The organism is Promicromonospora sp. NPDC052451, from assembly GCF_044547525.1.
In the GTDB taxonomy this organism is placed as follows: domain Bacteria; phylum Actinomycetota; class Actinomycetes; order Actinomycetales; family Cellulomonadaceae; genus Promicromonospora.
In genome coordinates, this window is sequence record NZ_JBIUAP010000008.1 from 114962 (window position 1) to 227171 (window position 112210).

The following is a 112210-nucleotide window of genomic DNA, read 5'->3' on the forward strand; positions in this document are numbered from 1 at the left end:
CGCCACGTACGTGGCCGACCGGCAGTCCACGACGACGTCGCCCGCGGCCCGCGCGTCGAGCACCGCGGCCAGGGCGGGCTTCCAGTACGTGGCGAGCCTGCCGACGTCGGGCAGGCTCACGCCCATGCCCAGCCGGTAGGCGGGGATGCGGTCTCCGGGCGCGACCACGCCCCACAACCCGGAGAAGGTGAGCACGCTCGCGTGGGCGTGCCGGGCGGCGGCGTCGGGCAGGCCGGCCAGGCCGGCGGCCGCGTACAGGACCCCCGTGTAGACCTCGGCGGCGCGGGCCGTAGGTGCCTCGCGCAGTGTCGTGTTGCGCGCCACCTCGTCCGCGAGCCCGTCGCCGACGCCGAGCACGGCTGTCGCATCGGGCCGCGCGCTGGTCCGCGCCAGGTGGGTCAGCATCTCCTCGCGGCGCTCGGTGAGCTCCGGGTGGGCCAGGGTGGACAGGTCGAGGGGCGCGGCGCCGTCGGGCGCGGGCGTCTTGCCCTCGGAGGGCGGCAGGAGCAGGAGCACCCGCCTAGCGTAAGTTGCCGCGCATGGCGCAGCTCAAGGTGTACGGCAGGCGGTCGGTGTGGGGCGAGCGACGCACGGAGATCTCCGACGCCCTGCACGACGTGCTGGTGCGCACGTGGCAGCTCCCGCCCGACAAGCGCTTCCACCGCTTCCTCCTCCTGGACGACGGCGACCTGGTCGCCCCGCGCTCGGACGCCTACCTGGTCGTGGAGATCGTCTGCTTCACGGGCCGCAGCCGAGAGGCCAAGCGCGCGCTGATCGGGGCCGTGTACGACACGGTGGCACCTCGTCTGGGCCTGTCGGCCGACGACCTGGAGCTGGTGATCCTGGAGAGCCCCCGGGAGAACTGGGGCATCCGCGGCGTCTCGGGCGACGAGCTGACCCTGGGCTACCGCGTGGAGGTGTGACGCTGCGCCTGCCGCCAGGTGAGTGCGGGAGCAGTGGCGTTCTGACCGGTCAGAACGCCACTACTCCCGCACTCACCTGGCGACGTGCTCAGGTACGATTCATCCGCGGACGAGTCGGTCGGGCGGTCGCGTCGGGTGCCTTCGGGCGCCCGCCGAGGAACGTCCGGGCTCCACAGGGCAAGGTGGTGGCCAACAGCCACCCGGGGTGACCCGCGGGACAGTGCCACAGAAAACAGACCGCCCTCGGCCTCGGCCGGGGGTAAGGGTGAAACGGTGGTGTAAGAGACCACCAGCGCTGCCGGTGACGGCAGCGGCTCGGTAAACCCCACCTGGAGCAAGGTCAGACAGACTGTGTTTGAGGGCTGCTCGCCCGATTCTCTTGCGAGAAGCACAGTCGGGTAGACCGCTCGAGCCCTGCGGCAACGCAGGGCCTAGATGGATGACCGTCGCCCGCGCCGGGGTAACCGGGCGCGGGAACAGAACCCGGCGTACAGGCCGGCTCGTCCGCTTTTAGTGACGCAGATCGTGAAGTCGACTGGATGTCCTCGGAGTCGATCGGGGCTAGCGGCAGGTGCCCCAACCGTGGGTAGGTTCGCATCTCAAGAACCACGTCGACCTGGTCCTCTGTGTTGCCGCGAGCTCCGGTCCAGCACCTCGCTCGGGCTGACCGGAATGCTGACGATCGTCTCGGGCGCGCTTCGGCGGGGCCAGCATTGACGCTGGCCCCGCCGGCCTGTCGTCGACGAGGAGTCGCTACCTCGCGTTGCCGAGGGAGATCCGGCGCCGCAGGGCCTGGGCCAGTGGTGCTTCCCACGCGTCGGTGCCCTCCGTCGGATCGGGACCGTCGTGCGGAAGCCGGGCCATCGTCTGCTTGGTGACGCGGATGGCCTCCCGGTCGCGCCGGGCGATGCGCCGGGCCAGGCGCTTGGCCTCGGCCCCCACCTTCTCGGTCGGGACGACGGACTGCACGAGCCCGCCCTCCAGCGCCTCCTGGGCGTTGATGGCATCGCCGAGCAGCAGCATCGCGCGGGTCCAGCCCGAACCGATCTCGGCGACCAGGCGGTCCAGCACCTCGCTCGGACCCACCGGGATGCTGACGACCGTCTCGGGCGCGCGGAACCGTGCGTCCTCGGCGGCCACGCGTAGGTCGCTCGCGACCGCCAGCCCGAGCCCTGTTCCGGCGACGTTGCCGTGCAGCGCCGCGACTGTCACCGCCGGGCAGGTGCGCCAGGCGCGCAGCACCTCGTCGCCGAGCTCGACGAGGTTCCGGTAGCCGTCGGGGTCGTTGGTGGCGAGCTGGGCGAGCTCGTCCAGGTCGCCGCCTATGCAGAAGTGGTGCCCTTCGGCGCGCAGCACGACGGCGGCGATGTCGTCGGGCAGCGTCGTGAGCACGTCGCCCAGGGCGGTCAGCGTCGCTCGGTCGAGCCGGTTGTCGCCGTCGGGCCGCGTGAGGGTCACCACCAGCACGGCGTCCTCGCGGTCGACCACGACGGGTCCGGCGGCGGACGCGCTCTCACCAGCGGCCACCGCCGCACCAGCGGCCACCGCCGCACCAGCACTCGTGGTCGCGGCTCGACGGGGTCGCCGCCGTACCGGCACCGAACGTGTTCCGCGGAAGGCGAGGGTCTCGTCGTAGCCCACTGGCCCGGCGAACTCGAGATCGAACCGCTGCAGCACCTCGGGGAACAGGGTCGTCGCTTCCAGACGGGCCAGCGGCGCGCCCAGGCAGTAGTGCATGCCGACGCCGAAGGCGAGGTTGCGGCGAGGCGGACGCGAGAGGTTCAGGTCGTGCGGCGAGTCGTAGGCGTCGGGGTCGTGGTTGGCCGCGGCGACCACGGCGTGCACGATCTGCCCGGCCGGCACCGGGATGCCGCCCGGCAGCTCCGTGTCCTGCGCCGCGTACCGGGTCATGAGCTGTACGGGCGATACGAAGCGGACCAGCTCCTCGACGGCGCCGTGCACGGCTTCCGGGTGCTCGAGCATCCACGTGGCCTGGTCGGGCCGGCGCAGGAGCTGCACCACGCCGTCGGACAGCAGGGACGTCGTCGTCTCGAGGCCCGCCTCGATCATGACGTTGAGCTGGGAGCCGGCCACCGCGCGCACCGCGGGGTCGGTCTCTGTGTCGAGCCACTCTCCCAGCGGGGAGTCCTCCGGGAGCCGGGGTCTGGGCTGGGCTACGAGCTGTTCCCAGTACGCGTTCCACAGCTTGCCCGCGCGGTCGGCCTGCGCCATCCGCGCCTTGCTCGGCGCGAGGTCGTGCACGTTCGAGAGCATGCGGCTCATCTCGCACAGCAGCGGGATGTCCTCGCGCGGCAGCCCGAGAACGATGCAGAGCACCGCCATGGGCAGCCGGTCGCCGACCAGGGCCCCGAAGTCCGCCTCGCCGTCGGCGCGCAGCACCGCATCGAACCGGTCGAGGTACTCGTGGACGGTCTGGACGATCTGCGGTGTGAGGTCAGCGACCGACCGCGGCGAGACGAACGAGCCAAGGCTGCGGCGCAGCCCGGCGTGCCCGGGCGGGTTGGTGCCGAGCGCGGAGTCGTGCAGGAACTTCAGGCCCGGGTGCCGCACCCACGTCGGCTGGCGCGCGGTGCGCCAGGCTGCGTCCACGGTGCGCCAGCCGGATCCGCTGAGCACCTCGTGGCTCGCGCCGTGCGAGGTGACCATCCAGGCTCCCCACGGCATGCGTACCGCCGGGCCCATGGCCCGCAGCTCGTCGTAGACGGCGTGGGGGTCGGCGCGCCCTTCAGGCGTGCTCAGGTGCCGGATCAGCTTGGTCACGCGGCGGCGGGACTCGCGGTCCGAGCTGGCTGCGGCGGCGTCTGCCGTCTTCCGGGATCTGCCGGTGTGGTCAGGCAATGGGGGCTCCTTCTTCAGCCAAGACACCATCTCGTCTGCCGATGGACAACGTTAAACATAACGTGCATACCGGGCAGAACATACGGCCCTTGCGAGTCGCCGTGTGACCATTGCGTAAACAAGTGACTATGAGGAAGTCATGTGGCGGTGCGGTTAGTCTTGTGCGTCGTTGGCGCAACCTGGCAGCCTCGGCAACTGCCTGCCACGCCGCCCCCGGCGTCGAAGACCCCCTGTCGGTTCGTCACGAACGACACCGTCATGGCGGGGTCGGTCGGCGGAGAGGTGCGACGCCTCGGGGAGGCTCCGGTGGACGAGGTCGAGTCCTGGGTGCGCACCGGGACGTTCCGTACGCCGGTGCACCCGGGGACCCTCGCCAGCACGGCCTGAGTTCCCCAGCCGCTGGTGCTCGTCCCGAGCATCGGTAGCTCGAGTCGCCAACATCCTCGACGAGGCACGCTGGAGCCTCGAGCTCGTGCTCACGATGCAGGTCCCCGACGGCGAAGCCCGCGGGCCTGGCGCACGAAGACTTGCGCGAACGGCAAGGCGCACGTCGATGCCGTCTGACGCTCCAGGGGCAGGTCAGATGCGGGCAGGCGTGCGGGCGGCCTGGCGCTCGGGAGTGAACGTCACCGGCAGCGTGGACGGGTAGCGCGACCACGGCGATGGCGCCCACTTCACCACCGGGTCGGTGAGCCTCAGGTCGAGCCGCTCCATGAGGCTCTCCACCGCGATCTTGACCACGAGCCGCCCGGGGCGCTTGGCGGGGCACGCGTGCGGCCCGACGCCGAACGACAGGTGCGACCGGTTGCCCGCCTCGAACAGGTCGTCGCTGGTGCGCACCCGCGGGTCGTTGTTCGCGGCAGCCACGCCCATCACTATCGCGTCACCGGCGCGGATCCGGGCGGTGCCGAGGGTGCAGTCGGTCACGGCGTACCGGGCGGGCAGGTTCGCCACGGGCGGCTCGCTCCACAGCGTCTCGTCCATCGCGTCGTCCAGGCCGCGGCGCACGCCGGTGAGGCGGCCGGTGTACCGGGGGTCGGTGAGCATGCGGCGAAGCGTGGCTGCGATCCAGGTCACGAGCATCTCGTTGGCCGCGCAGATCGCGACCACCATCGTGTGCACGATCTCGGTGTCGTCCTCGAAGCTCGGGTGCTCGATGAAGCTGGTGGTCAGGTTCGGGCTTGGCTCCGCCCGGGTCGCGATGACGTGGTCCATCACGATCTGGTCCATCCGGACCAGGGCTGACACGGGATCGCCGCCGTGCCCGAAGATCTCGCTGGCGCAGCGCAGCAGGTCGACCCCCTGCCGCTCGTCGAACCCGAACATGGCCGACACCGCCAGGAACGACACCGCCGCCGCATACTCGCCCATCAGGTCCGCACTGCCCTTGGCGGCGAACGAATCGATGAGCCGGGCGCAGACGACGCGCACGAGCGCTGCCGTCCGGACCTCGTCCATGTCGGCGAACGCCTCGTCCACCGGGAGCCGCAGCCGCCGGTGCTCCGCGCCGTCCGCGAAGTACAGGTTCCGCCGTCCGGTCGGGGACAGGATGGCGTGCAGGTTCGACTGCGGTGGTAGCTGCTCTCTCCAGTGCCGTGGGTTCCGGGCGAAGACGCTCTCCGTGCGCATCACCTCCATCACCTCGGCGTGCCCCAGCACGAGCCAGCCCGGTACGCCTGGCTCCAGGTCCACGGGGGCCACCGGCCCCCACTGGTCCTGCAGCTCGCGCAGTGCCGCAGTCATGTCCTCTGCGCCGGTCAGGTCCACCAGCGCGACCCGGCCCTCGCTCGGCTGCGGTTCCAGGTCAGGCATGCCACTCCACCCGTCGACATCCATCTGAATTATCCACCGAAATCTGGGGCGACCTGCGTAGACGCCCGATCAGGCGTTTCTATCACGGGCAGCAGAGAACACGAAACACGCGGCGTTCTTCCCCACGGCGGCCAGGTCCGGCTCATCGTCGTCGCGAACGCCAGCGCCCGGAACGCCTCTCGCGAGACCCGCGCTCCGCTCATGACCGCTCAGGGCCAGCTCGACCCCATCCTGTGGTGACCTGCTGTCCGCTCCGGTAGAACGATCGCCAGGAGCTGGGTGGCGAACGTCAGGATCTCGGTCGACATGGACGACGTGGAGAACGCGGAGGCGCTGAGCGAGCGGCTGCGGACGGAGGCTCCGACCTCCGGTCGAGTCCTGAGCGTGGCGGAGCACCCGCCGCCGGCACCCCTTGCCGCGTCACGTGCCTGGTCGTCATCGCCAGGCCCGCGACTAGCGAAGCGCCCTCAGCTCGTCGAGGGCACGATGCCCACGCTCGACCACCCCCGGAACGCCATCGCGGCGTCCTTCACGGATGGGGATCTCGAGCATGTGGAGCACGTGAGCCGCTGTGAGCACGGCCGCTCCTTCCCCGCCGACCAGATCGAGGATCTTCGTCCACAGTCGCCTTCGGACGTCGTCCAGCAGCGGGTCCTGGAACGAGTACCACACGAGCGTGGTGAGATCGATGGCCCGCGTGCCGCTACCCGCGTTCCCGATGTCGACGACCGCCACCACAGCCCCGTCGCGGACCAGAACGTTGCCGGGTGTCGAGAGGTCGGCGTGGACCATGTCCGGTGCCTCTCGTGGTGCCGGGACGTCGGCGCACGCGAGCCGCAAGCGCTCGACCAGGGCTGATACCGCGTCGGAATATCCCGAGAGCCTGGCGATGGACCGGCGGAGGCGCGACTGCTCCGGCGTCTCGCTGAGCTCCGGCCCGGCGCCAGCCGGTTCCACGCCGGCGGCGACCCGCCAGGCGTACGACCAGTGGTCGTAGGGCTCGGAGCCTTGGCCGGCCTGGAGCTCGACGATCTCCATCAGCTGCTCGACGAGGGACGGCGTGAGCTCGGCCGCGGGTGCCGCGTCGACGAAGTCCATCAGATGCCACACATGAGTGGCCGTGGCCCCAGCCCCGAGCCACGCCGGGGTCGGATAGCCGCGGCCACGCATGTGCTCGACCACCCGCTGGGCGCGCAACGTCTCGTCCAGGTGCCCGGGGTGAGCGCGGGGAACTGCTTTGAGAACCGCGTCGGTACTGCCGGCAAGCTGCACGCGCACGGCACCCCCCGTTGACGCCGCCGGGCAGGCGGCCGAGAAGAGTGACCTCTGCCCCGACCGCAGCGGCCACATCGTCCAGCAGCTCGGCCGATGGCTCTTCGGGAGGGATGCTCTGGTTCATCGGCTCGTGGTCGCAACGGCGGGAGCACAGCACATGCGCACCACCCTACGGTCGGACCCGGCCCCGGCGGCTGGTCGCCGTCCGCTCGCGAGGCTCTGGCGGCTGACGAGAGCCGGTTCGCTCGCGACGCCCACGCCAGCCGCGTGTCCCAGCACGATGAATAGCGGATTCTTTACGCATCATCCAGCCGCTCGCTCCTCGACGCAGCCGTCCCGTGGGTGTCGAGCTCGGCGGCCAGCTCCATGCAGCGCAGACGAGCCGGGGAGACGTCGTACGGGATCTTCCCGAAGGCTTCGAAGGCGCTCATGGTCTTCTGCCCACCGCCGGCATCCTCGTCCAGAGCGGGATCCCAGGACTCGAACAACGCCTCGTCACGCTGAGCCAGGCCGGATTCCTCGATCACGGCGTGCAGTCTCGCTTCGAAGGCGTGTCGTTCGGCAGCAACCCTGGCTACACGGGGGTCGTCGACGGCGACCGTGTCGTCGAGCGCCTCCTCGGCGGCATCCACCCGGTCGGACTCCTCGCGCAGGTCCCGGTGGGTGGCCAGGGCGATGAACCGGGAGGCCCGGACGGCCGCGCCGAGCGGGCCGAGGACCCGCTCGGTGACCAGCAGGTCGTCCAGGTCCGCCTGCCGCAGCGAGCCCGCGGGCAGGTCCTTCAGCCGGCTCGTGATGACGTCGGAGAGCAGGCCCATCCGGCTGCCTTCGGTGCGCATGCGCTGCACGGCGGCCCGCTGGCGCCGCAGCGCTGCCTCCCGGGCGTCGATGGTCTGCTCCAGCCGGTCCAGGATCTCCACCACACCGTGGTCTGCCGAGGGCACAGCAGGATCAGTGTCGGCGAAGGCGTCGCGGATGTCGTCCAGCGCGATCCCGGCGTCGGCCATCGTGCGGATCCACAGGAGCCGGATCATGTCGTCGTAGCCGTAACGACGGCGGTCGTCGCCGCCGCGCTCGGGCTCCGGGAGCAGGCCGATCTCGTGGTAGTGCCGGATCGCTCGCGGCGTGGTGCCGACGAAGGCCGCCGCGTCACCGATCTTGACCTGGCGCGGCGGGATGAAGGACGGATGCATGAGCGGGCCTTCCTGAGAGGGACGTGAGACCAGCGGAACACATGCCGCTACGGGAGGTGCAACTCCAGGCAGCCCGGTACCCGATCGCCGGGTCAGGAGACCGGACGGCGGTTAGCCTGCGTGCGTCGCAGGAGCTCGACGACCAGGAAGGCACCGGCATGGCCGACGACGTCACCGACCCCGCAGCGGCGGGCGTCGCGAACTTCGCCCACGAGATGGGCGTGCTCAAACGGCTCCGCAGGTCCGGGTGGTGGCAGGTGGGCGTGCGCGACCCCGAGTCCGTGGCCGAGCACAGCCTGCGCGTCGCCCAGCTCGCCGCGCTGATCGCTTCCGAGGAGGGAGCCGACCCTGCCCGGGCGGCGTACCTGGGCCTGTGGCACGACTCCCAGGAGACCCGGATCACCGACCTTCCCCACTCGTCCCGCGCCTACCTGGCACGGACAGGCGACAACGAGACCATCACCCGGGACCAGACGTCCCACCTGCCTGACGCGGCGGCGAAGACCGTGACCGACGCCGTGATCGAGTACGAGGCCCAGGAGACCCCGGAAGCCCGGTGCGCCAAGGACGCCGACAAGCTGGAGTGCCTGCTCCAGGCCCTGGAGTACCGGGCGGCCGGCCACCAGCACGTCCAGAAGTGGATCGACAGCTCCCGCGCCGGGATCAGGACGGCGTTCGCCGCCCGCGTGGCCGACGCGGCACTGGCGGGAAGCACCATGGCGTGGCACGACCAGGCCGGGTCCTGAGTTCGAGCAACACCGAGCATCCTGGTCCATACACTGCCCGCATGCCCCACCCTTCCCTGATCCAGGTACGAGAGCACGCCGCCCTGGTCGACGACCTCCGCACCCTCACCCCGGCCCAGTGGCGCTCGCGGTCGCTCTGCGGTGACTGGACCGTCGAGGACGTCGTCGCGCACCTGGGTGCCGCCTCCACGTCGACCTTCTGGGGTTGGCTGCGCAGCATGGCCGGCGCTCGTTTCGACGCGGACCTGCACAACCAGCGTCGCCTCGAGGAGTTCCGTGCGGACTCGGCCGAGCAGACGCTGGAGCGTTACGCCGCCGTCGGCCCGATCGCGCTGCCGCGCACGGAGAGCGTGGCGGGGCTGGGCGGGCTGCTCGTGCACGCCGAGGACATCCGCCGGCCGCTGGGCCTGGCACACCGGCCGGACGCCGAGGGGCTGCTCATGGTCGCCCGGTTCTTCGCGACCAGGGACTTCGCCGTGAACAGCAGGTCGCTGGTCAAGGGGCTCCGCCTGATCGCCACCGACGCGGACTTCCGGACGGGTGACGGCCCCACGGCGAGCGGTCCGCTGCTCTCCCTGGTGATGGCGATGGCAGGACGGCGCGAGGTGCTGGCCGACCTGGCCGGCGACGGGGTCCTCGTGCTGGACGCACGACTGGCTGCGTGACCCTAGCCGACCATGTCGCCGCAGCTCAGCGCCCCCTCCGGCGCGACCGCACCGTCGGTGCGCCGCAGGTGGGCCTCGCCCCAGACCCGCACGCCCTCGACCACGGGCAGCACCGTGGTCCCGTACGGCGTGAGCCGGTAGATCACGGGCGCCGGGACAGGCCCCGTCACCACACGCTCGACGAGCCCGTCGGCCTCGAGCTCACGGAGCTGCTCGGCGAGCACCTTGGCCGTGATGGGTGCACCGCGGCGGCGGAGGCCGGCGAAGTGGGACTCGCCGTGGGCGAGCCAGTAGATCAGGGTCAGCTTCCACTTGCCGCCGATCGCGGTGAACGCGGCGGCCATCGGGCAACCAGGGAGCGGATTGGGACGAGAGGGGTTACCCGCAGGTGCCTTCTTGTTCATGACCATGCTCCGCTCAATAGTCGAACCATGACGATTCCATACCGACGAATCCTGACTGTAGGCCTGTCCGCCGCCCTGTTGTTCGTGACGGCGGTATCGGGCGACGCCGCGCCGGCCTCCGTGTCATCGACGACCACCGACCCGCAGCGCGACTTCGACTGGGAGATCGGCACCTGGCGCTCGTCCGTGCGGGTGCTCGCCGACCCGCTCTCGGAGTCTCCGGACGAGTGGCTCCGGTTCTCCGGCACCAGCACCGTGCGCCCGCTCTCCGAGGGGCGGGCCAACGTGGTCGAGTTCGCGGTCTCGGGACCGGCCGGCAGCATCGACGCACTCAACCTGAGGCTGTACGAACCGCAGGCGCAGCGGTGGAGCCTCACCTTCGTGAACATGCGCGACGGCCTGCTGACCCCGGCTGTCTACGGCGGCTTCCACGACGGCGTCGGCGAGTTCTACGGCGACGACCACCTTGGTGACCGCCCCATCAAGGTGCGCTTCCTCATCACCCGCGTGAGCCAGGACGAGGCGCGGTTCGAGCAGGCGTTCTCGGCCGACGGCGGCGCGACGTGGGAGACGAACTGGGTCGTGGTGGACCGCCGGGTCCGGCACTGAGGTTGCACCCGCTGCGCCCGTCTCGGCCGTGGAGTGCGACCGAGACGGGCGTCGGCCTAGCTGAAGGCGCCGACGTGACGCGCGACCCAGTCGTCGAACGTCCGCGGGCTGCGGCCCAGGGCCAGCGCCGTGTCGGGAGAGGGCGTCCGCTCGTCCTCGGTCGGCGTACCGAGCGCGTCCAGGGTCCTGTCGACGACTGCCGGGGGCCAGAACTGGGACAGCTCGGCGAAGGCTTCCTCGCGGCTCTGCTCCACGAACCGGACCTCCTCGCCGAGTGCCGCCGCGATGGCGGCCGTCTGGGCGCGCGGGGTGAGGGCCTCGGGACCGTTGAGCGTGTAGTGCCGGCCCAGGTGAGCGTCCTCCAGCAGGGCCGCCGCGGCGGCCGCGGCGATGTCGGCGGGGTCGATCGGCGGGAGCGGGACGTCGCCGAACGGGGCGCGGACCGTCCGCGCCGAACGGACCGACTCCGCCCACAACAGGGCGTTGGACGCGAAGCCGCCCGGACGCAGGACGGTCCACTCGGGTGCCTCGGTGGTCACGGTCCGTTCCAGGCCGGCCAGGAACGGGTCGTCGCCCCGCGACGTGGCGCGCTGGGAGGAGAGCAGCACGATCCGTTCGACCCCGGCGGATCGAGCGGTCCGGACGAGCTCGGCCACCGGCAGGGTCGGGTCGGGAGCCATCAGGAACATCCGGTCGGCGCCCTCGAGGGCGGGCGCGAGGCCGGCCGGGTCGGCGAGGTCGCCGGATGCGTGCCGGGCGCCGTCCGGCAGGGTCGTCGGACGGCGTGACACGGCGGTCACCTCCTGTCCTGCGGCGACGAGTGACTCGATGAGCGGGCGACCGATGTTGCCCGTCCCGGTGACGACGATCATGACTGTCCTTTCGACGTGGGTACCGGGCGACGCTAAGCAGCAGGCTTACCGAAAGAAAGGGCATACCTCGGGGTAAGGTCCACACGTGGAGAACGGAAAGACGGAGGCGTCCGCAGAGCCTGAGGGCCTGCGTGACGTGTTTCACACGGACTGCGCGGCCCGGCAGGTGCTCGATCACGTCACCAGCCGCTGGGGTGTGTGGGTGCTGATCAGGCTGGGGGAGCGGCCCCTTCGGTTCTACGAGCTGCGCGATCGCATCGAGGGCATCAGCGAGAAGATGCTGTCGCAGACCCTGCGGAACCTCGTCCAGGACGACCTGGTCTGGCGCACGGTCGAGCCGACCGCCCCGCCGACCGTCACCTACGGGCTGACGCCGTCCGGCACCGGTCTCGGCGAACGCCTCGCCGCGCTGCTCGACTGGATCGAGTCCACGTTCGACGAGTCCGGTGAGGCCGCCGAACCGTCGTCGGTGGCGGACGCCGTGTCCGCCGTCGGCGCCTGACCGTACCGTCTCGTCACGCGCCTCCGGCGCCGTCGCGCCGGAGCGCCCGGAGATACCGGCGTCGATAGACCCGCTGCGCGACCAGGATCAACGGGAAGAGCGCACGCCACCGGCCGCGCCCGGCACGGGTCAGGGAACGGAGCGTCAGGCGCACGGTCCCGGCGTCGTCCCGGTGCACGACGAACGCCTCCTCGCCGGAGACCGGATGGCCCTGCAAGGTGCCGTAGGCGAGCGCGGCGCGATGATCGGTCGCCACCGTGGCGACCACCTCGACCGGCTCGCGCACGCGGAGGGGCCCGATCCGCGCCACGAGCCAGTAGCGCTCACCCTGCCGGACGTCGCGCCCCGCCCCGGGCGACGGCTCGACGGCGAACCCGCTGCGGGTCTTGACGCCCCAGGCGAGGACCGCCGCCGAGACCTCCTCCCAGAGATCCGCGCCGGAGCCGAGGGTGACGGTGCGCTCGTAGGCCCGCCATCCGTCGGGCGGCGACCACGCCACCGACGCCGGGGTCGTCCGGCTCACGACGTCGTAGCTGAGGGCGCGCCTGTCGAGCCGGTTCCCGCCGGCAGCCGCCGGTGCGGCGTCCTTCGCTGTGCTGCCCACGCCGCACATCCTGCCGCACCCGTGCCCGCGGGAGTCTCGCCGCGGGTCCCGGACTGTCGTCGTGACGCGGCACGATGACGGCATGACCCGTCCCCGGAGAACCGGCGGCCCCTCACCCGGATCGGCTGCGACGACGCACTGCCGGTGGTCACGATGCGTGCGTTCCTCGGAGATCCGGCACGGTTCGTGCACGGTCTCCGGAGCAACCGACCCACGGGCCGGTCGCTCGTCCCACAATGGACCGATGATCTCCACCGACCTTGCCGTCCGGCTCCGCGACGCAGGCCTGGTCTGGACCCCGGCCGACGGTGACCAGTTCCAGGTCCGGGCGCCCGACCTCGCCGGAGACGTCTTCACCGTCAGCACCATGACCATCGAGGCGCACGAGTACCCCACGGGCACCATCCTCGGTTTCAACGGCACCACCGAGTGGGCGCTGGACGCCGTGGCGATCGAGGACGCGCTGTGGCTGCCCCGCGAGGACCAGCTCCGCGGCCTCCTGCGCTCGACGTTCCGGGCGCTGCGGCGTCAGGGCGACGGTTACGAGGTGGAGGTCGAGCTGCTCGGGCAGACCCGCGTGTTCGCGGACCCGGATCCCGCGCATGCCTACGGTGAGGCGCTGCTGGCGCTCATGGACCTCAGCCGCTGAACCGGACGGAGGGCTCAACGCCCGCCCCCGGCGCTGCCGTGCTGCGCAGAACGGGCCGGGGTTGTTCGAGCACGGGTCATTCGAGGAAGCAGGGAAACTGCTCGAGGTCGGCGATGCTCGCCGGCGGAAACTGGCGCGGAGGACCGACGGAACCTCTCTCGTCGGCGCGCAGGTGCCGGTCGATGAAGCGTTGCGTGTTGCCGAGGGTGGCGGAGCACTGGGCGGCTGTGATCCGACCCTGGTCGAGGGCCTCGCCCAGCTCCTCGAGGTCCAGCACGTGGTAGCGATCGGCGCCGGGCGGCACCAGGAAGTCGACGTAGAGGTCGTGGACCACCAGTCCGGCCCCCGTCGTCTCGATCTCGACCAGGTCGACGTACCACCAGCCGTCGACCGGCCCCACGAACGTCACCGGCCTCGTCAGCTGTACCCCCTGATCGAGCAGCAGGTAGCAACGGTCGACCGTCGGCCGTCCCCGCACCTGGTACTCGGGCAGGATGCGAACGTCGTAGGCGGCTACCTCGCCGATGCGCCGGCCGGGGCACCACTGGCCGGTGCGGTGGAGGACCTGGATGTCTTCGACGGGTGAGGCGGGGGTCACCACGCGACTCTTTCACGGGCGGTCGCCAGGGCCCCTGGCGACGCGGTGCAGCACGGTCTCCGTGCCGGTCCTTCGTCGCCACCATGCAGGATGGACCGATGACGTGCACCGACCCGCAATGCGCCGTCCCCGGCGGCGGTACGCCATGACCCTGCCCGCCGACAGCCACGTGCACAGCGAGTGGTCCTGGGACACCGGCGGCCCGCGCTCCCACGCCGTCGGGCGCATGCGCGCCACGTGCGCTCGCGCGGTGCGGATCGGGCTGCCGGCCCTGTTCTTCACCGAGCACCTGGACATCCCGCGGAGCTGGCGTGCCGAGCCCGACGACCTGATGCCGCACCAGCGTCACCTCGTCGACGACGCCGGCCTGGTCGACATCGAGCCGCTCGACACGGACGGCTACCTCGACGCCGTCGACCGGATGCGGCACGAGTTCCCCGGGCTGCGCATCGGGACGGGCGTCGAGTTCGGGCAGCCGCACCTGAACGACGCCCAGGCGGCCCGGATCATCGACCTGGACCTGGTCGACCGGGTGCTCGGGTCGCTGCACACCCTCGATCTCGGCGGCGGTCACGCCGAACCGAGCCGGCTCTTCCAGGAGCAGACCCGGCCGTCGTCATGCACCGGTACCTGGAGAAGGTGCCCGTCATGGTGCGGGGCTCGGACACGTTCGAGGTCTTCACCCACATCGACTACGCGGTCCGGTCCTGGCCCGCCGAGGTGCACGGGCCGTTCGACCCGCGGGCCTTCGAGGAGCCCTTCCGGGTGGCGATGCGGTCGATCGCCGCCGGCGGCCGCGCCCTGGAGATGAACACCCGGCGGCTCTGGCCGTGGACCCCGCAGTGGTGGGCCGAGGAGGGCGGCCGGACCGTCAGCATCGGCAGCGACGCGCACACTCCCGACGCGCTCGCGGCGAACTTCCCCGAGGCCGCCGCGATGCTGGAGCACCTCGGATTCCGGCCGGGCCGCGCTCCCGAGGACCTGTGGGTGCGGGCCTGACCCGCCTGCGTGCCTGGGTGCGGCACTCCCAGGAGAGCCGCTGCCTCGTGCGGAGGCGTCCGCCACGGCAGTGTGGACGACATGCCCGCACCCGCAGAGCCTCAACCACGCATCGTCGTCACGGGCGCCCTCGTCCACCGCACGCCCACCCGGACGGTCCAGGAGGACCTGGCCACCGACGGCCCGCTGATCGCCGCGTCCGCGGACGGGGCCGCCGAACCCCTGGTGATCGACGGCCGCGGGGCCTCCGTCGTGCCGCTCCTCGTCGAGAGCGTCTTCGCCGCGCCCCGCCCGCCCGCCCCGGACGCCTTCGACCTCGGCCCGGGGCGGCCGGCCACGTTCGCGGTGGTCGACGGCACGGTCGCCCCGCACCGGATCACCCGCATGCTCGTCGTCGACCCCCGCGCCCTGCGCGCCGTCGTCGTCGACGGACGGGTCGTGGTGCGTGACGGCGTGGCCACCCGACGTCGCGGCACCGGCCACGCGCCGGACGACCCGCGGCTCGGCGCGTGGACCGACCCGCGGCGCGACATGACCCAGTACCTGACGGCCGACGGCCGGTACAGCGAGAGGCGGGGCACGACCCGTGACGCCTACACCGGAAGCTTCTGGCTCGACGGCGACCGGATCACCTACCTCGACGACACCGGCTTCTGGGCCTTCGGCCAGTACCACGAGGGTGTGCTGCACCACGCCGGATTCGTCCTGCACAGGGCCTGAGGGCGGCGCGGCCCGGCCGACCGCCGGCACGGCTCAGCGTGTCAGCCGTGCAGCGTAGGTCGGTAGACCAGCTCCTGGACGTGACCGTCGAGCGTCCGCTGCTCGAGCAGCTCCAGGTCGAAGTCCGCGGCACCGCGGAAGATCGGGTCGTCCCCGGTCCGCCCGGTGACCACGGGAAAGAGGGTCACCTGGAGCCGGTCCACGAGGCCCGCCGCCATCAGTGCCCGGTTCAGCGAGAGGCTGCCGTGCGAACGCAGTGGCACGTCGGACTCCTCCTTGAGCCGGGCCACGACGTCGACGGCGTCGCCGCGGGCCACCGTCGCGCGTCGGTCGAGCGGGTCCTCCAGCGTGCTCGACACGACCGTGGCCGGCAGGTCGAGCATCCGGGTGACCCAGGGGTCGCCGACCTCGGGCTGGTCGGCGATGGCGGCCACCATCTCCCCGAACATCCGGTAGGTGGTGGCCCCGAACACCATGCGCTGCTCCGGCTCGTACAGCGCGAGGCGGTGGCCGAGCAGCTCGGGCCCCTGCTTGCCCCAGTACCCGGTCCAGTCACCCCCGGCGCTGCCGAAACCGTCCAGGCTGGAAAACACGTCGAACGTGTAGGTGGCGGTCATGATTCCCTCTCCGAGCACGATGGAGTGCGGTCGAAGAGAGAGACCGGGGCGCCGTCCGGAACTGATCGGCGAACGGCGCCCGCCGGCTCAGGCGACGCGGATGAACGTGGGGCCGGACTGCCAGATGCTCGTGTAGCGCACGCTCTTGCCCGGCACCGGCGCCTCGATCTGCATGCCGTCACCCGCGTAGATCGCGATGTGGCCCGGGGTCCAGATGAGGTCGCCCGGCAGCGCGTCGGCCCAGGACACCACGGTCCCGGCGTACCGCTGCGACGAGGACGTCCGGGGCAGGTCGATGCCGACCTGCGCGAAGACGTAGGAGGTGAACCCGGAGCAGTCGAACCCGGCGGGCGTCGTCCCGCCCCACACGTACGGCACACCGAGGTACCGCATGGCGATCGAGACCACCGACGCACGACGCTGCGCGGCTTCCTCCTCGGCGCGCTGTGCGGCGATCTCCGCCTGGTACTCCGCGTTCTCGCTCGCGGAGACCACCGAGACAGCCGTCTTCTCGACCTTCAGCTCCGCGGTGGGCGCGACGGCGACGACGTTCGCCGCGGCGACCGCCTCCCGGGCCTGCGTCGTCAGGGCGTTGAGGTCGGACGAGTTGAGGGTGCCCTGCATGGGGCTGCCGGTCAGCGTGGCTCCGAGCTCCGTGGCCGGCGCGGCCTGCGCGGGCGGCGCGATCAGCGACAGCAGCACCCCGGAACCTGCGGCGGCGATCACGGCACCGCGTCCGGCGACGGCGGCGGTCTGCCCGGTGGCGGCACGGGTGAGGGTGGGCAGTGCCGGGCGACGTGCTGCCCGGTGGCGACCGCGGGCACGCAGGGCCGTCGTGGAGGACTGGGGATCCATGAAGGCGGGGACCTTTCAGATCGACGGGGGGACTACACCAGCGCGGCGAGTGTCTGTCGGGTCCACGTCCCGCGCATAGCGCCCAAGAGTAACGGAACGGACACGATGCGGGAACCACCGTCCGGAAAATCGTCGCACCCCCTCGGGCTCCCCGGCGGCGCGGGTCGTCGGGGAGAATGCACCCCATGCGACTCCTGCTGCTGCGCCACGGACAGACACCCTCGAACGTGGACGGGCTCCTCGACACCGCGAGCCCGGGCCCGGGTCTGACACCGCTCGGTGAGCGGCAGGCCGCGGCCGTCCCGCACGCGTTCCGCGACCGGCAGGTCGACGCGATCGCCGTCTCGTCGCTGGTCCGCACGTCGCTGACGGCCCAGCCCCTGGCGCGGGCGCGGGGCATCGAGCCGGTGTCGCTGGCGGGGCTGCGCGAGATCGAGGCGGGCGGCCTGGAGATGGCGAGCACCCACGAGGCCCACATGCGCTACCTCGACACCGTCTTCGGGTGGGCGCGGGGCGACGTCGATCGGGCCATGCCCGGTGGTCCCGACGGGCGGGCGTTCCTCGCCCGTTACGACGAGGCGGTGGCCAAGATCGCGGCGGGCGGCTGGGACAGCGTGGTCGTGGTCTCGCACGGCGCCGCGATCCGCGCGTGGGTCGCCGCGCGCGTGGCGGGCGTCGACATCGACCACGCGGAGCGGACGGCGCTGGCCAACACCGGCCTGGTGGAGATCGAGGGCGACCCTGACGGTGGGTGGCGGCTGACGGCCTGGTCCGCGGAGCCGGTCGGCGGGCCGGGCGTCGACGCGCTGTTGGCCGACGACCCGACCGGTGAGCCCCTCGACGACTGACGCCCGGGTTCAGCCGTTCGCCGTGCTGCCCGCGACGAACACCCCGACGAACAGGTTCGTGGCGATGAGCGCCGCCATGGTGCGGCGCACGGACTCGCCCACGGCCTCCGCGCCCCAGTCCCCGCGCTGGAGCTCCCGGCCGCGGGTGTAGACCGCGCCCGACCACGGGATGTCCTTGTACAGGGCGGGCAGCCCGCCGCTCGCCGCCAGGAGCGCCGCCAGGGCGCCGACGCGTGGTTCGGGGTCCACGCCGTCCACGAGGGCCGCCCGGATCGGGGCCAGCAGCTCGGCGCGGCGGCCCGTGCCGCCGTCGACCAGGGCCGTGGTGGTGATCAGGCCCAGGGCCTTGCGCTTCTCGCGGCCGAGGTGCCCGCGCTCGACGACGCGGTCGATCACCTCCTGGCGCAGGCGCGGGCCGATCTCCAGGATCAGCGAGTGGACGTCCGTGGGCTTGCGGGCGATCCGGTCCCACGTGCCGCGCAGCAGCGGGTCGGACGGCGCCGCGCCGTCGAGCACGCGGACCTCGCGACCGCGCAGCGTGGTGCGCGCGTCGATGTCGACGTACCCGCCCGACGCGAGCTCGACGAGCACCGCACCGGCCAGGGTGTGGAACAGGTTGTTGCCCTCGCCCGCGATCGTGCCCGACCGGGGGTCGAAGAGCAGGAGCAGCACGTCCTCCGCGAGCAGCGGCTCCCGGGACATCTCCTCGTTCGTCGGCGTGGCCTCGTGCTCGGTCATCGGTCCGTCCCCTCGTCGGCGGCTTCCAGCCGGTCGTCGGTCATGCCCTTGATGATCAGGTCAGCCCGGTACAGCACATCGAGCTGGGCGAGGTTGTAGACCTCCCGCAGTGCCGCCACCATCGTCTGCTCGAGCGTCGCGGCCCCCTTCGTCGACCTCGGACCGGGGTCGGTGAGCCAGGGGTACTTGTCGAGGTGCTGCCGGATCTGCGGTGCGAAGTACTCGGCCAGCCGCTGCTTCGTGGCGGCGTCGGCGTCCGCGGGAAGGTTGTCGAACTCGTCGTCCGCCTCCGTGCGCGGGTTCTCGTCGAGCATCTCGCGCAGGTCGCTGAGCGCGCTCTCGTCGTAGAGCTGCGAGTAGATGGTCACCAGGGACCGGTCCTGCTCCGACAGGTGGCGGGACACGGAGCCGAACGTCGCGGGCAGGTCGATGGGCGCCCGGTCCCGCAGGATCAGGGCCAGCTCCGCGCGGGCGCGCTGCAGCCGTTCGATGGTGGCCTCGAGCTCGGCGTCGAGCACCCGGAGCGCCTCGGCCGGGTCCTTGTCGGCGCGGCCCATCGCCTCGATCTCGGCGAGCGGCACGCCCAGCTCGCGCAGGCGGCGGATCTGCAGCAGCCGCACCAGGTGCGGCACCCCGTACTGCTTGTACCCGTTGGACCGGCGCTCGGGCTCCTCCAGCAGGCCGGCCTCGTGGTAGTGGCGCACGGCATTGACGGTCGTCCCCGCGAGGTCGGCGATCTGCCGGGTGCTCCACGCCACGGTTCGCTCCTGGTTCCGGTCGGTCAGGTCGGCCGCGGTGTGCGGCGACAGGTCCAGTGGAAACTATGTTCCGGGAACAGGGTCAAGCGCAGCCCGAGGAGCGCGGGTCAGAGTCCGAGCTCCGGCGGCAGGTCCCCGTCGTGCCGCACGACGAGAGACGTGACGGCGCGCGTGAGGCAGACGTAGAGCCGGCGCAGTCCCGTCGCCCGGTCCGGCTCGGCGGCCACGACGGCGGCCGGGTCGTGCAGCACGACGTGGTCGAACTCGAGGCCCTTGGCCAGCGAGGCGGGCACCAGCTCCAGGTGCGCGTCGAACTCGGAGGATCCGGAGTCGTCGGCCGTGCTGTCGTCCGGGGCGTCGTCCTGCTCGCCGACGACGGCGAACGTCAGCCCCGCGGCCGTCAGCACCGTCCGGGCGTGCGGCATGCCGGCGTCGGGCACGATCAGGCCGACCGAGCCCTCGCGGGCCACGACGTCGGCCAGCACCTCGCCGAGCGGCGTCGTCGTCACGGCGAGCCGTCCGCGGGTGCGGCGGACGGCGGTCGGCGGCTCCAGGCCGGGCGCGATGCGCGGCAGGAGCCGGGCGGCGAGCTCGATCACGTCGGCCGGCACGCGGAACCCGGCGGTGAGCTGCTCCACGTGACCGTCCGGCTTGTCGAGATGGCGCAGCACGTCCGCCCAGTCGGCCGACGCCCACGGGGTGGTCGCCTGGGCGAGGTCGCCGAGCACCGTCAGCGAGCCGTTCGCGGCACGCCGCCCGAGCGCACGCAGCATCATCGCGGACAGGTCCTGCGCCTCGTCGACGACGATGTGCGCCACGGACTCGGTCCGGTCCAGCAGGTCGGCGATCTCGTCGAGCAGCACGAGGTCCGCCGTGGTCCAGCGCGCGGCACCGGGGGAGCGGGGTGGCCGGTCCCAGGCCAGGAGCCCCTGCTCGGTCTCGGACAGGACGTCCTGTGCGCACGTCGCGAGGAACTCCGGGTCGGACAGCAGGCGGAACAGCAGCTTGCGCGGCTCGACCGCGGGCCACACGGCCGCCGCGTAGTCCCGGACCGGCTTGGTGCGGGCCAGGACGTCCCACGCCTTGTCGTCGAGGGCGTCGCCGGACTCCTCGATCTGCACCAGCACCCGGTGCGCGAGCGCGTGCCGGAGCTGGGCGGCGCCGAGCGAGTAGCGCACGTCCCGCGCCCTGACCTGCTCGACCGCCTCCCGCGCCGCGTACGCCGGCACGCGCCAGCGGAAGGATCCGCGCGGCAGCACCAGCGTCTCCTGCGGGGTGCCGACGTGCGACCAGACGGCGGCGCGCAGCACCCGGGCCATCCGGCCGTCGCCCTTGAGGGTCGCGACGTCGGCGGGCTCGGTGGCCCGCACCGGGGCGTGCGTGCCGACCACCTCCTCGATGGTGGCCTGCGTCGCGTGGATCTCGCCCAGGGCGGGCAGCACGTCGCGGATGTACCGCAGGAAGCTCTTGTTCGGCCCGACGACGAGCACGCCGCGCCGGGTGAGCTGCTCGCGGTGGGCGTAGAGAAGGTAGGCCGCGCGGTGCAGGCCGACCGCCGTCTTGCCGGTGCCGGGCGCGCCCTGCACCACGAGCGTGCGGTCCAGCGGCATGCGGACGATGACATCCTGCTCGGGCTGGATGGTGGCCACGATGTCGCGCATCGGCCCGGTGCGGGGGCGCTCGATCTCGGCCTCGAGGATCTCCGAGCGGGTGCCGGTGCCGCCGTCGGGCCCGGCCTCGTCGGGGTGCGTCAGGGTCTCGTCCTCGAAACCGGTCAGGTGGCCCCGGGCGAAGCCGTAGCGGCGCCGGGCCGTGATGCCCATCGGCTCCTTCGGCGTGGCCCGGTAGAACGGGGTGCTGACGGGTGCGCGCCAGTCCACGACCATCGGCTCGCCGTCGGGGTCCGAGACGTGGCGCCGGCCGATGTGGAAGATCTCGTCGTCGTGCCCGGTGGTGACGTCCGCGCCCACGGTGATGCGGCCGAAGAAGAGCGGGATCTCCGGGTCGTCGCTGAGCTGCTCCATCCGGCGGGCGAGGGCGGCCTCCAGCACGTCGGCGCTCACCGGGTCGCCGGCGTAGCGCCCGTCGAGCGCGGCGACGCGTTCGCGCATCCGGCCGAGCTGGGTACGGGCCTCGGCGAGGAACTCGCGCTCCTGGGCGAGCTCGGGCACGTCGGCAGGCACGGGAGGACCTCCAGGAGGGTGGCAGGGGAACGCGCGATTCTAGTGCCCGGGGCGACCGTGAGGCGCCCTGTTTTCCGCTGGCGGTGCGACACGCCGGACACATATGTCCTCGGAGTCCGTTTCCACTGTCGTCGCCTCCGGCCCCACGGTACGGTCGGGGAACCGCCCGGCCAATCGAGGAGCCCCAGTGTCGTCCGACGAGCTGCCCCAGGAGTTCCAGATCGACGTCCCCGACGAGATGGAGACCGGTGTCCCCGCCGACTTCGCCTCCGTCTGGCACACGCCGACCTCGTTCATCCTGGACTTCATCGCCGTGAAGCAGCCGCCGAGCCCCGTCTCGGACCCCGACTCGGGTGAGGTCACGTCGATTACCGTGCCGGGCCGGGTCGTGTCCCGGGTGCGCATTCCTCCGCAGCAGGTGTTCGAGCTCGCCAAGGCGCTCACTATGCAGCTCGATGCATGGGAGAAGGAAAGCGCGCCGACGATGCGCAATCCGCGTGCGGCGGAGGGTCCGGACGGCCCAAATCGGTCGTCTGACAATTGAATCTGGTGAATCTTTTTCTTGAACGATTGTCCAACTGGGCGGGTATATGTCCGGTCTGCCCGGTGGAAATGTTCCGGTTTGGATGGAGAAACTCCAACTTATACCAGTCCTGAGGGGGAAATGTAACCCAGCGCGACTGTTCCACTTGCGATCTTCACGGATGTAGGCTTCCCGTGATCGCGACGAAGGCGTTGCAATCTCCCAGAGTTGCCCGGGGGGTCGGGCGACCCGTTCCGGCGGCCATGTCGGGGAGCAATGAACAGGGGCGATGCAAGTGAGCAACACGGAATTCGATAACAGGGGGCGCACGGGCGGGATCATGTTCGAAGAACAGTCCCGCGCGAGTGTCGTGAGCATGTGGGGGGAGATCGACGTCTCCCTGCGTGGCGAGTCGAGTGCCGCGATAGCCAACGCCATCGAGCGGGCGAAGGCCGTCGTGATCGACACGTCGCGCGTCACGTTCATGGACTCGACCGGCGTGGCGTTCCTCATGCAGATGTACACCTACGGCACGCGGGAGGGCCTGACGGTCAGTCTCCCGGAGCCGCCGCCGGTGGTCCGGAGCGTCATCGAGATGCTCGGCGTCGACGCGCTCTTCGCGCAGCAGGCGCACCCGGCCGTGCGGGAGGCCTGAGCGGCACCGCCCGCGACGGACCGCCCGTCGGTGACGGCCGGGACGTCAGCGACCCGCGGCCAGGGCCGCGGCCCCGACGATGCCCGCCGCGTTCCGGAGCTGGGCCGGCACGATCGGCGCACGCAGGTGCAGGTGCGGCAGGTACTTCTCGTGATGCTTGCTCACTCCGCCGCCCACGACGATGAGGTCGGGCGACAGGAGATCCTCGACCACGCCGAAGTAGCGCTGCAGGCGCTCGGCCCACTGCTCCCACGACAGGTCCTCGCGCTCGCGTGCGGAGTCCGCCGCGCGGGACTCGGCGTCGTGCCCGTCGATCTCCAGGTGGCCCAGCTCGGTGTTCGGCACGAGGACGCCGTCGACCACCAGCGCCGAGCCGATCCCCGTGCCCAGGGTCGCCACCAGCACCACGCCGTCGGCGTCGCGGGCCGCGCCGTAGCGCACCTCCCCGATGCCGGCCGCGTCGGCGTCGTTCACGGCCACGACCTCCCGGCCGGTCGCCCGGTGCACCAGCGCCGGCAGGTCCACGCCCGTCCACGACTGGTCCAGGTTGGCCATGGAGCGCACCACGCCGTGCTGCATCGGGGCGGGGAACGCCACGCCGATCGGCACGTCCTGGGGCAGGTGGTAGGCGTCGACGAGCTCCGCGAGCACGCTGGCGACCGCCTGCGGGGTGGACGGCCGCGGGGTCGGGATCCGGGTCCGCTTGTCGGCGTACTCGCCGGCCGTCAGGTCGACGGGTGCCCCCTTGATCCCCGAACCGCCGATGTCGATGCCGAACGCCAGGTCGCTCATGTCAGGATCGTCTCATGAGCAACCACGAGCAGTACTGGTACAACACGGAGACGGGTGAGGTCGAGGAGGGGCGGCGCTCCTCCTGGACCCACCTCATGGGCCCGTACGCCACCCGCGCCGAGGCCGAGCGGGCGCTGGAGAGCGCACGCTCGCGCAACGAGTCGTGGGAGCAGGACGACGAGAACTGGGGCAAGAAGTAGCTACTTGTCGAACGAGTGCTCCGCGTCCGGGAAGGACGCGTCCTTGACCTCCGCGACGTAGTCCTCCGCAGCCCGCTGCAGCACCGCGCCCAGCTCGGCGTACCGCCGGGCGAAGCGGGGCGACCAGGCCGTCATGCCCGCCATGTCGGTCCACACCAGCACCTGCCCGTCGCAGTGCGGCCCGGCGCCGATGCCGATGGTCGGGATGCGCACGATCTCGGTGATCCGCGCGGCCACGTCGGTGGGCACCATCTCCAGGACGACGGCGACGGCGCCGGCGTCCTCGACGGCCTGCGCGTCGGTGGCCAGCCGCTCGACGGCCTCGTCGCCGCGGCCCTGCACGCGCGGCCCGCCCAGCAGGTTCTCCGACTGCGGCGTGTACCCCAGGTGGGCGACGACGGGGATGCCCGCGTCGGTCAGCGCCCGGATCTGCGCCGCCGAGCGCACGCCGCCCTCCAGCTTGACCGCGTCCGCGCCGGTCTCCTTGAACACGCGCACCGCGGTCTCCAGCGCCTGCTGCGGACCGGCCTCGTACGAGCCGAACGGCAGGTCGACCACCACGAACGCGCGCCTGGCGGCGCGGGCCACGGCACGCGCGGCCGGGATCATGTCGTCGACCGTCACCGGGATGGTGGACGTGTGCCCGTGCATGACGTTCCCGATCGAGTCGCCCACCAGCAGCATGTCCGTGCCGGCGGCGTCGAGGATCGTGGCGGTCACGGCGTCGTACGCGGTGAGCATCGCGAGCTTCTCACCGCGGGCCTTGGCCTCCGCCAGGTGGTGCACACGAACCCTTTTGGGGCCCGGAGTGGGTGAGGTGTGCGCGGACATGGTCCTCCTGTGGTTCGGGCGGCCTCGGTGCCGCAAGAAAGCCTACGACCGGTCGTCCATGCCCGGTACACGCGCCTGTAACAGGTTTAGTGCAAGATGGGCCCATGGACAGGCAGCAGGAGTTCGTGCTCCGCACGGTCGAGGAGCGCGACATCCGCTTCATCCGGCTCTGGTTCACCGACGTGCTGGGTGTGCTGAAGTCGGTAGCCGTGGCCCCCGCCGAGCTGGAGTCGGCGTTCAGCGAGGGCATCGGGTTCGACGGCAGCGCCATCGAGGGGCTCACCCGGGTCTTCGAGGCCGACATGGTCGCCAAGCCCGACCCCACCACGTTCCAGGTGCTCCCGTGGCGCGGCGAACGGCACGGCACAGGGCGCATGTTCTGCGACATCCTGACGCCGGACGGCGAGCCGTCGCTCGCCGACTCCCGGAACGTGCTCAAGCGCACCCTCGCCAAGGCGAGCGACCGCGGGTTCACCTTCTACACGCACCCCGAGGTCGAGTTCTACCTGTTCAACCAGCTCACCAAGGCCGACCCGAAGCTGGAGCCGGTGGACCAGGGCGGGTACTTCGACCACCTGGCCCGCGGATCGACACACGACTTCCGCCGTGCCGCGATCACCATGCTGGAGTCCATGGGTATCTCGGTCGAGTTCTCCCACCACGAGGCCGGCCCCGGCCAGAACGAGATCGACCTGCGGTACGCCGACGCGCTGACCACCGCGGACAACCTCATGACGTTCCGCACCGTGGTCAAGGAGGTGGCGCTCGAGCAGGGCGTGTTCGCCTCCTTCATGCCCAAGCCGCTGGCCGACCAGCCCGGCTCCGGCATGCACACCCACGTGTCGCTCTTCGAGGACGACCGCAACGCGTTCTACGAGCCCGGCGCCCAGTTCGAGCTGTCCAAGACGGCGCGCCAGTTCATCGCGGGCCTCATGGTGCACGCCGGCGAGATCACCGCCGTCACCAACCAGTACGTCAACAGCTACAAGCGGCTCTGGGGCGGGCAGGAGGCCCCGAGCTACGTGAGCTGGGGCCACAACAACCGCTCCGCGCTGGTCCGCGTGCCCATGTACAAGCCGGGCAAGGGCAACTCCGCGCGCATCGAGTACCGCGCGCTCGACTCGGCGGCCAACCCGTACCTGGCGTTCGCCGTGATCCTGGCGGCCGGCCTCAAGGGCATCGAGGAGGGCTACGACCTCCTGGACCACACCGAGGACGACGTCTGGGAGCTCACCCCGGCCGAGCGCCGCGCCCTGGGCATCGCCCCGCTGCCGCGCGACCTCGACGAGGCCATCCAGTTCATGGAGAAGTCCGAGCTCGTGGCCGAGACGCTCGGCGAGCACGTCTTCGACTACTTCCTGCGCAACAAGCGCGAGGAGTGGGAGACGTACAGCGCCCAGGTCACGCCCTTCGAGCTCAAGCGCTTCCTGCAGCTCTGACAGGGGTGCTGCACCCCCCGCCCGCGTCGTAGGGTCGGGGGGTGCAGAGCCGCCGACCCGAGACCCTCACGACCCACCTGATCCGGGCCGGGTTCGCCGACCTCACCCGGTCCGCCGCGCTGTGGCGCGACCCGGACCTGGTCACCGTCCTGGACAGCCGGCCCCGGGCAGCCGCCGACCGCGCCGCCGGCCCCGACCGCGGCGCCGTCGAGCTCGACCCGGCCGACGCCGTCCTGCTGCGCTCGCTCGCCGCCGTCGCCGACCCCGACCTCGCGCTCCTCCAGCTCGTCCGCCTCGCGGCCGCCGCACCCGACCGGCTGCGACGGCTGCTGGACCAGCCCGGCGACCCGGCCGACGACGACGCCCCGCCCCGGCCGGCCCCCCGCGACCGGCTGGTGCGCGTGCTCGGCGCGTCCTCGGCGCTCGGTGACGAGCTGGTCCGGCACCCGGCCCTGCTCGACCTCCTCGCCGACCCGGCACCGGGCACCGGGGTACCCGCCCGGGAGGTGCGCGCCGAGCTGCTCCGCGCCGTCGACGCGGACCCCGACAGCCCGGATCCCGTCGCGGGCACCCACCCGGAGGTGACGGTGACGACGGGCACCGACACGCCGCCGTCGTACACGGACCGCCTGCGACGCGCCTACCGGGCGCGGCTGCTGCGCATCGCCGCCACCGACGTCACCGCGCCCGAGCCGACGGCCGTCATGCCCGCCGTGGCCGCGGCGCTCGCGGACCTCGCGGCCGCGGCCCTGGAGGGCGCGCTGGCCGTGGCCCGCTCCGAGGAGGAGGACCACGCCGCCGGAGTCCGCCTGGTCGTGCTCGGCATGGGCAAGACCGGCGGCCGGGAGCTGAACTACATCTCCGACGTGGACGTCGTGTACGTGGCCGAGCCGGGCACGCTGCCCGACGGCACGCCCGCCTGTGACGAGGACCACGCCCTGCGCGTCGCGACCCGGCTGGCCACGCGGCTGGCCCAGGTCTGCTCCGGGGCGTCGGCGGAGCCGGCCCTGTGGCAGGTCGACGCCGCGCTGCGCCCCGAGGGCAAGCAGGGCCCGCTCGTGCGGACGCTGGCCAGCCACGTCGCGTACTACGAGCGGTGGGCCGTGACATGGGAGTTCCAGGCGCTGCTCAAGGCGCGCCCCGTCGCGGGTGACCTGGCGCTCGGGGAGGCGTACACGGCCGCCGTCGGGCCGCTGGTGTGGCAGGCCGTGGAGCGCCCGAACTTCGTCGAGGACGCCCGCGCCATGCGCAAGCGCGTCGAGGACAACGTGCCCGTGGCCGAGGCGGACCGGCAGATCAAGCTCGGCAAGGGCGGCCTGCGCGACGTCGAGTTCACGGTGCAGCTCCTGCAGCTCGTGCACGGGCGCGCGGACGAGGACATCCGGTCGCGCACCACGCTCGACGCGCTCGAGGCGTTGTCGAAGGGCGGCTACGTGGGGCGCGAGCACGCGCGCCGGATGGGGGAGTGCTACCGGTTCCTGCGGGCGCTGGAGCACCGGGTCCAGCTCTTCCGGCTGCGCCGCACGCACCTCATGCCGACGGCGGAGGCGGACCTGCGCCGGCTCGCCCGGGGGCTCGGCGTCGGCGGTGCGGACGACCTGGTCAAGACGTGGCGGGCCGTGCGGCGCGAGGTGCGCGACCTGCACGAGGCCGTCTACTACCGCCCGCTCCTGCCGGCCACCGCGCTACTGTCCACGGGCGAGGCGTCGCTCGCGCCGAAGGCCGCCATGGCCCGGTTCGCGGCGATCGGCTACCGCGACCCGGCCGGGGCCATGCGGCACGTCCAGGCCCTGACCGACGGCGTCTCACGGCGCGCGTCGATCCAGCGCCAGCTCCTGCCCGTGCTGCTGGGCTGGTTCGCCGAGGGCGCCGACCCGGACGAGGGGCTGCTCGCGTTCCGCAAGCTGTCGGACACGCTGGGTTCCACGCACTGGTACCTGCGGCTGCTGCGCGACTCGGCGGAGGCGGCGTCCCGGCTGGCCCAGGTGCTGTCCTCGTCGCGGTACCTCGCGGACGCGATCGGGCGCTCCCCGGAGTCGGTGCGGTGGCTCGCCGAGACGGAGTCGCTGGCGCCGCGCGGGGTGCGGCGGCTCGCGTCCGAGGCGGACGCGCTGCTCGGGCGCGCCCAGGAGGTGGAGGCGGCCACGGTCGCGCTGCGCGCGCTGCGGCGGCGCGAGCTGGCCCGCACCGGCGTGGCCGAGGTGCTCGGGGCGCTCGGCCCGGTCGGCGCGGCGAAGGCCATCTCGGACGCCGCCGACGTGGTGCTCGCAGGCGGGCTGCGCATCGCCGAGCACGAGGCGCGCGGAGCCCGGCACATCGCGCGCGGGGACGAGCCCGCCCGTCTGCTGATCGTGGCGATGGGCCGGCTCGGCGGGCAGGAGCTCGGGTACGGGTCGGACGCCGACGTCATGTTCGTCTACGAGGCCGTGGGCGGCGCACCGGACAAGGAGGCGAACGACTACGCCCTCACCGTGGCGAAGAACCTGCGCCGCATCCTGTCCGCCGTGGGGCCCGAACCGGGCCTGCCCGTGGACGCCGACCTGCGCCCCGAGGGGCGCAACGGCCCCCTGGTGCGGTCCTTCGACTCCTACGTGGAGTACTACGGACGCTGGTCCTCCCCGTGGGAGGCGCAGGCGCTCCTGCGGGCGCGGGCACTGTCGGGCACGCTGAGCGTGGTCGCTGCGGGCGGCCCCGAGGAGGGCGCCGTGGCGGCGGCGCTGGACCTGGGGCCGGGCGCCGAGGGCGGGCGCTCGCTCGGGGAACGGTTCACGGCGCTGATCGACCCGCTGCGCTACCCGGACGGCGGACCCGGTGAGGCCGTCCTGCGCGAGGTGCGCCGCATCAAGGCCCGCGTCGAGTCGGAGCGCCTGCCGCGTGGCGCCGACCCCGCCCGGCACCTCAAGCTGGGCCGCGGCGGGGTGTCCGACGTCGAGTGGACCGTCCAGCTCCTGCAGCTCCAGCACGCGTTCGAGGTGCCCGGGCTGCGCACCACGGGCACCGTGGCCGCCCTGGAGGCCGCCCGCGACGCGGGCCTCCTGACCGACGACGACGCCGAGGTGCTCCTGGAGGCCTGGCGGCTCGCGTCGCGGCTGCGGTCGGCGATCGTGCTGTGGTCGGGCCGCACCACGGGCGCCGGCGTGGACATGCTGCCGCACGACAGCCACGCCCTGACGGGGATCGCCCGCCTGCTGGGCGACGTCGGGACGGGGCCGGAGCTGGAGGAGCTGTACCTCCGCGTCGCCCGGCGCGCGCGTGCGGTGATGGAGCGGGTCTTCTACGGCGCCGACTAGCCGTCCCGGGCAGGGACGCGGGCCGACGACCATGCATCTGCTGCCAGGCGGCGGGGATTCCTGGCAGCAGGTGCATGGTCAGCTTGGCCGTGGTCGTCCCGGCGGTCTCGCCATGGCCACCGGGACGACGACGAGGCTCAGCACGAGGCGTTGTACCCGCGCGGCGGTGACCTTGGGCCCTGCCGACGCCGGACGGCGCGGGCGAGGCTCGGCACATGAGCAGCTGCACGATCCGACCGGTCCGGCAGCAGCGCCGCGGGCGACGTCTGGTGGCGTCTGCCGTGGCCGCCGGTGTGGTCGCGTACGCGTGGTGGGTCAAGCGGGGGCACGACCGCTGGGGTGCGACCGACGCGGAGGTCGCGGCGGTGCTGCCGGGGGACGATCTCGTCCCGGGACCGGCGATGCAGGTCACCCGGGCGATCACGATCGACGCCCCGCCGGGTGACGTGTGGCCGTGGGTGGTGCAGATCGGTGCGGACCGGGGCGGCTTCTACAGCTACGCGTGGCTCGAGAACCTGTTCGGCCTGGGGATCCGTAACGCCCAGGAGGTGGTCGAGGAGTGGCAGGACCTGCGGGTCGGTGACGTCGTCCGGGCCACCAGGGCGCGCGGCGGGGGCTGGTACGTGGTCGGTCTCGTGCCCGGCGTGGCGCTCGTGCTGCAGATCGCCGACCTGGATGCGGGCCGGCCCGTGCGGCGCACCGACCCGGCCGGGTGGGAGTTCCTCTGGACGTTCGCGCTGCGGGAGACGAAGGACGGCCGCACGCGGCTGCTCCTGCGCGAACGTGTCGCCTTCGGCAGGCCGCTCGTGCGGTGGCTGACGGCGCCGCTGGGCGAGGTCAGCTACCTGATGTCGCGGCGCACGCTGCACGGCATCAAGGAGCGGGTCGAGGGCCGGGCTTCCGGCTAGGGTGCTGTGCGGCAGGAACGGCCTGCCCTGGACGGCGGGGAAGGTGCATCGGTGGAGCTGTCGCTGGTACTCGGCCCCATGAAGTCCGGCAAGTCGCTGGATCTCATCGCGCAGATGGCGCCGCTGGCGTACTCGCGGCTGAGCTGCGCCGTCGTGCAGTCGGCCCGGCACGTCCGGGACGCGCGCATCGTCTCCCGGACGGGGGCCTCCGTCCCGACGGTCAAGCTCGACACCCTCGAACCGCTGCTGCACACCACGGAGGACGTGGTCGCGATCGACGAGGTGCACATGTTCACGACCGCCGACGTCCGGGTGGTCGAGGAGCTGGTGCTGCGCGGTACGCGGGTGCTGGCCTGCGGCATCGATCTCGACCACCGTGGCGAGCTGTTCGCCACCGTCCGCGCGCTGCTGGAGCTGGGGCCGACCGATGTGCGCTACCGGCGGGCCGTGTGCGACCGCTGCCAGGACCTGCATGCCGCGTTCACCCAGGTGCTGCGCGACGGCGTGCCGTTCCTGGAGCCCCTGGGCGCCTCGGAGCCGCTGCCCGACGATGGCACGTTCACGTACGAGGCGCTGTGCCGGCGCTGCTTCGTCCTGCCCGGCACGGCGATCGTCACCGGCAAGTCCACGGTGCCGCGGCCGCACGCCACGTGACGGATGCGCTCCACGGGTAGCCCAGATGACCATGCATCTGCTGCCAGTTGACTGAGGTTCTTGGCAGCAGATGCATGGTCATCCTGCGAGCAGACGCCCCGCGATCTCCTTGGCGACCTCCGGCGGGCGGAGCGCTGTCGTGTCGATCACCTCGGTGCGGGTGCGCAGCCAGGGCAGGGCCGCGCGGTAGTCCGGCGCGCGGTGGCGGCGCCAGCCGACACCGCCGTCGTGGATCTTGATGTCCTGGAGCGTCGCCACGTTCACGTGGTCGTTCGCGATGCGGCGCTCGTGCTCGTCCGGGGTGCAGTCCAGGGTGAACGCGCGCACCTCCACGCCCGCGGCCGCCAGGCCGGCGGTGATCTCGTCCCAGTACTGCTCCACGACCACGGTCTGCGGGGCCACGATCGTGCGGCCGGTGTAGCGGTCGACGGACGCCAGCGCGGCCACGACGAGCTCGCGCCACGGCCGCCAGTCCTGGAAGTCGCGCACCGTCTCGACGGCGGACAGCGCGGGCACGATGGCCTCGCCGATCTTCTCCGGGTCGAACACGACGACCTCCGGCAGGAGTGCGTCGAGCTCGGCCGCCGTGGTGGTCTTGCCGCCGCCGAAGGGTCCGTTGAGCCAGATGATCATGTCCGGGAGGCTAGCGGCCGGGTGGGCGGGTGATGTGGGGCAGTGGTCAGCGTGTCGTGTGCGCACCGACGTCGTGCGCGGCCGTGCGCCGGGGCCGCCCGAAAAAGCGTTGATCCTCCGCGGGCTCCGGGCGCATGGTGGGCGCGACCGAGAGACCCGTAGGAGAGGAACCCCGATGACGGCTGTCACGCCCCGTGCCCTGACCCACCTGACCACGGACGTGACTGCCTTTGTCGTACCTCAACCTTGGGATCGTCGCTCATGTCGACGCCGGTAAGACCAGCCTGACCGAACGCCTGCTGCACCATGCGGGCGTGATCGACCGCCTCGGCTCCGTCGACGGCGGCGACACCCTCACCGACTCGCTCGCGCTGGAGCGCGAGCGGGGGATCACCATCCGCGCGTCCGTGGCATCCTTCCCCGCCGCCGACGTGACCGTGAACGTGCTGGACACCCCCGGCCACCCCGACTTCATCGCGGAGGTGGACCGCAGCCTCGCGGTGCTCGACGGCGCGGTGCTCGTCCTGTCCGCCGTCGAGGGCGTGCAGGCGCAGACGCTGGTGCTGATGCGCGCGCTGCAACGGCTGCGGCTGCCCGTGATCGTGTTCGTGAACAAGATCGACCGGCGTGGCGCCCGCCCGGACGAGGTGGTGGACGCCGTCGTGCGCCGCCTCAGCCCGGACGTGCTACCCGTGCAGCGGGTGCTGGGCGCGGGAACGGCGTCCGCGCGCGTGGAGGCGCTGCCCGGCGACGGACTGCGCGAGTGGCTCGCGGACGAGTCGCGGCGGGGGCGGGCACACCCGGTGCTGTTCGGGTCGGCCGTGACCGGCGTGGGGGTGCCGGAGCTGGTCGCCGCCCTGGGGGAGTTCCTGCCGGTGGCCGACGTCGCGGCGGCGCCCGACGCTGGGGCGGCGAACGCGTCGGCGTCCGACGCGGGCCCGTCCGGCGTGGTCTTCGCGATCGACCGCGAGGGCGGCCGCAAGCGCGCGTTCGTCCGGATGCGGTCGGGAGTCCTGCACCTGCGCGACCGGATCGACCTGGGCCACGGGCGTGCCGAACGGATCACCGGGCTGCGCGTTGCGCACCGCGGGTCGCTGACGGCGCGGCCGACGGCGGGGGCGGGCCAGATCGCCGTCGTGCAGGGGCTGACGACGGCGCGGGTCGGCGACGTGGTCGGGCCGAGGCTGCCCGGGGACGAGCGGGCGAGCCAGTTCCCGCCGCCGTCGTACGAGACGGTCGTGGACGCGGCGCCGGAGGCGCGCGGACGGCTGTACTCCGCGCTGTCGGAGCTGGCCGAGCAGGACCCGCTCATCCGGGTGCGGCGCCGCGACGAGGAGATCACGGTCTCGCTCTACGGCGAGGTGCAGCGCGAGGTACTGGCCGCGATCCTCCAGCGGGAGCACGGTGTCGAGGCCCGGTTCGGCGAGGTGCGGACGGCGCGCACCGAGCGGCTGACCGGCGTCGGGCACGCGCTGGAGGTGAAGAAGCAGGACGGGAACGAGTTCCTGGCCACCATCGGGCTGCGGGTCGAGCCTGCGCCGGTCGGCTCCGGGGTGACGTTCGAGCTCGAGTGCGAGCGCGGGTCGATGCCGCCGGCGTTCTTCGACGCGACGGAGGACACGGTGCGCCGTTCGCTCGCGGGCGGGCCGCTGCGTTACCCGGTGCCCGACGCGCGGGTGGTCATGACCCACTCGGGGTACGCGCCGCGACAGAGCCACATGCACCAGAAGTTCAACAAGGCGATGTCGAGCACGGGGGCCGACTTCCGCGGGCTGGCGCCGCGCGTGCTCGCGGCGGCCGTGCGGCGCGCCGGGACGGTGGTGTGCGAGCCGGTGCACCGGTTCGTGATCGAGCTGCCGGACGACGCCGTCGGCGCCGTGACCTCGCTGGTGGGGCGGCTGGGCGGGGTGCCGTTCGAGTCGGGACTCGCCGGGCCGGGGGTCGCCGTCGTACGCGGCGAGATCCCGGCCGGCGTGATCGCCACGCTGCAGCGGGACCTGCCCGGGCTGACGCACGGCGAGGGCGTGTGCCAGACGGAGCACGACCGGTTCGAGCCGGTGCGGGAGGTGGTTCGGCAGTGACCCGCCTGATCGACGCGATCGGCCCTGCGGTTCACCACGCGTCTGCTGCCAGGATGGCCCCGTTCCTGGCAGCAGACGCGTGGTGAACGGCGGGTGGGCTTCGAGGGACAGGGACCCCACGGGCGTTTCCCTGCCCCTCTGGAGTTCGGTTGGTGCCCGCCGGAGGCACTGGCGCCGGCATTGCTGAGAGCCGGAGAAGATGGCCTTTGTCAGAGTGCTCTCAGTACATCGGCCGCCATCGAGCGGATCCGATCCCACTCCCGATCGTGCCTAAGCGAGTTCAGGCTCCAGAAGTCTTTGGTGTCGGCACGGCTCTTGACCGCAAGGAACGAATCCAGCGCTGCGACCGCGCTCCCAACCTCCGGTTCTATCCAACCAGCGCGGACAAATTGTCCGGCGAGCAGCGCCCCGTCTTCGAGTTCCATGGCGAGTTCGTCCGCGAAGCCTGGTTCGCCCATCCCGAGAGACGACAGCCATGCAATCTGGCCATCTGCGGGTAGCGCCAGCACTGCTACGGCTCGCACGAGCTTGGCCAGTTCGGCCGGACTGATTTCAGTCATTGGATGTGGTGTCCCGCCGTTCCTTGTGGGGCTCGCGCCGGAGGTGGGGTGCGGTGGGGGTGGCGCAAAGGGTCGCCAGGCGCGCCGCGCGGGGGTCCCCATCGCGGGGCCCGCCGTAGGCGCGGGCCCGCGCGCCGCAGGCGCGCCTTGATCTTGTAGAAGCCGAGACACAGGCCCGCGCGGACCACCTGGGAATTACACGAGAGTTACACGGGAGCACGAGAAACGGCGGCCAACGCTGCGCAGCGTCGCAAGACGTAAGTGCAGGTCAGCCGCCGTTTCGGCGCATCTCAGCAGGTCCCGGGGGACCGACCGTCAGATGTCGTAGTAGAGCTCGAACTCGTGCGGGTGCGGCCGCAGGCGGATCGGGTCGATCTCGTTCTCGCGCTTGTACGCGATCCAGGTCTCGATCAGGTCCTCCGTGAACACGTCACCGGCGGTGAGGTACTCGTGGTCGGCCTCGAGCGCGTCGAGCACGCCACCGAGCGACGTCGGGACCTGGGCGATCTGCGCGTGCTCCTCGGGCGGCAGCTCGTAGAGGTCCTTGTCGACCGGGGCCGGGGGCTCGATGCGGTTCTTGATGCCGTCCAGGCCGGCCATCAGCATCGCGGAGAACGCCAGGTACGGGTTCGACGACGGGTCCGGCGCGCGGAACTCGATGCGCTTCGCCTTCGGGGAGGTACCCGTGATCGGGATACGGATCGAGGCGGAACGGTTGCGGGCCGAGTAGACGAGGTTCACGGGAGCCTCGAAGCCGGGCACCAGGCGGTGGTAGGAGTTCACCGACGGGTTGGTGAACGCCAGCAGCGACGGGGCGTGCTTGAGCAGGCCACCGATGTACCAGCGAGCCAGGTCGGACAGGCCGCCGTAGCCCTTCTCGTCGTAGAACAGCGGCTCGCCGTTCTTCCAGAGCGACTGGTGCGAGTGCATGCCCGAGCCGTTGTCACCGAAGATCGGCTTCGGCATGAACGTGGCCGACTTGCCGGCCTCGAACGCGACGTTCTTGATGACGTACTTGAACTTCATCAGGTCGTCGGCGGCGTGCAGCAGGGTGTTGAACTTGTAGTTGATCTCCTGCTGGCCGGCGGTGCCCACCTCGTGGTGCGCGCGCTCGACGGAGAGGCCCACCTGACCGAGGATCTTGACCATGTCGTCGCGCAGGTCGGCGAAGCGGTCGCTCGGCGACGTGGGGAAGTAGCCACCCTTGTACCGGGTCTTGTACCCGAGGTTGCCACCCTCCTCCTCGCGGCCGGTGTTCCACGCGGCCTCGACGGAGTCGATGGAGTAGTAGCTCTCGTTCGACGCGGTCTTGAAGCGCACGTCGTCGAAGATGTAGAACTCGGCCTCGGGGCCGAAGAAGACGGTGTCGGCGATGCCGGTCGACTTCAGGTAGGCCTCGGCCTTGGCCGCGATGTTGCGGGGGTCGCGAGCGTAGGCGTCACCCGTGAACGGGTCCACGATCGAGAAGTTCACGATCAGCGTCTTGGCCTTGCGGAACGGGTCGATGAACGCCGTCGTGACGTCCGGCACGAGCTTCATGTCGGACTCGTGGATCGCCTGGAAACCGCGGATCGACGAGCCGTCGAACATGAGGCCCTCGCTGAAGGCGTCCTCGTCGAACTGCTCGACCGGGATGTTGAAGTGCTGCGTGACGCCCGGCAGGTCGATAAACCGGACGTCGACGAACTCCACCCCCTCGTTGCGGGTGAAGGCGATCGCCTCCTCGGCGTTCTTGAACATCTGCGCTCCTTGCTCGCTCGATAAGTTCAGGGGGAGTCCGTCGGACCGCGCGCCGGACGAGCCGGGAACGATCGCTCGCGGATCGCCATGAACCTATGGGCAGGTGGTTTCTCTCTGGTTACTGATTGTTGCGGGAATGTTTCTCGGGCCTCTCGGCCGTGTAACCCCGGGGAGACCTGCAGGTCGAGACACCGGCGGCGATCCCCAGAGTGCCAGAACTCACAGGGCCCGGCCTGGCGGCGTCCGTCCCTCGGACGGGTGATCTGCGGCGGTGGGAGCACGCGAGAGGGGCGCCCTCGATGACGAGGACGCCCCTCTCGTGAGGCGGTTCCGGTGCCGGCCGGGTCAGCGGCCGCGCATGCCCTTGCGGTCGGGGCGGGCGCGGGTGGGGTCGATGCCCTTGGGGATCGGCAGCTTCATGCCGCCGATGGCCTTGAGCCGCTTGCTGACCTCGCTCACCTCGGCGCGCGTGAGGGTCGACTTGAGCCGGGAGACGGAGCGCGCCACCTTCGTGAGCGGCACCTGGCCCTCGGCGTCGCCGCACTGGATCAGGGTGACCGGCACGTTGGACAGGATGCGGCTGACCTTCTTGCGCTCCTGCTCCAGGAGGCGCCCCACGCGGTGCGGCGGCCCCTCCGAGACCAGGACGACGCCGGCCCGGCCGACGCCGCGGAACACGAAGTCCTGGTTGCGGGCGTCGACCGCGACGGGCTCGTCCTCGAAGGTCCAGCCGCCGCGCACCGTGCCGAGCGCCGCGCGGGCGGCCCCGGGCTGGCCGGCGATCTGCGTGTACGCGGCCTTCTCCGCACTGCGCGACAGGATGAACATCGCCGCGAGCACGGCGAAGGGAACACCGATGACCAGCGCGTAGATCCAGGGACCCGTCAGCACGCCGATGAGCAGCGCCACCGCCACCACGCCGACGAACGCGGCGAGCATCCACCAGGTGACCAGCGGGTTCTGCTTGCGGGTCATCTGGTAGACGTCCCACAGCTGGTGATACCAGCGGCGCTTCTTGGGCTTCTTCTGCTTGACGGCGGGCGCGTCGTTGCGCGCGTCGCCGCCGGACGAGGTTCTGGCCATGGTCATCGATTCTAGTGCTCTTCGCGTGTACTGAGAGCAGGAGGAGCGTCGGCTCAGCGCGCCAGCAGGCTCGCCGCCTCCTGACGGGAGGTGGTGGGCTGGGCGAGGTGCGACAGCGCCTCGGGGATCGCGCGGCCGTGCTTGGTCATCGCCTGCCCCCACAGACGGCCCGCGCGGTACGACGAACGCACCAGCGGCCCCGCCATGATGCCGAGGAAGCCGATCTCCTCCGCCGCCTCGGACAGCTCCACGAACTCCTCCGGCCGCACCCAGCGGTCCACCGGGTGGTGGCGCAGCGACGGGCGCAGGTACTGCGTGATTGTGATGATGTCGCAACCGGCGTCGTGCAGGTCCTGCAGCGCCTGCTTGACCTCGTCGACGGTCTCGCCCATGCCGAGGATCAGGTTCGACTTGGTCACGAGGCCGGCGTCGCGGGCCCGGGTGATGACCGAGAGCGACCGCTCGTAGGTGAACGCCGGGCGGATCTGCTTGAAGATGCGCGGCACGGTCTCGACGTTGTGCGCGAGCACCTCGGGGCGCGACTCGTTGACGGCGTCCAGCAGCTCGGGGATGGCGTTGAAGTCCGGGATCAGCAGCTCGACGCCGGTGCCCGGGTTCAGCGCGTGGATCTGGCGCACGGTCTCGGCGTAGAGCCAGGCGCCGCCGTCGGCCAGGTCGTCACGGGCGACGCCGGTGACGGTCGAGTACTTCAGGCCCATGGTCCGCACGGACTCGGCGACGCGGCGCGGCTCGTCCTTGTCGAAGTCGGCGGGCTTGCCGGTGTCGATCTGGCAGAAGTCGCAGCGGCGCGTGCACTGGTCACCGCCGATGAGGAACGTGGCCTCGCGGTCCTCCCAGCACTCGAAGATGTTGGGACAGCCGGCCTCCTCGCACACCGTGTGCAGGCCCTCGCCCTTGACGAGCGATTTCATGTCGCGGTACTCGGGGCCCATCACCGCCCGGGTCTTGATCCACTCGGGCTTCTTCTCGATGGGCGTGGCCGCGTTGCGCGCTTCGATGCGCAACATGCGTCGGCCTTCAGGTGCGATGGTCACGCAGATCCCTCCCAGGTCAGCGGGTTCGCCCAGCCTATGCCTCGGCTGACCGACGGCGAGCGGTCGCCCGGGGGGCGGGCAGTGGCGTTCGTCACGCGGTGGCGGCGACGGCCGCGGACGACGTCGCCACCGCCTCGTCCTCCCGCGCGAGCAGCGGTGCGAGGCGTTCCACGAGGGCCGCCTCCAGCAGCGGGCGCACCTCGTCGACGGTCACGCGGCGGCCGAGCTCGGCGGTCAGCGAGGTGACGTCGGCGTCGTCGATCCCGCACGGCACGATGTGGTCGAACGCGGCCAGGTCGGCGTCGCAGTTCAGGGCCAGGCCGTGCATGGTGACGCCCTTGGCGACGCGCGCCCCGATGGCGCACACCTTGCGCTCCCGCCGTGCGTGCGGGACGTCGGGGGAGTCGGCGGCGACCCAGACACCGGACCGGCCCTCGACGCGGATGGTCTCCACGCCGAGCGTCGCGCAGACGTCCATCACGGCCTGCTCCAGCGTGCGCACGTACTCGACGACGTCGAACGGCTTGGCGAGCTTGATGATCGGGTAGGCCACGATCTGCCCCGGCCCGTGCCAGGTGATCTTGCCGCCCCGGTCCACCTTGACCACCTCGGTGCCGTCGGTCGGGAACTCGTCGCGGTGCGTGCGGGCGCCGGCGGTGTAGACGGACGTGTGCTCCAGGAGGAAGAGCGTGTCGCCCCGCTCGTCGGTGCGGACGGACTCGTGGGTGCGCCGCTGGAGCTCCCAGCCCTCGTGGTAGTCGACGTGACCGGACAGGTGCTCGATGCCGATGGGCGTGTCCATGGCCGCCAGCCTACGTCCACGGAGGGCGCATGGCTGCACCGTCCACTGCCCTGGGTTCAGCAGGCCGCCGGCGGCCGGAACCGGCCCGGTCGCGGGTCGCATCAGCCTGCTGAACCAACCTCGGCTGGGGTGCGCCGGGAGGCAGCAAGAGGCCGGTCAGGATGCCGGGAGCGGCTCCGCCGGGCAGCTCGTCAGGACGTCCGCCATGGCGTCGTGCTCCGCGGGTGTGACCCACAGGCCGTACTTGGCCTTGACGGCGATCTGCCGGGCCACGTACTCGCAGCGGTAGGCCTGGTTCTCGGGGAGCCACTCGGACGCGTCCCTGGCCCCCTTGCCCATGTTCGCCGGGCCGTCCGAGGCCACCAGGTTGAGCGGGTCGTTGGCGATCTGGACCCGCTTCTCCTTGTCCCAGTCCGCCGCGCCGGTGGTCCAGGCGTTCATCAGCGCCACCACGTGGTCGATCTGCACGTCGCCGGAGTTCTCGCCGCGCTCGAACGCGATGGTCTCGCCCGTGTACGGGTCGTCCAGCGTGCCGGACGCGACCTCGCACGTGTCGCCGGAGCTGAACTCGATGTCCTCCAGGTCGCGCTGCAACATGTCGTTGCGCGTGTCGCACCCGTTGTCGTCCACGTCCTGCCATGCTGTCCCGAAGTCGGACTCGCGGTCGTAGCCGGCCTCGGTGGCGGCGTCCTGGACCGTGAGGTCCTCGAGCGTCGCGAGCGCCGAACCCTCGGCGCCCTCGGCGGGGGCGACGTCGTCGCCCAGGGACTTGACGACGAAGTTCCCGGCGAGCACGAGCGCGGCGACGGCGATGAGCACGAGCTGCAGGGTCTTGCGCTTCTGGCTGGACTTCTTCCTGGCGGTGGCGGACACGAGCCCCTCATTCTGTCGGCCGGTGAGTCTAGGGCGATGCCCTGACAAAGACTGAGAAAGTATGAAACGCACTGCTTGCTCAAGTCTGCCAGAGTTGTGTTACGCCTGTTTACGCGCTGACCAGTAATCTCGCGTCGCCGGGCGGCGCGGGGCACCATGGGGGCCATGGCACTTCGGATCGGGATCGTCGGCTACGGGGGTGCGGGCAGGCAGATCCACGCCCGCCTGGCACGAGCAGCGGGAATGTCGGTGACCGCGGTCGTCGCCCGGGACTCGGGCCGGAGGGTCCAGGCGGCCGGTGACTGGCCCGGCGCCCGCCTGTTCAACGACCTGCCCGCGATGCTCGCCGAGCCCGGGCTGTACGACCTCGTGGTCGTCGCCAGCCCGTCGGGCCTGCACGCGGAGCACGCCGCCGCCGTCTCCCTGGCGGGCAAGCCCTTCGTGCTCGACAAGCCGATCGCGACCACGGCGGCCGAGGCACGGCGCGTGGTCGCCGCGGCATCGGCGGCGGGCACGCCGTTCACGGTGTTCCACAACCGGCGCTGGGACCCCGAGCAGCTCACCCTCGCCGCGCTGCTGCGCCGGGGCGACCTCGGCACGGTGCACACCTTCGAGCGGCACTGGGAACGCTGGCGGCCCAAGCCCCAGCAGCGCTGGAAGGAGAACGACGTCGTGGGCGGCGGCCTCCTGCTCGACCTGGGCCCGCACCTGGTGGACTCCGCGACCCAGCTCTTCGGTCCGGTCGTGGCCGTCTACGCCGAGACCCGCGCCCTGTCCACGCCCACCGAGGACGACGTGTTCCTCGTGCTGCACCACGCGGCCCCCGGCACCGAGCCCGGCAACCGGCTCGGCGCCGTGCCCGGCCGGGCCACCGGCGCCGACGTCCTGTTCGGGGCGGAGCCGCCGGCCAAGGGAGTGGTCTCCCGGCTGTGGGCAGGATCCTTGGTCGGGGCACCGGGCCCGCGCACCCGGGTGCTCGGCGACGGCGGGGCCTACCTCGTGAACTCGTTCGAGGGCGACGCGTCCCCCTTCGACGTGCTCGACGCCGAGCAGCCCGACGGCACCCACGGCTGGCTCGTGCGGGGCCGGGAGCGCACACCGGTGCCCCGGCCGCGCGGCGGGCACGAGGACTTCTACACCGCGGTGGCGGACTGGCTGGCCGGCGAGGCCGAGGTGCCCGTCGACCCCGCGGACGCCGTCCGCACCGCCGAGGTCCTGGACGCCGCCCGCCTGTCGGCCCGGGAAGGCCGGCTCATCGACGTCTGATACCGGCGTGAGCAGGCCCTTTGTCCGGTCGCATACCGCAGACCCAACCCGTGGTCAAGGTATTCGGTCAGTTCACCCACAGGGTGACCGATTCGGCAAATCCTGTGGATAAAGGGCGCGTTCCGACCGCCGGAGTTCTCATGAACGAGTGCACTACATCGAATCTGCGGAACTGGTCCGCGTAGCCGTCCCCACGGACGCCGCGGCGCGCGCCCTGCTGGTGCGCCGACTGGACACACTCGCGACACTGGACCACCCCCATCTGGTGCCGCTCATCGCGATCTCCCCGAACGGGCCGGACAACCTCGACGTGCGGCTCTCGCGCACGGGAGCGGTCGACCTGCCCACCGCCGTCGGCTCGCGGGGTCCCCTGACGCCCGCGGAGGGATCCGGTGTCACCGTCGCGATCGCCCAGGCGCTCGCGGCCCTGCACAGCGTGGGCCTCGTCCACGGCGGGGTACGGCCCACCGACGTGCTGCTCCGCTCCGACGGCACCGCGGTCCTGCGCCCCCGCGTGACGCTCCCGGAGCACAGCGACGACCCGGTCGACGTCACGTCCCTGGCGACGCTCATCGAGTCGGTGCTCGGCTTCCCCGGTCCGAGCATGCACTCCGAGGCGGACGAGGCACTGCGCTCCGTGCTCGCCCGCGCCCGCGCCGAGGACCCCCGGGACCGCCCCGAGCCGGGCACCCTCGCCTCCCTGGTGCACGACGCCGTGCCGCCGGAGCCGGTGCGCCTCCCCGACGGTTCCGCGCTGGTGTCGGCCGCGCTCAGCGGTCCGGTGCCCCTCACGGGCCACGTGCCGCTCGGCGCGCACACCCCGTCGGCGTGGCGGTCCGCCGCGCGGACGCTGACCGGCTCGCTCGCCGCCGTGGACGGCCGGGCCTGGGCGGCCAAGGCGCGCCGCCGGGCGACGATGCCCCTGAGCGGCAGCGCAGGCGCGGCGGCGGTGAGCGGCACCACCCAGCCGCGGACGACGGCGGTCTCGCTGGTTGCGACGGGCATGATCGCCGCGGGTGTCATCGCGGGCGTCACCGCCGGCGTCATGGCGCTGCCCAACATGTTCGGCAGCGAGGAGCCCGCGGTCGCCGCGCCCACGCCGGAGGCGTCCGCGCCCCGCTGGGGCGGCATCAGCCCGGTCGCGAACGCCAAGGACCCGGCCGGCGCCGCGGTCGAGCTCACCGAGCGCCGCCTGGCGCTGCTGGCGGGGGCCGTGTCGGACATCAAGACCGTCAACGTGGAGGGCTCGCCCGCCTACCAGGCGGACGAGAAGATCATCGACGAGCTCCGGCAGTCCGGCGCGCAGGTGGTCGGGGCGTCGGCGGAGGTGGAGTCGACGGAGCTGGTGACCATGGGACCGGGCGCCGCGTCCGCCCTGGAGGACGTCGCCCCCGCGTCGCTGACGACGTCCGAGAGCTCCGACGCGCCCGCGGCGGAGCAGGCCTCGAAGGCCCCCATCGAGGCGGTCGTCCGGATCGAGTACACGATCAGCGCGCACCTGCAGGTGTCGACCGACGGCGAGACGGCGGTGCCGGCGTCCAAGGAGTCGGCCGACCTGATCCTCGTGTGGACGCCGGGCGGCTGGCGCGTCAGCGAGGTGCGCTGACCTCGTCCACCACCCAGCGGGCCGCCTCCTGAGGGCTGGTGTGCGCCCAGGCGAAGCCGGTCCGGGCGAGCACCCCGGGGACGACCCGCTGGGAGGCGACGAGGTCGCCGGCGAACTCGCCGACCGCGACCCGCAGCGCGAACCGTGGCACCGTCAGCACCGCCGGGCGGTGCAGCGCCTGCGCCAGGGCCCGGGTCACGACCCGGTTCGTGGTGGGCTCCGGGGCGACGGCGTTCACGGGCCCCCGGACGTCCTGCGCCCCGATGACGTGGCGGATCGCGGCCACCTCGTCGGCGAGGGTGATCCAGCTCCACCACTGGCGGCCGCTGCCGAGCGGCCCGCCGACGCCGAGACGCAGGAGCGGCAGCAGCCTGCCCAGCGCGCCGCCGCTCGGCGCCAGGACCAGGCCCGTGCGCAGCCAGACGACGCGCCCGCCTGCCTCCGTGGCGGGGGCGGTGGCGTTCTCCCACGCCTCGACCAGCCCGGCCAGGAAGTCCTCGCCCCGTCCCGACGCCTCCGTGAGCACCTCGTCCCCGCGGTCGCCGTAGGCACCGATCGCGGAGCCGTTGACCAGCACGGGCGGGGTGTCCAGGCGGGCTATGGTCCGGGCGAGCAGGCTCGTGGTCGTGGTCCGGGAGCCGACGAGCGTCTGCTTGTAGGCCGCTGTCCAGCGATGGTCGCCGATCCCGGCGCCGGCCAGGTTGACGACGGCGTCCGCCCCCTCCAGCGCGGCAGGGTCGAGCTCGCCCGTGCGCGGGTCCCACTCCAAATCCCGGACACCCGGCGCCGGGCCGGTGGTGTCCGCGGACGGGGCAGCGCCCCGGCGCACCAGCCGCCGCACACCGTCCCCGCGCGCCACGAGGTCTGCGACGAGCGCGGAGCCGATGAGTCCGTGCGATCCGGCGACCACCACATCCATCCCGCGAATGTAGCGCGGCGACCGTGGGCACGGAGGGACGACGACGGCCGGCCCCGGAGTCGGGACCGGCCGTCGTCGAGTGCTGGCCGTCAGGCGCGCGTCTAGGACGTGCGCGGGCGGCTGTGCGTCAGAGACCGACCTCGGCCTCGAACGCGCCCTCCTCGATGCGGTTCTTGATCGCGGTGAGGAAGCGGGCTGCGTCCGCGCCGTCGACCAGACGGTGGTCGTAGGACAGGAAGATGTACGCCATCGAGCGCACCGCGATGCTCTCGTTGCCCAGCGGGTCCGTCACGACGACCGGGCGCTTGGTGATGGTGCCCGTGCCCAGGATGGCGGCGTGGCCCAGCGGCACGATCGGGGTGTCGATGAGCGACCCGCCCGACCCGGTGTTCGTGATGTTGAACGTGCCGCCCGACAGCTCGTCCGGCGTCACCTTGTTCGCCCGGGTACGTGCGCCCAGGTCCTGGATCTGGCGCGCGATGCCCGCCAGGTTCAGGTCGCCGGCGTTCTTGATGACCGGGACCACCAGGCCGCGCTCGGTGTCGACCGCGATGCCCACGTTCTCCGACGGGTGGTAGGCGATCTCGCCCTTCTCGGTGTCGATCGTGGCGTTGATCTTCGGGTACGCCTTGAGCGCCTCGACGGCGGCCAGCGTGAAGAACGGCAGGAAGGTCAGCTTGGCGCCCTCGCGAGCGGCGAACGACTCCTTGGCCTTGGCCCGCAGCTGGGCGACGCGGGTGACGTCGACCTCCATGACGGTGGTGAGCTGGGCCTGGGTCTGCACCGCCTCGAGCATCCGCTCGGCGACGATCTTGCGCAGCCGCGACATCTTCTCGGTGGTACCGCGCAGCGGCGAGACCTCGAGCTTGGTCGGGGCCGACGGCGCGGCCGTGGCCGCGGGTGCGGCGGCAGGCGCGGCCGCGGCGGGGGCGGCCTTGGCCTCGGCAGCCGCCAGCACGTCCTCCTTGCGGATGCGGCCACCGACACCGGTGCCCTTGACCTCGGCGACGTCGACACCCTTCTCCGCCGCGAGCTTGCGCACGAGCGGGGTCAGGTACGAGCCGATGGTGCGGCCCGTGGACGCCGCGGCGGGAGCGGCGGGTGCCGGGGCAGCGGGTGCGGGGGCGGCCGCCGGAGCGGGCGCGGGGGCGGCGGGCGCGGGCGCCGGTGCGGGAGCCGCCGGTGCGGGAGCCGCCGGTGCGGGCGCGGCGGCGGGAGCCGGTGCGGGCGCAGGAGCCGGGGCGGCGGCCGTGGCCGGCTCGGGCGAGTCGGCAGCCGGGTCCGGGACGGCGGGGGCCGGCGAGGCAGCCGGGGCGGCCGCGCCGGAGCCGACCAGCGCCAGGACGGCGCCGACCTCGACGGTCTCGTCCTCCTGGACCAGGATCTTCTGGAGCGTGCCGGCGACCGGCGACGGGATCTCGGTGTCGACCTTGTCGGTCGACACCTCGAGCAGCGGCTCGTCGACGGCGACGTCGTCACCGACCTCCTTGAGCCAGCGCGTCACGGTGCCCTCGGTGACCGACTCGCCCAGCGCGGGCAGCGGGACCTCGGTGGCGTCGCCGGACGGCGCGGCGGCCGGAGCCGGGGCCTCGGCGGGCGCGGGCGCCTCGGCGGCAGGCGCGGGCTCCGGTGCGGGGGCGGCGGGCTCCGGCGTCGGCTCAGGGGCGGGCGCCTCGGCGGCCGCGGGCTCGGCGGCCGGAGCCGCGGGAGCGGCACCCGAACCGGAACCGTCGCCGATGACGGCGAGGGTGGCGCCGACCTCGACGGTGTCGTCCTCCTGGACGAGGATCTGCTCGAGCACGCCGGCGATCGGCGACGGGATCTCGGTGTCGACCTTGTCGGTCGACACCTCGAGCAGCGGCTCGTCGACGGCGACCTCGTCGCCGACAGCCTTGAGCCAGCGGGTGACAGTGCCCTCGGTGACGGACTCGCCGAGGGCCGGCAGCTGCACGTTCTCAGACATGACCTGTGGGGTCTCCTTTGTCGTTATGGTCAGTTGTGGGCGTGCAGAGGCTTGCCGGCCAGTGCCATGTGTGCCTCTCCGAGTGCCTCGTTCTGGGTGGGATGTGCGTGGACGAGCGAGGCGACGTCCTCAGGGAACGCCTCCCAGCCCACGATGAGCTGGCCCTCGCCGATCAGCTCGCCCACACGCGAGCCGATCAGGTGCATACCGACCACGGGTCCGTCCTTGCGGCGCACCAGCTTGGCGAAGCCCTGGGTACCCAGGATCTTGCTCTTGCCGTTGCCCGCGAGGTTGTACTCGATGGTCTCCACCTGGTCCGGACCGTACAGCTCCGCGGCCTTCGCCTCGGTGACGCCGACCGACGCCACCTCCGGCTCGCAGTAGGTGACGCGCGGGATCGCCGCCTCGTCGATCGGCGCGGGCGACTGGCCCGCGATCTGCTCGGCCACGTGGATGCCCTGCGCGAACCCGCGGTGGGCGAGCTGCAGGCCCGGCACGATGTCGCCGACCGCCCAGACCTGCCCGCCGGCCGGCGTGGTGACGCCGGTGCGGAGCAGCTCGTCGGTCAGCACGAACCCGCGGTCGACACGGACGCCGGCCGCCTCGTAGCCGAGGTCGGCGGTCCGCGGACCGCGCCCGACGGCGACCAGCAGCAGGTCGGCGTCGAACGTCGTGCCCGACTCCAGCTCGACCTGCACGCCGTCGTCGGACTGCTTGACCTGGGCGAACCGGTCGCCCAGGGAGAACTTGATGCCGCGCTTGCGGAACGCGCGCTCCAGCGCCTTCGAGAGCGCGACGTCCTCGTTCGGGACGAGGTGCGGCAGCGCCTCGACGATCTGCACGTCGGCGCCGAAGGACTTCCAGACGGAGGCGAACTCGACGCCGATCACGCCGCCGCCGAGCACCACGACGGACTTTGGCACGGTGTCGAGCGTGAGGGCCTGGTCGGAGGTGATGACGCGGCCGCCGAGCTCCAGGCCGGGCAGGGTGCGGGCGTACGAGCCGGTCGCGAGGACCACGTGGGTGCCCGTGCAGCGCGACGTGGCGCCGTCCGCGGCCGTGACCTCGACGACGCCGGGGGCCGCGAGCGTGCCTTGCCCCTCGACGACGGTGATCTTCCGCGAGGCGATCAGGCCCTGCAGACCCTTGTACAGGCCCGCGACCACGGAGTCCTTGTAGGCGAGCACGCCCGGCATGTCGATGCCGTCCAGCGAGGTGCGGACGCCGAACTGCGCGCCGTGGGTGGCCGCGTCGGCCACCTCGGCCGCGTGCAGGAGCGCCTTGGTGGGCACGCAGCCGACGTGCAGGCACGTGCCGCCGAGCTTGTCCTTCTCGACCAGGGCGACGGTCAGGCCCAGCTGCGCGGCCCGGAGCGCGGTGGCGTAGCCTCCGCTGCCCCCGCCGAGCACGACGACGTCGAACGTGTCCGGGTTGTCAGGCGATGGCACGTGCTGGCTCCTCGTCGAAGGCATGGGCTCGGGGGCGAACCGTGCACGCGTCCTGCCTGTGGGCGAACCGTGCGCGGATCATGAGCACCGCATGCCATCTTGACACTTCAGCGGGCGTGGCCCCAATCGTGAACCAGCCTCGACGGGTGTGACCGTGGCGACATTCTGTGACAAGAGTGTGGCTTTCCCTGGGACTGCGTCTGGATCTGCGTCGAGTTGCCTAGGCCGGTACGGGTCTCGCTAGTACCCTCGTTCCATGCCCCGCCAGTCCCGTAGCTCGCTCGCGCGATTCTTCCAGCGACGGTCGTCGTCCGGCAGCGGTTCGCGTCCCGGAGGTGGCGACGCGCGCCGTCAGACGATGGCCCACCTCGGTGAGTTCATCAGCACGCGGGTCGGCGTGGAGGCGTACGTGGAGCCCCCGACCACCGACATCCCCAGCACCGTCCTGCTCGTGGCGAGCACGGGGGAGTGGACGCGCCGCCGGGTGCCGGACGAGCGCACAGCGTTCGACATCGCCAACCAGCTGGGGGTGCCGGTGTACAACGTCCGGTTCACCGGCTACCCCCAGCGGATGCGCGACTGGAACAGCGCCCAGCGCCGCGCCAAGTAGCTACTTCGCCCGGCCCTCGAGGAACGTCAGGAGGGTACGGACGCCCACGCCCGTGCCGCCGCCCGGCGTGTAGTCGTGCGCGCCGCCGTCGTTGAAGGCGGGGCCGGCGATGTCCAGGTGGGCCCACGGGTGGTCGCCCACGAAGGTCTGCAGGAACAGGCCGGCGTTCAGCATGCCGCCCCAGCGCGGGCCGGAGTTGGCGACGTCGGCCACCTTGGACTTGATGTTCGCCTTGAGCTCCTCCGGCAGCGGCATCGGCCAGAACAGCTCGCCGGCGGCGTCGGCAGCGGCCTTGACCTCGTCGCGGACCTCGTCGGTGCCCATGACGGCGGACGTGCGGTTGCCGAGCGCCACCATCTGCGCGCCGGTGAGCGTGGCGATGTCGAGCACCACGTCGTGGCCGTCCTCGACCGCGGAGACCAGGCCGTCGGCCATGACGATGCGGCCCTCGGCGTCGGTGTTGAGCACCTCGACGGTCTTGCCGCCGTAGATGGTGATGACGTCGGCCGGGCGCTGGGCGTTGCCGCCCGGCATGTTCTCGGCGAGGCACAGGTAGCCCGTGACGGCGACCGGCAGGTTCAGCTTCGCGGCGGCGACCACCGTGGACAGGACGGCGGCGGCGCCGGCCATGTCGGACTTCATGGCCTCCATGCCGGCGGCCGGCTTGATCGAGATGCCGCCGGAGTCGAACGTGATGCCCTTGCCGACCAGGGCGACCTTCGCGGTCGGCTTGGCCGGCGTGTAGGCGACCTTGACGAGACGCGGGCCCCGCGACGAGCCCTGGCCGACGGCGGTGAGGCCGCCGTAGCCGCCCGAGGCGAGCTGCTTGTCGTCCAGCACGGTCACCCGGACGTGCTTGACGTCCTTGGCGGCGGCCTTCGCGGCGTCGGCGAACGTGGCGGGGTAGAGCTCGTTGGGTGCGGTGTTGACCAGGTCGCGCGTGGCGTGCACGGCCGCGGCGAGGATCTCGGCGCGCTCGGCGGCGAGCTTGGCCTTCGCGTTCTTGTGCAGCGGGGTGAGGATCTCGATCGCGGCGACCGGGTCCTTGCCGTTCCTGCCGGCGCTCTTCGAGCCCTTGGTGGCGTCCTTCGGGGCTTCCTTGCCCGCGCTGCGGTACCGGTTGAAGGCGTACGCGCCGAGCAGTGCGCCCTCCGTCACCGCGGTGATCTCGTCGTCGTCGGACGCGGGCAGAGCGATCGCGGCGGAGGCGAGCCCGGCGAGCTCGCGCGTCGCCGCACCGGCCGCGCGGCGCAGGGTCTCGGCGGAGAACGTGCCGTCCTCGGCACGCTCGCCGAGGCCCGTCAGGACCAGCACCTCGGCGGCGAGCTGCGGGCCGGCCGGGATCTTGCGCACCTCGTCACGCGCACCCGTCACGCCGAGCTGCGGGGCGAGCGTCTCGAGCTGGGTCAGCAGGTCGGTGGGGAGCTGGTCGGACACGACGGCAACGCCGTCCGACGTCTGGGCGGTCGCCACCACGAGTGCTTCGGCCTTCACGGCGGTGGGATTCTTGCTGGAGAGGGTCACGTCGGTCACGAGGCCGATGGTAACCCGGGGCCCTGACACCCTCCCCGAGCCGCACGGCGCGCGGCCGGGCCGCTCGACAGAGGCGCAGGTCACGTCGGTTCCGATTGCCGCCCCGCAGGTGCGGCCCGGTAGTCTGCGGGCGTGATCCTCGCCCTCCTGCTCCTCGTGGTCGCGCTCTGCGTGGCCCTGGCCGGGTGGGCCGGCTGGTTCGTGGCCCGCGACCGTGCGGTGATCCTGAACCAGCTCTGGGGCGGGGCGGTGATCGAGGGCCTGGTGCTGGTCCAGGGCGTCGTGGCGATCGTCCAGGGCGCCACCGGCGCCGGCGCGGGCGACCCGCTGCTGTTCTGGGGCTACTACGCGACCACCCTGGTGATCCTGCCGATCGCCGCCGCGTGGGCGTTCGCCGAGCGGACCAAGTGGAGCTCGGTGGTGCTGCTGGTGGCGTCGCTGACGGTCGCCTTCCTGGAGTGGCGGCTGTGGCAGATCTGGACGGGAGCATGATGGAGCAGACCACCGGACCGGGTGGCGCGGGACGACCTGCCGGCCGCCGGACCGGACGCGGCTTCGGTCGCGTCCTGGTGACCGTCTACGGCATCCTGGCGTTCGCGGCACTGGGCCGCTCGTCCTACGAGCTGGTCGTGAAGTTCGGCGAGGCGCCGGTGGCGTACTCGCTGTCGACGCTCGCTGCCGTCGTGTACGTCGTGGCGACGTTCGCCCTCGCGATCGGCACCCCCGCGTGGCGGCTGACGGCCTGGGTCACCGTCGGGATCGAGGCTGTCGGCGTGGTGACGGTCGGCGCGCTGTCGCTCGCCGACCCCGAGGCGTTCGGCGAGTCGACCGTGTGGTCCGGGTTCGGCCAGGGCTACGGTTACGTGCCGCTCGTCCTGCCCTTCGTGGGTCTGTGGTGGCTGTGGCGGACGTCGCGCAGCACGTCCGAGGAGAGGACCGCATGAGCTGGCCGTACTCGTTGTTGTTCAACGGCGTCTTCCGCGGCATGGACCCGGAGCGGGCGCACGAGCTCGCGTTCTCGCTCATCGAGCGCGCGGGGAAGGTGCCCGTGCTGCGTGACGTGGTGCAGGGGGCCGTCGCCCCCTACCTCGGTCAGCGCGCCGGGGGGCCGGGCAGCGTCCGGCTCTTCGGCCGGGTCGTGCCCGCACCGTTCGGCCTGGCGGGCGGCTTCGACAAGAACGCGCGCGCGGTGCGCGGCCTGACGATGCTCGGGTTCGGTTTCGTCGAGATCGGCACCGTGACCGCCCACCCGCAGCCCGGCAACGAGAAGCCGCGCATGTGGCGCGAGCTCGACGTGCGCGGCGTGCGCAACCGGATGGGCTTCAACAACGAGGGTGCGGCGGCCGCCGCGCAGCGGCTGCGCGAGCTGCGGAGCACGGCCGCGGGCCGCGCGATCGTCGTGGGCGCCAACATCGGCAAGACCAAGGTCACGCCGCCCGAGGAGGCCGCCGCCGACTACGCCACGTCGGCCCGGCTGCTGGCACCCTGGGCGGACTACCTCGTGGTCAACGTCTCCTCCCCGAACACGCCCGGCCTGCGCGACCTGCAGGCGACCGAGTCGCTGCGGCCCATCCTCCAGGCCGTGCGGGCCGCCGCCGACGACGCCACCGGCGCGGGGTCGGCGGGCGACGGGCGCCGGGTCCCCCTCCTCGTGAAGATCGCCCCCGACCTGGCGGGCGAGGACATCGACGCCGTCGCCGACCTGGTGCTCGAGCTCGGCCTCGACGGCGTGGTCGCCGTCAACACGACGATCAGCCACGAGCGCGGTCCGGGCGGGCTGTCCGGTCCGCCGCTGCTGGGCCGGGGCCTGGAGGTCGTGGCCCGCCTGCGCGAGCGCCTCGGCACGGGACCGGTCATCATCGGCGTGGGCGGCATCACACGGGCCGACGACGTCCGCGCGTACCTGCGCGCGGGAGCCGACCTGACCCAGGGCTACACGTCGTTCGTCTACGAGGGCCCGCTCTGGGCGTCGGAGATCAACCGTGCGCTGACCCGATCGGCGGGTTCGACGGCAAGTGGGAGGTACGAGTGATCCGTCCGCAGTGGGAGTGGGCCCTGGACGACGCCGAGGGGCGCCGCCTGGACGAGCCCGTGACACCCGTCTTCACCGCGCAGTACGACGCCGAGCAGTGGCTCGGCGAGCACTGGCGCGAGCTGGCCGCCGTGGGCGCGGTGCGGGTGCGGCTGCTGCACGACGGCACCCAGGCCACGCCGGCCGTGGAGCTGCGCACCCCCTGACCGGTGCCGGCAGTCCGTGCCGGCCGTCCGCCCGCGGTCCGCGGGCGGCATGATGGTCCGATGGACGCGGACACCACATCCCTGACGCCGGGCCAGCGCACGCCCGACCAGCACACCCCCGACCAGGCCAGGGCGCGTTTCCGGGCCGGTCTGCGTGTGCCGACGTCGGGCTGGTCCGCGGGGTGGACCCAGGCCAACCTCATCGCGCTGCCGCGGGCCGACGCGTACGACTTCCTGCTGTTCGCACAGCGCAACCCGCAGCCCTGCCCGGTGCTGGACGTCACCGAGCCGGGCGCGGTGTCGGCGTCGATCTTCCGCGGTGACCTCCGTACCGACCTGCCCGCCTACCGCGTGTACCGCGACGGCGAGCTGGTCGAGGAGCTCACCGACGTCACGCACCTGTGGCGCGACGACCTCGTCGCCTTCCTGGTGGGCTGCAGCTTCACCTTCGAGTCGGCGCTCCTCGACGCGGGCGTTCCCGTGCGCCACGTCGAGGCCGGGTCCAACGTGCCCATGTACCGCACCAACCGTGAGTGCCGGCCTGCGGGCGCCCTGAGCGGGCCGCTCGTGGTGTCGATGCGCCCGGTGCCCGCGAGCCAGGTGGCCGACGCCGTCCGCATCACCTCGCGGTACCCCGCCGTGCACGGCGCGCCCGTGCACGTGGGCGACCCCGGGGCGCTGGGCATCGCCGACCTCGCCACCCCCGACTTCGGGGACCCGGTCGAGGTCCGTCCCGGCGAGATCCCCGTCTTCTGGGCCTGCGGCGTGACGCCCCAGGCGGCGGTCATGCGGTCCCGGCCGGCGTTCGCGATCGGGCACGCGCCCGGGCACATGGCGATCACGGACGCACGGGACTCGCGGTACGTGGTGCCGTGAGGTGACGGCGGGCGGCTCACGCGGCCCGGGCCGGCGGGCGGCGGCTACCTGCGCGGGCCGCCGTCGCGGGGTGACACCCGCTCCCAGGCACGGACCAGCCGGGGTACGGCGTCGGCCAGCTCCGCGGGTGACCGGGTGAAGGTGAGCCGCACGTGCGTGGCGGCGCCCGCGCCGTCCGGCGTGAACAGCGGCCCGGCCGCGACGCGCGCGCCCTCGGCCGCCGCCGCGGCGGCGAAGGCCTGGGCGACCGGGCGGCCCAGGTCCACCCAGCAGAACAGCCCGCCCGGCGGTACGGGCACGTCCCACGGCAGCGCGTCGCGCAGCCGGCCGACGAGCAGGTCGCGACGCTCGCGCAGCAGCTGCCGCCGGCCCGGCAGCACCTCGGCCCGGCGGCGCAGCAGGTCGGCCACGGCGAGCTGGTCCAGCACCGCCGTCGCGATGTCCGCCGACTGCCGGGCCCGGGCGAGATGGTCGATCACCCGCGGGTGCGCTCGGATCCAGCCCACGCGCAGACCGCCCCAGAACACCTTCGAGGCCGACCCGACCGACACCACGTGCGGCGAGGTGCCGTCGCCGGCGAAGGGTGCCGGCGTGCCGTCGCCGGACAGGCCGAGCTCGACGAGCGTCTCGTCGCCCACGACGGTGACGCCGTGCCGGTCGGCGATCTCGCGCACCGCCGCCCGCTCGTCGGCCGAGAGCACGGAGCCCGTCGGGTTCTGGTAGTCGGGGACCAGGTACACCAGGCGTGGGTGCGCGCGCCGCACGGCCGAGTCGAGCTGGTCGACGTCGAGCGGGCCGGTGGGCACGCCGAGCAGGCGCCCGCCCGCCTCGCGCATCGCCTCCATCGCGTGGAAGTACGTGGGCGACTCCACCACCGCCCGGTCGCCCGGGTGCAGGTGGGTCCGGGCCAGCAGGGCGATCGCCTGCTGCGCCCCGGTGGTCACCAGGATCTCGTCGGCCGTGGTGGGTACGCCCCGCTCCCGGTACCGCGCGGCGACCGCCTCGCGCAGCGGCGTGAGCCCGTACGGCTCGTACCCGCCCGAGTCCAGGTAGGCGGGCAGGCCCTCCAGGGCCCGCGTGAACGCGTCGTGCAGCTCGGGCGGCGCCGGGGGAGTCGCCTGCCAGAGGTCCAGGTAGCCGGCGGCGGGACGGATGCCGGTGATCCCGTCGGCGGACAGCGCGTCGTCCGCGACCGGGGCGTCGCCGCCCGCGGCCCGGCCCGGCCCGGGGTCCACGGGGCGCTGCGGCAGGGTGGTGACGGTGCCGGAACCGACCCGGCTCACCGCGAAGCCGAGCTCCCGCAGCCGCGCGTACGCGCCCGACGTCGTGGTGCGGGAGACGCGCAGCGTCGCGGCCAGCTCACGCTCGCTCGGCAGCCGGGTGTGCGGGGCCAGCGTGCCGGACAGGACGGCGGCCCGCAGGGCGTCGGCCAGCGCCACGTAGGCCGGTCCGCCCGCGTGCCAGGTGCCGAGCAGCCGGGCGGTGGACGCGGGGGAGAGATGGCGCAGCACGGTCGGGGTCGCGGTGGACATGGGGCCACTCTTGCGCGATTGGCCCTGGAAGACAAGGCCAATGATGCGCACCCTGGATGTCATGACCACGACCACCGGCCCCACGGCCGAGCACGACCTGGATTCCGCCGCCGAGCCCGCCGGGTCGGCGCCCGTCCTGATGTCCCCCGCACGCCGCACCGTCCAGCTCCTCCTGGGCCTGGTCGGCTTCGGTCTCGCCACGGCACTGATGCTGCACTCGGGGCAGGGCGCCATGCCGTGGGCCGTGCTGGACCAGGGCCTCGTGGACCGTACGGGCCTGGCCTACGGCTGGGTGGTGCTCGGCGTGGGGCTGCTGGTGATGCTCGCCTGGATCCCGCTGCGCCAGCGGCCCGGGATCGGCACGGTCGCGAACATCATCGTGATCAGCCTGGTCATCGACCCGGCGCTGTGGGTGCTGGAGCGGCTGCTGCCCGCCCCCGCGCTCGCGGCCGGCGTGGGGCTGGCCCTGGCCGGCATCGTCCTGCTCGGGGTGAGCACCGCCGCCTATGTGGGCGCCCGGCTCGGGCCGGGGCCGCGCGACGGGCTGATGACGGGCCTCGTGCACGTCACGGGGTGGCCGGTGTGGCTGGTGAAGACCGCGATCGAGGTGTCGGTCGTGCTGCTCGGGGTGCTGCTCGGCGGCACGTTCGGCTGGGCGACGGTGGTGTTCGCCTTCGGCGTGGGCCCGGTGGTGCAGGTGGCCGCGCGGTGGCTCGCGCCGTCGGGCCTGACGGGGCGTCACTGACGGCGAAGCAGCCCCCACTCAACCGTAGGGTTCCCTTTCCGCAACCGGGTCCATCACCGGGGTCGATTCGATTCGAAGGTTTGTCATAGGGTGCGGTCATGGTCAACTACCGGTACCTCGGCAACAGCGGTCTCAAGATCTCGGAGATCACCTACGGCAACTGGCTCACCCACGCCTCGCAGGTGGAGAACGACGTCGCCACGGCGTGCGTGCGCGCCGCGCTCGACGCCGGCATCAGCACCTTCGACACGGCGGACGCGTACGCGAACACCGCTGCCGAGCAGGTGCTCGGCGACGCGCTCAAGGGCGAGCGCCGCGAGTCGCTGGAGATCTTCACGAAGGTCTACTGGCCCACCGGCCCCAAGGGCCCCAACGACACCGGCCTGTCGCGCAAGCACGTCATGGAGTCGATCAACGGCTCGCTGAAGCGCCTCGGCACGGACTACGTGGACCTCTACCAGGCGCACCGCTACGACGTGGAGACGCCCCTGGAGGAGACGATGCAGGCGTTCGCCGACATCGTCCGCCAGGGCAAGGCCCTCTACATCGGCGTCTCGGAGTGGACCGCCGACCAGATCCGCGCCGGTGCCGCGCTCGCCAAGGAGCTGGGCTTCCAGCTCATCTCCTCGCAGCCGCAGTACTCGATGCTCTGGCGCGTCATCGAGGACGAGGTCGTCCCCGCCTCGAAGGAGGTCGGCGTCTCGCAGATCGTGTGGTCGCCCATGGCGCAGGGCGTGCTCTCGGGCAAGTACCTGCCGGGCCGGCCGGCGCCCGCGGGCTCGCGTGCCACGGACGAGAAGGGCGGCGCGCAGACGATCAGCCGCTTCATGAACGACGAGACCCTGGCGGCCGTGCAGAACCTCAAGCCGGTCGCCGACGAGCTCGGCCTGTCGATGGCCCAGCTCGCCGTCGCGTGGGTGCTCCAGAACGACAACGTGGCCGCCGCGCTCGTGGGCGCCTCCCGCCCCGAGCAGGTCGCGGAGAACGTCAAGGCGTCGGGCGTGACCATCCCGGCCGAGCTCCTGCAGCAGATCGACGACGCGCTGGCCGGCGTGGTCGTGCGTGACCCGGCCAAGACCCTCGAGGGCATGCCGAAGAAGCGCCCGGCCTGACCTCCTGGCCGGAACGACAGCGAGGTAGAACCCGTCACAGGGTTCTACCTCGCTGTCGTTCTACCTCGGCAGGTGAACTACCTCGGCAGGTGGAGGGTCACTCCGGGTAGTTGCCGCGCTTCTTGCTCATCGGCTTGGGCAGGCGCGACCGGCGCAGCTGGTAGGCCCGCGTGATCGTGTACATCAGCAGGCCGCGCGGCACCTCGCCGAACTTCGCCGTCAGCCGCTTCTTCAGCGACCGCCACAGGAGCCAGACGTCGATGATCGTCAGGAACAGGAACCCGTACAGGCCGAGCATCACGAAGATGCTGAGCTCCGGGTACTGCTGCGTGAAGAACGTCGCGAACAGGAACACGAACGCGACCGGGAGGAAGAACTCGCCGAGGTTCCAGCGCGCGTCCACGTAGTCGCGCACGTACCGGCGCACCGGGCCCTTGTCCTTGGCCGGCATGTACCGCTCGTCGCCGGTCTGCATCGCCTGGTAGGCGCGCTCCCGGTCGACACGCGACTTCTCGCGCTGGGCCTTGCGCGCGGCCTTGCGGTCGTCCGGGACCAGCGGGCGCTTGTTGGCCGCCTGCGCGACGTTGCGCTTGGGCGTGGGCCGTCCCTTGCCGGCGGTGCCCGACGTCGCGTCGGACGGCGGCGTCACCTCGTCAGGGGAGTCGCCCACCGGGGTCACGCCGTCGGGTGTCGAGGTCTTGCTGCGGGAAAACACCCTCCTAGCCTAGTCGCTCGCGGCGGTGCCCTGCTGCCAGCCGTTACCGTGGGCCGGTGACCACCGATACCACCGCGGCCCTCCGGGCCCGCGTCACCGAGCTGTTCCCCGCGCTGCAGGCCGACCTGGAGGCGCTCGTGCGCATCCCGAGCGTCTCCGCAGCGGCCTTCGACCAGGCGCACGTGGCCGCCAGCGCCACGGCCACGGCGCAGCTCCTGCGCGACGCGGGCCTGCCCGACGTGCAGATCCTCTCCGCGCCCCGGCCGGACGGTACCCCGGGCGCACCCGCGGTCGTCGCCCGCCGGCCCGCTCCCGCCGGCGCGCCCACGGTCCTGCTGTACGCCCACCACGACGTGCAGCCGCCGGGCGACCCCGCCACGTGGGACACCGACCCGTTCGAGCCCACCCAGGTGGGGGAGCGGCTCTTCGGCCGCGGTGCCGCGGACGACAAGGCGGGCATCGTGGCCCACCTCGGCGCGCTGCGGGCCCTCGGCCTGCCGGACGGTGCCGACCTGCCCGTGGGGGTCACCGTGTTCCTGGAGGGCGAGGAGGAGTCGGGCTCGCCGTCGTTCCGCGCGTTCCTGGAGACCCACCGCGACCTGCTCGCCGCGGACGTCATCGTCGTGGCGGACTCCACCAACTGGAAGGTGGGCGTCCCCGCCCTGACGACCTCGCTGCGCGGTCTGGTCGACGGCGAGATCGACCTGCCTGTGCTCGACCACGCGGTGCACTCCGGCATGTTCGGCGGGGCCGTCCTGGACGCCGTCACCCTCATGTCCCGCCTCGTGGCCACCTTCCACGACGAGGCCGGCGACGTCGCGGTCGAGGGCCTGGTCACCGCGCCGGAGCCCGAGGTCGACTACGCCGAGGCCGAGTTCCGCGCCGACTCCTCGCTGTTGGACGGGGTGCAGCTCGCCGGCACCGGCACGCTCTCCGGGCGGCTGTGGGCCAAGCCCGCGCTGTCGGTCATCGGGATGGACGTGACCTCGGTGGCGGCCGCCTCCAACACCATCGCGCCGCGCTGCACCGCGAAGATCTCGCTGCGGCTCGCGCCGGGTCAGGACCCGGCGGCGGCCGACGCGGCCCTGGCCGCGCACGTGGCGAAGCATGCGCCGTTCGGCGCTCAGGTCACGTGGCGCTCGGGCGAGCAGGGCAAGCCGTTCCTCGCGCCGGGCGACACGGCCGCCATGCGGGCGGCGCGCGCCGCCTTCACCGAGGCGTGGGGCACGGCGCCGGTCGACGTCGGCGTGGGCGGGTCCATCCCGTTCATCGCGGACCTGCTGGAGGTCTTCCCCTCCGCGGCGATCCTGGTGACCGGCGTCGAGGACCCGGACTCGCGCGCGCACGGCGCGAACGAGTCGGTCCACCTGGGCGAGCTGCAGAAGGTCGTCCTGGCGGAGGCGCTCCTCCTGACGAAGGTCGCCGAGGGGCTCTGACCCGGCCACCCGGGCGGCGCGTCCCGGGCGGCGGGGCTCCGGCTCCCGCCGTCAGGGACGCGCCGGCTCCCGGGGCGCCACGTCCAGCGCGCGCGCCCACGCCGCGACGTCGGCGGGCAGCTCCGGTGAGGGCAGGTCCTCGCCGGTGGCGTCACGGACCACCTCGAACGGCGAGATCCGGTTGCCCTTGCGGCCGAGGAACCGGCTGGCGACGATGCCGCGGGCGTACAGCTTGTCGCCGCGGGTGAACACCTGCTCCAGATAGAAGACACGCTCGTCCCAGCCGAGGATCCGGGTGGTGATCTCGAACCGGTCGAACGGCTGCAGGGACCGGCGGTACTTCATGGTCGAGGCCGCGACCACGGGGGCCCAGCCCTTCTGCCGGGCGACCGGGAACATGCCGAGGTCGGCGATCTGGTTGTTCCGTGCGACGTCCATCATCTGCAGGTACGTGCCGTTGTTGACGTGCAGGTACGAGTCGAGGTCGAGGGGGCCGACGCGCATCCGGGTGACCGACGGGTCGAGCAGCGTCTGCCCGGGGCGGGCCTTGCGGGGGAAGAGTCCGGACCACGTGAGCTGAAGCATGCGAGCCATGTGCCGAAGGTTATACCGGGAACCCGGAGTATCGGATACCTGTTCACGGAGCCGTCGCGGGGTGTTCGGCCGCCGCTCAGCCCGCCTGGATCTCGAACCGCACGGCCCGCGCGACCCCCGGCGTCTCCAGCCGCTCGACCAGGTGCAGTGCCATGTCGATGCCCGCCGACACCCCCGCGGAGGTGACCACGTCGCCGTCGTCCACGTACCGGGCCTCGGTGTCCACGAGGATGCTCGGGTCGAGCGCGGCGAGCTCGTCGTAGTGGCCGTGGTGCGTGGTGGCGGGCCGCCCGGCCAGCAGCCCGGCGGCCGCCAGGGGCAGGGCGCCCGTGCAGACGCTCGCCAGGATCGGCGTCTGCTTGCGGATCTGCCGCAGCCACTCCAGGTGGCCGGGCTCGGCCAGCAGAGGTCGCGTGCCCAGCCCGCCCGGGTAGACCAGCACGTGCAGCGGGCCGACGTCGTCCGCCCCGTGCGCCGGCAGGATCCGCAGCCCCTTCGCGAGCCGCACCCCGGCGCCGTCCCACGAGAACGTGCTCACCGTGGGACGGAGCTGCGAGTGCGAGCCCCACTCGGCGAACACCTCGAACGGCCCGACGACGTCGAGCTCCTCCGCCCCGTCGAAGACGAAGATCCCGATGCGCAGCCCGCCGTTGCCGCTCACTGGTGGGTCCTCGGCCGGTCCGGTCAGATCCCCGGGAGGGCCAGCATCTGGTCGAGCGCCACACGGGCCCAGTGGGCGTCGTCGGCGTCCACGACGATCCGGTTCACCATGCGTCCCTCCACGAGCGACTCCATGGCCCACACCAGGTGGGGCAGGTCGATCCGGTTCATGGTCGAGCAGAAGCACACCGTCGAGTCGAGGTAGTGCACCTGCTTGTCCGGGTGCGCCTTGGCGATGCGGCGGACCAGGTTGAGCTCGGTGCCGATGGCCCAGGCGGACCCGGGCTCCGCGGCCTCGAGCTGCTTGATGATGTACTCGGTCGAGCCCACGTGGTCCGCGGCCGTGACCACCTCGTGCTTGCACTCGGGGTGCACCATCACGTTGATGCCGGGGACGGCGGCGCGGATGTCGGTGACGTTCTGCTCCGAGAAGCGGCCGTGCACCGAGCAGTGGCCGCGCCACAGGATCATCCGCGCGTCGCGCAGCTCCTGGTCGGTCAGGCCGCCGTTCGGCTTGCGCGGGTCGAAGACCACGCACTCGTCCAGCGACATGCCGAGCTGCAGGACCGCGGTGTTGCGGCCCAGGTGCTGGTCGGGCAGGAAGAGCACCTTGCCGGTGCCGTCGACGCCACCCACCTGGTCGAAGGCCCAGCGCAGCGCGACCTCGGCGTTCGAGGAGGTGCAGACGGTGCCGCCGTGCCGCCCGGTGAACGCCTTGATCGCTGCCGACGAGTTCATGTACGTGACGGGGAGGGTGGAGTCCGCGACGCCGGCGTCCTGCAGCACCGCCCAGGCCTCCTCGACCTGGTTGATCGCCGCCATGTCGGCCATCGAGCAGCCCGCCGCGAGGTCGGGCAGCACGACCTGCTGCCGGTCGGAGGTCAGGATGTCCGCGCTCTCGGCCATGAAGTGGACGCCGCAGAACAGGATGAACTCGGCCTCGGGCCGGGCGGCCGCCTCGCGCGCGAGCTTGAACGAGTCGCCCGTGACGTCGGCGAAGTCGATGACCTCGTCGCGCTGGTAGTGGTGCCCCAGGACGAACGCGCGCTCGCCCAGCGCGGCACGTGCGGCGCGGGCCCTGTCGACGAGGTCGGGGTCGCTCGCCGCGGGAAGGTCGCCCGGACACTCCACGCCACGTTCGGACGCCAGGTCACGACCCTGGCCGAGCAGCAGCAGCGGAGAGGGGGCGGGCTCGGAGAAGCCGGTGGGATCAGCCAGCAGGGTGCTCACAGTGAACATCATGACACGCGGTGGTGACACGCAGTCAGGACGTGCCACGATGCCTGACGTGCACGTGCTGCTGCTTGCCGAGACCCTGCCCGACGCCGAGCGACTCGCCTCCGGCTGGCGCGCCGCCGCGCCGCACGCCGGCACCGAGACGCGGGCGGTCCGGGTACCGGGGGCGGGTGCCGTCCGGTCGCCCGCCGCCGCACCCGGGCACGGCCCGGCGGGCGGGAGCGTGCTGCTGGCCGGGTCGGCGATCCCCGTGGGCCGGCCGGCCGCCGTCGGGCCGCAGGACGCCGGACCCGCGCACCCCGGCCCCGTCGCGCCCGGCCCGGCGCCGTCCGCGCTGCCTCCCGCCGAGGGAGCGGCGCTTGCCCGTGCGGCCGGGGACGCCGACGTGGTCGTGGCGTACGTCACGCGGCTGGACGGCGAGGCGCTCCGGCGCGGGGTGGTCGTGGAGGCGGCTGCAGCGGCCGCGCCGCACGCCGTGCCCGTCGTGGTCCTCACGGAGCGCAGCGAGGTGACCAGGCGGGAGTGGTCCACCGCGGGCCTGAGCGGCGTGCACGAGCTCGCCGGCGGCGACGTGGGCCGCGTCGCCCGGACCTGGACGCCCGCCTGGACCGGGTGAACCCACGACACACCGTGCGGACACGCGCGACCACGGACGCATGGTGGCCCGGGCGGCCCGGAGGCGTACGATCCAAGGGAACAACCGGTAGCGGGAACAGACGGACGATCCGATGGGTTGGCACCGCTGAAAGATCGACTACGGGTATGTCGAACACGATCGGGAGATGACATGACCGACACCACCACGGACATCGCAACCCACGGCGTCAACGTCACCGACGTCGCCGCGGGCAAGGTCCGTAGCCTGCTCGAGCAGGAGGGCCGCGACGACCTGCGCCTTCGCGTCGCGGTGCAGCCGGGTGGCTGCTCCGGGCTGATCTACCAGCTCTACTTCGACGAGCGCCTGCTCGACGGGGACGCGCTGCGGGACTACGACGGCGTCGAGGTCGTCGTGGACAAGATGAGCGTGCCGTACCTCGAGGGCGCCACGATCGACTTCAAGGACACGATCGAGCAGCAGGGCTTCACGATCGACAACCCGAACGCGGGCAGCGCATGCGCCTGCGGCGGGTCGTTCTCCTGATCGAGGCTCCCTGCATCGCAGTTCTTCGTACGGCATCGGGCCGGTCACCGTCGCGGTGACCGGCCCGACGTCGTCAGGGGGTGCTGGCCGGGTGTCGGGTCGTCCGCCGGACTGAGGTCGGTCGCTTGACGGGGCCCGGACCGGGTCTTCGGTCGGTCGCCTCCGGATCGGTCCATCGACGGACCGATCCGGAGGCAACCGACCGAAGACAAGGCGCCAGCGCGTGCAGCTGACCGAACTCGGGATGGGTGGACCGGCAGGACGTTCCGGCGGGTCGGCGCACCGGGCCTGCGACAGGAGTGCCGGCCGGCTCAGCCGAGGCGGACCGTGACCGCCCAGCCCGTCCACGCCTCGTCGCCGGAGGCCGAGCCGTCACCCGCAACATCCCCGGCGCCGGGGATGTTGCGGTCGGTACCCTCGGCCCGGTGCTCCACGGTGGCGACGTGCTCGTGACCGCGCATGCGGCACCAGGCAGGGACGTCGAGCCTCGCGGCAGGATCGGTCGACAGCACCGTGAGCTCGGTGCCCGCGGGCAGCCCCCGCGCGGCCGCGGCGAGCCGGATCACGGGCAGCGGGCAGCGCAGCCCGCGAGCGTCCACCAGCGTGTCAGACACACCGGCCACTCTAGTGGCCCCCGGGTCCGGCACGGGTCTCACAGGCCGCCGACGCCGAGCATCTCCCGCACCCGCGCCACCGCCTCCGGCAGCACGGCGCAGAACCGGTCCACGTCGTCCTCGGTCGTGGACCGGTCCAGGGCGATCCGGACGTTGCCGTGCGTGAGCACCCCCATGGCCGCCAGCACGTGCGACGGCTCCAGGGTGCTCGCGGTGCACGCCGAGCCCGAACCCACCGCGAAACCCTGCCGGTCCAGCTCCGTCACGAGCGCCTCGCCGTCCACGTAGAGGAACGAGAACGTGGCGACGTGGGGGAGCCGGTCCGCCGGGTCGCCCACCACCTCGACGTCGGGGATGCGGGCCACCTGCGCCCGCACGCGCTCCACCAGCGCCCGGCGGCGGGCCTCCTGCGCTGCGCGGTCGGACTCGACCGCCTGGAGCGCCACGGCCGCGGCGAACGCGAGCGGCACGCTCACGCCACCGGGCGCCCACGGGTCCTCGTCCTCCGGGCCCACCGCCGCCGTCCGGACCCGCTGCCGTACCGCGAGCACCCCCACGCCGGCCGGACCGCCCCAGTCGGCGGGGTCCGCGGCGAGCAGGTCCCAGGTGCCGGGCACCGCCACGTGGCCGACGCTCGCGCCCGCGTCGACCAGGAGGGGGACGCCGGCCGCGCGCGCGGCCTCGTGCACCGCCTCGACGGGCTGGAGCGTGCCCACCTCGCCGTTCGCGTGCTGCAGGGCGGCCAGCGCGACGCCTGGTCCGCGGACGGCCTCGGCCATCGCACCGGCGTCGACCCGCCCGTGCCGGTCGACCGGTACGACGAGGGGCCCGCCTGCGGGAGCCGAGGCCCCCGCGCCGCCCCCGGCGTGCTCCGCCGCGTGCAGCACCGCGGCCCGCTCGACGGCGCTCGCGACGACCGTGCTCCCCACGCGGTGCCGCGCGGCGGCGGCCGCGGCGACGGCCGCGTGGAGCGAGGCCGTGTGGCTCGGGGTGAGGTGGACCTCCTGCGTGCGCGCGCCGAGCACCGCGGCGATCGCCTCGCGGGCGCCGTCCAGCAGCCGCGCGGCGCGCCGGCCCTCGGCGTGCAGACGGCGCGGGTCGGCCCACCCGTCGCCGAGGGCCTGCTCGAACGCCTGCCGCGCGAGCGGGTGCCACGGGGCGCGCCCGCCGTTGTCGAGGTGCACCCGGCCGGGGGTGCCCGGGGTGGCGTGGCTCACATGTCCTCCTGCTCCTGGGTACCGGGCCGTGCGGTGCCTGGCCCGCGGCCCGGTGACGCGTTCCGGCGCCCGGATGTCGTTGGGACGACGGCGGGACGTGGTCCGTCACCGCCACCGACACCTGATCCTCGCACCCGGCCCCGTCCGCCCGCCGCCGCCATCGTTCTGACACGACCTGGGTGCGTGTCCTGAACAGCGTCGATGGGCGCCCCGGGTGCGGAGTGCGTCACGTCCGGGAGGGGGCCTTCCGGGCATCATCAGGCCCCGGAGCGCGCTAGGCTGCATCTCATCGAGGACGAAGGTTCTGCGTGGAGCTCGGGAGGATACCGGTGCGACGCGCCGGACGAGACGTGAAAGGCCTCCCTTGCACTCGAAGCCACCTACCCGCACCCGGCGGGCCATCCTGCGCGCGTCGGCACTCGCCGTCGCCGTCGCAGTGCTGGCCACGGGCTGCGCCAGTGAATCCGTCCAGCGCGGATACCTGCCCGGCTACAGCGACGGGGAGGTGACTAACCAGACCGGACGCATCACCGACCTGTGGGTGGGCTCGTGGATCGCCGCCCTCGCGGTGGGCATCGTGACGTGGGGCCTGATGCTGTGGTGCATCGCGGCCTACCGCAAGCGCAAGGACGACCACCAGCTCCCGGTGCAGACGCGCTACCACCTGCCGCTCGAGCTCATGTACACGGCCGTGCCGCTGATCATGGTGCTGGTGCTGTTCTGGTACACCGACCGGGACATGACGGAGATCCAGACCGTCGACGGCACCGCGACCGAGCACATCCAGGTGGTCGGCAAGCAGTGGAGCTGGGACTTCAACTACCTCGACGCCGACGTCTACGACTACGGCGAGCACGAGGCGGACCCCGGCAGCCTCACCGCCGAGGACCAGGTCGACGGCGCGGTCGGGACCTCGACGTCCTTCCCGACGCTGTACCTGCCGGTGAACGAGACCGTGGAGTTCACGCTGGAGTCGCGTGACGTCATCCACTCGTTCTGGATCCCTGCCTTCCTGTACAAGCAGGACATGATCCCGAACCGGACCAACACCTTCCAGGTGACGCCGACCCGCGAGGGCACCTACGCCGGCAAGTGCGCCGAGCTCTGCGGCGAGTTCCACTCGGGCATGCTGTTCAACGTGAAGGTCGTGTCGGCCGAGGAGTACGACGCCCACATGGCCGAGCTCGCCGCCAAGGGACAGACCGGCTCGCTGGGCATGGACCTCGCCCGCACCGCCGGCCCGGTGGACACGCCGGCGGCAACCGAAGAAGAGGAGGCTGGGCACTGATGGCCGCAGCGACCACGACCGAGCTGGTCCCGGGCCTGGCGCCCGGGCGACAGTCGCTCGGCCGGACCATCGTCAAGTGGATCACCTCCACTGACCACAAGACGATCGGGTACCTCTACCTGATCACGTCGTTCATCTTCTTCTGCATCGGCGGCCTGATGGCGCTGCTGATCCGCGCCGAGCTCTTCGAGCCGGGCATCCAGCTCGTGCAGAGCAAGGAGCAGTACAACCAGCTCTTCACGATGCACGGCACCGTGATGCTGCTGCTGTTCGCGACCCCGCTCTTCGCGGGCTTCGCGAACGTGATCATGCCGCTCCAGATCGGCGCGCCCGACGTCGCGTTCCCGCGACTGAACATGTTCGCCTACTGGCTGTTCCTGTTCGGCGGCCTCATCACGACGGCCGGCTTCCTCACCCCGCAGGGTGCCGCCTCGTTCGGGTGGTTCGCGTACGCGCCGTTGTCGACCACCACCTACAGTCCAGGGTTGGGTGGAGACCTCTGGGTGTTCGGCCTGGCGCTGGCCGGTTTCGGCACGATCCTCGGTGGCGTCAACTTCATCACCACGATCATCACGATGCGCGCGCCGGGCATGACCATGTTCCGGATGCCGATCTTCACGTGGAACACGCTGATCACCAGCCTGCTGATCCTGATGGCGTTCCCGCCGCTGGCCGCGGCCCTGTTCGCACTCGGTGCGGACCGGCGCCTGGACGCGCAGATCTTCAACCCGGAGAATGGCGGCGCCATCCTCTGGCAGCACCTGTTCTGGTTCTTCGGGCACCCTGAGGTGTACATCATCGCGCTGCCGTTCTTCGGCATCGTCTCGGAGATCCTGCCGGTGTTCAGCCGCAAGCCGATCTTCGGCTACACGGGCCTCGTGTACGCGACCATCGCCATCGCCGCCCTGTCGGTGACGGTGTGGGCGCACCACATGTACGTGACCGGCGCCGTCATGCTGCCGTTCTTCGCGTTCATGACGATGCTCATCGCCGTGCCGACCGGCGTGAAGTTCTTCAACTGGATCGGCACGATGTGGCGAGGGAAACTCACCTTCGAGACGCCGATGCTCTGGTCCATCGGCTTCCTGGTGACATTCCTCTTCGGTGGCCTGACGGGCATCATCCTGTCGAGCCCGGCCCTGGACTTCCAGCTCTCCGACTCGTACTTCGTGGTGGCGCACTTCCACTACGTGGTCTTCGGCACCGTGGTGTTCGCGATGTTCGCCGGCTTCTACTTCTGGTGGCCCAAGTTCACCGGCAAGATGCTGAGCGAGCGGCTGGGCAAGCTGCACTTCTGGCTGCTCTTCGTGGGCTTCCACACGACCTTCCTGATCCAGCACTGGCTGGGTGTCGAGGGCATGCCGCGCCGTTACGCCGACTACATGCCCGAGGAGGGCTTCACCTGGGAGAACCAGGTGTCGACGATCGGTGCGTTCATCCTCGCCGCCTCGACGCTGCCGTTCCTCTGGAACGTCTACGTCACCGCGCGCAAGGCGCCGAAGGTCACCGTGGACGACCCGTGGGGCTACGGCCGCTCCCTGGAGTGGGCCACGTCCTGCCCGCCGCCGCGGCACAACTTCGCCTCGCTCCCGCGCATCCGCTCGGAGTCGCCGGCGTTCGACCTGCACCACCCCGAGGTGGTCGCCATGGAGCGCCCCGAGTACGACCGCGGTGTGCTCGACAACATCTACGGCGAGGCCGACCGGCGGGGCCAGGACACCCAGGCCCAGCAGCGCACCGCGGACGGCGGCGGCGAGTCGGGTCAGAGCAGCACGACGATCGTTGACACGCCGGACGAGGGGACCAGCAAGTGAAGATCGAGACCCGGCTGTTCCTCTGGGGGACACCCATCTTCGTCGGGGCCGGCATCGTCTACGGCTTCATGACGGACTGGACCGAGCCGGTCGGCTTCCTCGGCATGCCGCTCGTGGGCGGCCTGGTGGCGATGATCGGTGCGTACCTGGCCCTCACGGCCCGCCGCATCGACGCCCGCCCGGAGGACGACCCGAACGGCAACATCGAGGACGCCGCGGGCGACCAGGGCGTGTACGCGCCGTGGAGCTGGTGGCCGCTGGCGATCGCGGGATCGGCCGCGATCTGCTTCCTCGGCCTGGCCGTGGGCTGGTGGGTGCTCTACATCGGCTTCTGCGTGGCCGTGATCGCGCTGGTGGGCTGGGTGTTCGAGTTCTCGCGAGGTATCCACTCGCACTGATCGCACTCCCGCCGAGACGGAACGGGGGCCCGAGCGCTGACCAGCGCTCGGGCCCCCGTTCCGTCTCGCCGCCGTTCTCCCTCGGCGGTCTCGGCTAGCGGCTCGCCGCCACCCACCGGTCCAGCGTGGCCTGTGCCGCGCCCGAGTCCACGGCCTGCGCCGCGAGGTCGATGCCGGCCCGCAGACGCTCCACGAGCGACCCGGTGTCCGTACCGGGCAGGGATCCGTCGGCCACGAGGCCGGCGGCCGCGTTGAGCAGCACGGTCTCGCGGACCGGACCCGCCTCACCGGCGAGGAGGGCACGGGCGACGCCCGCGTTGTAGGCCGCGTCCTGCCCGCGCAGGTCCTCGACCTTGATGCGCGTGAGACCGAGGTCGGACGCGGGGTCGATCCGGTGGGAGGTGACCGCGCCGTCCGACACCTCCCACACCGTGGCGCCCGCCGTGGCCGCGAGCTCGTCCAGGCCCTCGTCGCCGCGGAACACGAGCGCCGACTTGCCGCGCTCGGCGAACACGCCCGCCATCAGCGGCGCCATCCGCGCGTCGGCGCACCCCACGGCGGCCGCGCGCGGCTGGGCGGGGTTGGTCAGCGGGCCGAGGAAGTTGAAGGCCGTCGGCACGCCCAGCTCCTTGCGGGCCACGCCCGCGTGCCGCATGGACGGGTGGAACACCATGGCGAAGCAGAAGGTGATGCCCGCCTCGCGCGCGATCTGCGCGACGCGCTCCGGCGTGTGGTCCAGCCGGATCCCGAGCTCCTCCAGCACGTCCGCGCTGCCCGACGACGACGACGCCGCGCGGTTGCCGTGCTTCACCACGCGCAGCCCGGCGCCCGCGATGACGATGGAGGCCATCGTGGAGATGTTCACGGTGTGGGCGCGGTCGCCGCCGGTGCCGACGATGTCCACCGACGGGCCGGGCACCTCGATGTGGGTGGCGTGCCGCACCATCGAGTCGGTCAGGCCCGCGAGCTCGTCGACGGTCTCGCCCTTGGCCCGCAGCGCCACGAGGAAGCCCGCGAGCTGGACGGGGGAGACCTCGCCGGTCATCACCCGGTCCATCGCCCAGGTGGCCTCCGCCTGGCTCAGGTCGGTGCCGGTCATCAGCCCGGCGAGGAGACCGGACCAGGTGGGTGCCTCGAGATTCACGCGCCGGTCCCCGGGGCGAGCAGCTTCGCGACGGCCGCCTGCACCGTGATGGCGTCCAGCGGACGGGACACGACGCCGTCGGCCAGGGACCACGTGGCGAGCCACGCGTCCTGGGGGCGCCCGGTGAGGACGAGCACGGGCGGGCACTCGTAGATCTCGTTCTTGAGCTGGCGGCACAGGCCCATGCCGCCGGCCTGGTCGGCCTCGCCGTCGAGGACGAGCAGGTCCCACGTCTCGTGGTCGGCGCGGTCCACCACGGCGGCGGGGGTCGCGGCCTCGCTCCACTCGATGTCGGGCGCGCCCGCGCGCAGGCGCGGGCCGACGGCGAGGCGCACCTGCTCGCGCACCGTGCGGTCGTCGCTGTACAGGAGGATGCGCGGGCTCGACGCCGTCACGCCGTTCGCCGCTGCGCTGGTCACATCCGTCGTCATGCCGGTCATGCGTCGATCGTGGCACAGTCCCCGCCCCGGCGGCAGTTCTGTCCGACGCCTTTTCATGGCACTCTGCTGGATCGCGTCAGCAAGAGACGCCGCAGGTAGGGCGTTGGAAGGACTTTGTGAGATTCGACGCGAGCGTCTGTGACGGTTCGGCGTTCGGGACACCCGAACGTCGGCCATAATGGCTGTCGTGTCGACCGCAACGGCTGCAGCCACCCCCACGCACCAGCATGTGACAGTCAATCGTCCGAACCCGGTCTCGGTCGGGACGATCGTCTGGCTCGCGAGTGAGCTCATGTTCTTCGCAGCGCTCTTCGCGATGTACTTCACCGTCCGGCAGACCATGCCGGCCGAGGAGTGGGCGGCGCAGGCGGACAAGCTGAACATCACCTTCTCGACGATCAACACGATCGTGCTGGTGCTGTCCTCGTTCACCTGCCAGTGGGCGGTCTTCAAGGCGGAGGAGTTCAAGCCGTCGCGCTCCGGCAACATCTTCCAGTTCTGGAAGTGGGGCATGCACGAGTGGCTGACGATGACCTACCTGATGGGCGCGTTCTTCATCGGGGGCCAGATCTTCGAGTACACGGAGCTGGTCCACGAGGGGCTGACCATCTCCTCCAGCGCGTACGGCTCGGTCTTCTACATGACCACCGGCTTCCACGGCCTGCACGTGACCGGCGGCCTGATCGCGTTCCTCTTCGTGCTCGGCCGCTCGTTCGCCGCCAAGCGCTTCGGTCACCACGAGGCCACCACCACGATCGTCACGTCCTACTACTGGCACTTCGTCGACGTGGTGTGGATCGCGCTGTTCGCGGTGATCTACCTGCTGCAGTGACCCGCGCTGCGGACGCCCTGCGGGGTGCCGCGTGCGCCAGGGCCCGTGCGGTGGCATAGGTTCAAGACAGAGAAGCTCAATCACTCAGCGAGACGAGGACATTTTCGTGAAGGCACTCGCCGCCCGCAGGCACCACCGGCTGGCGCCGGTCGTGCTCCTGCTGCTGGCGCTGCTGACCACGGGTGGCATCTACGCCGCCCTGGCTCCGAGCACGGCCAAGGCCGAGACCGTCAGCACCGCGGACATCGAGACCGGTAAGAAGCTGTTCCAGGCCAACTGCGCGACCTGCCACGGCGCGAACGCGGAGGGTACCGACGGCGTGCCCTCCCTGGTGGGCGTCGGCGCCGCCTCCGTCGACTTCCAGGTGTCGACCGGCCGCATGCCGATGCAGATGAACGGCCCCCAGGCGCGCGCCAAGCCGGCGCAGTTCGACGAGGAGCAGACCGCGGCCCTGGCGGCGTACGTCGCCTCGCTGGGCGCCGGGCCGGCGATCCCCACGGACGACCAGGTCGATGCCACGCAGGGTGACGCCGCCAACGGTATGGCCCTGTTCCGCACCAACTGCGCCATGTGCCACAACGCCGTCGGCGCGGGTGGCGCGCTGTCGGAGGGCAAGTTCGCCCCCGCGCTGTGGGAGACGTCGGAGCGGAACATCTACCAGGCCATGCAGACCGGCCCGCAGTCGATGCCGGTGTTCAACGACGCGAACATCACGCCGGACGAGAAGCGCGACATCGTCGCGTTCCTCGTCGAGCAGCGCGAGGGCTCGGCGGGCGGCAACGCGCTCGGCGCCCTCGGTCCGGTGTCCGAGGGTCTGTGGGCCTTCGCGATCGGCCTCGGCCTGCTCATCGGCGCCGCAGTGTGGATCGGAGCGAAGTCCTCGTGAGCGAGAACCAGAACCCCCCGGCCGACGCCTCGCGCGAGGTGACGGTCACCCCGCAGGCAGGCAACGCCGTGGTGCCCTCCGACCGGTTCCCCGACCCGGGCGTGCCGGAGCACAAGCACCGCCTCACCGACACCGACCCGCGGGCCGCCAAGCGGGCCGAGCGGACGGTCACCCTCCTGTTCACCCTCTCGGTGCTCGGCACGATCGGCTCGATCGTGGCGTACGTGATGGTGCCGCCGGACGGCACGACGGCGGGCGTCCGGCTGTCGACGCTGCTGATCGGCCTCGGCCTCGCCGTGTCCCTGCTGGGCATCGGCGTCGCCGGCATCCACTGGGCCAAGACCCTCATGGGCGACCGTGAGCTGGTCCAGGAGCGTCACACGCTCGCCACGCAGGGCGAGGCGCGCGAGACGGCCATCCGGGACATGAACGAGGGCCTCGCGGACTCCGGCGTCATCGGCCGCCGCGGTGTGCTCAAGGGTGCGTTCTTCGGTGCCCTGGCCCTCTTCCCGCTGGCGATCGCGGTCCCGCTGATCGGCTCTGTGGGTGGCGACTGGAACATCTCGAAGTTCAAGCACACGATGTGGACCCGTGGTACGCGCCTGGCGATCGACCCGTCGGGCCGGCCGATCAAGGCCTCCGACGTCACCGTCGGCTCGGTCTTCCACGTGATCCCGGAGACGACCGAGGAGTTCCGCGAGACCCACGAGTGGATCACGGAGAAGTCCAAGGCCGTGGTCCTGATGGTCCGCCTCAACCCGGAGGACCTCCGGACCGACCAGTCGCCGGAGGGCGAGACCTGGTCGCACGAGGGCATCGTCGCCTACTCGAAGATCTGCACGCACGTGGGGTGCCCGGTGGCGCTCTACGAGCAGCAGACCCACCACCTCCTGTGCCCGTGCCACCAGTCGACGTTCGACATCGCCGACAGCGCGAAGGTCGTCTTCGGCCCGGCCAACCGGCGGCTGCCGCAGCTGCCGATCACGGTCGACGACGAGGGCTACCTCGTGGCGCAGGACGACTTCGCCGAGCCCATCGGCCCGAGCTTCTGGGAGCGCCTGAAGTGAGCACCGCGACCCACGACACCCAGCGCGAGGCACCGGCCAAGCCGACGACGACGGTCGGCAAGGCGGCCGACTACCTGGACCAGCGCACCTCCATCGGCGTGGCCGTCAAGGAGTTCGCGCGCAAGGTCTTCCCGGACCACTGGTCCTTCATGCTGGGCGAGATCGCCCTGTTCTCGTTCGTCGTCCTGATCGCGTCGGGGTTCTTCCTGACGATGTTCTTCGAGCCCTCGATGGCACTGACCCGGTACGAGGGTGAGCACCCGGCAAGCATGCACGGCGAGCTCATGTCGGTCGCGTTCGCCTCGACCCTCGACATGTCGTTCGAGGTGCGCGGCGGTCTGCTGATGCGGCAGATCCACCACTGGTCGGCGCTGATCTTCATGGCCTCGATCGTCGTGCACATGATGCGCGTGTTCTTCACGGGCGCGTTCCGCAAGCCGCGCGAGATCAACTGGGTCGTCGGCCTGCTCCTGATGATCCTCGGCCTGGCCGCCGGCTTCACCGGCTACTCGCTGCCCGACGACGTGCTCTCCGGCAACGGCCTGCGCATCACGGACGGCGTGGTCAAGTCGATCCCGCTGGTCGGCTCGTTCCTGTCGTACCTGATCTTCGGCGGGGAGTTCCCGGGCCACCACATCGTGCCGCGTCTGTTCACGCTGCACATCTTCGTGATCCCGGGCATCCTCCTGGCGCTGATCGCGCTGCACCTGTTCCTGATGGTGCTGCAGAAGCACACCCAGTTCCCGGGTGGCGGCCGCACGGACAAGAACGTCGTGGGCTACCCGGCGCTGCCGGTGTACGTCGGCAAGATGACCGGCAACTTCTTCATCGTGGCGGGCGTGCTCACCCTCATGGGCGCCACCATGGCGATCAACAACGTCTGGAACTACGGCCCGTACGACCCGTCACCGGTGTCCGCGGGTGCCCAGCCGGACTGGTACATGCTGTTCCTCGAGGGCTCGCTGCGCCTGATGCCGGGACAAGGCACGGAGTGGGTCATCGGCGGGTTCACCCTGCCGTTGAACGTCCTGGTCCCTGCCGTGGTCGTCCCGGGCATCCTGTTCACGTTCCTGTTCGTCTACCCCTTCGTCGAGGCGAAGGTGACGGGCGACGACCGTGAGCACCACGTGCTCGACCGCCCCCGCAACCGTCCGGCCCGCACCGGCCTGGGCGTCGCGTTCCTGACGGCGTTCATCATCCTGGCCCTGGCCGGGTCGAACGACCTCATCGCGACGCACTTCGCGATGTCGATCAACGCGATCACATGGGTGTTCCGAGTCCTGTTCTTCGTGGGGCCGGTGTTCGCGTACTACGTCACCCGGCGCATCTGCCTCGGCCTGCAGCGCAAGGACCGCGAGCTGGTGCTGCACGGCCACGAGTCGGGCCGCATCGTGCGGTTCGCCAACGGCGAGTACATCGAGGTGCACACCCCGCTCGACGAGCAGGAGCGCTGGCTGCGCGTCAACTACGACGCACCCGCGCCGCTGACCATCGAGCCGAAGACCGACGCCCGTGGCGTCAAGCGCAAGGGGTACGCGTCCGACAAGCGGTGGCAGGGTCTGTCCCGGTTCTTCTACGAGGACCGCGTCGAGCCCGTCACGCCCGCCGAGCTGGAGGCCGCGCACTCGCACGGTGAGCACGACGAGCTGGGCGAGTCCGAGCGCCCGTCCGTCGAGGCCGGCGCCGGCAGCTCCTCGCGGGAGCACTGAGCGACCTGCGACACCAAGCGATGGCCTGTGTCTCCCGGTCCGCGTCTGCGGCCGGGGACACGGGCCATTGCCGTCCCGCCGGGCACCACTGCGGCGCACGGCCAGGACGGCGGCATGACCCGCGCTCCGTCCGGTGCGCGGACCGATCCTGGAGGTACCTCAGCAATGGCTGTCTACACGCTCCCTGACCTGACCTACGACTACGCCGCGCTCGAGCCGCACATCTCGGGCAAGATCATGGAGCTGCACCACTCCAAGCACCACGCGACGTACGTCAAGGGCGCGAACACTGCCCTGGAGCAGCTCGAGGAGGCCCGCGAGTCGGGCAACCTGGCAAACGTCAACAAGATCGAGAAGGACCTTGCTTTCAACCTCGGTGGTCACATCAACCACTCGATCTTCTGGACGAACATGGCGCCCGAGGCCGGCGGCGAGCCGACCGGTGACATCGCCGCGGCGATCGACGAGCACTTCGGCTCGTTCGAGAAGTTCAAGGCGCACTTCACCGCCGTCGCCGCGGGTGTGCAGGGTTCCGGCTGGGCCGTCCTGGCCTGGGACTCGGTGGGTCAGAAGCTGGTCGTCGTGCAGCTCTTCGACCAGCAGGGGAACATCCCCTTCGCGCTCACCCCGGTGCTCATGCTGGACTGCTGGGAGCACGCGTACTACATCGACTACCTGAACGTGCGCCCGGACTACATCAAGGCCTGGTGGAACCTGGTGTCGTGGAGCAACGTCTCCGAGCGCCTGGCGCGGGCCAAGACGCAGACGGCGGGCCTGGTCGTCCCGTCCGCCTGACCTCCTGACCAGATCCGGCGCACCCGCGGGGACCCCCGACCGGGCGCGCCGGATCTGTCATGTCACGGACCGGCGGGTGGAATCGTCGTCCTGGGTGGAAAGCAGTGCCTGACGAGGTGTCTACTGGAGAGGCATGTACGGGCAGGCACGTGTCTCCTACCTCAGGGGTGATGACGTGGCACAGCAGCAGCGTCCGACGACGGGCGTCGGCAAGGCGGCCGACTACCTGGACCAGCGCACGAGCATCGGTGCACTGGTCAACCAGCTCGCGCGGAAGGTCTTCCCGGACCACTGGTCCTTCATGCTGGGCGAGATCGCCCTGTTCTCGTTCGTCGTCCTGATCGCCTCCGGGTTCTTCCTGACGATGTTCTTCGAGCCGTCCATGGCGCTGGTGCGCTACGAGGGCGAGCACCCGGCCACCCTGCACGGCCAGCTCATGTCCGCGGCGTTCCGCTCCACGGTCGAGATGTCGTTCGAGGTGCGCGGCGGTCTGCTGATGCGGCAGATCCACCACTGGGCCGCCCTCATCTTCGTGGGCTCGATCGTGCTGCACATGTTCCGGATCTTCTTCACCGGCGCGTTCCGCAAGCCGCGCGAGGTGAACTGGATCATCGGTGCCACCATGCTCGTCCTGGCGCTGGCGGCCGGCTTCTCGGGCTACTCGCTGCCGGACGACGTACTGTCCGGCAACGGCCTGCGCATCATCGACGGCGTGGTGAAGTCGATCCCGCTGATCGGCTCGTTCGTCTCGTTCCTGGTCTTCGGCGGTGAGTTCCCCGGGGAGCACATCATCCCGCGGCTGTTCACGCTGCACATCTTCGTGATCCCGGGACTGCTGATCGCGCTCATCGCGCTGCACCTGTTCATCATGGTGCTGCAGAAGCACACCCAGTACCCGGGTGGCGGGCGCACCGACCGGAACGTCGTGGGCTATCCCGCACTGCCGGTGTACGTGGCCAAGATGACCGGCAACTTCTTCATCATCGCGGGCGTGCTCACTCTCATGGGCGCCACCATGGCGATCAACAACGTCTGGAACTACGGCCCCTACGACCCGTCCCCGGTCTCGGCGGGCACGCAGCCGGACTGGTACATCCTGTTCGTCGACGGCGCGCTACGGCTCATGCCGGGCCCGGGCTGGGAGTGGGTCATCGGCGGGTACACGCTCAGCATGAACCTGCTGATCCCTGCCATCGTGGTGCCGGGCATCCTGTTCACGCTGCTGTTCGGGTGGCCGTTCCTCGAGGCCCGGGTCACGGGCGACCGGGGCGAGCACCACGTGCTGGACCGGCCGCGCAACCGGCCGGTCCGGACGGCCACGGGCGTGGCCCTGTTCGTCGCGTTCATGGTCTGTGCGCTGGCCGCGACGAACGACCTGATCGCGACCCACTTCTCGCTGTCCATCTTCGCGATCACCTGGGTGCTGCGCGTGCTGCTCTTCGTCGGGCCGGTGCTCGCGTTCTGGGTGACCAAACGGGTGTGCCTGGGCCTGCAGCGCAAGGACCGCGAGCTGGTGCTGCACGGCCACGAGTCGGGCCGCATCGTGCGGTTCGCGAACGGTGAGTACGTCGAGGTGCACGCCCCGCTCGACGAGCAGGAGCGGTGGCTGCGGGTCAACTACGACTCGCCCGCCCCGCTGGAGATCGCGCCTCTCACCGACTCGCGGGGCGTGCGGCGCAAGGGCTACCGGTCGGACCGGCGGTGGCAGCGGGTGTCCCGGTTCTTCTACGAGGACCGCGTGGAGCCCGTCACCCCGGCGGAAGTGGCCGCAGCGCACGGGCACGGCAGGCACGCCGCGATCGAGCCCGCGGCACCGGCGGGGAGCGGGGCGCCTGCCGGCAAGGGGGAGTGAGGGGCGGCCGGGGTTCGCCGGTTCAGTCGTGGTTCAGTCGTCGAGACCCAGGGCGAAGGCCTGCTCCAGGTCCGCCTTCGAGTACGCCCGGAACGCGATGAGCGTCTCGGTGTTCTGCACGCCGGGCACCTTGTTCACGCTGTCGGACACCACGCCCGCGAGCTGCTCGTGCTCGGGCACGCGCACGATCGCGACGAGGTCGGTCTTGCCGGTCACGGAGAAGACCTCGCTCACTCCGTCGATGTTCGCGACCTCCTGCGCGACCTCGGGGATGCGGGACGTCTCGGCGTCGATGAGGACGATCGCGGTCAGCATGCCGTCATCGTATCCACCTGGCGTCCGTTCCCGGGCGCCGGGCGCGCGCCGTCGTCGTCGTGCTCGGTGGCCGGGTGCGTGGCGTCGATCTCCGTGCGGACCCGGTCGGACGCCCATGTCAGGTCGGCGTGCGCGCCCGCGGCGCGTACGGGGCAGGCCCAGGTGTCGCTGACGTGCACCAGGCGCACGCCGGGGGAGTCGAGCCACGCGAGCAGCAGGTCGGTCTCCTCGGGATGTGCGGCCGGTGCCGGTGCGACGGGCGGTTCCACGTGCTCGGCGGTGGTACGCAGCGCCGTCACCAGGGGCAACGGGTCGGCGCCCGGTGCGGAGACGTCGGTGGCCGCCAGCCGCCCGTGCTTGATCACGACGATCTCCCAGCCGCCCGGGCGCCCGGGGGCGTCGCCGATCCCGGACGGACGGGCCGCCACGAGCTCGGCGCACCGGGCCAGCGGGTCCAGCCGCTGCGCGCGGTGCGCGCCCGACACGAAGGCGCGCAGCCGCCGCGTGACCTCGCCGGCCTCCTCGTACCGTTCCTGGTGCGCGAGCGCGGCGATCCGGTCCGACAGCGCCCGTACCACGGGAGCCGGGTCGCCGGTGAGGGCCGCGCGAGCGGCGTCGGCGACGTCGGCGTAGGAGGCGTCAGGGGCCTCGGTGGCGACGCACGGTGCGGAGCAGCGGCCCATGCCGGCCAGGGCGCACGGGCTGCCGGGCGTGCGGGAGACCAGCGGGATGCGGGCTGTGCACTGGCGCAGGTTCAGGGCGTCGTGCAGGGCGTGCACCGCCTCCTGGGCGGTACGCCGTGACCCGAACGGGCCGATGTGCGCCGCCCCGGCCACCACGCCGGCCACGACCGACAGGCGCGGATAGGCCTCGTCGGTCAGCCGCACCCACGAGTGCCGTTCCGGGAACTTGGAGCGCCGGTTGTAGCGAGGGGCGTGCTCGGTGATCAGCCGCAGCTCGCGCACCTGGGCCTCCAGCGGGGTGGCGCACGCGACCGGCGTGACCCGCTCGGCGATGCGGACCATCTCGGTGATCCGCCGTCGCTTCTCGGCCGCGGTGAAGTACGAGCGCACCCGCTTGCGGATGTTCACCGACGTGCCCACGTACAGCACCTCGTCGCCCGGCCCGCGGAACAGGTAGACACCCGGTGCCTCGGGCAGGTCGTCGGCGAGGTGGCGCTTGCGGCGCACCTCGGGCGGCACGGGGTCCGCGGCGGTGGCGAGGTCCTCCAGGTGCGTGACGCCCATCGGCGCCAGCCGTTCGAAGAGGGCGTGCAGCACGTCGACGGTCGCGCGCGCGTCCGCCAGGGCGCGGTGGTCGGGGGAGACGGTGGCGTGGAAGAGGTTCGCCAGGGTGGAGAGCTTGTGGTTGGGCGCCTCGTCGCGTGTGACCAGGCGCCGGGCCAGGGGCACGGTGTCGACCACCGTGAACCCCGGCCACGGGTAGTCCAGCCGCGAGCACATCGCCTTGAGGAAGCCGATGTCGAACGGGGCGTTGTGGGCCACCAGCACGGTGTTGCGCGCGAACTCCAGGAAGCTCGGGAGCACCAGCGCGATGTCGGGTGCCGTGGCGACCATGGCGTTGGTGATGCCGGTCAACCGTGCCACGAACGCCGGGACCGGCTGGCCCGGGTTCACCAGCGACTGGAACTCGCCCAGCACATCGCCGCCGCGCACCTTGACCGCGCCGATCTCGGTGATGCCGCCCTCTTTGGTGTTCGTCCCCGTGGTCTCCAGGTCCACGACGACGAAGGTCACCTCCTGCAGCGGCGTGCCGAGCTCCTCGAACGTCGCCTGGTATGCGGATGCGGTGGTGCTCACGGGCCAGAGGCTATCGGCAGACACTGACACGTCTGTTCGAGCCATGCCGTTGTCGAGTGCCGGCTACCTGTCGAAGATCCGATCGTGGACCGACAGGTGGCCGGCACTCAGCTGGTCAGGCCCAGCGGTCGCCGGTGAGCTGCTCGTAGATCTCCACGTACCGGGCGCGGGTCTCGGTGACGACGTCGTCCGGGATCTCCGGGCCGGGGTAGGTGCGGTCCCAGCCGGTCAGGGTCGAGGACCAGTCGCGCACGAACTGCTTGTCGTAGGACCACTGCCCGCGGCCGGGCTCGTACTCGCTCGCCTTCCAGAACCGCGAGGAGTCGGGCGTGAGCACCTCGTCGGCGAGGGTCAGCACGCCGTCGGCGTCGAACCCGAACTCGAGCTTGGTGTCGGCGATGATGACGCCGCGCTCGCGCGCGATCTCGGCGCCGCGCTCGTAGATGGCCAGGGTGAGCTCGCGGAGCCGGTCCGTGGTCTCGGCGCCCAGCTCCTTGGCGATCTCCTCGACGGAGATGTACTCGTCGTGCCCCTCGTCCGCCTTGGTCGACGGCGTGAACACGGGCTCCGGCAGCCGGTCGGCCTCGACCAGGCCCGGGGGGAACGTCACGCCGGACACGGTGCCGGTGGCGTTGTAGGAGTCCAGGCCGCCGCCCGCGAGGTAACCGCGGGCGATGCACTCGACCGGCACGATCGACAGCTTCTTGCAGCGGATGGCGCGCCCGGCCCACTCCTCGGGGACGTCCTCGCTGATCACGTGGTTGGGCACCAGGTCGGCGAACTGCCGGAACCACCACAGCGAGAGCTGGGTCAGGATCGCGCCCTTGTCGGGTACGGCCGTGGGCAGCACGACGTCGTACACCGACACGCGGTCGGAGGCCACCAGGATCACATCGTCGCCGTCCGCGTAGACCTCGCGAACCTTGCCCTTCCGGATCAGTTCCACGGGGCCAAGGCTAACCCGGTACGCGCACCGGGCCGGTGCGCGTTCCAGGTGGCGTCGGGCGCTACACGACCGCGAGGTCGAGGACGGCGTAGCCGTGGCCGTCGAGGTGCACGACCTCCGCTCCACCGTCGTCCGCCTCCGCCCGGAACCCCCGGGCGAGCACCTGCCGTCCGCCGGCGGCACCGGCCAGCGGGAACCGCACCGCCGCACTCCCCGGGTTGAGCAGCACGGCGAGCGTGCCGCCGCGCACGTACGCGAAGGGGTACCCGGTGGCCAGCACCTCGACGGGCGCCGCCGCGTCCAGGCGCGGGTCGTCGTGGCGCAGCGCGATGAGGTCACGGACCAGGCGCAGCAGCGAGCCGGCGTCGTCCACCTGGGCGGCGACCGTGGGACGCTCCGGGTCGGGATCCTCCGGCAGGTACGTCGAGTCCGCGGGCCTGCCCGGGCCGTAGGGGTCCGCGGGCAGATCGCCCCACTGCATCGGGGTGCGCGAGCCGGCCCGGTCGTAGGCCGGGCCGAGCCGCGACCCCTCCAGCGTGGGTGTGCCCGGCACGTACCGCATGCCGATCTCGTCGCCGTAGTAGACCGACGGCAGGGCGGGCCAGGTCATCGTGAGCACGTGTGCCACGCGGGCCTGCTCGGCGTCGCGCGGGCCCGCCACCAACCGCGTGAAGTCGTGGTTCGACGTCGGCAGGCCCACCACGCCGCCACGGCCCGTCGCCGCGATGGCGTCGGTGGCGGCCTGCCAGGCCGTGACGAACGTGGCGGCGTCACCTGCCCCGTCCGCGCCGGCCCACGGGGCGAGCTCGCCCCAGGACTCGCTCACCGTGCCCGCGCCGTTGTTCCACAGCGAGCGCAGGGGCAGGCCGTCGTCGTCCCCGCCGAACTGGAGGAAGAAGTCGGCGTGGAAGCCCGCGGGGACGGCGACCCGCGGGTCGCCCCACTCGCTGATGATCACGCGGCCGGGCCATTCGCGGTCCAGCCAGGTGCGCATCTCGTGCCACAGCTTCCCGGTCTCGACGTGGCCGGGGTCGTCCTTGACGAGGGACGCCGCCATGTCCACGCGGAACCCCGCGACGCCGAGGCCGAACCAGTGCGCCATGATCTCGCGCAGCGCGGCCCGGTTGGCGAGCGGGCCCGGGGCGTCGACGGGCTGCCGCCACGGCTCGGCGGGGTCCGTGCGGGCGTACCCGAAGTTGAGCGCTGGCTGCACGGGGAAGAAGTTGGGCTTGTAGTACCCGCCCCGCTTCCCCGGACCGGGCTGGAAGCCCTCGGCGGGCACGTCGCTCCACACGAACCGGTGATCGTCCGGGTCGTCGGCCGACGCGCGGAACCACGGGTGCTGGTCCGAGGTGTGGCCGGCCACGAGGTCGAGCAGCACGGAGATGCCGCGCCGTCCGGCCTCCTCGGTCAGCCGGGCCAGGTCCTCGTTGGTGCCGTAGCGCGGCGCCACGGTCATGAAGTCGGCGACGTCGTACCCCGCGTCGGCGAACGGCGAGACGAAGCACGGGCTGAGCCAGATCGCGTCCACCCCGAGCCACGCGAGGTAGTCCAGACGCTCGGCGATGCCGGCGAGGTCGCCGATCCCGTCGCCGTTGCCGTCCGCGAAGGACTGCGGGTAGATCTGGTACAGCACGGTGCGCCCCAGGCGGGACGCGAGGTCGACGGAGGCCAAGGAACTACCCCTTCGTAGATGGTGCGGAGATCCAGCGTGCCAGACGCACAGGTCACCGGAGCGACCCGTGCGCCTGACACGGCGGGCGGGTTCAGTCGCGGCCGACGGCGAAGGTCTCCATGGCCATCAGCGGTCGCACCTCGCGCTCCAGGTCGCCACGGGAGACGTAGCGCCGGACGGCGTCGTCGGCCAGCTCGTTGCCGAGCGCGGCCATGATCATGCCCTGGTCCAGCGAGAGGTAGCGCTGGGAGACCTGGCCGCTGCGCACGGCCACGGCGTCGTAGAAGCCGCCCGGGCCGTACGCGTCGAAGTCCGCGGCGACGTTGCGCAGGTTGGCCATCGCGTCACCGTGCGCGTAGCGCAGCGCGAGGAACGACGCGTGCGGCGTCACCACGCCGTCGCCGTACTCCGTCGGCGCCGGCGAGCCCTCGCGGCAGCCCTCGTACGGCTGGTCGAACGTCGTGCGCTCCTGGTCCGAGGTGTAGCCCGGCCCGTCCAGCCCGAGCTGGTCCACGCCGTACTCGCGGTACCCGCCGGCCGGGTCGTTGGACGGCGAGAAGCCCCAGTACCCGTAGTCGGCCTCCTGCATACCGTGCTCGATCTGCCCGCGCACGTACAGCGGGTGGTTGCGGCCCCACGACCGCGGTCCCCACGTCTCCTCGGGCACGAACAGCGGCACCATGAGCGCCTCGAACATGCTGCCGCCCCAGGTCGGCACCACCCGCATGCCCCGGTACGGCAGCGCGCCCTCGAACACGGGCACGCCCAGGTGCTCGGCCCACTGCCCGACCGGCCGCGTCTCGGTCCACGACCAGTCGCACGTGTCGGGGAACGTGCGGTACGTGCCGAAGTAGTGCTCCGCCGGGATCTGCCCCTCGGCGATGCCCAGGTACGACGCGATGCGCGGCTCCGTGTTGAAAGCGCCGTAGTGGTGGCCCGTGTACCAGACGTCCGTGCCCATGCCGCAGTAGTCACCCGGCACGGGCGCGGTCTCCTGCGGGTCCGTGTCCCAGAACCCGCCCCGGATCTGATTCTGCGCCGGGTCGTAGTAGCAGCCGAAGTCCATGTCCTCGCGGACGGCGTCCGCCGCACGGGCCAGGGACGGCTCGGCGCGCGCGGTCAGGAGCAGACCCGTCGCGAGCCAGCCGTTGTCCACGCTCGACAGGAACGGCTTGACCGGGTCGCCGCTCGTGGGGAACGTCACGAGCTTGGCGCCCGTGGCCGGGTCGTACCAGTTGTAGAACATGCCGCTGGGCTCGTGCTTCTCCAGCCCCGCGACCGTGTCCAGCGTGGTGGCCAGACGGCGGTGCGCCTCACGGGACCCGATCAGCCCCAGGTCCCGGGCCACGACCGTGCTCCACAGGTACGCGCCGATGTTGGTCGGCGACGTGTACCCGCCCCGGGTGGCCGGGTCCAGGTCCCCGCCGATGTTGTCGTCGGGCAGGCCCGTCTCCTCGTCGACCATGGCCTCGAACGAGCGCCAGGTGTCGGCGGCCCAGATACGGAGCTCACGTCGCTCCGAGCCGGTGCCGTCCGTCCGGGGCGCGTCCTGCCCCAGGCCGACGGCGGCGCTCGCTGCCGGCGCCGTCCGGTCGACGGCGCTCGCGGGCACCGCCGTCAGTGCGAGCGCGGCGACGGCAGCCGCCGCGACCGCGGTCCGGTGTCTTCTCATGGTGTGTCTCCTCTACGTCGTCGTAGTCGTGACAGGGGTGGTGCGTCCGGGCGTCAGGCGGGCAGCTCGCCCGTCCGGGCGACCGTGCCGAGCCACGCGAGGCTGGGCTTGGGCGTGCGCTCGAACGTGGTGCGGTCGACGGCGATCAGCCCGAACGTCGGGGCGAAGCCGCTCATCCACTCGTAGTTGTCCAGCAGCGACCAGTGCAGGTAGCCCTCGACACGGCAGCCGGCGGCCATCGCGCGGGCCATGCCACCCAGCGCGCCCCGGGTGTAGTCGATGCGCCGGGAGTCGTCGGCCGTGGCCATGCCGTTCTCGGTGACGATCATCGGCACGCCGCCCGTGATCTTGTGCGTGTACTCCAGCGCCTCGCCCAGTGCCTGCGGGTAGTACTCCCAGCCGGTCAGCGTCTTCTCGACGTCGTCGCCGAAGGGGACGGGCTCGCCGTCGGCCCCGATGATGGTGCGCAGGTAGCTCTGCACGCCCACGAAGTCGTCGTCGCGCGCGACCTCCAGGAAGAAGTCCTCGCGCGGGTAGGCGTAGGCGTCCCGGGCGGCCTCGGCGCCGGGCGCCGCCTGGAAGACCTGGTTCGCGACGGTCCACCCGGCCTGCACGTGCCCCAGCCCGTGCAGGATGTCGACGGCGCGCCGGTGGGCGGTCGCCTGGATCTCGGAGGCGGCCTCGTCGGGAGCCGCCAGGCCCGCGGCGTCCAGGTTGGTGCGCCGGCTCGCGCCGAGCATCATCGAGGTGATGTTGGGCTCGTTGATCGTGACCACGTGCCGCACGTCGGCCAGGATCGAGGTGACGGTCTCGACGTAGCGGGCGTACGCATCGACGGCGTCGGCCGCGAACCACCCGCCGCGCTCGGCGAACCAGCGGGGGAGCGTGAAGTGCAGCAGCGTGACCACCGGTGTGACGCCCGCCGCCAGGCAGGCGTCGATCATGCGCCGGTAGTGCGCGAGCTGCGCCCGGGAGATCTCGCCCTCGGCGGGCTCGATGCGTGCCCACTCGACCGAGAACCGGTACGCGTTCAGCCCTGCGTCCGCCAGCAGGGCGATGTCCTCGGGGTAGCGGTGGTAGCTGTCGACGGCGTCGCCCGAGCTCTCCGCGCACAGCGTCCCGGCGACGTGCTCCTTGGCCCACCAGTCGCTGTTGACGTTGCCGCCCTCGATCTGGTGGGCGGCGGTGGACGCGCCCCACAGGAAGCCGGGGGCGGTGGGCAGCGTGATCTGTTCGGTCACGGAAGAACTCCTACTTCAGGCCGGTGGTGGAGATGCCCTGCACGATGTGCCGCTGCAGGACGAGGAAGACGACGAGGATGGGCAGCACGATGACGGTGGCGCCCGCGACCAGCAGGCCGTACTGCACGGTGTTCTGGCCGGTCGAGTACAGGGCCAGCGCCACGGGCAGCGTGTACCTGTCGGCGGACTGCACGGCCACGAGCGGCCACAGGAAGTTGTTCCAGGACCCGAGGAACGTGAGGATGCCGAGCGTCGCCAGCGCCGGCCGCGCCTGCGGCAGCACGATGCGGAAGAACGTGCGGAACTCGCCCGCGCCGTCGACACGCGCGGCGTCGAGCAGCTCGTCCGGGATGTCGAGCATGAACTGCCGCATGAGGAACACCCCGAACGGCGCCGCCAGGAACGGCAGGATCAGGGCCGCGTACGTGTTGACGAGGTCCAGGTTGGCCACCAGCACGAACAGCGGCACGAACGTGACCATCCCCGGCACCATGAGCGTCCCCATCACCAGGGCGAACAGCGTCCGCTTGCCGGGGAAGTCGAGCTTGGCCAGCGCGTACCCGACCATGGCGCTGAACAGCACCGACCCGATCGTCACGACCAGGGCCACGACCACCGAGTTGGCGAAGTATCGCGGGAAGCTCAGCGAGGCGAACAGCTCGGTGTAGTTGGACCACGTCGGCTGCTCGGGGACGAGCGTGGGCGGGAACTGCCGGATCTCGCCCTCCGGCTTGACGGAGGACACGACCATCCACACCAGCGGGCCGATGGAGGCGGTGAGGCCCACCAGGAGCGCCACGTTGAGCAGGATCGCGCGCGGGGTCAGCCGGCGGGGCCGGGTCGAGGCGGCCATCACTTCTCCGTCCTGAGCAGGCGGAACTGGAGGTAGGACAGGATCACGATCGCGACGAAGAGCACGTAGCTCATGGCCGCGGACAGGCCGTAGTTGCCGAACCCGAACTGGTTGAAGATCTCGTACGCCACCGAGTTGGTGGCGCCCAGGGGTCCGCCCTGCGTCATCACGAACGGTTCCTCGAAGAACTGCAGGTACCCGATGCCGGTGATGACCGCACAGAACAGCAGCGTGGGCCGCAGCAGCGGCACCGTGACGGACCAGAACTGGCGGACCGGCCCAGCGCCGTCGATCGCCGAGGCCTCGTACACGTCCCGGGGGATGCCCTGGAGGCCGGCGAGCAGGATCACCATCGAGTACCCGACGTTGCGCCAGGTGGCCATCACGATGAGCGACGGCATGGCCCAGGCCTCGTCGGTGAGCCACCGCGGGCCGTCGATCCCGACCACGCCGAGCGCGGAGTTCACCAGACCGAAGTCGGGCTGCAGCAGGAACCGCCACACGACCGCCACCGCGACGATCGACGTCACCACGGGGGCGTAGAAGCCCACGCGGAACACCGACCGGAACCACACCAGGCCCGAGTTCAGCAGCACCGCGAGCAGCAGCGCGATCGCGAGGGTGAGCGGCATGGCCACCCCGACGAAGTAGAGCGTGTTGCCGGCGGCCTGCTGGAACTTCGGGTCCGTGAGCGCCTCGACGAAGTTGTCGAACCCGACGAAGTTGACGGCCCACGGGCTGCGCAGGTCGGCCCCGCGCATGTCGGTGAACGCCATGTAGAGCGAGGACGCGACCGGGACCAGCAGGAACACCGCGAACAGCACGGTGAACGGGAGCGCGAAGCCCCAGGCGGCGAGGCCCGTGCGGCGGCGGCGTGCGGAGACGGCCACGGTCAGTCCAGACCCGTCCCGATCGCGGTCGCGGCGTCCTGCATCTGCGTGGCCGCGTCCTCGGGCGTGACGTCACCGGCGATGACCTGCTCGATGATGAGGTCGAGCTCGTGCTCGATCTCGGCCCAGGTCGGGATCGCCGGGGTCGAGCGCGCGGTGGTCAGCACGTCCTCGTAGACGGCCACGGCGTCGTCGTCGGCCAGGGCCGGGTCGTCCCAGGCGGCCTGGACGGCGGGCAGGTCGCTGGAGATCTCGAACCAGTCCACCTGCACGGCCGGGTCGGTGGCGAACTGCACGAACTTCCACGCGGCGTCGGGGTTGGCGGCGTCCGCCAGGACGGCGAGGTTGGAGCCGCCGATGAAGGAGGCCGTCTCCTCGTCGGCCGGCAGCGGCACCACGCCGAACCTGTCGGCGAAGTCGTCGCCCGCCGTGGTCAGCAGGTTGGCGCGCTCCCAGGGGCCCGACACGAAGGACCCGAGCTTGCCGTCGATGAAGTTCTGCACCTTCTCGTCCTCGACGAGCACCGGCGGGGCGAGCCCGTCACGCATGAACGAGGAGTAGTACTCCAGCGCCTTGACCTGCGCGTCGTTGTCGAGCGTGAACTCGCCGGCGTCGTCCATGATCTCGCCGCCCGCCTGCCAGTAGAACGGCAGGTACATCAGGGCCGTGGAGTTGCCGCGGGTCTGCAGCGCGATGCCGTGGTCGGCCCCGGCGTCCTGCAGGCCGGCCGCGAAGTCGGTGAGGCCCGACCAGTCCTCGGGCGCCGCGACGCCGGACTCCTCGGCGAGGTCCGTGCGGTAGTACAGCACGCGCGACTCGACGTACCAGGGCACGCCGTAGGAGGTGCCGTCGACCACCGTGGTGTCCCAGGCGCCCGGGAAGAACGCCTCGGAGTCGATCTCCTCGGGCGTGGGGGCGAGGCCGTCCAGCCCGACGAATCCGCTCACCAGGGTGGTGCCGACCTGCATGACGTCGGGCACCTCGCCGGTCGCGATGGCGGTGTTGATCTTCTCGGTCGACGACTCCCACGGCACCGGCGTCACGTTGACCGTCACGTCGGGGTTGTCGGCCTCGAACTGCTCGGCGAGCTCGGGCAGCAGCTCGCCCTCGGTGCCCATGGCCCAGACCTCGACGGTGCCCGTGGCGGGGCCGTCCGTGAGGGCCGTCGAGCCGTCCGTCGTGGTGCCGGCCTCGTCGCTGCGCCCGCACCCGGTCAGGGCGAGGGCCAGCGTGAGGGTCGACGCCGTCGCCGCTGCGGCGAGGCGAGGTGTCCTGTTCACGATCACTCCTTTGTTGATCCGCGACTGCCGTCTTCGAAATTTCGAAGATCTATCTCGGAAAGACGCCGGGAGAGTAGACGTGCCGTGCGGGCATGTCAACGGGACGGTCGTCCCAGTCCTGGCCTGTTGCCGGGGTTCGTGGCCTGATGCTCCGGCGGATCCGCTACGATCCTGATTTCGGAAACGTGGCTCGCAGAATGTCGGAGGACCCATGGCAACGGAACAGCCCCGCACCCCGCTCGCCGTCGTGGCGGCCGAGGCGGGCGTCTCGGTCCCGACGGTCTCCAAGGTCCTCAACACCCGGCCCGACGTCGCCGGCTCGACCCGCGCGAAGGTGACCGCGGTGCTGGAACGGCACGGCTACGAGGTCCGTCCGCCGGCGGCCAAGCCCACCGGCATGATCGACGTGCGCATCGTCGACTTCGAGGGCACCTGGTCCGAGGCCGTGGTGCGAGGTGCCGTCGCGGGCGCCCGCCGGCTCGGGCTGGACGTCGTCCTGGCCGTCGAGCCGGATCCTGACGACTGCAGCTCGTGGGTGCGGCACGCGCTGGAGCGCGGCACGGACGGCCTGGTGAGCATCGTGGCCGTGCCCGACGCCGAGGCACGTCGCGCCCTGGCCGACACCGGGACGCCGCTCGTCGTCGTCGACCCGCGGCAGCGGCCGCCCGAGGGCATGCTCAGCGTCGGCGCGACCAACTTCCAGGGCGGGCTGGAGGCGACGGGGCACCTGCTGGCCCTCGGCCACACGCGGATCGCCACCATCACGGGTGCGCTGGAGCAGGACAACGCGATCGCGCGGCTCGCGGGCTACCGCGCCGCCATGATCCGGGCAGGTCTCGTCGTGGACGACGACCTGGTGCACGTGGGGGCCTACGGCGTCACCTCGGGCTACGAGGGTGCGCAGCGGCTCCTCCGGCTGGACGACCCGCCGACCGCGATCTTCGCCAGCAGCGACGACACCGCGCTCGGGGCGCTGCGGGCCCTGCGCGAGGCGGGTCTGGCCGTGCCCCGCGACGTCTCGCTGGTCGGTTTCGACGACCTGCCCGTCGCGCCCTGGATCGACCCGCCGCTGACCACCGTGCGCCAGCCGCTCTCCGAGATGGGCGCCACCGCCGTCGACCTCGTGCACCGGGCCCGCACCGCCAGCGGGCACACGCTGCGCACCGAGCTCGCGACCACCCTGGTGCAGCGGGCCTCCACGGCGCCGCCGGCGGGGCGCGCGTGACACCGCTCGTCCCGAGGGGCCGTGCCGACGGGCGCCAGGGAGCGGGCCGGCGACCGGGCGGGTGAGGCGGGGCGATGTGCCCCGCGGGGAGGGGTTGCAGACAGTAGATCTTGTCTACTGTCTGCAACCTACCTGCGGGAGCACGTGTCGCTCCTGCAGGGACCGGCCGACGACGGCAGGGACCGGCCGACGACGGCAGGGGACGGCCGGCGCCGTCAGCCGGCTCAGCGCCGCCCGGGCCGGCGCGGCTTCTCGACCTCCGGCAGGGGCAGCCCGCCGGGGCCCTCCTCAGAGCTGGGGGTCGGCGGCTCGCCTCGCGCCGCACGCTCCTTGGCGCTGGCCGCGTAGGCGTCGACGTACTCCTGGCCGGACAGGGCGAGGATCGCGTACTCGATCTCGTCGGCGACGGCACGCAGCACGAACTTGTCCGTCTCCATGCCCTTGTACCGGCTGAAGTCGAGGGGCTCGCCGATCACGGCGCCCAGCGGCATGAACGTCGGCAGCGTGCGGCCCACCGGCTGCGCCACGTCGGTGTCGACCATCGCCACGGGAATCACCGGTGCGCCCGACTCGAGTGCCATCCGGGCCACACCGGTCTTGGCCTTGTAGAGGCGGCCGTCAGGGCTGCGGGTGCCCTCGGGGTAGATGCCGAACAGCTTGCCCTCGCGCAGCACCCGCAGGCCGGTGCGCAGCGCCGCCTCGCTGGCGGCCCCGCCCGAGCGGTCCACGGGGATGACGCCGATCCCGGTCATGAACCAGGCGACGATCCTGCCCTTGAGGCCCTTGCCCGTGAAGTAGTCGGACTTGCCGAGGAAGGTCACCCGGCGCGGGATCAGGAGCGGCAGGATGAACGAGTCGATCACCGCCAGGTGGTTGCTGGCCATGATCGCGGCGCCGGTGCGCGGCACGTTCCGCGCCCCGATGACCCACGGCTGGTAGGCGAGGCGCAGCAGCGGGCCCACCAACAGGTTCCGCATCACCCAGTAGAACAAGATTCCTCCTCACGACCCGACCCCGCGGGCCCCCTGACGACAATAGAGTGTGCGCATGGCCGCATCGAACACCGACGACCGCGACGACGACGTGCCCGGCGACACCCCCCGGGAGCTGGGCGACGACGACGTGGCCTCGCGCTGGGCAGACATCGTCGCCACGCTCGGCGACATCGACGTGTCCCGGTCCGACGGCGAGGCCGCCGGACCGGGGAAGACCGCCGAATCTTCTCAGACTTCGCGGCCGGGTGACGAGGGGGAGTCCGTCGGCGACGCTCGGGCCGACATCGGGGGAGACCCCGGGCGGCCGAGCGGCGGCCGGCCCGGCAGCGGGCGGCCGGGCGGTGCGGGCGACGTTGCCGGCTGGACCGACGGCGGCTGGGCGGCCGGCGACTGGACCGGTGGCGGGCGCTCGGGCGACCAGGGTCCGGCTGCACCGGGCGGTACGGGCGCGAACCCGCCCAGCGGTCCGCGCGACTGGCCGCTGTCGCCCGAGGCGGAGGCGCTCGAGGAGGAGGAGTCGCACTTCACGCCGCCGGAGCCGCCGCCGCTGCTGTCCCGGGACCCGCTGCTCACCATGGCGTGGAGCTTCGTCGTGGGTGTCCCGGTGCTGGCCGTGATCGGCATGATCCTGTCCGCGGCGGTGCCCGCGCTGGACATCCCGCCGCTGGTCGGGCAGATCGGCCTCGGCCTGTTCGTGGCCGGCCTGGGTGTGCTCGTCTGGCGTATGCCGCACCAGCGCGACCCGGACGACGACGGCCCGGGCGCAGTGGTCTGAGACGCGGACGCTCAGGTCACCCGGGGTGACCTGAGCGTCCGCGCGTGCCGGGTGGGGCTCAGCGGCGGGCCAGGTCCGCCGCGCCCACGATGCCCGCCTCGTTGCCGTGCTCGGCGAGCTCGATCTGCGCCACCGGGCGGTGACCCATCGCGGAGAGCTGCGCCTCGAAGCCCCGGCGCACCGGGCCGAGCAGCAGGTCGCCCGCAGCGCCGACGCCGCCGCCGATCACGATGAGCTCCGGGTCGAGCAGGGCCGCGACGGAGGCCGAGCCCTCACCGATCCAGCGGCCGAGCGTGGCGAGCAGCTCGACGGCGAGCGGGTCGCCCTCCTGGGCCGCCTCGGTCACCATCTTGCCGCGGATCTTCGCCGGGTCGCCGCCGGACAGCTCGAGCAGGCGGGCCGCCTGGTCCACGCGCGCGACGGCGGCGTGCTGCGCGTCGCGCTCCAGCGCGCTGCCCGAGGCGTACTGCTCCCAGCAGCCCTCGTGCCCGCAGCCGCAGTAGTGCCCCTCGGGCACCACCCGCATGTGGCCCACCTCGGCGGCCATGCCCCACTTGCCGCGCACCAGCTCCCGCTCGGAGATGACGGCGCCGCCCAGGCCGGTGCCCACGGTCAGCATCAGCATGTCGGTGGCGTCCCGGCCGGCTCCGAACCGGAACTCGGCCCAGCCGGCGGCGTTCGCGTCGTTCTCGACCACGATCGGCACGTCGGCGTCTACGAGCGCACCGACCTTCGCGGCCAGCGGGTACTCGCGCCAGGCGATGTTCGGGGCGAAGTTCACCGACGTCCGGTCCGGGCTGACGAAGCCCGCCGCGGCGAGCCCGATCGCGCCCACCTCGTGCTCCTTGACGAGCTCGTTGCAGGCGTCGGCGATCGCCTCGTCGATGTTCGCGACGTCGTCGGCGTCGGTCTCCCGCCGTACCTGGGCGAGGATGTTGCCGTCCTCGTCGACGACTCCCACAGCGATCTTCGTGCCGCCGATGTCGACCCCGATGGCGTGCATGCGTCCTCACGTTCTCTCGTTGCACGACGGCCGCACGGACCGTCGGGAAGGGGGTTGCACCGCAAAGGTGCGCACACCCAGGGTAGCGACCGTCGCAGGTGCACCACGCAGCGTCCGTTTCCCGGTATCTTTGCAGGCACGGTCAGTACTGCCACTGGAGTCAGAATGGACGAGATCTTCAGCCCGATCCTCATCGAGCTGCCCCCCACCTCCAACCTCAACGACGTGCTCGCGGAGCGGGTCGGCAAGGGCGCCGACAAGCCGATGATGGAGGTCCCCGCAGGCAAGGGTGAGCCCTGGCGGGTCGTCACGGCCGGCGAGTTCGACGCACAGGTGGTCGCGGTGGCCAAGGGCCTGGTGGCCCGCGGCATCGAGCCGGGCGACCGGGTCGGCATCATGTCCCGCACGCGGTACGAGTGGGCCGTGCTGGACTTCGCGGTCTGGGCCGCCGGCGCCGTCCCCGTCCCCGTGTACGAGACGTCCTCGGCCGAGCAGGTCGAGTGGATCGCGTCCGACGCCGAGGTGAAGCTGCTCTTCGCCGAGAACGCCGCCAACGCCGCCACGGTCGCCGAGGTCCGCGACACCGTGCCGCTGCTGACCGACGTGCTCGTCATCGACGACGGCGCGCTGGACGCGGTGGCCGCCGACGGGGCGGACGTGCCCGACGAGGAGATCGCCCGGCGCCGCGGTCTCGCGGACCTCGACAGCATCGCGACGATCATCTACACCTCGGGTACCACGGGCCGCCCCAAGGGCGCCGAGCTGACGCACCGCAACTTCGCGTCGCTCGCCGTGAACGCCGTCGAGGCCGTGCCGGAGGTGTTCGCCAAGGACGGCGGACGCACCCTCCTGTTCATCCCGATGGCGCACGTGTTCGCGCGCTACATCCACGTGCTCGCGGTGGCGGGCGGCGTGGTCACGGGGCACTGGGGCGACACCACCACGCTGGTGGACGCGCTGGGCGAGTTCAAGCCGACCTTCATCCTCGCCGTGCCGCGCGTGTTCGAGAAGGTCTACAACACGGCCGAGCAGACGGCCGCGGCCGGCGGGAAGGCCAAGATCTTCCACTGGGCGGCCGCGACGGGCATCGCCTGGTCGCGTGCCCTGGACACGCCGTCGGGCCCGGGGCTGGGGCTGCGCCTGCAGCACGCGATCGCCAGTGCGCTGGTGTTCTCCAAGCTGCGCGCCCGGCTCGGCGGCCGCGCCGAGTTCGCGGTGTCGGGCGGCGGCCCCCTGGGTGAGCGCCTGGGCCACTTCTACCGCGGCCTCGGCCTCAAGGTGCTGGAGGGCTACGGCCTCACGGAGTCCACCGCCCCGACTTGCGTGAACCGCCCCACGGCGACGAAGATCGGCTCGGTCGGCCTGCAGCTGCCCGGCTGCGGCGTCCGGATCGCCGAGGACTCCGAGATCCTGCTCAAGGGCCACCACATCTTCACCGCGTACCACAAGAACGAGGCCGCCACGGCGGAGGCGTTCACCGAGGACGGCTGGTTCCGCACCGGCGACCTGGGCGTGCTCGACGACGACGGCTTCCTGACCATCACGGGCCGTAAGAAGGAGATCATCGTCACCGCGGGCGGCAAGAACGTGGCGCCGTCCAACCTCGAGGACCGGATCCGCGCGCACGCGCTGGTCAGCCAGTGCGTCGTGGTGGGCGACAACAAGCCGTTCATCGGGGCGCTCATCACGCTCGACGCCGAGGGCCTGCCCGGCTGGCTCAAGATGCACGGCAAGCCCGCCCTGTCGGTGGACGAGGCCCGCACGGACCCCGACGTGCTCGCCGCGCTCGACCAGGCCGTGCAGCGCGCCAACAAGGCCGTCTCCAAGGCCGAGTCGATCCGCAAGTACACGGTGCTGTCCGGCGACCTGACCATCGAGAACGGCTACCTCACGCCCAAGCAGAGCGTGAAGCGCGCGGTGTTCCTCAAGGACTTCGACGCCGACGTCGAGCGCCTGTACGCGGACAAGAACAAGGAGAGCCTGCACCTGATCGGCTGAGACATCCGGCTCCTGCTGTGTGGCGGGAGGCCGAGTTCGGTCGGTTGTCGCGAGATCGGTCCGTGGAGTGACCGATCTCGCGGCAACCGACCGAACTCATGCCGGGGTGGGCGTGGCAGTGGTGAAGCAGATCCACGTGTCCGGGGGGAGGTCCGGGCGGCCCGGGACCGCGCGGTGCTCCTCGGTCCACGCCTGCCCGACGGCGTCCGTGGCCACCCCGCGCCAGAACCGCACCGCCGGGACGTTGGCGTCCTGGAAGGCGATCTCCCAGCGACCCGGGAAGCTCGCCAGCACGTGCGCCGCGAGACGCCGTCCGACGCCGTCGCGGCGCGCCCCGCGGACCACGAAGAACGAGCTGAGCACGCGGGCCGGACCGTCCAGCCCGCGCACCAGGGCGAAGCCGACGGGTGCCGGCGCGCCGCCGTCGGCCTCCAGGTGCGCGACGAGCCCGCGCCAGCCCGGGTCGGTGAACGCGGCGTCCAGGCGCTCGCGGCGGAACTGGCCGCTCGGGTCGGGCAGGGCCCCGGAGATCTCGGACATGTCGTGCCGGAACAGGAGCCAGAGCCGCTCCAGCAGCGGCTGGTCGGCAGGGGTCGTGGGCCGGATCATCAGTCGTGTCGTCATAACAGAAAGCCTCCCGGGCCCTTGAGGCAGCCGGGAGGCTCGCAGGCAGTATGGCACGCCCGCGCCGCCGCGGGACGCGGGTGCTCATTCACCGGACGTGCCGAGCGCCGTCCCCGCCCGTCAGTAGGATGACGACGAAGGGTGCCGCGCGGGCGAACGCCGGCCGCGGCACCGCGAAACTCCCCTGATGAGAGGTGCTCCTCCGATGGCTGTTCGTCGTGTGGCCCTGCTGACCGCCGGCGGCTTCGCGCCCTGCCTGTCGTCGTCGGTCGGCGGCCTGATCGAGCGTTACACCGAGCTCGACCCCGAGATCGAGATCATTGCCTACCTGCACGGCTACCACGGCCTGCTGACCGGCAACAAGATCGAGATCGACGAGGAGGCCCGCAAGCAGGCGCACGTCCTGCACCGCTTCGGCGGCTCGCCGATCGGCAACTCGCGCGTCAAGCTCACCAACGTCAAGGACGCGGTCAAGCGCGGCCTGGTCAAGGAAGGCCAGGACCCGCTGCACGTGGCCGCGGAGCAGCTCAAGGCCGACGGCGTGGACGTGCTGCACACCATCGGTGGCGACGACACCAACACCACCGCCGCCGACCTGGCCGCGTACCTGCACGAGAACGGCTACGAGCTGACCGTCGTGGGCCTGCCCAAGACGATCGACAACGACGTGGTGCCGATCAAGCAGTCGCTCGGCGCGTGGACCGCCGCCGAGGAGGGCGCGAAGTTCGCCGCCAACATCATCGGCGAGAACCGCGTGGGCCCCCGCATGCTCATCGTGCACGAGGTCATGGGCCGCCACTGCGGCTGGCTCACGGCGGCCACGGCGAAGGCCTACCGCGAGTGGCTGGACGAGCAGGAGTGGGCGCCGGCCCTGGGCCTGTCGCGCGAGCGCTGGGACGTGCACGCCGTGTTCCTGCCCGAGCTCGAGATCGACATCGAGGGCGAGGCCAAGCGTTTGCGCGAGGTCATGGACACCCAGGGCAACGTCAACATCTTCCTGTCGGAGGGTGCGGGCATGCACGAGATCGTGGCGCAGCTCGAGGCGGCCGGCGAGACCGTGGAGCGGGACCCGTTCGGGCACGTCAAGCTCGACACGATCAACCCGGGCCAGTGGTTCGCGAAGCAGTTCGCGGAGAAGCTCGGTGCCGAGAAGACGATGGTGCAGAAGTCGGGCTACTTCTCCCGTGCCGCCGCCGCGAACAGCGACGACCTGCGCCTGATCAAGTCGATGACGGACTACGCGGTCGAGTGCGCGCTGCGCGGCGAGTCCGGCGTCATCGGCCACGACGAGGAGGACGGCGACCGCCTCAAGGCGATCGCGTTCCCGCGGATCGCCGGCGGCAAGGCGTTCGACGTCTCGCAGGAGTGGTTCGGCCAGATCCTGTCGGACATCGGCCAGCCGCTCGTGCCGGCCGCCCCGGCGGAGCACTGAGCACCGTGCGGGCACCACTGGCACCACGGGCTCTGGCACGGCGGGCGGCGCGTCGATGAGCACCGTCACCGATCCGGCCGGGCGGGCCACGGGCCCCACGGGTCTGGACCACTTCCGCACGCTGGAGGCACGCCAGCAGCCCACGTGGCCGGACGCCGCCGCACTCGCGGCGGCGACCGGCCGCCTGGCCCAGGCCGCGCCCATCGTGGTGCCCGCACAGGCCGACACCCTGACCGAGCGGCTCGCCGCCGCCGGCCGGGGTGAGGCGTTCCTGCTGCAGGGCGGGGACTGCGCGGAGACGTTCGCCGAGGCGAACGCCGACCGCATCCGCAACAAGATCCGCACCATCCTCCAGATGGCCGTGGTGCTCACCCACGGTGCGAGCACGCCCGTGGTCAAGATGGGCCGCATGGCGGGCCAGTACGCCAAGCCGCGCTCCAGCGACACCGAGACGCGCGACGGCGTGACGCTGCCCGCCTACCGGGGCGACATGATCAACGGGTTCCCGTTCACCGCGGCCGACCGCACGCCCGACCCGGAGCGGCTGGAGCAGGCCTACCGGATCTCGTCCGCGACGGCGAACGTGGTGCGTGCCTTCACCCAGGGCGGTTTCGCCGACCTGCGCCAGGTGCACGAGTGGAACCGCGGCTTCATGCGCAACCCCGCCTACGCGCGGTACGAGAAGACGGCGGACGAGATCGACCGCGCCATCCGGTTCATGCACGCGTGCGGCGCCGACTTCGACGCGCTGCGCTCGGTGGAGTTCTACCTGAGCCACGAGGCCCTCGTGCTCGACTACGAGCGGGCGTTGACCCGCACGGACCAGAGCACGGGCAAGGCCTACGACACGAGCGCGCACTTCCTGTGGATCGGCGAGCGCACCCGCCAGCTCGACGGCGCCCACGTCGACTTCATGGCCCGCATCGCCAACCCGATCGGCGTCAAGCTCGGCCCCACGACGACGCCGCACGACGCGCTGGCCCTGACCGAACGCCTCAACCCGGAGAACCTGCCGGGCAGGCTGACCTTCATCACGCGCATGGGCGCCGGCCGGGTCCGGGACGTGCTGCCGTCGATCGTCGAGGCGGTGACCTGGTCCGGCGCGAACGTCACGTGGGTGACGGACCCGATGCACGGCAACACGATCACGTCCGACAGCGGGTACAAGACCCGCCGGCTCACGGACGTGCTGGACGAGGTGGCCGGGTTCTTCGAGGTGCACCGGGCGCTCGGCACCGTGCCGGGCGGCCTGCACATGGAGCTCACCGGCGACGACGTCACCGAGGTGCTCGGCGGCAGCGAGGAGATCTCGGACGCGGGCCTCGCGCTGCGCTACGAGACCCTGGTGGACCCGCGCCTGAACCACCAGCAGTCGCTGGAGCTGGCGTTCCAGGTGGCCGAGATGCTGCGGGCCTGACGGTCCTCCGGATCGTCAGGCCGGTCCGTCAGGCCGGTCCGTCAGAGCAGCGTCTGCGCCACCCGGCGCACCGCCGCGCGCTTGCCGTTGATCAGGGCGTCCACCGGCTGCTCCCCGAGCTCCTCGTTCGGCGTGAACAGCCACTCGATGATCTCCTCGTCGGAGAAGCCGGCGTCCGACAGGAGGATGACCGTGCCCCGCAGGGTCGGGATGGGGCCGGGGCGCCCGTCGACCTCGGGCAGCACGAACCGGGCGGGCACCTGGAAGGTCTTGTTGTCGCCCCGCTTGATGCCCACGACGTACCGGTCACGGACGAGGCCGCGGCACTTGCCGACCTCGACGTCGAGGGTCTCGGCGAGGTCAGGGAGGGTCAGCCATTCGCCCACGAGGGCGTCGAGATCTGTCACAGGAGAAGCCTAGGCGACGGGGCACGCCCTCGTGATCCGCAACGATCCGGCAACGTCCCCTGTCCGGTGTGCGCGTTTCATCCGGCGTGTGGGCGGTCCCCCGTACACTCCCACCCGTGGCTCAGGTGACGGCAGACTCGCTCATCGGCCGCCTGGTCGACGGGCGGTACCGGATTGTGGCGCGCGTGGCGCGCGGCGGGATGGCCACGGTCTACCGCGCGCACGACACGCGCCTGAACCGGGAGATCGCCCTCAAGGTGATGCACCCGCACCTGGCGGAGGGCGACCAGGCGGCGAGCTTCCTGCAGCGCTTCGAGCGCGAGGCGCGCTCGGCCGCCGGGCTGCAGCACCACGGTGTCGTCGCGGTCTACGACCAGGGCACCGACGGCGACATGCGCTACCTCACCATGGAGTACGTGCCGGGCACCAACCTGCGGCACCTGATCCGCGAGGGTGAGCTCACGCTGCGCCGCACGTTCGCGATCCTCGACGTGGTCCTGTCCGCGCTCGCGGCCGCGCACGCCAAGGGCATCGTGCACCGCGACATCAAGCCGGAGAACGTGCTGCTGGAGGAGGGTACGGGGCGGGCCAAGGTGGCCGACTTCGGGCTGGCGCGCGCGATCTCGGAGGTGTCCAACACGACCACGGGCACCGTGCTGGGCACGGTGGCGTACCTGGCGCCGGAGACGATCTCGACCGGTCACGTCGACGCGCGCGCCGACGTCTACGCGGTCGGCATCCTCGCGTTCGAGATGTTCACGGGCCGGCTGCCGCACGAGGGGGAGGGGCCCATCCAGGTCGCGTTCGCGCACGTGAACAGCGACGTGCCGCCCGTGAGCGCGTTCGCCGGCCACCTGGGCCGCCCGCTGGACCAGCTCGTCCGCGCGCTCACGGCGCGGGACCCGGCCCAGCGCCCGCCCGACGCCGTCGTGGCGCTCGACGTGCTGCGCAGCACGTTCCGGCAGATCCCGAACGAGGTGCTGGACATCCCCGCGAAGGCGGCGCCCCCGCCGTCGTCCGCCGCGGTGAAGGCGGCGCGGACCGCCGTGGTCGAGCGGCCGCAGGTGGGCCGGTGGGCGGCCCAGCAGGTACAGCCCGTGCAGGCGGGTGCGCCCGTGCCGCCGGTCCCGCAGCCGCCCCGCCGCCGGCAGCGCGGTCGTGCCGTCCTGCTGGCGGTCGCGCTGGTAGTGGTCCTGTTCAGCGCCTGGTGGTACGTCGAGCGTGGTCCGGGGGCCTATGCGGTGGTGCCCGACGGCGTCGTCGGGGCGACCGAGGAACGCGCGCAGGAGGCGCTGACCGAGGCCGGTCTCACGCCGTCGAGCACGCAGGAGTACGACTCGGACGTGCCCGAGGGGCAGGTCATCTCGGTACGGCCGGACGAGGGCAGCCGCACCCAGCGGGACGAACCGGTCCGGCTCGTGGTCTCGCTCGGCCAGGAGCTGGCCGAGGTCCCGTCCGGCCTGGTCGGCATGCCGCAGGCCGACGCCGTCGCCGCGCTGGAGGGTGCCGGCCTCGCGGACGTCGAGGTGTCCCGCGAGTACACGAACGACGGCGCCGAGGGCGAGGTCATCTGGGCGTCGGTGCGCGACGGCGACATGATCCCGGTCGACGAGCACGTGCGGCTCACGGTGTCGGACGGGCCACCGCCGGTCACGGTGCCGGACGTCGCGGGGACGGCGGCGTCGGAGGCCCGTGACACGCTGCGGGCCGAGGGCTTCACGGTGAAGCGGGAGACCGTCTTCGACGAGCAGGCCCCGCCCGGTACCGTGCTCCGGACCGAGCCCGCCGGCGGCAAGGGCGCCGACCAGGGCAGCAGCGTGACGATGGTCGTCAGCGGCGGCCCCCGGGGCACCGTGCCCGACGTCGTGGGCCTCTCCGTCGACGAGGCCACCACGACGCTCGAGGACGCCGGGTACACGGTGACGGTGCGCGGCTTCGGCGAGCTGTTCGGCGAGGGGGTCGTGGAGACCGACCCGTCCGCGGGCGAACGGCTCAAGCAGGGCGCCGAGGTGACGATCTGGACGTTCTGAGCTGGACGTTCTGAGCCGGGGGTGCTGACGCTGGTGCCTGCCGGCGCGTGGTCGCTCCGCCGCGGTGCGGCCGGCTGTTCCCTCAGGCGGTCCGGTCGACGGCGGCGTGCGCCAGGTCGCTCAGCACGCCTCGTCCGGGCTCGCTCAGGTCAGCCAGGCCGAGCAGCGCGTGGGCGCGGACGGCCAGGTCGTCGATCAGGTGCTCCACGGCGTCGAGCGCGCCCGAGCCGACGATGACCCCGCGCACGCGCTCGACGTCCTCGTCCGTCAGCCCCGGATCGCCGAGCGCGGCGGTCAGGACCGCGGCCTCCTCCCCGTGCGGGTCGGGCAGCAGCGCCAGCGTGCGGGCCACGACCACCGTGCGCTTGCCCTCGCGCAGGTCGTCCCCGGCGGGCTTGCCAGTCACCGCGGGGTCGCCGAACACGCCCAGCACGTCGTCCCGGAGCTGGAACGCCTCGCCCAGCGGCAGGCCGGCCGCCTCGATCCCGGACGCGGCGTCCGCACCGCTCCCGGCCAGCAGCGCGCCCATCGCCAGCGGCGCGGCCACCGAGTAGCTGGCGGTCTTGGCCCGCAGCACCCGGCGGGCGCGCTCCTCGTCGGAGGCGGGGTCGTCGCCCCAGGGCTCGGCCTGGACCAGCACGTCGAGGTACTGGCCCACGACCACCTCGCTCTGCATGGCGTCGAACCGGGCCCGCACGGGTCCCGCCACCTCGGGCGGCAGCGGCGCGAGCGCAGCGGTCAGCTCGCGCTGCGCGGCCAGCAGCACCAGGTCGCCGAGCAGGATGGCCGCGGCGTCGCCGAAGCCCTCCGGCTCACCCGCCCAGCCGGCTGCGGCGTGCCGGGCGGCGAACGCCCGGTGCGCGGTGGGCCGTCCGCGCCGGGTGTCGGAGTTGTCCATGACGTCGTCGTGCAGCAGTGCCGCCGCCTGGAACAGCTCGAGCGCGGCACCCACGCGGACGGCCGCGGCACGCGCGGGGTCCGCCGGGTCCGCGGACCCGCCGTGCGCGCGGAACGACCAGTAGCAGAACGCCGCTCGCAGCCGCTTGCCGCCCAGGAGCAGCCCGGCCGCCTCGTCCACCATCGCCTGGGCGCTCGGGCTGATCGCGCTGACCTCCGCACCCAGCAGGTCGAGGTGGGCGGACACCGCGGCGTCGACGTCGGCGCGGAGGTTCTCGGCGTCGAGGAGAGCGGCAGGGGTCAGGGCACCGGCACGGGTGGGTGAGGCGGACACCCGCCCAGCCTATGGGGTCCTACGGGGTGCGGACGGTGCCGCTGATCGAGGCGAGGCGCCGGTCGCCGTCGTCGAGCACCCCCACGACGAGCGACTCCTGGACCTCGCCCGACTTCGCACGCGTGATCCGCAGGAACGCGGTCTGGGCGGTCAGCCCGCTCGACTCGGGCGCCGAGATCTGCCTGAAGCCCTGGTCCAGCAGGATCTTCCGGGCCTGCTCCACGACCTTCTTCGCGGGGAGCTGCGACGACAGGTTCAGCGTCACCTGCGTCATCGGCGGGCCCGCGGCCCGGGCACCTGTCGTCACGGGCCGCGCCGACGACGCCAGCAGCGTGGCACCCTCCGGGATCGGGAAGAGATCGGCAGGGAACCCGTCGGCGTACGTCGCCACGGCCGACGACGGGTCGAAGGTCGGCAGCTCGGTGGGCCCGCCAGACGCCACGGCACCGGCCTCCGGCGCGCGTTCGCCGGCCGAGGCGGACGCCGGCTGCTCGGTCCCGGAACCGCACCCGGCGGTCGCCAGCGCCAGTCCGACGGCGGCGGCGAGCGCAGCCGTGCGGCGGACGGTGACGAGGTGAGGCACGTCGCACACGGTAGCCGGAGAGACCCTCGTTCGGACAGCGTGCCGCACGGACCTCCTCCACAGGCAGCACGTTGTCCACACGGGCGCCCCTGACGGTGCCGGGGCGTCGCCGGGCGGCTGTGATCGTGGGCATGAACTCCGATGCGCGCCGTGACGCGAACCTCGACCTGACCCTCGACGCGAGTCCTGACGTGGATCTCGACGTGAACGCCGATCTGAACGCCGACCTGAACGCCGACCTGAACGCCGACCTGAACGCCGATCTGAACGCCGACCTGAACCGCGGCCCGGACGCAGTACGCGTCCCCGGCCCGGTTCCCGAACTGCTTCCCGCCACGGTTCCTGATCCGCTCCCGGCGTCGGATCCCGGCCGGAGCACCGGCCGGCGCCGGCCGGCCCCGCCGGTGCAGCCTGTGCCGCCGGTCCTGCCCGCCGCCACGGTCGTCCGCGTGGCCGGGCCGGAGGACCTCCTCGCCTACATCCCCTACCGGCTCGGCTTCCGGCCTGCGGAGTCCGTCGTCGCGGTGAGCCTGACGGGGCCGCGTCAGCGAGTCGGGCTCGTGGCCCGGGTCGACATCGACGACCTCCGCCTCCGGCAACCCGGCGACCCGGGCGGGCCCGACGGCGCCGCCACCGCACGCTGGCTCACCGACCACGTGGTGGCCGACGGTGCCGACCGCGCCGTCGTCGTGCTCTACACCGAGACCGACGTGGTTACGCCGACGGCGGCAGCGCGGCGCGCCGTCGAGGTGCTCCGCGCCCGGCTCGAACGGCGGCTGCCCGGCGTGGAGGTGTGGCTTGTGACGCCCACGGGATTCCGGGCGCTCGACTGCACCGACCCGCTCTGCTGCCCGCCGCAGGGCAGGCCCCTCACCGTGCTCCAGGGCAGCCGGGTCGCGGCCCACATGGTCCTGGAGGGGCGCACGGTGGCCGGCACCCGCGAGGAGCGGTACGCCCTGCGACCTGCGTCGGAGACGGCCCGCACCCAGGCGCGGCGCGCCGCCGCCCGCTGGAGCGAGACCCTCCGGCGGCTCCTCGCCGGATCCCGGTACCCGGCGGTGACCGACCAGACCGCACTGGCCGAGTGGGGCGCGGAGAGCCTCCGCCTGTGGCGGTCCGCGGTCCGCCAGACGGCCGCCGCCCGCCCGGGACAGGACGACCCGCTGTCCCCCGTGACCCTCGGCAAGATCGGGGCCGCCCTGGCCGACACGCCGGTCCGCGACGCGGTGCTGCTCAGCCTGGCGCCCGGCACCGAGGAGGTCGCCCGCCGCACGGCCCGCCGCGAGGCCGACGGGGACACGGACGCGGCCATCAGCGGGGTGATGGCGCGGATCATCGACCCTGTACAGGGCGTCCCGCCCGAGACCGGCGTCACCGCTCCCGCACGCCAGGTCCTGGAGGCGGTGGTCACGCACGTGCCCCGGCGCCGCCGGGCACCCGCCTACCTGTTGCTCGCGCTGATCGCGTGGTGGCACGGCGACGGGGGGGCTCGCCGTCGAGCGCGTGACCGAGGCGCTCGCCGTCGACCCGGAGTACCGCCTCGCCCTGCTGCTGCGCAGCGCGATCGCCGGGGGAGTCCCGCCCGGGTGGGTGCGACGGGACCGGGACTCCTCGCAGCACGAACCCGTTGCTGCCGCCCGGGGCGACTCCCGGTTGCGCGCCTGGCCCGATCGTCCGACCGATCGTCCGGCCAACCGCCAGGCCGGTGACGGAGCCGGTGACGGCGACGGGACCGAACCGGACCAGGTGGCGGTCGTGTGAGGCACGATCAGGGGCTTCCGGTGGGGTAGCGTCGGTGGACATGACGATCGTCGTCGGTCACCTCGCCACGCCCGAGGGCCAGGAGGCTCTGCGCACCGCTGTCACCGAGGCGCGGGAGCGCCAGGTCCCGCTGGTCGTCGTCACGAGCGGGAAGCAGCCCCTGGACGAGTGCCAGGCCGAGACCGAGGAGCTGGTGGGCCGGCTCGCGGCGGGCGCCGACGTGCGGGTGGAGCAGGGCACGGGTGATCTCGCCGAGGACCTGATCCGCACCGCCACGAGCACCGGTGCGGGACTGATCGTGATCGGGCTGCGCAAGCGCAGCCCGGTCGGCAAGCTCATCCTCGGGGCCGGCGCCCAGCGCATCCTCGTCGAGGCGCCGTGCCCGGTGCTCGCCGTCAAGGTCTGAGGCCGGTGTCTGAGGCCGGTACAGCAGTCCGAGTGCGGTCAGGAGCCTGAGGCCGGTCAAGGCCTGAGGGCGGCCGTGGGGTGGCCCCGGGGGCACCCCACGGCTCCGCACGAGGTGGTCCGGGAGGGGTGCTCGGGGACCTGGCCGGCAACGGATCGGCGACGCCGGGAATGGTCGGGCGGTCCGGTTCGTTGACCCTTGGCACGCAAATGAAGGCATGCAGAATCCCACACCCACTCGGGGCGGCCCGCCCGAGGTGACTTCGCACCGACTTTGCCGCGATCGCCGCGTTCGTCGCGGCGTACACGGATGCCGACGGTACAATATATATGTTCGCCGGCGGAAGAAGAAGGTCCAGTGAAGGCCACGTCGGCAGTACACCGCCCCCTCGAATGCCGAAAGGTCGGTTTGTGGCGCCCACTCCGCTGAAAGCCCCCCAGGACATCACTCCTGCCCCCGCACGCGACAACCTGCCCCGCGAGTTCGAGCATCCTGCCCTGCAGGAGCTCCTTGCCCGTGGCACCGCCGAGGGCTCGGTCGACGCCGAGAACTTCCGGCGTGCATGCGAGACCGCGGAGGTCGGTGACGCCAAGCGGCTCAAGGCGGTGCTGCGAGCGCTGGCCAACGCCGGTGTGCAGGTCGGTCTGCCCACCGTGACCAAGGTGGCCGCCGCCGCGGCCACGCGCTCGACCGTCGCGGCGAAGGCCCCGGCCGACGGCGACGCCGAGGCGAAGCCCGCCCGGCGCACCCGTACCGCGGCCGCGAAGACGACGACCGCCAGGAAGACGACGGCCGCCAAGAAGGCTCCGGCGCGCTCCACCGCGAAGCCGGAGGAGATCGACGAGATCGAGGAGGTGGACGACATCGACCTGAGCGAGGTCGACGACCTCGACGAGGAGACCACGGAGACGCGCAAGAAGCCGGGCGCGAAGGGCGCCGCCGGCAAGAAGGCAGCCGCCCGTGGCAAGTCGAAGTACGACAACATCGAGCCCGACGGCGTCGCCGTCGAGGACCCCGAGGACGAGGCCGAGGCCGGTCCGGAGACCGCCACCAAGGCGACCCGAGGCCGCGCCGGCAAGGCCACGAAGGAGGGCGACGAGAACTCCGGGTTCGTCGTCTCCGACACGGACGACGACGACCAGCCTGCGCAGCAGGTCGTCACCGCCGGTGCCACGGCGGACCCGGTCAAGGACTACCTGAAGCAGATCGGCAAGGTCGCGCTGCTGAACGCGGAGCAGGAGGTCGAGCTCGCCAAGCGCATCGAGGCCGGCCTGTTCGCGGAGGAGCGGCTCGCGACCACCGAGTTCGACCGGAACGACAAGGACCAGCGCCGCTTCGAGCGCGACCTCAAGTGGATCGCGCACGACGGCAAGCGGGCCAAGAACCACCTGCTGGAGGCCAACCTCCGCCTCGTGGTCTCGCTCGCCAAGCGCTACACGGGCCGCGGCATGCTGTTCTTGGACCTGATCCAGGAGGGCAACCTCGGTCTGATCCGTGCGGTCGAGAAGTTCGACTACACCAAGGGCTACAAGTTCTCGACGTACGCCACCTGGTGGATCCGGCAGGCGATCACGCGTGCCATGGCAGACCAGGCCCGCACCATCCGCATCCCGGTGCACATGGTCGAGGTCATCAACAAGCTGGCCCGCGTCCAGCGCCAGATGCTCCAGGACCTGGGTCGTGAGCCCACGCCGGAGGAGCTGGCCAAGGAGCTGGACATGACCCCCGAGAAGGTGGTCGAGGTCCAGAAGTACGGCCGTGAGCCCATCTCGCTGAGCACCCCGCTCGGCGAGGACGGCGACAGCGAGTTCGGTGACCTCATCGAGGACTCCGAGGCCGTCGTCCCGGCGGACGCCGTGTCCTTCACGCTGCTGCAGGAGCAGCTGCACCAGGTCCTCGACACGCTCTCCGAGCGCGAGGCCGGCGTGGTCTCCATGCGGTTCGGCCTGCAGGACGGCCAGCCCAAGACGCTCGACGAGATCGGCAAGGTCTACGGCGTGACGCGTGAGCGCATCCGCCAGATCGAGTCCAAGACGATGTCGAAGCTGCGCCACCCCTCGCGGTCGCAGGTGCTGCGCGACTACCTCGACTGACATCGGCCGGCCCCGGGCCTGACCGGGCACCGGCGGCCGCCGTCACACCGACGCCGGGCGGGTGAACTTCCTCGGAAGTCACCCGCCCGGCGTCGTTCGTATGGGAATCTGCCCGATGTGTCCACATTGATCAGCGCAGCTCCCACGACTTGGCTCGCCCGGGCGGCCGCGTTCCTCGTCACCCTGCTCCTGGCGGTCGGCCTGTGGGCGGTTCCGGCCGAGGCCGCCGGCTACACGCTGACCGCCTCGGGCACGTCGACCACCACCGCGGCGACGCCGCGGACGCTCTCGGTGGTCTACCGGTACAACGGTGTCGCCCGGAAGAACACCAGGGTGGCCCTGCAGCGGTACAGCGGCGGCACCTGGGTCCGGATCAAGTTCGTGACCACGGGCTCCACGGGCAAGGCGACGGCGTCGGTCAACCCGTCCGTCACGACGAGGTACCGGTTCCGTACGAGCACGGCGACGAGCGCGACCGTGACCGTGACGGTCGTGCCCGGCTCGTGGGCCGTGGCCGGCTCCGGCAGCGGGCACGGCGTCGGCATGTCGCAGTGGGGCGCCTACCAGATGGCCCGGGCGGGGCGGTCTGCCGCCGACATCCTGCGGTACTACTACACCGGCGCGACGGTGGGCACCGCGAACAACCCGCGGACGTCGATCGACGTGCAGGTGCTCGGCCGTGCCTCCGACCCGGCCACCACCACGCTGAGCCTGTCCGCCGGGTCGTGGCGGCTCCTGGACGGGGCCTCGACGGAGCTCGCCACGGGCACGTCGGCCCGGCGGATCACCATCGCGCGCACCACGTCGGGAGTGACCGCCAGGGTGACCGAGAACGGGACCGTGCGGCAGACGATCGGCGCCCGCCCGACCCTCTACCTGGAGTGGACGGGCACCGACTACTGGCCCGGGACCTCCGGCACCGTGACGGTCACCGGCGCCCAGGGTACGTACCGGCACGGCCGGCTCCGGATCAGCAGCCCGGGGACGCGACCCAACGTGGTCAACCAGGTGGCCATCAATGACGAGTACCTGTACGGGATCGACGAGATGCCGTCGCTGTGGGGGACGAGCGGTTACGGCGGGGCCGCCGCGCTCGAGGCGCAGGCGATCGTCGCCCGCAACTACGCCGTCCTCGACAAGACCGAGGGCCTGAAGGCCTCCTGCGACTGCCACCTCTACGACGACACCGCCAGCCAGAACTACACGGGCTGGAAGAAGGAGGGCGGCGAGTCGGGTTCGGTCTGGCGCGCGGCCGTGGACGCGACCCGGCAGGACGACGCGTCGACGGTGACGGTGGTGCGCAACGCGTCCGGCGGCATCGCCGAGACGCCGTACTTCGCGGCGTCGGGCCGGGGCGGCAGCTTCTCGGGCACCGCGAGCAACCGGGACGCGTTCGGCACGGCCGCGCAGTCGCACCTGGCGCACGTGCCGGACCCCTACTCGGCCCAGGCGCCCGGCAACCCGTACGTGTCGTGGACGGGCACGCTCACGCAGGCAAAGGCGCGGAGCGTCTTGGGCTTCGGCTGGGTCAGGTCGGTCAAGGTCACCGCGCGGTACTCCAGCGGCCAGATCAAGACGATGCAGGCCGTCTCCGACAAGGGGGTGAGCCGCACCCTGACCAAGACCGCCGAGGGCTGGCGCACCACCCTCGGGTTCCGCGGGTCGTGGGCGCACACCGTGACGGCTCGCCCGTAGCACGGTTCCAGGGACGACGACGGCGGTGGGTCACCTCGCGAGGTGACCCACCGCCGTCATCGGTTCGGGGTCTGGGTCCGGTGTCTGTCCGGTGGTCTGGGTGTGTCTCGTCCGGTGGGCTTCCGGCCTGGGCGTCAGGCCTGGCCGTGCTCCGCGTGGAGCCGGTCGGTCTCGTCCTGGACATGGGTGGCGACGTCCGCGTAGGCGGACGCGTGTGCGCGCGCGTGGTGGCCGCAGAAGAGCAGCTCGCCCACGGGCAGAACGACGCGCACGTAGGCCTGCGCGCCGCAGCGGTCGCAGCGGTCGAGGGCGGTGAGCGGTTCGGTCGTCATGGTCGTCACATCTCCATCCAACCATTCGCTCGCACGGTTCATGCCGGCCCGGGTGGGCGGTTCGCTGCGAGCATAGCGGCGTGGCTCACAGTCGTGGTGTCCATCTGCCCCCAATTGCGCTGAAAGGGTAATTTCCGTCATCGGGTGAATCTTGGTGTCACACAGCCGTTCGGGTGGTGTGCGGGGCGCCTGACGCCGGTTGTCGGTGTCCTCGTCTACGCTGTCGCCGTGACCGCAACGTCCGAGTCGTACACCGCTCGCCACCTGTCCGTCCTCGAGGGTCTCGAGGCGGTCCGCAAGCGTCCCGGCATGTACATCGGGACCACCGACTCCCGTGGCCTGATGCACTGCCTCTGGGAGATCATCGACAACTCCGTCGACGAGGCCCTGGGCGGGTACGCGACGAAGATCGGCATCGTGCTGCACGCCGACACGTCCGTGACGGTGTCCGACGACGGCCGCGGCATCCCCGTCGACATCGAGCCCAAGACCGGCCTGAGCGGCGTCGAGGTGGTCTACACCAAGCTGCACGCCGGCGGAAAGTTCGGCGGGGGCTCGTACCAGGCCTCCGGTGGTCTGCACGGCGTCGGCGCCTCCGTCGTGAACGCCCTGTCCTCCCGGCTGGACGTCGAGGTGGACCGCGGCGGCAAGACGTACCGCATGACGTTCCACCGCGGGGAGCCCGGCACCTACACCGACCCGACGTCGGGTCCCGGCCCCGACTCGCCCTTCCAGCCCTTCGTGGAGCGCTCGGAGCTGGCCGTCGTGGGCAAGGCGCCGCGCGGCCGCACCGCCACGCGCGTGCGCTACTGGGCCGACCGGCAGATCTTCCCCAAGTCCGCCGTCTTCAGCTACGACGAGCTCGTCACGCGCGTGCGGCAGACCACGTTCCTGGTGCCGGGCCTCGAGATCACGGTGCGCGACGAGCGCGGCCTGCCGGGTACGCCGGGCGAGGCCGGGCCGCACGAGGAGGTCTTCCAGCACAGCGGCGGTGCCGCCGACTTCGTCGAGTTCCTGGCGCCCGACTCCCCGGTCACGGCCACGTGGGTGCTGCAGGGCTCGGGCAGCTTCACCGAGACGGTGCCGGTGCTGGACGAGCGTGGCCACATGTCGCCGCGCGAGGTGCAGCGCCAGTGCGAGGTGGACATCGCGCTGCGGTGGGGTACCGGGTATGACACCGAGGTGCGCTCCTTCGTCAACATCATCTCGACGCCCAAGGGCGGCACGCACCTGACGGGCTTCGAGCAGGGTCTGCTCAAGGTGATCCGCAAGAACGTCGAGGCCAACGCGCGCAAGCTCAAGGTCTCCACCAAGGACGGCGCGGAGCGTATCGAGAAGGACGACGTGCTCGCAGGCCTGACGGCCGTGGTCACGGTGCGTCTGGCGGAGCCGCAGTTCGAGGGGCAGACCAAGGAGGTGCTGGGCACCGGCCCGGTGCGCCAGATCGTCTCCCGCGTGGTCGAGAAGGAGATCCAGGCCCGCCTGAGCTCCACCAAGCGGGACGAGAAGACGCAGGCCTCGCTGCTCCTGGACAAGATCGTCGCCGAGATGCGGGCGCGCATCACCGCGCGCAAGCAGAAGGAGATCTCGCGCCGCAAGAACGCGCTGGAGACCTCCTCGCTGCCGGCCAAGCTCGCGGACTGCCGCTCGAACGACGTGGACCGGTCCGAGCTGTTCATCGTCGAGGGCGACAGCGCCCTCGGCACCGCGAAGCTCGCGCGGTCCAGCGACTTCCAGGCACTGCTGCCGATCCGCGGCAAGATCCTGAACGTCCAGAAGGCGTCGATCAGCGACATGCTGCGCAACGCCGAGTGCGCGGCGATCATCCAGGTGCTCGGCGCCGGCTCCGGCCGGTCCTTCGACATCGAGGCCGCGCGCTACGGCAAGATCATCATGATGACCGACGCCGACGTGGACGGCGCGCACATCCGCACCCTCCTGCTGACGCTCTTCTACCGCTACATGAAGCCGATGGTGGAGGCCGGCCGCGTGTTCGCCGCGGTGCCGCCGCTGCACCGGGTCGAGGTGATCGGCAACGGCCGGCGCAAGAACGAGTACATCTACACGTACTCCGAGGCCGAGCTGGGTGCCACGCTCAAGAAGCTCGACAAGGCCGGGCGCCGCTACAAGCCCGACATCCAGCGGTACAAGGGCCTGGGCGAGATGGACGCCGACCAGCTCGCGGAGACCACCATGGACCCGCGCCACCGCACGCTGCGCCGGGTCACGGCGGAGCACGCCGAGGCCGCGGAGCGTGCCTTCGAGCTGCTGATGGGTACCGACGTCGCGCCGCGCAAGGAGTTCCTCATCGCCGGTGCGGCAGAGCTGGACAGGTCCCGGATCGACGTCTGAACCACGGCCCGGAGCGGGCCGAGGGCTGGGACGGCGCCGCCGCGAGGCGCACGCCGACCTAGACTCGCGAGCGTGAACACGACTCCCTTCCGCCCGTTCCGGGTGACCCGCGCCGCGTCCGCCGTCCTCCTGGCCGTGGGGCTGGGCGCCGGGCTGCTCGCCGGGTGCGGTGACGGTACGGCGGAGCCTGCGACCGACACCGCTCCGCCGGCGATGAGCCAGCGGTCGGACGCACCGTCCGACGCAGCATCGGGTGGCGCGACGGACGCCGGGTCGCAGAAGCCGGGCGCGGACACCTTCAGCTACCCGGGGCGCACCGGCTCGACCGCGCTGGAGCTGCTGCTGGAGGCCGACCCGTCGGCCGAGCTCACGGGCGAGGGTGAGAACGCGTTCGTCACCGCCATCGGCGGCCGGGCGGCCGACGACTCGAAGAAGGAGTTCTGGTCACTGTCGGTGGACGGTGTCCCGGCACAGGTCGGGGCGGGCACGCTCCAGACCGAGGACGGTCAGGAGATCACATGGACGATCGAGACGTACTGATGGGCGACCGGGACGAGCGGGGCGCGCGGCGTCGGGACGAGCCGGGTGCGGGGGTACGCCCCGGTTCTGGTGACCTGGCCTCTGGTGACCTGGCCCCTCGTGACCTGACCTTTCGTGAGCTGGCCCGCCGCTGGTGGCGTCCCGCCGTCGTCGTCCTGGTGCTGACGGCCGCCGTCGTGTGGCGCCTGGTCGCGCCCGGGCTCGGCGCACCCCCGAACCTGGAGATCGCGACCGCCGCGACGTTCCTCGGGGTGCTGCTGCTGCGCAACCGGTGGGCGGCCGTGGTGCCCTTCGCGGTGGTCGCCGTGAGCGACGCCGTGCTCGGCAACACCCAGATCATGTGGTTCACCTGGTCCGCGTGGGCGGTGATCGGCGTGGGCGCGATCTTCGCGCGGCACCTGCGCGGTCCCGCCCGGTATGCCGCCGCGCTCGGCCTGGGGGTCGGTGGCTCGCTGTGGTTCTTCGCGTGGACCAACTTCGGGGTCTGGCTGATGGACGGGCTGTACCCGCAGACGCTCGATGGGCTCCTCGCGAGCTACGTGGCCGGGCTGCCGTTCCTGCGCGCGATGCTGCTGGGCAACCTGGTGCTCGTGCCGCTGGCGGCCGCCGTCGCGTCGCTGGTGGAGCGGGCCGAGGCGGCGGCCTCTCCCGCGGTGCAGTTGGCGAAGCCTTAGCGGCTGGCCCCTTCCGCGGTGCAGCTGGCGAAGCCTTAGCCGCCGGCCCCTTCCGTGGTGCAGCCGGCGAAGCCCTAGCCGCTGGCTGTGCCGCCCCTCCGCCCAACATCGGTCCCTTGCCCACGCAAGACCCCTGGTTCGGTCGGTTGCCTTGAGATCGGTCGGTTGAGCGGCCGATCTCGCGGCAACCGACCGAACGTGCTTCTGCAGTGATGACAGGGGACCGAAGTCACGCACCGCCGTCGACGGCGCGGACCCTGTTGTCCGGATGCTATTGGGGTTACAGTCAGTAACGGTCCGCACGCGGACCCGGGCGCACGACGACGTGCCTCCGTGGACCTCGACGAGGAGATCCGATGCCCCACGCCCACCGTTCGCGTCACCTGTCCGCACGACCGAGGGGCGGGAGGCGCCGCGCACGGCTCCGCTGGAACGCCGCCGTCGCGGGTCTGGCCGTCGTCACCGTTGCGGCCCTGGGCGCCGCGCCCGCCGAGGCCCTCGCGCCCGCCGAGGCCCTCGCGCCCGCCGAGGCCGGCGGCCCGCCGGCGGTGCCCGCCGCCGCTCTGTCTCCCGGCACCGCTACGCCGTCGTCGTCCACCACCGCGTCAGGTCCCGACCTGCCCGACGTGCCCACCGTGCCGCACCAGTCCGTCGCGATGGACGACTTCTACACCCCGCCCGCCCCGCTGCCCGACGGCGCGGACGGCGAGGTGGTCCGCTGGCGCGAGGAGCCCCGCCGGCTCAGCGCCCGCAACTACCTCGTGATGTACCACTCGACGAACGCGACCGGGCAGGACGTCCCCGTGACGGGGCGGGTGCTGGTGCCGACCACGCCGTGGCGAGGCGAAGGGCCCCGTCCGATCGTGTCCGTGGCGAGCGGCACCCGCGGGGTGGGGGACACGTGCGCGCCGTCGCGCTGGCTCGACTACGAACGGCCGTTCATCGAGCCGATGCTGCTCAAGGGCTGGGGGGTCGTGGTCACCGACTACGAGGGTCTGGGCACGCCGGGCATGCACACGTACGTCGTGGGGCAGTCGGAGGGGCGCGCCGTCATCGACATGGTGCGTGCCGCGACCAACCTGCCTGCCACGGGCCTGGCGGCCGGGGGCAAGGTCGCGTTCTCCGGCTACTCCCAGGGAGGCGGGGGAGCCATGTGGGCGGGTGAGCTGCAGCCTGCCTACGCGCCGGAGCTCGACCTGGTCGGCATCGCGGCGGGCGGTGTGCCCGCGGACCTCACCGAGGTGGCCGAGGGGCTCGACGGTCAGGTCGGGTTCGGCTTCCTGCTGCTGGCGGCCTACGGGCTGGACGCCGCCTACCCGGAGCTCGACCTGCACTCGTACCTCAACGAGCGCGGCCGCCAGACCTACGAGGACGAGCAGGACGCCTGCGTGGACGTGACGCTCGGGCACACCTTCCAGGACATCGGCATGTTCACGACGACGAACCCGCTGCACGAGGCGGCCTGGCAGGCGCGGCTCGACGAGAACCGCCTCGGCGCCAACCCGCCCGACGTGCCCGTCCGGCTCTACCACGGGACGCTCGACGAGATCGTCGCCCCGGGCCAGGCCCGCACGCTGCGGGACGAGTACTGCGCCGCGGGTGCGGACGTGCAGTGGGAATGGCACCTCGGCGAGCACGTCTCGACCATGGTGACCGGCGCGCCCGGCGTCGTCGCCTTCCTCGACAGGCGGTTCCGGGAGCGGCCCTTCCTCGCGCACTGCTAGAGCCCAGCGCGCGACACGACGGCGGCGTCCGACCCGGCCCGGGTGGGGCGCCGCCGTCGCGTTCTGGTCTCTGACCTGCACTGATGGATGCTGCCTGTTCCCCGGGAGTTCACGTTCGCGTCGCCGTCCGGTTGGTCCGATTGATGACGATTGCACCGAACGCACGCACCCGCACGAGCGAGAGGACCCGCGTCATGGCGAACATCAAGGTGACCTTCCAGGAGATGGAAGACGCTGCGCAGCGGATGAAGCAGGAGTCGGATGACATGCAGTCGAAGCTGAACCAGCTGCGGTCGATGGTGGACTCGCTGGTGCAGGACGGGTATGTGACGGACAAGTCGTCGAAGGCGTTCGACGAGTCGTACAAGGAGCTGGACAAGGGTGGCAAGCAGGTGATGGAGGGTCTGACGGGTATCGGTGACTACCTGAAGCAGGCCGCCGACGCGCTGCGCAAGACCGATGAAGAGCTCGCCAACGCGCTGAACAAGTAGCACCCCATGGCTGACGTCATCGTCACCAAGGAGGTCCTGGAGGACTCCGCCAAGGACCTCAAGGCGATCAACGACGAGTTCAAGAACATGTCGAAGCTCTGGGACGAGGGCACCGTCTGGGGCGACGACGTGCTGAAGAAGGCCATGGACGACTTCATCGACGACTGGTGGGTCAAGCGCGAGAAGCTCCAGCAGCAGCTCGACAACCTCACCAAGAAGATGGACGAGGCCGCGAAGACCTGGACCGACACCGAGGACCAGCTGGCCTCGGTCTTCGAGCAGAAGTAGGAGACGGATGAGCGCCGCTCGCCTCGCGGAATGGAACCTGGTCGGTCACGACTCGGACCCGGTCCCGGCCAGCCCCACCACGCTGGACGGGATCATCGACCACTACCGGAAGATCTCCGAGGCGATGACCGAGCAGTCCGCGCTGCTCAAGCGGATCGGTGACGGCGACGTCCGGCTCCTCAAGGGCAAGTCCGCGGACGCGTTCCGC

At 72.0% G+C, this 112210-nt stretch carries 109 protein-coding genes and 1 other RNA gene (2 of these 110 cut by a window edge); 58 read left to right on the forward strand and 52 right to left on the reverse strand.

All coding sequences use genetic code 11. From position 1 onward, the window contains the following. Positions 1 to 516 carry the 5' portion of a YaaA family protein gene (locus ACIG47_RS15795; RefSeq protein WP_397431907.1) on the reverse strand. Its footprint begins 312 nt before the window's first position, so only the first 516 of its 828 coding nucleotides appear in the window; its start codon is at positions 514 to 516; the stop codon falls past the left edge of the window. A 23-nt stretch (positions 517 to 539) separates the two neighbouring features. Between ACIG47_RS15795 and ACIG47_RS15800 the strand changes: the two genes are divergently transcribed. Further along, entirely contained in the window at positions 540 to 923 is a 384-nt protein-coding gene (locus tag ACIG47_RS15800) for a tautomerase family protein (RefSeq protein WP_397431909.1), read from the forward strand. Between the two features lie 110 nt (positions 924 to 1033). After that, an RNA gene (gene rnpB / locus ACIG47_RS15805) (RNase P RNA component class A) lies at positions 1034 to 1430 on the forward strand. A 246-nt stretch (positions 1431 to 1676) separates the two neighbouring features. Here the strand turns inward: rnpB and ACIG47_RS15810 are convergent. Further along, positions 1677 to 3782, reverse strand: a complete 2106-nt coding sequence (locus ACIG47_RS15810) for a cytochrome P450 (RefSeq protein ID WP_397431911.1) — start codon at positions 3780 to 3782, stop codon at positions 1677 to 1679. A 258-nt stretch (positions 3783 to 4040) separates the two neighbouring features. On the opposite strand from ACIG47_RS15810, the gene ACIG47_RS15815 reads away from it, so the two are divergent. Further along, positions 4041 to 4169: a hypothetical protein gene (locus tag ACIG47_RS15815; RefSeq protein ID WP_397431912.1), complete on the forward strand. Its 129-nt coding sequence runs from the start codon at positions 4041 to 4043 to the stop codon at positions 4167 to 4169. 192 nt (positions 4170 to 4361) lie between these two features. Here ACIG47_RS15815 and ACIG47_RS15820 read toward each other — a convergent pair whose 3' ends face one another. The 3 genes from ACIG47_RS15820 to ACIG47_RS15830 all read right to left on the reverse strand — a co-directional run bounded on the left by ACIG47_RS15820 (position 4362) and on the right by ACIG47_RS15830 (position 8062). Further along, positions 4362 to 5594, reverse strand: a complete 1233-nt coding sequence (locus ACIG47_RS15820) for a cytochrome P450 (protein ID WP_397431913.1) — start codon at positions 5592 to 5594, stop codon at positions 4362 to 4364. Between the two features lie 453 nt (positions 5595 to 6047). Next, positions 6048 to 6872, reverse strand: coding sequence for a phosphotransferase family protein (locus ACIG47_RS15825; protein ID WP_397431914.1), 825 nt, complete (start codon positions 6870 to 6872; stop codon positions 6048 to 6050). Positions 6873 to 7165: 293 nt separating this feature from the next. Next, positions 7166 to 8062, reverse strand: coding sequence for a MerR family transcriptional regulator (locus tag ACIG47_RS15830; RefSeq protein ID WP_397431915.1), 897 nt, complete (start codon positions 8060 to 8062; stop codon positions 7166 to 7168). Between the two features lie 158 nt (positions 8063 to 8220). Between ACIG47_RS15830 and ACIG47_RS15835 the strand changes: the two genes are divergently transcribed. Together ACIG47_RS15835 and ACIG47_RS15840 are read left to right on the forward strand one after the other, a co-directional pair. Continuing rightward, positions 8221 to 8808, forward strand: coding sequence for an HD family hydrolase (locus ACIG47_RS15835; RefSeq protein WP_397431917.1), 588 nt, complete (start codon positions 8221 to 8223; stop codon positions 8806 to 8808). A gap of 41 nt (positions 8809 to 8849) precedes the next feature. Beyond that, positions 8850 to 9473: a maleylpyruvate isomerase family mycothiol-dependent enzyme gene (locus tag ACIG47_RS15840; RefSeq protein ID WP_397431918.1), complete on the forward strand. Its 624-nt coding sequence runs from the start codon at positions 8850 to 8852 to the stop codon at positions 9471 to 9473. A gap of 2 nt (positions 9474 to 9475) precedes the next feature. Here the strand turns inward: ACIG47_RS15840 and ACIG47_RS15845 are convergent, their stop codons facing one another. Next, on the reverse strand, positions 9476 to 9817 hold the full coding sequence (locus ACIG47_RS15845; RefSeq protein WP_397431919.1) for a winged helix-turn-helix transcriptional regulator: 342 nt from the start codon (positions 9815 to 9817) through the stop codon (positions 9476 to 9478). Positions 9818 to 9904: 87 nt separating this feature from the next. On the opposite strand from ACIG47_RS15845, the gene ACIG47_RS15850 reads away from it, so the two are divergent. Beyond that, positions 9905 to 10486: a hypothetical protein gene (locus ACIG47_RS15850; RefSeq protein ID WP_397431921.1), complete on the forward strand. Its 582-nt coding sequence runs from the start codon at positions 9905 to 9907 to the stop codon at positions 10484 to 10486. Positions 10487 to 10542: 56 nt separating this feature from the next. On the opposite strand, the gene ACIG47_RS15855 is transcribed toward ACIG47_RS15850, so the two are convergent. Then, positions 10543 to 11358 carry an NAD(P)H-binding protein gene (locus tag ACIG47_RS15855; protein ID WP_397431922.1) on the reverse strand — a complete coding sequence of 272 codons (816 nt, stop codon included), beginning with the start codon at positions 11356 to 11358 and terminating at the stop codon, positions 10543 to 10545. An 85-nt stretch (positions 11359 to 11443) separates the two neighbouring features. On the opposite strand from ACIG47_RS15855, the gene ACIG47_RS15860 reads away from it, so the two are divergent. Beyond that, entirely contained in the window at positions 11444 to 11860 is a 417-nt protein-coding gene (locus tag ACIG47_RS15860; RefSeq protein ID WP_397431923.1) for a winged helix-turn-helix transcriptional regulator, read from the forward strand. A 13-nt stretch (positions 11861 to 11873) separates the two neighbouring features. Here the strand turns inward: ACIG47_RS15860 and ACIG47_RS15865 are convergent, their stop codons facing one another. Next, complete coding sequence (locus ACIG47_RS15865; protein WP_397431924.1) at positions 11874 to 12464, reverse strand: DUF1990 family protein; 591 nt, start codon at positions 12462 to 12464, stop codon at positions 11874 to 11876. A gap of 244 nt (positions 12465 to 12708) precedes the next feature. Here ACIG47_RS15865 and ACIG47_RS15870 point away from each other — a divergent pair, with 244 nt between their 5' ends. Then, entirely contained in the window at positions 12709 to 13113 is a 405-nt protein-coding gene (locus tag ACIG47_RS15870; protein WP_397431925.1) for a pilus assembly protein CpaE, read from the forward strand. Between the two features lie 76 nt (positions 13114 to 13189). On the opposite strand, the gene ACIG47_RS15875 is transcribed toward ACIG47_RS15870, so the two are convergent. Next, positions 13190 to 13714, reverse strand: a complete 525-nt coding sequence (locus ACIG47_RS15875; RefSeq protein ID WP_397431926.1) for a hypothetical protein — start codon at positions 13712 to 13714, stop codon at positions 13190 to 13192. 615 nt (positions 13715 to 14329) lie between these two features. Between ACIG47_RS15875 and ACIG47_RS15880 the strand changes: the two genes are divergently transcribed. Together ACIG47_RS15880 and ACIG47_RS15885 are read left to right on the forward strand one after the other, a co-directional pair. Beyond that, the gene (locus tag ACIG47_RS15880) at positions 14330 to 14710 is read left to right on the forward strand and encodes a hypothetical protein (protein ID WP_397431927.1); all 381 of its coding nucleotides are present in this window, start codon (positions 14330 to 14332) and stop codon (positions 14708 to 14710) included. An 81-nt stretch (positions 14711 to 14791) separates the two neighbouring features. Next, entirely contained in the window at positions 14792 to 15430 is a 639-nt protein-coding gene (locus ACIG47_RS15885) for an Atu4866 domain-containing protein (protein ID WP_397431928.1), read from the forward strand. A gap of 41 nt (positions 15431 to 15471) precedes the next feature. Here ACIG47_RS15885 and ACIG47_RS15890 read toward each other — a convergent pair whose 3' ends face one another. Together ACIG47_RS15890 and ACIG47_RS15895 are read right to left on the reverse strand one after the other, a co-directional pair. After that, positions 15472 to 16047 (reverse strand): dihydrofolate reductase family protein, encoded by a 576-nt coding sequence (locus tag ACIG47_RS15890; protein ID WP_397431930.1) that lies wholly within the window; start codon positions 16045 to 16047, stop codon positions 15472 to 15474. 87 nt (positions 16048 to 16134) lie between these two features. Further along, positions 16135 to 16902, reverse strand: a complete 768-nt coding sequence (locus ACIG47_RS15895) for a C40 family peptidase (protein ID WP_397412520.1) — start codon at positions 16900 to 16902, stop codon at positions 16135 to 16137. Positions 16903 to 17087: 185 nt separating this feature from the next. Between ACIG47_RS15895 and ACIG47_RS15900 the strand changes: the two genes are divergently transcribed. After that, a complete protein-coding gene (locus ACIG47_RS15900; RefSeq protein ID WP_397431931.1) occupies positions 17088 to 17750 on the forward strand; it encodes a histidine phosphatase family protein in 663 nt (220 codons plus the stop codon). Between the two features lie 9 nt (positions 17751 to 17759). Here ACIG47_RS15900 and ACIG47_RS15905 read toward each other — a convergent pair whose 3' ends face one another. The 3 genes from ACIG47_RS15905 to ACIG47_RS15915 all read right to left on the reverse strand — a co-directional run bounded on the left by ACIG47_RS15905 (position 17760) and on the right by ACIG47_RS15915 (position 21429). Continuing rightward, a complete protein-coding gene (locus ACIG47_RS15905) occupies positions 17760 to 18488 on the reverse strand; it encodes a GPP34 family phosphoprotein (RefSeq protein ID WP_397412524.1) in 729 nt (242 codons plus the stop codon). Further along, positions 18485 to 19246 carry a MerR family transcriptional regulator gene (locus ACIG47_RS15910; RefSeq protein WP_397431933.1) on the reverse strand — a complete coding sequence of 254 codons (762 nt, stop codon included), beginning with the start codon at positions 19244 to 19246 and terminating at the stop codon, positions 18485 to 18487. Before ACIG47_RS15910 ends, ACIG47_RS15905 begins: the two co-directional genes overlap by 4 nt. A 107-nt stretch (positions 19247 to 19353) precedes the next feature. After that, entirely contained in the window at positions 19354 to 21429 is a 2076-nt protein-coding gene (locus ACIG47_RS15915; protein WP_397431935.1) for a HelD family protein, read from the reverse strand. Positions 21430 to 21616: 187 nt separating this feature from the next. Between ACIG47_RS15915 and ACIG47_RS15920 the strand changes: the two genes are divergently transcribed. Then, positions 21617 to 21973, forward strand: coding sequence for a DUF3467 domain-containing protein (locus tag ACIG47_RS15920; protein ID WP_397412530.1), 357 nt, complete (start codon positions 21617 to 21619; stop codon positions 21971 to 21973). Positions 21974 to 22292: 319 nt separating this feature from the next. After that, positions 22293 to 22607, forward strand: a complete 315-nt coding sequence (locus ACIG47_RS15925) for an STAS domain-containing protein (RefSeq protein ID WP_397431936.1) — start codon at positions 22293 to 22295, stop codon at positions 22605 to 22607. Positions 22608 to 22652: 45 nt separating this feature from the next. On the opposite strand, the gene ppgK is transcribed toward ACIG47_RS15925, so the two are convergent. Beyond that, positions 22653 to 23399: a polyphosphate--glucose phosphotransferase gene (gene ppgK / locus ACIG47_RS15930; protein WP_397431937.1), complete on the reverse strand. Its 747-nt coding sequence runs from the start codon at positions 23397 to 23399 to the stop codon at positions 22653 to 22655. Between the two features lie 14 nt (positions 23400 to 23413). On the opposite strand from ppgK, the gene ACIG47_RS15935 reads away from it, so the two are divergent. Next, positions 23414 to 23599 carry an SPOR domain-containing protein gene (locus ACIG47_RS15935; protein ID WP_397412536.1) on the forward strand — a complete coding sequence of 62 codons (186 nt, stop codon included), beginning with the start codon at positions 23414 to 23416 and terminating at the stop codon, positions 23597 to 23599. Here ACIG47_RS15935 and panB read toward each other — a convergent pair whose 3' ends face one another. Further along, positions 23600 to 24430 (reverse strand): 3-methyl-2-oxobutanoate hydroxymethyltransferase, encoded by an 831-nt coding sequence (gene panB, locus ACIG47_RS15940; RefSeq protein WP_397431939.1) that lies wholly within the window; start codon positions 24428 to 24430, stop codon positions 23600 to 23602. Positions 24431 to 24534: 104 nt separating this feature from the next. Here panB and ACIG47_RS15945 point away from each other — a divergent pair, with 104 nt between their 5' ends. The 4 genes from ACIG47_RS15945 to ACIG47_RS15960 all read left to right on the forward strand — a co-directional run bounded on the left by ACIG47_RS15945 (position 24535) and on the right by ACIG47_RS15960 (position 30721). Then, positions 24535 to 25869, forward strand: coding sequence for a glutamine synthetase family protein (locus ACIG47_RS15945; protein ID WP_397412540.1), 1335 nt, complete (start codon positions 24535 to 24537; stop codon positions 25867 to 25869). 41 nt (positions 25870 to 25910) lie between these two features. Further along, positions 25911 to 29159: a bifunctional [glutamine synthetase] adenylyltransferase/[glutamine synthetase]-adenylyl-L-tyrosine phosphorylase gene (locus ACIG47_RS15950; protein WP_397431940.1), complete on the forward strand. Its 3249-nt coding sequence runs from the start codon at positions 25911 to 25913 to the stop codon at positions 29157 to 29159. A gap of 215 nt (positions 29160 to 29374) precedes the next feature. Continuing rightward, positions 29375 to 30067, forward strand: coding sequence for an SRPBCC family protein (locus ACIG47_RS15955; protein WP_397431942.1), 693 nt, complete (start codon positions 29375 to 29377; stop codon positions 30065 to 30067). A gap of 51 nt (positions 30068 to 30118) precedes the next feature. Next, positions 30119 to 30721 carry a thymidine kinase gene (locus ACIG47_RS15960; protein ID WP_397431944.1) on the forward strand — a complete coding sequence of 201 codons (603 nt, stop codon included), beginning with the start codon at positions 30119 to 30121 and terminating at the stop codon, positions 30719 to 30721. A gap of 78 nt (positions 30722 to 30799) precedes the next feature. On the opposite strand, the gene ACIG47_RS15965 is transcribed toward ACIG47_RS15960, so the two are convergent. Beyond that, positions 30800 to 31354 (reverse strand): AAA family ATPase, encoded by a 555-nt coding sequence (locus ACIG47_RS15965; RefSeq protein WP_397431946.1) that lies wholly within the window; start codon positions 31352 to 31354, stop codon positions 30800 to 30802. Positions 31355 to 31584: 230 nt separating this feature from the next. Here ACIG47_RS15965 and ACIG47_RS15970 point away from each other — a divergent pair, with 230 nt between their 5' ends. After that, on the forward strand, positions 31585 to 33435 hold the full coding sequence (locus ACIG47_RS15970) for a GTP-binding protein (RefSeq protein WP_397431947.1): 1851 nt from the start codon (positions 31585 to 31587) through the stop codon (positions 33433 to 33435). Positions 33436 to 33644: 209 nt separating this feature from the next. Here ACIG47_RS15970 and ACIG47_RS15975 read toward each other — a convergent pair whose 3' ends face one another. The 6 genes from ACIG47_RS15975 to ACIG47_RS16000 all read right to left on the reverse strand — a co-directional run bounded on the left by ACIG47_RS15975 (position 33645) and on the right by ACIG47_RS16000 (position 39548). Continuing rightward, positions 33645 to 33995 carry a hypothetical protein gene (locus ACIG47_RS15975; protein WP_397412552.1) on the reverse strand — a complete coding sequence of 117 codons (351 nt, stop codon included), beginning with the start codon at positions 33993 to 33995 and terminating at the stop codon, positions 33645 to 33647. 315 nt (positions 33996 to 34310) lie between these two features. Beyond that, positions 34311 to 35735, reverse strand: coding sequence for a type I glutamate--ammonia ligase (gene glnA, locus ACIG47_RS15980; protein WP_397412554.1), 1425 nt, complete (start codon positions 35733 to 35735; stop codon positions 34311 to 34313). Between the two features lie 345 nt (positions 35736 to 36080). Further along, positions 36081 to 36818, reverse strand: a complete 738-nt coding sequence (locus ACIG47_RS15985; protein WP_397412556.1) for a DUF4191 domain-containing protein — start codon at positions 36816 to 36818, stop codon at positions 36081 to 36083. A 53-nt stretch (positions 36819 to 36871) separates the two neighbouring features. Further along, positions 36872 to 37873 carry a lipoyl synthase gene (gene lipA, locus ACIG47_RS15990; RefSeq protein WP_397431949.1) on the reverse strand — a complete coding sequence of 334 codons (1002 nt, stop codon included), beginning with the start codon at positions 37871 to 37873 and terminating at the stop codon, positions 36872 to 36874. A 91-nt stretch (positions 37874 to 37964) separates the two neighbouring features. Continuing rightward, complete coding sequence (gene lipB, locus ACIG47_RS15995) at positions 37965 to 38675, reverse strand: lipoyl(octanoyl) transferase LipB (protein ID WP_397431951.1); 711 nt, start codon at positions 38673 to 38675, stop codon at positions 37965 to 37967. Positions 38676 to 38831: 156 nt separating this feature from the next. Continuing rightward, positions 38832 to 39548 carry an HNH endonuclease family protein gene (locus tag ACIG47_RS16000; RefSeq protein WP_397431952.1) on the reverse strand — a complete coding sequence of 239 codons (717 nt, stop codon included), beginning with the start codon at positions 39546 to 39548 and terminating at the stop codon, positions 38832 to 38834. 165 nt (positions 39549 to 39713) lie between these two features. Between ACIG47_RS16000 and ACIG47_RS16005 the strand changes: the two genes are divergently transcribed. Continuing rightward, positions 39714 to 40814, forward strand: a complete 1101-nt coding sequence (locus ACIG47_RS16005) for a Gfo/Idh/MocA family oxidoreductase (protein WP_397431954.1) — start codon at positions 39714 to 39716, stop codon at positions 40812 to 40814. Between the two features lie 148 nt (positions 40815 to 40962). Continuing rightward, on the forward strand, positions 40963 to 42420 hold the full coding sequence (locus ACIG47_RS16010) for a hypothetical protein (RefSeq protein ID WP_397431956.1): 1458 nt from the start codon (positions 40963 to 40965) through the stop codon (positions 42418 to 42420). Here the strand turns inward: ACIG47_RS16010 and ACIG47_RS16015 are convergent. From ACIG47_RS16015 to lpdA, 3 genes are all read right to left on the reverse strand, one after another. Further along, positions 42404 to 43339 carry a TIGR01777 family oxidoreductase gene (locus tag ACIG47_RS16015; RefSeq protein ID WP_397431957.1) on the reverse strand — a complete coding sequence of 312 codons (936 nt, stop codon included), beginning with the start codon at positions 43337 to 43339 and terminating at the stop codon, positions 42404 to 42406. The genes ACIG47_RS16010 and ACIG47_RS16015 overlap by 17 nt on opposite strands. A 127-nt stretch (positions 43340 to 43466) precedes the next feature. After that, positions 43467 to 45302 carry a 2-oxoglutarate dehydrogenase, E2 component, dihydrolipoamide succinyltransferase gene (sucB, locus tag ACIG47_RS16020; RefSeq protein ID WP_397431959.1) on the reverse strand — a complete coding sequence of 612 codons (1836 nt, stop codon included), beginning with the start codon at positions 45300 to 45302 and terminating at the stop codon, positions 43467 to 43469. A 29-nt stretch (positions 45303 to 45331) separates the two neighbouring features. Beyond that, positions 45332 to 46774: a dihydrolipoyl dehydrogenase gene (gene lpdA / locus ACIG47_RS16025; protein ID WP_397431960.1), complete on the reverse strand. Its 1443-nt coding sequence runs from the start codon at positions 46772 to 46774 to the stop codon at positions 45332 to 45334. A gap of 232 nt (positions 46775 to 47006) precedes the next feature. On the opposite strand from lpdA, the gene ACIG47_RS16030 reads away from it, so the two are divergent. After that, positions 47007 to 47360 carry an oxidoreductase gene (locus ACIG47_RS16030; protein ID WP_397431961.1) on the forward strand — a complete coding sequence of 118 codons (354 nt, stop codon included), beginning with the start codon at positions 47007 to 47009 and terminating at the stop codon, positions 47358 to 47360. On the opposite strand, the gene ACIG47_RS16035 is transcribed toward ACIG47_RS16030, so the two are convergent. Then, a complete protein-coding gene (locus tag ACIG47_RS16035) occupies positions 47361 to 48893 on the reverse strand; it encodes a leucyl aminopeptidase (RefSeq protein ID WP_397431963.1) in 1533 nt (510 codons plus the stop codon). It lies immediately after the preceding gene. A gap of 132 nt (positions 48894 to 49025) precedes the next feature. On the opposite strand from ACIG47_RS16035, the gene ACIG47_RS16040 reads away from it, so the two are divergent. Genes ACIG47_RS16040 through ACIG47_RS16060 form a run of 5 tightly spaced genes read left to right on the forward strand, consistent with a single transcriptional unit; the run spans position 49026 to position 52007 of the window. Then, on the forward strand, positions 49026 to 49385 hold the full coding sequence (locus ACIG47_RS16040; protein ID WP_397431965.1) for a hypothetical protein: 360 nt from the start codon (positions 49026 to 49028) through the stop codon (positions 49383 to 49385). Next, entirely contained in the window at positions 49382 to 49837 is a 456-nt protein-coding gene (locus ACIG47_RS16045) for a hypothetical protein (RefSeq protein ID WP_397431967.1), read from the forward strand. Before ACIG47_RS16040 ends, ACIG47_RS16045 begins: the two co-directional genes overlap by 4 nt. Then, positions 49834 to 50925, forward strand: coding sequence for a quinone-dependent dihydroorotate dehydrogenase (locus tag ACIG47_RS16050; RefSeq protein ID WP_397431969.1), 1092 nt, complete (start codon positions 49834 to 49836; stop codon positions 50923 to 50925). Before ACIG47_RS16045 ends, ACIG47_RS16050 begins: the two co-directional genes overlap by 4 nt. Further along, positions 50922 to 51131 carry a hypothetical protein gene (locus ACIG47_RS16055; protein ID WP_397412583.1) on the forward strand — a complete coding sequence of 70 codons (210 nt, stop codon included), beginning with the start codon at positions 50922 to 50924 and terminating at the stop codon, positions 51129 to 51131. The genes ACIG47_RS16050 and ACIG47_RS16055 overlap by 4 nt, the downstream gene beginning before the upstream one ends. A gap of 60 nt (positions 51132 to 51191) precedes the next feature. Beyond that, complete coding sequence (locus tag ACIG47_RS16060) at positions 51192 to 52007, forward strand: putative hydro-lyase (RefSeq protein WP_397431971.1); 816 nt, start codon at positions 51192 to 51194, stop codon at positions 52005 to 52007. Between the two features lie 44 nt (positions 52008 to 52051). Here the strand turns inward: ACIG47_RS16060 and ACIG47_RS16065 are convergent, their stop codons facing one another. Continuing rightward, positions 52052 to 53539, reverse strand: a complete 1488-nt coding sequence (locus tag ACIG47_RS16065) for a PLP-dependent aminotransferase family protein (protein WP_397431973.1) — start codon at positions 53537 to 53539, stop codon at positions 52052 to 52054. A 61-nt stretch (positions 53540 to 53600) separates the two neighbouring features. Here ACIG47_RS16065 and ACIG47_RS16070 point away from each other — a divergent pair, with 61 nt between their 5' ends. Together ACIG47_RS16070 and ACIG47_RS16075 are read left to right on the forward strand one after the other, a co-directional pair. After that, positions 53601 to 54284, forward strand: a complete 684-nt coding sequence (locus ACIG47_RS16070; protein ID WP_397431975.1) for a YitT family protein — start codon at positions 53601 to 53603, stop codon at positions 54282 to 54284. A gap of 98 nt (positions 54285 to 54382) precedes the next feature. After that, positions 54383 to 55396 (forward strand): aldo/keto reductase family protein, encoded by a 1014-nt coding sequence (locus ACIG47_RS16075; RefSeq protein WP_397431976.1) that lies wholly within the window; start codon positions 54383 to 54385, stop codon positions 55394 to 55396. 97 nt (positions 55397 to 55493) lie between these two features. Here ACIG47_RS16075 and ACIG47_RS16080 read toward each other — a convergent pair whose 3' ends face one another. Continuing rightward, positions 55494 to 56111 (reverse strand): DUF3043 domain-containing protein, encoded by a 618-nt coding sequence (locus ACIG47_RS16080; protein ID WP_397412592.1) that lies wholly within the window; start codon positions 56109 to 56111, stop codon positions 55494 to 55496. A 56-nt stretch (positions 56112 to 56167) separates the two neighbouring features. Here ACIG47_RS16080 and ACIG47_RS16085 point away from each other — a divergent pair, with 56 nt between their 5' ends. Then, positions 56168 to 57547, forward strand: a complete 1380-nt coding sequence (locus ACIG47_RS16085) for a dipeptidase (RefSeq protein ID WP_397431978.1) — start codon at positions 56168 to 56170, stop codon at positions 57545 to 57547. A 51-nt stretch (positions 57548 to 57598) separates the two neighbouring features. On the opposite strand, the gene ACIG47_RS16090 is transcribed toward ACIG47_RS16085, so the two are convergent. The 3 genes from ACIG47_RS16090 to nadA form a co-directional block, all read right to left on the reverse strand. After that, positions 57599 to 58141, reverse strand: a complete 543-nt coding sequence (locus tag ACIG47_RS16090) for an acyl-CoA thioesterase (RefSeq protein WP_397431980.1) — start codon at positions 58139 to 58141, stop codon at positions 57599 to 57601. A 76-nt stretch (positions 58142 to 58217) separates the two neighbouring features. Continuing rightward, complete coding sequence (locus ACIG47_RS16095; RefSeq protein WP_397412598.1) at positions 58218 to 58802, reverse strand: DJ-1/PfpI family protein; 585 nt, start codon at positions 58800 to 58802, stop codon at positions 58218 to 58220. A gap of 23 nt (positions 58803 to 58825) precedes the next feature. Then, the gene (gene nadA, locus ACIG47_RS16100; protein ID WP_397432061.1) at positions 58826 to 60040 is read right to left on the reverse strand and encodes a quinolinate synthase NadA; all 1215 of its coding nucleotides are present in this window, start codon (positions 60038 to 60040) and stop codon (positions 58826 to 58828) included. A gap of 40 nt (positions 60041 to 60080) precedes the next feature. Here nadA and ACIG47_RS16105 point away from each other — a divergent pair, with 40 nt between their 5' ends. Together ACIG47_RS16105 and erpA are read left to right on the forward strand one after the other, a co-directional pair. Then, complete coding sequence (locus ACIG47_RS16105) at positions 60081 to 60653, forward strand: hypothetical protein (RefSeq protein WP_397431982.1); 573 nt, start codon at positions 60081 to 60083, stop codon at positions 60651 to 60653. 171 nt (positions 60654 to 60824) lie between these two features. Continuing rightward, complete coding sequence (gene erpA / locus ACIG47_RS16110) at positions 60825 to 61178, forward strand: iron-sulfur cluster insertion protein ErpA (protein WP_119143950.1); 354 nt, start codon at positions 60825 to 60827, stop codon at positions 61176 to 61178. 311 nt (positions 61179 to 61489) lie between these two features. On the opposite strand, the gene ACIG47_RS16115 is transcribed toward erpA, so the two are convergent. Continuing rightward, positions 61490 to 61792: a sulfurtransferase TusA family protein gene (locus ACIG47_RS16115; protein ID WP_397431984.1), complete on the reverse strand. Its 303-nt coding sequence runs from the start codon at positions 61790 to 61792 to the stop codon at positions 61490 to 61492. A 38-nt stretch (positions 61793 to 61830) separates the two neighbouring features. Further along, positions 61831 to 63009, reverse strand: a complete 1179-nt coding sequence (locus ACIG47_RS16120) for a cysteine desulfurase family protein (protein WP_397431985.1) — start codon at positions 63007 to 63009, stop codon at positions 61831 to 61833. Positions 63010 to 63373: 364 nt separating this feature from the next. Here ACIG47_RS16120 and coxB point away from each other — a divergent pair, with 364 nt between their 5' ends. The 3 genes from coxB to ACIG47_RS16135 are packed head-to-tail and all read left to right on the forward strand — an operon-like array spanning position 63374 to position 66509. Continuing rightward, a complete protein-coding gene (gene coxB, locus ACIG47_RS16125; RefSeq protein ID WP_397431987.1) occupies positions 63374 to 64297 on the forward strand; it encodes a cytochrome c oxidase subunit II in 924 nt (307 codons plus the stop codon). Then, positions 64297 to 66111 carry a cytochrome c oxidase subunit I gene (gene ctaD, locus ACIG47_RS16130; protein WP_397412608.1) on the forward strand — a complete coding sequence of 605 codons (1815 nt, stop codon included), beginning with the start codon at positions 64297 to 64299 and terminating at the stop codon, positions 66109 to 66111. Before coxB ends, ctaD begins: the two co-directional genes overlap by 1 nt. After that, positions 66108 to 66509, forward strand: coding sequence for a cytochrome c oxidase subunit 4 (locus tag ACIG47_RS16135; protein ID WP_397412610.1), 402 nt, complete (start codon positions 66108 to 66110; stop codon positions 66507 to 66509). Before ctaD ends, ACIG47_RS16135 begins: the two co-directional genes overlap by 4 nt. Positions 66510 to 66603: 94 nt before the next feature. Here ACIG47_RS16135 and trpD read toward each other — a convergent pair whose 3' ends face one another. Beyond that, positions 66604 to 67653, reverse strand: coding sequence for an anthranilate phosphoribosyltransferase (trpD, locus tag ACIG47_RS16140; protein ID WP_397431989.1), 1050 nt, complete (start codon positions 67651 to 67653; stop codon positions 66604 to 66606). Further along, positions 67650 to 68093, reverse strand: coding sequence for a hypothetical protein (locus tag ACIG47_RS16145; protein WP_397412614.1), 444 nt, complete (start codon positions 68091 to 68093; stop codon positions 67650 to 67652). The genes trpD and ACIG47_RS16145 overlap by 4 nt, the downstream gene beginning before the upstream one ends. A gap of 178 nt (positions 68094 to 68271) precedes the next feature. Here ACIG47_RS16145 and ACIG47_RS16150 point away from each other — a divergent pair, with 178 nt between their 5' ends. The 6 genes from ACIG47_RS16150 (at position 68272) to ACIG47_RS16175 (ending at position 75234) form a co-directional block, all read left to right on the forward strand. Beyond that, positions 68272 to 68925 (forward strand): heme-copper oxidase subunit III, encoded by a 654-nt coding sequence (locus tag ACIG47_RS16150; protein WP_397412616.1) that lies wholly within the window; start codon positions 68272 to 68274, stop codon positions 68923 to 68925. Positions 68926 to 69031: 106 nt separating this feature from the next. Next, a complete protein-coding gene (locus ACIG47_RS16155) occupies positions 69032 to 69811 on the forward strand; it encodes a c-type cytochrome (protein WP_397431990.1) in 780 nt (259 codons plus the stop codon). Continuing rightward, positions 69808 to 70878, forward strand: coding sequence for a Rieske 2Fe-2S domain-containing protein (locus ACIG47_RS16160; protein ID WP_397431992.1), 1071 nt, complete (start codon positions 69808 to 69810; stop codon positions 70876 to 70878). The genes ACIG47_RS16155 and ACIG47_RS16160 overlap by 4 nt, the downstream gene beginning before the upstream one ends. After that, the gene (locus tag ACIG47_RS16165) at positions 70875 to 72587 is read left to right on the forward strand and encodes a cytochrome bc complex cytochrome b subunit (protein WP_397431994.1); all 1713 of its coding nucleotides are present in this window, start codon (positions 70875 to 70877) and stop codon (positions 72585 to 72587) included. The genes ACIG47_RS16160 and ACIG47_RS16165 overlap by 4 nt, the downstream gene beginning before the upstream one ends. A 165-nt stretch (positions 72588 to 72752) precedes the next feature. Beyond that, positions 72753 to 73382 (forward strand): superoxide dismutase, encoded by a 630-nt coding sequence (locus ACIG47_RS16170; RefSeq protein ID WP_397412624.1) that lies wholly within the window; start codon positions 72753 to 72755, stop codon positions 73380 to 73382. Positions 73383 to 73557: 175 nt separating this feature from the next. Further along, complete coding sequence (locus tag ACIG47_RS16175; protein ID WP_397431995.1) at positions 73558 to 75234, forward strand: cytochrome bc complex cytochrome b subunit; 1677 nt, start codon at positions 73558 to 73560, stop codon at positions 75232 to 75234. Between the two features lie 33 nt (positions 75235 to 75267). Here ACIG47_RS16175 and ACIG47_RS16180 read toward each other — a convergent pair whose 3' ends face one another. The 9 genes from ACIG47_RS16180 to ACIG47_RS16220 all read right to left on the reverse strand — a co-directional run bounded on the left by ACIG47_RS16180 (position 75268) and on the right by ACIG47_RS16220 (position 85926). Then, the gene (locus ACIG47_RS16180; RefSeq protein ID WP_119143977.1) at positions 75268 to 75549 is read right to left on the reverse strand and encodes an Lrp/AsnC ligand binding domain-containing protein; all 282 of its coding nucleotides are present in this window, start codon (positions 75547 to 75549) and stop codon (positions 75268 to 75270) included. After that, on the reverse strand, positions 75543 to 77369 hold the full coding sequence (locus ACIG47_RS16185) for a DEDD exonuclease domain-containing protein (RefSeq protein ID WP_397431996.1): 1827 nt from the start codon (positions 77367 to 77369) through the stop codon (positions 75543 to 75545). Before ACIG47_RS16185 ends, ACIG47_RS16180 begins: the two co-directional genes overlap by 7 nt. A 115-nt stretch (positions 77370 to 77484) precedes the next feature. After that, positions 77485 to 78363 (reverse strand): phosphoribosylaminoimidazolesuccinocarboxamide synthase, encoded by an 879-nt coding sequence (locus tag ACIG47_RS16190; protein WP_397432063.1) that lies wholly within the window; start codon positions 78361 to 78363, stop codon positions 77485 to 77487. A 13-nt stretch (positions 78364 to 78376) separates the two neighbouring features. Further along, positions 78377 to 79990 (reverse strand): alpha-amylase family glycosyl hydrolase, encoded by a 1614-nt coding sequence (locus ACIG47_RS16195; RefSeq protein WP_397431997.1) that lies wholly within the window; start codon positions 79988 to 79990, stop codon positions 78377 to 78379. Positions 79991 to 80081: 91 nt separating this feature from the next. Continuing rightward, the gene (locus tag ACIG47_RS16200; RefSeq protein ID WP_397431998.1) at positions 80082 to 81662 is read right to left on the reverse strand and encodes a glucoamylase family protein; all 1581 of its coding nucleotides are present in this window, start codon (positions 81660 to 81662) and stop codon (positions 80082 to 80084) included. Positions 81663 to 81715: 53 nt separating this feature from the next. Then, complete coding sequence (locus ACIG47_RS16205) at positions 81716 to 82903, reverse strand: glycoside hydrolase family 1 protein (protein ID WP_397431999.1); 1188 nt, start codon at positions 82901 to 82903, stop codon at positions 81716 to 81718. Between the two features lie 10 nt (positions 82904 to 82913). Then, the gene (locus tag ACIG47_RS16210; RefSeq protein ID WP_397432000.1) at positions 82914 to 83756 is read right to left on the reverse strand and encodes a carbohydrate ABC transporter permease; all 843 of its coding nucleotides are present in this window, start codon (positions 83754 to 83756) and stop codon (positions 82914 to 82916) included. Further along, positions 83756 to 84646 carry a carbohydrate ABC transporter permease gene (locus tag ACIG47_RS16215; RefSeq protein ID WP_397412640.1) on the reverse strand — a complete coding sequence of 297 codons (891 nt, stop codon included), beginning with the start codon at positions 84644 to 84646 and terminating at the stop codon, positions 83756 to 83758. The genes ACIG47_RS16210 and ACIG47_RS16215 overlap by 1 nt, the downstream gene beginning before the upstream one ends. A gap of 2 nt (positions 84647 to 84648) precedes the next feature. Next, the gene (locus ACIG47_RS16220) at positions 84649 to 85926 is read right to left on the reverse strand and encodes an extracellular solute-binding protein (protein ID WP_397432001.1); all 1278 of its coding nucleotides are present in this window, start codon (positions 85924 to 85926) and stop codon (positions 84649 to 84651) included. 211 nt (positions 85927 to 86137) lie between these two features. Here ACIG47_RS16220 and ACIG47_RS16225 point away from each other — a divergent pair, with 211 nt between their 5' ends. Beyond that, a complete protein-coding gene (locus ACIG47_RS16225) occupies positions 86138 to 87151 on the forward strand; it encodes a LacI family DNA-binding transcriptional regulator (protein ID WP_397432003.1) in 1014 nt (337 codons plus the stop codon). A gap of 224 nt (positions 87152 to 87375) precedes the next feature. Here the strand turns inward: ACIG47_RS16225 and ACIG47_RS16230 are convergent, their stop codons facing one another. Next, the gene (locus tag ACIG47_RS16230) at positions 87376 to 88143 is read right to left on the reverse strand and encodes a lysophospholipid acyltransferase family protein (protein WP_397412646.1); all 768 of its coding nucleotides are present in this window, start codon (positions 88141 to 88143) and stop codon (positions 87376 to 87378) included. Positions 88144 to 88198: 55 nt separating this feature from the next. On the opposite strand from ACIG47_RS16230, the gene ACIG47_RS16235 reads away from it, so the two are divergent. Then, on the forward strand, positions 88199 to 88921 hold the full coding sequence (locus ACIG47_RS16235) for a hypothetical protein (RefSeq protein ID WP_397432005.1): 723 nt from the start codon (positions 88199 to 88201) through the stop codon (positions 88919 to 88921). A gap of 58 nt (positions 88922 to 88979) precedes the next feature. Here the strand turns inward: ACIG47_RS16235 and ACIG47_RS16240 are convergent, their stop codons facing one another. Continuing rightward, positions 88980 to 89924: an ROK family glucokinase gene (locus ACIG47_RS16240; RefSeq protein ID WP_397412650.1), complete on the reverse strand. Its 945-nt coding sequence runs from the start codon at positions 89922 to 89924 to the stop codon at positions 88980 to 88982. 165 nt (positions 89925 to 90089) lie between these two features. Between ACIG47_RS16240 and ACIG47_RS16245 the strand changes: the two genes are divergently transcribed. Beyond that, positions 90090 to 91922 (forward strand): AMP-dependent synthetase/ligase, encoded by a 1833-nt coding sequence (locus ACIG47_RS16245; protein ID WP_397432006.1) that lies wholly within the window; start codon positions 90090 to 90092, stop codon positions 91920 to 91922. Between the two features lie 96 nt (positions 91923 to 92018). Here the strand turns inward: ACIG47_RS16245 and ACIG47_RS16250 are convergent, their stop codons facing one another. Then, positions 92019 to 92546: a GNAT family N-acetyltransferase gene (locus ACIG47_RS16250; RefSeq protein ID WP_397412653.1), complete on the reverse strand. Its 528-nt coding sequence runs from the start codon at positions 92544 to 92546 to the stop codon at positions 92019 to 92021. Positions 92547 to 92751: 205 nt separating this feature from the next. Here ACIG47_RS16250 and ACIG47_RS16255 point away from each other — a divergent pair, with 205 nt between their 5' ends. After that, positions 92752 to 93978, forward strand: coding sequence for a pyrophosphate--fructose-6-phosphate 1-phosphotransferase (locus ACIG47_RS16255; RefSeq protein WP_397432007.1), 1227 nt, complete (start codon positions 92752 to 92754; stop codon positions 93976 to 93978). 55 nt (positions 93979 to 94033) lie between these two features. Then, on the forward strand, positions 94034 to 95395 hold the full coding sequence (locus ACIG47_RS16260) for a class II 3-deoxy-7-phosphoheptulonate synthase (protein WP_397432008.1): 1362 nt from the start codon (positions 94034 to 94036) through the stop codon (positions 95393 to 95395). A gap of 41 nt (positions 95396 to 95436) precedes the next feature. Here the strand turns inward: ACIG47_RS16260 and ACIG47_RS16265 are convergent, their stop codons facing one another. After that, on the reverse strand, positions 95437 to 95802 hold the full coding sequence (locus tag ACIG47_RS16265; RefSeq protein ID WP_397412659.1) for an Rv2175c family DNA-binding protein: 366 nt from the start codon (positions 95800 to 95802) through the stop codon (positions 95437 to 95439). Positions 95803 to 95918: 116 nt separating this feature from the next. On the opposite strand from ACIG47_RS16265, the gene pknB reads away from it, so the two are divergent. Further along, positions 95919 to 97832, forward strand: a complete 1914-nt coding sequence (pknB, locus tag ACIG47_RS16270) for a Stk1 family PASTA domain-containing Ser/Thr kinase (RefSeq protein ID WP_397432010.1) — start codon at positions 95919 to 95921, stop codon at positions 97830 to 97832. Positions 97833 to 97914: 82 nt separating this feature from the next. Here pknB and ACIG47_RS16275 read toward each other — a convergent pair whose 3' ends face one another. Both ACIG47_RS16275 and ACIG47_RS16280 read right to left on the reverse strand, forming a co-directional pair. Further along, on the reverse strand, positions 97915 to 99063 hold the full coding sequence (locus ACIG47_RS16275; protein WP_397432011.1) for a polyprenyl synthetase family protein: 1149 nt from the start codon (positions 99061 to 99063) through the stop codon (positions 97915 to 97917). 19 nt (positions 99064 to 99082) lie between these two features. Then, a complete protein-coding gene (locus ACIG47_RS16280; protein ID WP_397432012.1) occupies positions 99083 to 99646 on the reverse strand; it encodes a hypothetical protein in 564 nt (187 codons plus the stop codon). A gap of 131 nt (positions 99647 to 99777) precedes the next feature. Here ACIG47_RS16280 and ACIG47_RS16285 point away from each other — a divergent pair, with 131 nt between their 5' ends. The 4 genes from ACIG47_RS16285 (at position 99778) to ACIG47_RS16300 (ending at position 105601) form a co-directional block, all read left to right on the forward strand. Next, positions 99778 to 101355 carry a DUF4192 domain-containing protein gene (locus tag ACIG47_RS16285; protein WP_397432014.1) on the forward strand — a complete coding sequence of 526 codons (1578 nt, stop codon included), beginning with the start codon at positions 99778 to 99780 and terminating at the stop codon, positions 101353 to 101355. Between the two features lie 92 nt (positions 101356 to 101447). Continuing rightward, a complete protein-coding gene (locus ACIG47_RS16290) occupies positions 101448 to 101813 on the forward strand; it encodes a universal stress protein (protein WP_397432015.1) in 366 nt (121 codons plus the stop codon). 392 nt (positions 101814 to 102205) lie between these two features. Then, on the forward strand, positions 102206 to 103906 hold the full coding sequence (locus tag ACIG47_RS16295) for an RNA polymerase sigma factor (protein ID WP_397412670.1): 1701 nt from the start codon (positions 102206 to 102208) through the stop codon (positions 103904 to 103906). A 117-nt stretch (positions 103907 to 104023) separates the two neighbouring features. Next, a complete protein-coding gene (locus tag ACIG47_RS16300) occupies positions 104024 to 105601 on the forward strand; it encodes a SpoIID/LytB domain-containing protein (RefSeq protein ID WP_397432016.1) in 1578 nt (525 codons plus the stop codon). Between the two features lie 134 nt (positions 105602 to 105735). On the opposite strand, the gene ACIG47_RS16305 is transcribed toward ACIG47_RS16300, so the two are convergent. After that, positions 105736 to 105933: a hypothetical protein gene (locus tag ACIG47_RS16305; protein WP_397409367.1), complete on the reverse strand. Its 198-nt coding sequence runs from the start codon at positions 105931 to 105933 to the stop codon at positions 105736 to 105738. Positions 105934 to 106161: 228 nt separating this feature from the next. Here ACIG47_RS16305 and ACIG47_RS16310 point away from each other — a divergent pair, with 228 nt between their 5' ends. From ACIG47_RS16310 to ACIG47_RS16340, 7 genes are all read left to right on the forward strand, one after another. Beyond that, entirely contained in the window at positions 106162 to 108285 is a 2124-nt protein-coding gene (locus tag ACIG47_RS16310) for a type IIA DNA topoisomerase subunit B (protein ID WP_397409365.1), read from the forward strand. 72 nt (positions 108286 to 108357) lie between these two features. Continuing rightward, a complete protein-coding gene (locus ACIG47_RS16315; protein WP_397432018.1) occupies positions 108358 to 108825 on the forward strand; it encodes a DUF4430 domain-containing protein in 468 nt (155 codons plus the stop codon). Then, positions 108804 to 109499 (forward strand): DUF6580 family putative transport protein, encoded by a 696-nt coding sequence (locus ACIG47_RS16320; RefSeq protein WP_397432020.1) that lies wholly within the window; start codon positions 108804 to 108806, stop codon positions 109497 to 109499. The genes ACIG47_RS16315 and ACIG47_RS16320 overlap by 22 nt, the downstream gene beginning before the upstream one ends. Before the next feature lie 356 nt (positions 109500 to 109855). After that, complete coding sequence (locus ACIG47_RS16325; protein ID WP_397432022.1) at positions 109856 to 111223, forward strand: lipase family protein; 1368 nt, start codon at positions 109856 to 109858, stop codon at positions 111221 to 111223. Between the two features lie 143 nt (positions 111224 to 111366). After that, the gene (locus ACIG47_RS16330) at positions 111367 to 111714 is read left to right on the forward strand and encodes a WXG100 family type VII secretion target (RefSeq protein WP_397432024.1); all 348 of its coding nucleotides are present in this window, start codon (positions 111367 to 111369) and stop codon (positions 111712 to 111714) included. Between the two features lie 6 nt (positions 111715 to 111720). Next, positions 111721 to 112002, forward strand: a complete 282-nt coding sequence (locus ACIG47_RS16335; RefSeq protein ID WP_119144033.1) for a hypothetical protein — start codon at positions 111721 to 111723, stop codon at positions 112000 to 112002. A 7-nt stretch (positions 112003 to 112009) separates the two neighbouring features. Continuing rightward, positions 112010 to 112210 carry the 5' end (the start) of a putative T7SS-secreted protein gene (locus ACIG47_RS16340; RefSeq protein WP_397432026.1) on the forward strand. It continues 1209 nt past the right edge of the window, so 201 of the gene's 1410 nt are visible here — the first part of the coding sequence; it begins with the start codon at positions 112010 to 112012; its stop codon lies beyond the right edge, outside the window.

Excerpts from the sequence above, each read along its gene's own strand:
- ACIG47_RS15900 (WP_397431931.1), top strand. The coding sequence starts at position 17,088 with ATGCGACTCCTGCTGCTGCGCCACGGACAGACACCCTCGAACGTGGAC.
- ACIG47_RS15820 (WP_397431913.1), bottom strand. The coding sequence starts at position 5,594 with ATGCCTGACCTGGAACCGCAGCCGAGCGAGGGCCGGGTCGCGCTGGTG.
- ACIG47_RS16070 (WP_397431975.1), top strand. The coding sequence starts at position 53,601 with ATGACCACGACCACCGGCCCCACGGCCGAGCACGACCTGGATTCCGCC.
- ACIG47_RS16015 (WP_397431957.1), bottom strand. The coding sequence starts at position 43,339 with ATGGATGTGGTGGTCGCCGGATCGCACGGACTCATCGGCTCCGCGCTC.
- ACIG47_RS15835 (WP_397431917.1), top strand. The coding sequence starts at position 8,221 with ATGGCCGACGACGTCACCGACCCCGCAGCGGCGGGCGTCGCGAACTTC.
- sucB (WP_397431959.1), bottom strand. The coding sequence starts at position 45,302 with ATGTCTGAGAACGTGCAGCTGCCGGCCCTCGGCGAGTCCGTCACCGAG.
- ppgK (WP_397431937.1), bottom strand. The coding sequence starts at position 23,399 with ATGAGCGACCTGGCGTTCGGCATCGACATCGGCGGTTCGGGGATCAAG.
- ACIG47_RS15975 (WP_397412552.1), bottom strand. The coding sequence starts at position 33,995 with ATGACTGAAATCAGTCCGGCCGAACTGGCCAAGCTCGTGCGAGCCGTA.
- ACIG47_RS16245 (WP_397432006.1), top strand. The coding sequence starts at position 90,090 with ATGGACGAGATCTTCAGCCCGATCCTCATCGAGCTGCCCCCCACCTCC.
- ACIG47_RS16090 (WP_397431980.1), bottom strand. The coding sequence starts at position 58,141 with ATGGCTCGCATGCTTCAGCTCACGTGGTCCGGACTCTTCCCCCGCAAG.
- nadA (WP_397432061.1), bottom strand. The coding sequence starts at position 60,040 with ATGTTCACTGTGAGCACCCTGCTGGCTGATCCCACCGGCTTCTCCGAG.
- ACIG47_RS16170 (WP_397412624.1), top strand. The coding sequence starts at position 72,753 with ATGGCTGTCTACACGCTCCCTGACCTGACCTACGACTACGCCGCGCTC.
- ACIG47_RS15935 (WP_397412536.1), top strand. The coding sequence starts at position 23,414 with ATGAGCAACCACGAGCAGTACTGGTACAACACGGAGACGGGTGAGGTC.
- glnA (WP_397412554.1), bottom strand. The coding sequence starts at position 35,735 with ATGTTCAAGAACGCCGAGGAGGCGATCGCCTTCACCCGCAACGAGGGG.
- ACIG47_RS16290 (WP_397432015.1), top strand. The coding sequence starts at position 101,448 with ATGACGATCGTCGTCGGTCACCTCGCCACGCCCGAGGGCCAGGAGGCT.
- ACIG47_RS16065 (WP_397431973.1), bottom strand. The coding sequence starts at position 53,539 with ATGTCCACCGCGACCCCGACCGTGCTGCGCCATCTCTCCCCCGCGTCC.
- ACIG47_RS16325 (WP_397432022.1), top strand. The coding sequence starts at position 109,856 with ATGCCCCACGCCCACCGTTCGCGTCACCTGTCCGCACGACCGAGGGGC.
- ACIG47_RS15840 (WP_397431918.1), top strand. The coding sequence starts at position 8,850 with ATGCCCCACCCTTCCCTGATCCAGGTACGAGAGCACGCCGCCCTGGTC.
- ACIG47_RS16250 (WP_397412653.1), bottom strand. The coding sequence starts at position 92,546 with ATGACGACACGACTGATGATCCGGCCCACGACCCCTGCCGACCAGCCG.
- ACIG47_RS16200 (WP_397431998.1), bottom strand. The coding sequence starts at position 81,662 with ATGAGAAGACACCGGACCGCGGTCGCGGCGGCTGCCGTCGCCGCGCTC.
- ACIG47_RS16005 (WP_397431954.1), top strand. The coding sequence starts at position 39,714 with ATGGCACTTCGGATCGGGATCGTCGGCTACGGGGGTGCGGGCAGGCAG.
- ACIG47_RS15925 (WP_397431936.1), top strand. The coding sequence starts at position 22,293 with ATGTTCGAAGAACAGTCCCGCGCGAGTGTCGTGAGCATGTGGGGGGAG.
- ACIG47_RS15850 (WP_397431921.1), top strand. The coding sequence starts at position 9,905 with ATGACGATTCCATACCGACGAATCCTGACTGTAGGCCTGTCCGCCGCC.
- ACIG47_RS16330 (WP_397432024.1), top strand. The coding sequence starts at position 111,367 with ATGACGATTGCACCGAACGCACGCACCCGCACGAGCGAGAGGACCCGC.
- ACIG47_RS15965 (WP_397431946.1), bottom strand. The coding sequence starts at position 31,354 with ATGATCATCTGGCTCAACGGACCCTTCGGCGGCGGCAAGACCACCACG.
- ACIG47_RS15890 (WP_397431930.1), bottom strand. The coding sequence starts at position 16,047 with ATGACCGCCACCTACACGTTCGACGTGTTTTCCAGCCTGGACGGTTTC.
- ACIG47_RS16285 (WP_397432014.1), top strand. The coding sequence starts at position 99,778 with ATGAACTCCGATGCGCGCCGTGACGCGAACCTCGACCTGACCCTCGAC.
- ACIG47_RS16150 (WP_397412616.1), top strand. The coding sequence starts at position 68,272 with ATGGCTGTCGTGTCGACCGCAACGGCTGCAGCCACCCCCACGCACCAG.
- ACIG47_RS16050 (WP_397431969.1), top strand. The coding sequence starts at position 49,834 with ATGAGCTGGCCGTACTCGTTGTTGTTCAACGGCGTCTTCCGCGGCATG.
- ACIG47_RS15955 (WP_397431942.1), top strand. The coding sequence starts at position 29,375 with ATGAGCAGCTGCACGATCCGACCGGTCCGGCAGCAGCGCCGCGGGCGA.
- ACIG47_RS16320 (WP_397432020.1), top strand. The coding sequence starts at position 108,804 with ATGGACGATCGAGACGTACTGATGGGCGACCGGGACGAGCGGGGCGCG.
- ACIG47_RS16180 (WP_119143977.1), bottom strand. The coding sequence starts at position 75,549 with ATGCTGACCGCGATCGTCCTCATCGACGCCGAGACGTCCCGCATCCCC.
- ACIG47_RS16225 (WP_397432003.1), top strand. The coding sequence starts at position 86,138 with ATGGCAACGGAACAGCCCCGCACCCCGCTCGCCGTCGTGGCGGCCGAG.
- ACIG47_RS16235 (WP_397432005.1), top strand. The coding sequence starts at position 88,199 with ATGGCCGCATCGAACACCGACGACCGCGACGACGACGTGCCCGGCGAC.
- ACIG47_RS16255 (WP_397432007.1), top strand. The coding sequence starts at position 92,752 with ATGGCTGTTCGTCGTGTGGCCCTGCTGACCGCCGGCGGCTTCGCGCCC.
- ACIG47_RS15985 (WP_397412556.1), bottom strand. The coding sequence starts at position 36,818 with ATGGCCAGAACCTCGTCCGGCGGCGACGCGCGCAACGACGCGCCCGCC.
- ACIG47_RS16060 (WP_397431971.1), top strand. The coding sequence starts at position 51,192 with ATGGACGCGGACACCACATCCCTGACGCCGGGCCAGCGCACGCCCGAC.
- lipB (WP_397431951.1), bottom strand. The coding sequence starts at position 38,675 with ATGGACACGCCCATCGGCATCGAGCACCTGTCCGGTCACGTCGACTAC.
- ACIG47_RS15815 (WP_397431912.1), top strand. The coding sequence starts at position 4,041 with ATGGCGGGGTCGGTCGGCGGAGAGGTGCGACGCCTCGGGGAGGCTCCG.
- ACIG47_RS16295 (WP_397412670.1), top strand. The coding sequence starts at position 102,206 with ATGCCGAAAGGTCGGTTTGTGGCGCCCACTCCGCTGAAAGCCCCCCAG.
- ACIG47_RS15845 (WP_397431919.1), bottom strand. The coding sequence starts at position 9,817 with ATGGCCGCCGCGTTCACCGCGATCGGCGGCAAGTGGAAGCTGACCCTG.
- ACIG47_RS15905 (WP_397412524.1), bottom strand. The coding sequence starts at position 18,488 with ATGACCGAGCACGAGGCCACGCCGACGAACGAGGAGATGTCCCGGGAG.
- ACIG47_RS15945 (WP_397412540.1), top strand. The coding sequence starts at position 24,535 with ATGGACAGGCAGCAGGAGTTCGTGCTCCGCACGGTCGAGGAGCGCGAC.
- ACIG47_RS16105 (WP_397431982.1), top strand. The coding sequence starts at position 60,081 with ATGCCTGACGTGCACGTGCTGCTGCTTGCCGAGACCCTGCCCGACGCC.
- ctaD (WP_397412608.1), top strand. The coding sequence starts at position 64,297 with ATGGCCGCAGCGACCACGACCGAGCTGGTCCCGGGCCTGGCGCCCGGG.
- ACIG47_RS15885 (WP_397431928.1), top strand. The coding sequence starts at position 14,792 with ATGCCCGCACCCGCAGAGCCTCAACCACGCATCGTCGTCACGGGCGCC.
- ACIG47_RS16240 (WP_397412650.1), bottom strand. The coding sequence starts at position 89,924 with ATGCACGCCATCGGGGTCGACATCGGCGGCACGAAGATCGCTGTGGGA.
- panB (WP_397431939.1), bottom strand. The coding sequence starts at position 24,430 with ATGTCCGCGCACACCTCACCCACTCCGGGCCCCAAAAGGGTTCGTGTG.
- ACIG47_RS16045 (WP_397431967.1), top strand. The coding sequence starts at position 49,382 with ATGATGGAGCAGACCACCGGACCGGGTGGCGCGGGACGACCTGCCGGC.
- ACIG47_RS16305 (WP_397409367.1), bottom strand. The coding sequence starts at position 105,933 with ATGACGACCGAACCGCTCACCGCCCTCGACCGCTGCGACCGCTGCGGC.
- ACIG47_RS15880 (WP_397431927.1), top strand. The coding sequence starts at position 14,330 with ATGCACCGGTACCTGGAGAAGGTGCCCGTCATGGTGCGGGGCTCGGAC.
- ACIG47_RS16075 (WP_397431976.1), top strand. The coding sequence starts at position 54,383 with ATGGTCAACTACCGGTACCTCGGCAACAGCGGTCTCAAGATCTCGGAG.
- erpA (WP_119143950.1), top strand. The coding sequence starts at position 60,825 with ATGACCGACACCACCACGGACATCGCAACCCACGGCGTCAACGTCACC.
- ACIG47_RS16210 (WP_397432000.1), bottom strand. The coding sequence starts at position 83,756 with ATGGCCGCCTCGACCCGGCCCCGCCGGCTGACCCCGCGCGCGATCCTG.
- ACIG47_RS15870 (WP_397431925.1), top strand. The coding sequence starts at position 12,709 with ATGATCTCCACCGACCTTGCCGTCCGGCTCCGCGACGCAGGCCTGGTC.
- ACIG47_RS15855 (WP_397431922.1), bottom strand. The coding sequence starts at position 11,358 with ATGATCGTCGTCACCGGGACGGGCAACATCGGTCGCCCGCTCATCGAG.
- ACIG47_RS16030 (WP_397431961.1), top strand. The coding sequence starts at position 47,007 with ATGCCCCGCCAGTCCCGTAGCTCGCTCGCGCGATTCTTCCAGCGACGG.
- ACIG47_RS16335 (WP_119144033.1), top strand. The coding sequence starts at position 111,721 with ATGGCTGACGTCATCGTCACCAAGGAGGTCCTGGAGGACTCCGCCAAG.
- ACIG47_RS16260 (WP_397432008.1), top strand. The coding sequence starts at position 94,034 with ATGAGCACCGTCACCGATCCGGCCGGGCGGGCCACGGGCCCCACGGGT.
- ACIG47_RS16145 (WP_397412614.1), bottom strand. The coding sequence starts at position 68,093 with ATGACCGGCATGACGACGGATGTGACCAGCGCAGCGGCGAACGGCGTG.
- ACIG47_RS15830 (WP_397431915.1), bottom strand. The coding sequence starts at position 8,062 with ATGCATCCGTCCTTCATCCCGCCGCGCCAGGTCAAGATCGGTGACGCG.
- ACIG47_RS15800 (WP_397431909.1), top strand. The coding sequence starts at position 540 with ATGGCGCAGCTCAAGGTGTACGGCAGGCGGTCGGTGTGGGGCGAGCGA.
- ACIG47_RS15895 (WP_397412520.1), bottom strand. The coding sequence starts at position 16,902 with ATGGATCCCCAGTCCTCCACGACGGCCCTGCGTGCCCGCGGTCGCCAC.
- lpdA (WP_397431960.1), bottom strand. The coding sequence starts at position 46,774 with ATGCCTTCGACGAGGAGCCAGCACGTGCCATCGCCTGACAACCCGGAC.